Below are 114,347 nucleotides of genomic sequence, written 5' to 3' on the forward strand. Positions count from 1 at the left end.
CAGCTTCCGGTGTGTCCGCGAGAACCCCAGCGGCCCGAACAAATGCGGGTTGTAGATGCGGTGCTCGACGTTCGCTTCCGGCCATTCATCGAAAAGCGGCAGCTTCGCCGTGCCTATGCCATCGGTGATCACGCGCACATGCACGCCGCGCCGCCCGGCGTTCATCAAGGCGGCGGAGACGGCGCGGCCGGCGGCATCGTCGCAGAAAATATAGGTTTCGAGCGAAACCTCGTGCTTCGCGGCATTGATGCGCCCGATCAGGTCCGGGAAAAATGCGTCGCCCGACTTCAGCAATTTGACCGTGTTATTGATGGTGAAGCACAACCTTCCCGGGCGGCGGCCGCGAAACAGCGCCTGCTTGAGCCGGGCAAAGCGGCGCGACGGCCCGCCGAAACCCATCACCGGCTGTGCTCCGCCAACCGCTCGGGCAATTGCAGGATTGCCTCACGATTCGATGACGAGAAACATTTCGCGGCGGCCTCGCGAAACGGCAGCCAGAGAAACGCGGTGTGTTCGCGCGGCGCGAGCGTCACTTCCACGCCGTGCGGCACGAGCAGGCTGAACTGGTGCTCGACGTTGCGCACAACGCCTTCTGCATAGCGATGCCGCCATTCCGGATAAATGTCGTATTCAATCTGATGGTGCCAGTCGATCAGCGATCGCTCCGGCACGCCGAGGCTTCCAATCACGATCCCTGTTTCCTCGGCCACTTCGCGGGCTGCGGTCAGGGCGAAGGGTTCGTCGATGTGATCTTTGGAGCCCGTCACGGACTGCCAGAACCCCGGCCGATCGGCGCGCTCGATGATGAGTACGTCCATTTCGGGCGTGTGGATGACAACGAGAACGGATTCGGGAATTTTCGGCGGCTTGGGCATTTTGGAAACGGTGCGGCCATTCGTGGAAGCTGGCCGAAGAATGTAACCCAAAAAACGAAAAAGGCGCATCGAGCGCCTTTTCCGTTTCGGATGGTGCAGCAGAACGACTGCTTACTGCACCTTCGGCTCCGGCTGACGCAGGCGAATGTGCAGTTCCTTCAACTGCCGTTCGTCCACTTCGCTCGGCGCTTGCGTCAGCAAGTCGGTGGCGCGCTGCGTCTTCGGGAACGCGATCACGTCACGGATCGAATCCGCACCCGCCATCATGGTGACGATACGATCCAGACCGAACGCAATACCACCATGCGGCGGCGCACCGTACTGCAGCGCGTCGAGCAGGAAGCCGAACTTGATGCGCGCTTCCTCGGCATTGATCTTCAGCGCGCGGAACACCTTGCTCTGCACTTCTTCCTGATAAATCCGCACCGATCCACCGCCGATTTCCCAACCGTTCAGAACCATGTCGTACGCTTTCGCGAGACAGCGGCCCGGATCGGTTTCCAGATATTCCAGATGCTCGTCCTTCGGGCTCGTGAACGGATGATGCGCGGCCACGTAGCGGTTGTCTTCTTCGTCGAATTCGAACATCGGGAAGTCGATCACCCACAACGGCTTCCAGCCCGACTCGAACAGTCCGTTCGCGCGGCCGAATTCCGAATGGCCGATCTTCAGGCGCAGCGCGCCCAGGCTGTCGTTCACGACCTTCGCGCGGTCTGCCGCGAAGAAAATGATGTCGCCGTCTTGCGCGCCGGTGCGCTCCATCACAGCGGCAATCGCTGCGTCGTGCAGATTCTTCACGATTGGGCTTTGCAGGCCGTCGCGGCCCTTCGTCACGTCGTTGACCTTGATCCACGCCAGACCCTTCGCGCCGTAAATACGCACGAATTCTGTGTACCCGTCAATATCCCCACGCGACAGATCCGCGCCCTTCGGCACGCGCAATGCCGCCACGCGACCATCCTTGGAATTGGCCGGCGTGCTGAACACCTTGAAGTCGACATCGCGAACAGCGTCGGTCAGGTCGGAGAATTCCAGCTTCACGCGCAGGTCCGGCTTGTCCGAACCAAAGCGGCGCATGGCTTCCGAATACAGCATGACCGGGAATTTCTCATCGAGCGAAACGTCGATGGTCTTCTTGAACACATGGCGAATCATCGCTTCGAACAGATCGCGAATTTCCTGCTCGCTCAGGAACGATGTTTCACAATCGATCTGCGTGAATTCCGGCTGGCGATCGGCGCGCAGGTCTTCGTCGCGGAAACACTTCACGATCTGGTAATACCGATCGAAGTTCGCGACCATCAGCAACTGCTTGAACAGTTGCGGCGACTGCGGCAACGCGAAAAACTGACCCGGATTCGTACGCGACGGCACCAGATAATCGCGCGCGCCTTCAGGCGTGCTCTTGGTCAGCATCGGCGTTTCGATGTCGATAAAACCCTGCTCATCCAGGTACTTGCGCACTTCAATAGCTACGCGATACCGCAAGCGCAGGTTCTGCTGCATTTGCGGACGGCGCAGGTCGAGCACACGGTGCGTCAAGCGCGTGGTTTCGGAAAGGTTGTCGTCGTCGAGCTGGAACGGCGGCGTGACCGACGCGTTCAGCACGGTCAGCTCGTGGCACAGCACTTCGATCTTGCCGCTCGTCAGGCCGGCGTTCGCCGTGCCTTCGGGACGGCTGCGCACGACGCCCTTCACCTGCACGCAAAACTCGTTGCGCACGCCCTCGGCGACCTTGAACATGTCCGCACGATCCGGATCGCACACGACTTGAACGAGGCCCTCGCGATCGCGCAGATCGATAAAAATGACGCCGCCGTGATCGCGCCGGCGATGTACCCAGCCGCACAGCGAAACGCTTTGGCCCAGGAGGGCTTCGGTCACCAGACCGCAGTATTCAGATCTCATCGACATGATGTTGTGTCTTTCGTTATTCATTGATCAACGGCGCGCGCGAACACGTGGGAAACAGTGTTTGCAGCACGCCGGCATTACAGCGGCGGGTCGACGGGACGGCGCGGCGCGGCCTGCGCTTGCGGCATGGACGGCGCGACTACTCCCATTGACACGATGTACTTCAACGCAGCGTCGACAGACATGTCGAGCTCGATGACTTCGCTTCTCGGCACCATCAGGAAAAAACCCGAGGTGGGATTCGGCGTGGTCGGCACGTAGACGCTCACATGATCTTCGGTCAGGTGATTGACTACGTCGCCACCGGGAACGCCCGTCAGGAATCCGATGGTGTACGACCCCGAATGAGGATAACGGATCAGCAGTGCCTTGCGGAACGCGTTGCCGCTGCTTGAGAGCAACGTGTCCGACACTTGTTTCACGCTGGTATACAGCGGTCCGACCACGGGAATGTGACGCACGATCACATTCCACCACTCGACCAGTTTCTGGCCGACGAAGTTCTGCGTGAGCAAGCCCACGACGAAAATGAATGCGAGCGTCAGCACCGCGCCCAGGCCTGGCAAATGGAAGCCGAACACGCGCTCAGGCTGCCAGGATTCCGGCAGGAGCAGCAGCGTCTGGTCCATCGTGCCGATCACGAGCCCGATCACCCACATGGTGATAGCGAGCGGCACCAGCACCAGCAAGCCGGTTGCGAACACGGATTTCAACGTTGTCTTTTTGGTCGTCATTTACACAGCCGGAAGGCCGCACCGCTTGTATCCACGGTTTGGCTGGTTCGTCGCCCGACGTACAGCTTGATTCCGGGCGGACATCTGCGTGCGTGCGATCGGACAGATCGAGCGGTTGAGCGCGGTAAAAGCTAGCGCAGGTCAGGCTTCGTTTCCGTTTCAGACTTGGCTCTCTGTTTCGGGGCCTTGGAGAGCGTCACTCAGCGAGCGTCAATTAGATGCAGGAGCGACCGGTTTGGCCGATGCCGGTGCGGACGCCGCGCTGCTCTTCGAGCTATCCGTTACGGGCGCACTTGCCGTGGACGAATCGCCTTTTGACGATTCCTTGCTCGAAGCGCCTGGATCCGATGCACTCTCGCTCTTTGTTTCTGCTTTCGCGCCGTCGTCTTTCTTCGCGGCAGCAGCCCCATTATTGCCGCCGCGAAAATCCGTCACGTACCAGCCCGAACCCTTCAGTTGAAAGCCCGCGGCGGTAACCTGCTTAACGAAAGTTTCCTTCCCGCACTGTGGGCAGGTGGTGAGCGGCGCATCGCTCATTTTCTGGAGCGCGTCTTTTTGAAAGCCGCATGACTCGCAGCGGTACGCGTAGATCGGCATGGCACTCTCTTCCTACGATTAACGTTTCGGCGCTTGCAAAGCCTTGAATTATAGCCGCAAACGATCGGCGGCCCCTTAAATTCGGCCCCGCGCGAGCGGCCTTGCAACCCTGTGCAACAGGTCGGCGCAGGTTTTCGATTGTTGAAACGGGACATGCGTGAATAATTCGCACATGCCGCATCGAGGACTTATTTTGTGGCGGCATCGACTGTTTTAAAGACCGGCCGCCTCAAACCTCTGATCGGCGGCGCCACGTCAGCCAGCGTTCGCGTCCGGCAAAGACGCTGATCGAGCCGGTGACATCGTGCTCTTCAACCAGTTCGAAATGCGGCACGAGCAACGCATCGAGCGCGTTTCTTTCGATACCGAACGGCGGCCCCTTGGCTGTCGCGCCAAGGAAATAGAAGCCGGCGAGCAACGCGCCGGGGCGCAGCAGCGCAGCCATGCGCGTGGCGTAATCCGGCCATCGCTCACGCGGCAAGGCGCAAAGAAACGCGCGCTCGTAGATCCAGTCAGGCGCAAAAGGCGGTTGATACGCGAAGAAGTCAGCCTGTTCGACGACGTCCGCATGTTGCTCACCCAGTTGCAGGCGAGCCGCGCTCACAGCGCTCGGAGAAAAATCGATGGCCTTGACCTGCCATTTCTCCTGCGCAAGCCAAAGTGCTTCGTACGCGCTGCCGCAACCAGGAATCAGAACGCTCCGTAAAGTAACCGGCTGTTCGAGCGCAAATGTCTGAAACGCCTCGGGCACGCCAGCCTGATCCCAGGGCATGAACGACCGGTCGAAACGTTCGTCCCAGAACTCGGGCGAGTTGGCGTCGCGCGTAGCGAACTCGGCCGCAATCGTGGGTGAGGCTGGTTTGGGGTCATCGACCACGCTCTATCCTCCTCCGTAAGCAAACACCTGCCAAAACTCGGCAATCACAGCGCCAGCGCCCACCGCCAGGCCGAAAATCAGCAGCGCCTGCAATAACCGGTTGGTCCGCTTCTGCTCAAGCAGGATCATGCGCATGAGTTCGTCGTTGCCGCCGCGCGGTGAATCATGCTGACTTGCCAGCACCTGATGGATGAGCCGCGGCAATTGGGGCATCGTCTTGCTCCATTGCGGAGCTTCCAGCTTCAGCCGTTCATACCAGCCGCGCCAGCCGACCTGCTCGTTCATCCAGCGTTCAAGGTACGGCTTGGCGGTCTTCCACAAATCGAGTTCGGGATCGAGCGAACGGCCAAGACCCTCCACGTTCAGCATGGTTTTCTGCAACAAGACAAGCTGCGGCTGGATCTCGACGTTGAAGCGGCGCGACGTGGAAAAAAGCCGCATCAGCACCTGTCCGAGCGAAATATCCTTCAGCGCGCGGTCGAAGTACGGCTCGCACACGGCGCGAATGGCGCTCTCGAGTTCCTCGACGCGCGTGGTCGGCGGCACCCAGCCCGATTCCAGATGAAGCGTGGCGACGCGATGATAGTCGCGCTTGAAAAACGCCAGAAAGTTCTGCGCGAGATAGTTTTTATCGAAGTCGGAAAGCGCGCCCACAATGCCGAAATCCAGCGCGATATACCGCCCGAACGTTTCTTCCGCCAGACTCACCTGGATGTTTCCCGGATGCATGTCGGCGTGAAAAAAACCGTCGCGGAATACCTGCGTAAAGAAAATCTCGACGCCTTCCTGCGCCAGCTTGGGGATATCGACGCCGGCCGCCCGGAGCACTTCCACCTGACTGATCGGCACGCCGACCATTCGCTCCATGACGAGCACGGTGGGAGCCGAATAGTCCCAGTACATCTCGGGCACCATCAGCAGGTCGAGACCCGCGAAATTGCGCCGCAACTGGCTGCCGTTCGCGGCTTCGCGCATCAGGTCGAGTTCGTCATGGAGATATTTGTCGAACTCGGCCACGACTTCCCGCGGCTTCAGGCGCTTGCCGTCTGCCCACAAACGCTCGGTCCAGTAAGCAATGTCGCGCAACAGGGCGAGATCCGAGTCGATCACCGGCAGCATGTTCGGACGCAACACCTTTACCGCGACCGGTTTGCCCGCATGCGCGCCCGTCTTGATCTTCGCGAAGTGCACTTGCGCAATGGACGCGCTCGCCACCGGCACGCGCTCGAAGTCGTCGAAGAGCACGCCGATAGGCGCGCCCAGCGACTTCTCCACAATCGCTATGGCAACGTCCGAATCGAACGGCGGCACTTGATCCTGCAGTTTCGCAAGCTCGTTCGCTATATCGACGGGCAGAAGATCGCGGCGCGTCGACAAAACCTGACCGAACTTCACGAAAATCGGCCCAAGGCTTTCCAGTGCAAGACGCAACCGCACACCGCGCGCAACATCGAACTTGCGTCCGAACGTGGTGAGACGCATCAGCAAACGAACGCGCCGATCCTGGATACCGCTCAGCACCAGTTCATCGAGCCCGAATCGCACTACCGTGAAAAAAATCTTGAGAAAACGCAGAAAGCGCATGGTTCAGCCCATTACTTGCTCGTGCCGCGCGCCGAGGCGGCGGCGCCGGGCGCAGATGCGCCTCGGGCTTCGGCTTTTTGTTCGAGTCGCTCGATGCGTTTTTCGACGCGCGCAAGCGCGTCCCGGGCTGTCGACAGTTCGGCGTTGAATGTGTCGAGGGCGCTGCGGCGCACGAGTTGAGGTTGTTCGTCGAGCAGGTATTCCGCTACCGATTCAAGCAGATTGCGTCCCGAGCGGCGCGCTTGTTCGCCGGCCAGACGCACGGTGGAACCGATGCGGTGCGCGGGTCCGTCGCCAATCACGCGCGCCAGGTCTTCTTCCGGGTCCCATCGCAAATGCTCGGCGAGCTTCGCAATTGTTGTAGCGAACTCAGCATCGCCTTCAATGCGCACGTGTTTCATCACCGCCGCCTGGCCGCCCTGCATGAACGCAGGAATAGCGTCGGGCGGAACGGCGAGCGTGACGTCGAACGAAGTCTGGTTTTCGTCGATGGCGCCGATCAGCCCGTCTGGCTGGACCATTAGATACAGCGAGAATGGCGAAAGAACGAAACACGCGGTCTTGCCCGCGTAGGGAGAAAGACGCTCGCGAGCCCACGATTCGCGCGCGAGCACATGATTTGCAGCGGCCGCGAACGCCTTCGATGCGGTTCTGGCTGCGGCCTGGGGGGCAGAGGGGACTGCGGGTTGGGCGAATTCGTCTGCGTGCGTCATCGGCTCTGAGATGAAAAAACCCGCACAAGCGGTCACTCGTGCGGGTTTCTATTCTACCTTTGCAACTGGCGTTATCGTTTGGCCGCAGTCACGCGAAACGCAACGTTGGCCATCCGGTCTAGCGGGCAAGCCTCGACGCCCGGCTTCCCGTGCCTGGCCGACGTGTCAGCTAACTTGCTGAATCCCGGCCAGCAGCCAGCCTTCGTTGCCATACTTCTGCTTCGACAGATTCCAGATCTCGACGAACGGCTCGGCCGCAGCACCTTCCGTTTCGCGAATCAGACCATGGAAACGCACGCTTGCGAGGCTTTCCGTACCGCGATCTTCCACGCCAAGAAGATCGGCGTTGAGTTGCACGACGTCGGTGCGGTTTGGCTGCGTACCGCGTGCATCGATATCGAGCTTCACTTCAGCGAACATTTCCGGCGTGGTGAATTCGCGGATGTCAGTCGAATTGCCGCGATCCCATGCGTCCTGCAACCGCACGAAATACACCTTCGCGTTGCGCAGGAATGCGTCGGTATCGAAACCGGATGGCACGGCGACTTGCGGCGCTGCTGAGTCTACAGGGCTCGCGTAGCTCTGGGCACTCGACGGACCGTAACCGCCGGGCGCCGACGGCGGAACATAGCTCGGCTCCGGTTGGTTCAGACTCGTGCGAGCTGTGCCGCCAAACGGCGACCCCGCACCGGCGCTGGCGAAAGCCGGCGTTGCACCCTTCCTGCGGTTCATGATGAAGCGGAAGATCATCACGGCAGCCAGGACGATCAGCGCAATCATGATCATGTTCGCCATGGCGCCGGCGAACGCGCCGCCCAGGCCGAAATGCGACAGCAGCGCCGCGATACCCAGACCTGCTGCAAGGCCAGCGATCGGTCCCATCCAGCGATTACGCGCAGGTTGCGCTGCGCCAGCGGCTGGCGCCGCGGCCGGCGGCGCGGCGCGCTGGGCATTCGCGGCCTGCCCTTGCTGCATGGACTGCGACGGCGGCGTGGCTTGATGTTGTTGCGTCGCCGTGCTGGATTGACGGCCAAAGCTGCGGCCGCCGCCCATGCGGCGCGCCTCAGCGTCTTCTGTTACCAAGGCGCCGGCCATGATTACGCCAGCCAGCGCAACGACCCCGGCTTTCCTGAATAACGACTTCAGGAAACCCCGAGTTTGGGGTAAGCGCGAATCGGACATTTCGAATCCTTTTAAAAAGTGGAACACTAAAATTTGGTCCCGACGTGTAACGCTACCACGCCACCTGACAAATTGTAATATTCGACTTGATCCAGGCCCGCGCGTTCCATCATTGTTTTTAAAGTTTCCTGGTCCGGATGCATTCGGATCGACTCCGCGAGGTAACGATAGCTATCCGCATCTTTGGCTATCTTGTCGCCAAGCCACGGCAAGATCTTGAAACTATACAGATCATAGGCTCTTTTTAGTGGGTCCCACACCTTGGAAAACTCCAGAACCATCACTTTGCCCCCTGGTTTCACAACCCGGTACATTTCCGCTAACGCACCATCTTTGTGCGTCATATTACGAAGTCCAAAGGCAACTGTAATAACATCGAAATAATTGTCCGGGAACGGGATCTTCTCTGCATCGCAGATCAAGGTGGGCGTGATTACGCCCTTGTCGAGCAGGCGATCACGGCCAACGCGAAGCATCGACTCGTTGATATCCGTATGCCAGACCTCGCCTTTTTCGCCCGCCTGCTTGGCGAAGGCTTTCGCCAGGTCGCCCGTCCCGCCTGCCAGATCGAGGACCTTGTAACCCGGGCGCACCTTCGCCTGACCAATCGTGAACAGTTTCCACGCGCGATGCAAACCGCCCGACATCAGGTCGTTCATCAGGTCGTAGTTGCTTGCGACGGAATGGAAAACGCCCGCTACCTTTTTCGCTTTTTCTTGTTCGTCGACCGTTTCAAAACCGAAGTGGGTCTTGCTCATCGCGTTTGTCCTCGCCTTAATTCGTAGTGGCTGCGCTCTTCAAAGCTTGCAGCCATGCGCTGCGGCAAATCGCCGCTGCAGTATAAAAATCGGTCAGTGGCAGTGTCCGCCGGACGCTTTTTGCGGCATTGGCGTGTCGCGGTCGACGCCCGCCGCTTCCAGTTTGCCCAGATACTCCGCCCACAACGCGTCCTGACGCACCGCGAGGTCGTACAGGATGTCCCACGAGTAGATGCCGGTGTTGTGGCCATCGGAGAAAGTGAGTTGCAACGCGTAGTGGCCCACGGGATCGACCGAAATAATCGATACATCGCGCTTGCCGGTCTGCAGGGTTTCCTGTCCGGGACCGTGCCCCTGGACTTCGGCCGACGGCGAATATACGCGCAATAGCTCAAACGGCACACGATACGTCTGATCGTTCGCGTATTGCAACTCAAGCGCGCGCGTCCTGGAATGCACGACGATGCCGGTTGGAATCGGCGTTTGTTTGGTAAGTCCGCTCATGCTGAGCCTTTATTTGAAAGTCTTGGGCTATGGCCCGAAAGCCGCCGCCATTTCGCTGCGCACAGCGTCTCGCAGCAACGTGGCCTGAGCACGGCGATTCGATAACAGCGCGTACGAGACCGTGCGCTGGCGCGGCGCCCAGATGGGCAACGGGAACCGGGAATCGTTGGAATGGCGGGGAATGACGTGCCAGTGGACGTGAGGAACCTGGTTGCCCAGGCTCGCCAGATTCACCTTTGCGGGTGAAATCACGCGCCGGATCGCCCGCTCGACGCCGTTGACCGCCGACATCAGCTTCGCCCGCTCGGTGTGATCGAGGTCGGACATCTCGGCTACGTGCGCCGTCCAGATCACGCGGCAAAAGCCCGGCCAGTCGGGCTCGTCGGCGAGGACCACGCGCAATGCGTCGTCCGACCACAAGACTTCGCCGCCGTCTTCACGACAAAAGACACAGTCCATCGTATTCCTCTAGCGAAACAAACCCTGGTTCGCTATTACACCAGCACGCGCTCGATCCCGCCATCGTTGGCACGCGCGACGTAATCTTCCATCCAGCTCGCGCCGAGCACCTTGCGGGCGATTTCCACGACGATGTAATCCGCCTCGATATTCGCGTCCTCGTTGTACCGCGACAACCCCTGCAGGCACGACGGACAGCTCGTGAGAATCTTGACGTCGGTTCCGGTGGATAACGCGCCGTCTCCTGCTTTTAGCACCGAACCCGGCGCGGCGCCCGCCGATCCTGCCGACGCGTTGGCCAGATTGATGCCATTTGCGCCCGCTTCGGCCACGAGCGGAATGTCGCGCAGCTTCGCCGCGCCCTTGCGGATTTCCTCTTCCTTGCGAAAGCGCACCTGCGTGGAAACGTCCGGACGCGTCACCGCGAGCGTGCCCGATTCGCCGCAGCACCGGTCGTTCTTTTCGATCTTGTAGCCATCGTGCGCCGAACCCATGATGTCGTTCACCAGCTTGACTGGATCCATGGTCTTGATCGGCGAATGGCACGGGTCGTGATACATGTAGCGCGTGCCGCTCACGCCTTCCAGCTTGATGTTCTTCTCAAGCAAAAATTCGTGGATATCGATGATCCGGCATCCCGGGAAGATCTTCTCGAATTCGTAACCTGCAAGCTGGTCGTAGCACGTTCCGCACGACACCACCACGGTCTTGATATCGAGATAATTCAGCGTATTGGCCACGCGATGAAACAGCACGCGGTTGTCGGTGACGATCTTCTCGGCCTTGTCGAATTGTCCCGAGCCGCGTTGCGGATAACCGCAGCACAGGTATCCGGGCGGCAACACCGTTTGCACGCCTGCTTCCCACAACATGGCCTGCGTCGCGAGGCCGACTTGCGAGAACAAACGCTCCGATCCGCAACCCGGGAAATAGAACACGGCTTCCGTATCGGACGTGGTCGTTTTTGGATTGCGGATGATCGGGACGATCTTGTTGTCCTCGATATCAAGCAGCGCGCGCGCCGTCTTCTTCGGCAAATTGCCCGGCATCTTCTTGTTCATGAAGTGGATGACCTGCTGCGTCACCGCCGGCTTGCCGACCGTTGCGGGCGGTTTGGCCGTCTGCTTCTTCGTGAACTTCTTGAGCACGTCGTTGCCCAGGCGCTGTGCCTTGTAGCCCACGCCCATCATTGCCGTGCGCGCGAGGTTGATGGTCTGCGGGTTCGTGGCGTTGAGGAAGAACATCCCCGCCGCGTTGCCCGGATTGAACTTCTTCTTGCCCATCTTGCGCAGGAGGTTGCGCATGTTCATGGTGACATCGCCGAAATCGATCTTCACCGGGCACGGCGTCACGCATTTGTGGCAGACCGTGCAGTGATCGGCGACGTCGTTGAATTCGTCCCAATGCTTGATGGATACACCCCGGCGCGTCTGCTCTTCATACAGGAACGCCTCGACCAGCAGGGAGGTAGCCAGAATCTTGTTGCGCGGGCTGTAAAGCAGATTGGCGCGCGGCACGTGCGTGGCGCAGACCGGCTTGCATTTGCCGCAGCGCAGGCAATCCTTGATGGAATCGGCGATTGCGCCAATATCCGATTGCTGCATGATCAGCGATTCATAGCCCATCAGCCCGAAACTCGGCGTGTAGGCGTTGCGCAGATCCGCGCCCGCGAGCAGCTTGCCCGCGTTGAAACGGCCATTCGGATCGACGCGCTGTTTATACGCGCGGAATTCGCCGATTTCGTCTTCGGTCAGGAATTCCAGCTTCGTGATGCCGATGCCGTGTTCGCCCGAAATCACGCCATCCAGGTCGCGCGCGAGCTTCATGATGCGTGCGACCGCGACGTGCGCGTCCTGCAGCATTTCGTAGTTATCGGAGTTGACGGGGATGTTCGTGTGCACGTTGCCATCGCCCGCGTGCATGTGGAGCGCAACAAACACGCGGCCGCGCAGCACCGTCTTGTGGATGTTCTGCGCTTCTTCGAGGATCGGCTTGAACTCCCCGCCATTGAAGATATGGCGCAATTCCGCGCGAAGTTCCTGCTTCCAGGAAATGCGGATGGTGCGGTCCTGCGCGACATCGAATACGCGAACGCCTTGCTGCGAATCCACGCGATCCGCGAATTTCTCGGCAAGACTTTCATAGCCGAATTGAACCAGATAATGCTGCGCTTCGCGCAACGGCATATCCAGCTTTTCGCCGACGAACGTCCAGCGTTCGCGCACGCGCTTGAGCAGATCGAGCGCTTGCTGCACGCGGTCTTCGAGCAACTCGGCGCTCGGAATTTCGTTGGCGTCGTCGCTCTTGCCGAGCGGCAGCTTGCCTGCCTTGAAAAACGTTTCGAGCGCATCGACGAGTTGCAGCTTGTTCTTGATCGACAGCTCGATGTTGATGCGCTCGATCCCGTCCGTGTATTCGCCCATGCGGTTGAGCGGGATCACGACGTCTTCGTTGATCTTGAACGCGTTCGTATGCTTGGCGATGGCCGCCGTGCGCGAGCGATCCAGCCAGAAACGCTTGCGCGCCTCGGCGTTCACTGCCACAAACCCTTCGCCGCTCTTGCCGTTTGCCATGCGCACGACTTCGGACGTGGCCTGGGCGACCGCATCGGGATCGTTCCCGACAATGTCGCCAATCAGCACCATCTTTGGAAACGCGTTGCGCTTGCTCTTGGTCGCGTAACCGACTGCGCGCAAATAGCGTTCGTCTAGATGCTCGAGGCCGGCGAGGATCGCGCCGCCCTGCTTCGACGTCTCGAACAAATAATCCTTGATCTCCACGATGCTCGGAATTGCATCGCGCGCCTGGCCGAAAAACTCGAGGCAGACGGTGCGCGTATGGGCGGGCATCTTGTGCAGGATCCATCGCGCCGATGTGATCAGGCCGTCGCAGCCTTCCTTCTGCACGCCCGGCAAACCCGACAGGAACTTGTCCGTCACGTCCTTGCCGAGGCCTTCCTTACGGAACTTCGCGCCGGAAATATCCAGCGATTCCGTGCGCAGCAGTTTTTCGCCCGGCGCGCGGGTTCCGTCGAACCAGTCGAGCCGGAAACGCGCCACGGGAATGTCGTGAATCTTGCCGAGGTTGTGATCCAGCCGGGTGATTTCGAGCCAGTTGCCTTCCGGATCGACCATCCGCCACCAGGCGAGGTTATCCAGCGCCGTGCCCCACAGCACGGCTTTTTTGCCGCCGGCGTTCATCGCGACATTGCCGCCCACGCACGATGCATCCAGCGAAGTCGGGTCGACGGCAAACACGAAACCAGCCTGTTCGGCCGCCTCCGTTACACGCCGTGTCACGACGCCCGCGCCCGAGAAAATGGTCGCGACCTTGCCGTCGACGCCTGGCAGGTCCGTCATTTCGACGGGACCGAGTTGCTCCAGCTTTTCAGTATTGATGACGGCGGCAAACGGCGTGAGGGGAATGGCGCCGCCGGTGTAGCCCGTGCCGCCTCCGCGCGGAATCACGGTCAGTCCGAGCTCGAAGCACGCCTTGATCAGGCCGGCGATTTCGGCTTCCGTGTCGGGCGTGAGCACGACGAACGGATATTCGACGCGCCAGTCGGTGGCATCGGTTACGTGCGAAACGCGCGACAGGCCGTCGAACTTGATGTTGTCTTTCTCGGTGACCTTGCCGAATACCTTCGATGCCTTCTTGCGCAGATCGTAGGTCTGCTCGAATTCCGTCTTGAAGTCTTCCACTGCCCGGCACGCGGCGCTGATCAGCAATTCCACGCGCGTGGCGCGGTCGCGGCCGGCGTCGTCCTGATGCTCTGAAAGATCGGCTTTGCGGCGTTTTTCGATATCGCCCAGCCGGTGATTCAGGGCTTCAATCAGTAATGCACGGCGTTTCGGGTTGTCGAGCAGATCGTCCTGCAGATAGGGATTGCGGCGCACGACCCAGATGTCGCCGAGCACTTCGTAGAGCATGCGTGCTGAGCGGCCCGTGCGGCGCTCGCTGCGCAGATGGGCGAGCGCGGCCCAGGCTTCTTCGCCGAGCAGGCGGATCACGATTTCGCGATCGGAGAACGATGTGTAGTTATAGGGAATTTCGCGCAGGCGCGGCTCGGTATCCAGGGCCACGGCATGCGCAGCGCCGTTCGGATCGAAGGCTTGGGGTGCGTTCATATTCGACAGTTCGGTGGGCCGGCGCCCGTGCTGTTGGAAGCAGAAGCAGCGAAATAGCCGGCATTGCGCGGGGAAGCGCAGTTTTTCGAGTGAAACTTTTTTAGTGAAGGTGTTCGCCGGTAGCGGGTCACGAGCGATGCACAGCCTTCGAAGGTACTGGAATCAGCGCCACGATCGCGCGTTTAATTGCGCAGCCGCGCGGGTGGTGCGGCACAGCGCGCTGCGCTCGGGTTGAGCGTTGCGGGGAACATGCGGTGAGAGGCCGATCCGGCAGCGCCGTTGCATCTTCCGATCCTGTATCGAAAACACGGATTCTAACCCATCGGGAGGGTTGTCGTTTGCACTCGGTTTTGGGGTGAAAAGGTTTTGGGGCGGGCGTTTTTGGTTGGGGATTGGGGGGCGGGCGGGGTCCTGCTGCCTAGGCCTTCGCGCGTTCCCTGTTCGTTGGTCCTTTTTAGCACTGTTAGCCACTGTCCGTGGCGGGACTTCATTTCTTTTTCCAACGGCGAAAAAGAAACGAAGCAAAGAAAACGCCTTCCAACCGCGAATTCTTAAGGAGACCGAGCGTGCAGTGATATCTGCTTGGGACTTCAAAAGAACCCTCGACGCCATAACCACCACCACCTGAAACCCTCCCCCTCCGTATCCCTACATCCACACGCTTCGCCACCAGCGCCCTCGGGCAAGCACATAACCCACGGAACCAGTTCGGCCAAACACCCCGTCGCGCGAAGCGCGGCGCGCTTTCCTGTTGACGGCTACTCACACTGGTGGCGAAGCGTGTGGGTATCCGTGAACGAAGAGGGGGGTTTCAACTGTGCGGGGTTATTCGCTGAGCGTTCTTTTGAAGTCCCAAGCAGATGTCCGTGCACGCTTGGTCTCCTTAAGAGTTAGCGGTTGGAAGGCGTTTTCTTTGCTTCGTTTCTTTTTCGCCGTTGGAAAAAGAAATGAAGTCCCGCCACGGACAGTGGCTAACAGTGCTAAAAATATCAACGAACAGGGAACGCGCGAAGGCCTAGGCAGAAGGACCCCACGCCGTTCCCCCAAAAGCGCCAGCAAAAACCCCATCGGCTATGATTACCCTTTCCGCAAAACCTCGGCGCGCAAAGCCGCGCGCAAAACGGCTCAAGAATGTCTCCCCCTGACTACCTGAAAAAAGTCCTGACCGCCCGCGTCTACGACGTCGCCCGCGAGAGCGAACTCGAACCCGCCCGCAATCTGTCCGCGCGCCTGCGCAATTCGGTCTACCTGAAACGCGAAGACAACCAGCCCGTGTTCTCGTTCAAGATCCGCGGCGCGTACAACAAGATGGTGCACCTCCCCGCCGATATCCTCGCGCGCGGCGTAATCACCGCCTCGGCCGGAAACCACGCCCAAGGCGTAGCGTACTCAGCCACGCGCCTGGGCTGCAAGGCGGTAATCGTCGTACCGGTCACCACGCCGCAAGTGAAAATCGACGCCATGCGCGCCTTCGGCGGCCCAACCGTCGAAATTGTCCAGCACGGCGAATCGTATAGCGACGCCTACGGCCACGCCGTCAAGCTCCAGGAAGAACGCGGCCTGACTTTCGTCCATCCGTTCGATGACCCCGACGTCATCGCCGGCCAAGGCACCGTCGCCATGGAAATCCTGCGCCAGCATCAAGGCCCGATCCACGCAATCTTCGTCCCCATCGGCGGCGGCGGACTCGCAGCGGGTGTCGCGGCGTACGTGAAAGCGGTGCGCCCGGAAATCCGCGTGATCGGCGTCCAGTCGGTCGACTCATGCGCGATGAAACAATCCATCGCCGCTGGAGTTCGCCTCACGCTGGCCGAAGTCGGCCTGTTCGCCGACGGCACCGCAGTAAAACTCGTCGGCGAAGAGACGTTCCGGATCTGCCGGGAACTGCTCGACGAAGTCGTCACCGTCGACACCGACGCGCTCTGCGCCGCCATCAAGGACGTTTTCCAGGACACGCGCAGCGTGCTGGAACCATCGGGTGCGCTGGCGGTTGCGGGCGCAAAGCTCTACGCCGAGCGCGAAGCGCTGGAAGCGAAGACGCTGATTGCCATCACGTCGGGCGCGAACATGAATTTCGACCGCATGCGGTTTGTCGCGGAACGGGCGGAAGTCGGCGAAGCGCGCGAAGCGGTGTTCGCCGTGACCATTCCTGAGGAGCGCGGCAGTTTCCGGCGTTTCTGCGAACTGGTCGGCACGCGCAGCGTGACCGAGTTCAACTACCGGATCGCAGATTCGAACGCGGCCCATATCTTCGTCGGCGTGCAGATCAAGGCGCGAAGCGAAGCCGTGCAGATGGCCAATGCGTTTATCGAACACGGGTTCGATACAGTCGATCTCAGCCACGACGAACTCTCGAAGCAGCATATCCGCTATATGGTCGGCGGCCACTCGCCGCTCGCCCACGACGAACGTCTGCTGCGCTTCGAATTTCCCGAGCGTCCGGGCGCGCTGATGAAATTCCTTTCATCGATGGCGCCCAACTGGAATATCAGCCTCTTCCATTACCGGAATCAGGGCGCGGACACGAGTTCTATCCTGGTCGGCATCCAGGTGCCGCAGTCGGATAACGCTGCGTTCGGGCAATTCCTCGCCTCCCTGGGCTATCAGTGGTGGGACGAAGGCGCAAACCCCGTCTACAAACTGTTCCTCGCCTGACGCGCGCATGGCGTTCACGCTCGACGACAAGCTCGTGGTCGCGATTTCGTCGCGGGCGTTGTTCGATTTCGAAGAGGAAAACAAGGTCTACGAAGCAGGCGACCTGCGGGAATACGAAGCGCTGCAGCGCTCGCGGCTGAACGTTCCGGCCAAACCGGGCGTCGCGTTTTCGCTGATCGAGAAATTGCTCGCGCTCAACGTGGACGGCGAACGGCGCGTGGAAGTCGTGATCCTGTCACGCAGCGATCCCATCAGCGGCTTGCGCGCGTTCAGTTCATGCAAGGAACACGGCCTTGCAATCGAACGCGGCGTGTTCACGCGCGGCGAGTCGCCCTTCCGATACCTGGAACCGTTTCGCGCGTCGCTGTTTTTATCGGCGAATCCGGTCGATGTCCGCGACGCCATTGCCGCTGGATTTCCCGCCGCGACCGTGGTTCCGCGAGCGCCGCTGGCCGCGAGCCGGTATCCTGACGAAATCCGTATCGCGTTCGACGGCGACGCAGTCCTGTTTTCGGACGAAGCCGAGCAGGTCTTCCAGGCGCAAGGATTGCCGGCTTTCGTGGAACACGAAGTCGGCAAGAAAGATCTGGCTTTGGCTAATGGGCCGTTGAAGCCGTTGCTCGAAGCGCTTCACAAGCTGCAAAACCTCAGCCACGAAGCAACGCGGATGCGCATCCGCACAGCGCTCGTCACCGCGCGATCCGCGCCCGCGCACGAGCGCGCGATCCGTACACTGATGGCCTGGAACATCGAAATCGACGAAGCGATGTTTCTCGGTGGATTGAACAAAGGCCCGTTCCTGGCCGAGTTCGAACCCGACTTTTTCTTCGACGACCAAATTGGCCATATCGAATCGGCCCGCGTCGTGACGGCGACCGGGCATGTACCGAATGGCATATCGAACGCATCATGACACCAGAACAATCTTCCCTTGGTAAGCCGGTCCAGTACCGCGCACACTACGATCCGACGCTGCTTTTTCCCATCGACCGGGCGTCGGGCCGCGCGGCAATCGGGCTCGCGGCGCAGTCGCCGTTTTTCGGCACGGACATCTGGAACGGCTACGAGCTTTCGTGGCTCAATCGCAAGGGCAAGCCGCAGATCGCGGTGGCGACGTTTATCGTGCCAGCGGATTCACCGAATATTGTTGAGTCGAAGTCGTTCAAGCTGTATCTGGGATCTTTCTCGCAGACGGCTTTTGATTCCATCGATGAAGTTCGTGCCTTGATTCGCAAGGACGTTTCAGCGCTTTGCGGCGCGAATGTTTCGGTTCAGCTTGTCGCGCCTTATGAGTTTGGCGTGAAGCTGAAAATGGAAGAGTTCGAAGGTTTGTCGCTGGATCGGCTCGATCTGGACGCGGACATTTATACGCCCGATCCTTCATTATTGAGCGCGGCAGTTGGTGAATCGCCGGTCGATGAAACGGTCTTTTCCAATCTGCTGAAATCGAATTGTCCTGTAACCGGTCAACCGGACTGGGGCAGCGTGCAGATTCGTTATGTCGGCGCGCCGATCGATCACGCTGGTTTGCTCCGGTACATTATTTCGTACCGTGAACACACTGGTTTTCATGAACTTTGCGTCGAGCAAATCTTCATGGACATCATGCGCGAATGCAAGCCGGAACGCCTCGCCGTCTATGCGCGATACACACGGCGCGGGGGACTGGATATCAACCCGTTCCGCACCAATTTCAATCTGCCGCTGCCGGATAACGCGCGGCTGGCGCGGCAGTAAGCTTTTCGCGCTGGGGAACCACACAACCGTTCACCAGCGCGGATAAAACCCTCAGGCTTTCTTGTAAGCCACGCAATCCACTTCGACCTTGCAATCGATCACCATCGACGAAACCACGCAAGCGCGCGCCGGCGGATGTTCGCCAAAATACTCCCTGAATACCTTGTTGAACGATGCAAAGTCGCGTGGGTCGTCGAGCCAGACACCGCATCGCACCACATGCTCCGCGCCATATCCGGCTTCCTTCAGAATCGCAAACACGTTCTGAATCGCCTTGTGCGACTGGGCGACGATTCCGCCTTCGATCACTTCGCCGTTTTCCATCGGCGTCTGGCCTGAAACAAACAACCAGCCATCCGCTTCAACAGCACGCGCGAACGGCATGACCGCGCCGCCTTGTCCTTTACCGCCTTCCACGCCATATCGTTTCATTGTCAAAATCCTCGAAGTTAAAAATGCCCGGACGCGTCGAGTTTGGAATCCTCGCCACGCGCCACGAAATGTCCCGCCCGTTGTCCCGTCACCGCGCCATCCAGATACGACAGCACGCCATTCACCCAAACTGCATCGATACCGTCCGCCGTCTGGCGCGGCTCCGCGAACGTCGCGGTATCGCGAACCTTGTCGGCATCGAAAAGAACGAGGTCCGCGTGATATCCCACCTTCACGAGACCACGCCCATTCAGTCCAAACCGCCGCGCCGATAACCCCGTCATCTTGCGCACCGCCTCCTCCAGCGGCACGAGCGACGTGTCGCGCGCGTAATGCCCAAGCACGCGCGGAAACGCGCCCCACAAACGCGGATGTGGCAACGGATCGTTTGGCAAGCCATCCGAGCCGACCATGGTCGCCGGATGCGACAGGATCCGCCGCACGTCGTCCTCCGACATGTTGTGATACACCGCGCCGGCCGGCTGCAGGCGCTTGCCCGCCTCCTGCTGCGTGACTTGCCACTCCGCGGCGGCTTCGGAAACCAGCTTGCCCGCCATCTCGGGATGCGGCGTGGACCACGTAATGGTGATGTCGATATCGCCGGTAATTTGCTTCACATCCAGCGTCGATGAACTCCTGTTGTACGGGTAACAATCGCATCCCACCGGCTGTCCGTCGCGCACCTTGTCGAGCGATTTCAGGACCTCCGTGCTGCGCCCCCAGTTTGACGGCCCCGCGCACTTCAAATGCGAGATCACGACTGGAACGCGCGCATGTTTTCCCACGCGATACGCCTCGTCCATCGCGTCGAGAATCGCGTCGAATTCCGTGCGCATATGCGTGGTGTACAGCGCACCGGCGTTCGCCAGCGGCTCGGCGAGCGCCATCACTTCTTCAGGCGGCGCATTGAACGCCGATCCGTACGCAAGGCCGCTGCTCAGCCCGAGCGCGCCATGCGCCAACGCCTCTTCGAGTTGCGCGCGCATGCCACTGATTTCTTCCGCCGACGCCCCGCGATCCAGCCGGTCCATATGGTTGTTGCGCAGCGCCGTGTGCCCGATCAACGCGCCCACGTTCACGGCCGGACGCGCTTCATTTACAGCATCGATGTACGCGGCGAATGTCGGATACTGAAAGTCGCCTTGCGCGCCGAGCAGATTCATCGGATCGGGTGGATCGCCCTTCAGCGTCACGGGCGACGCGCTGATGCCGCAATTGCCGACAATCACCGTGGTCACGCCTTGCGAGATCTTCGGCAGCATCTGCGGCGAGCGGATCACGTGAGTATCGTCGTGCGTGTGGACATCGATAAAACCCGGCGCCAGCACGCGCCCGTCCGCCTCGACCACGTTCTCTGCGGTCCACTCATCGAGCGCGCCGATGGCCGCGATCTTCCCGTCCTTCACCGCCACGTCGAGCTGAACAGCGGGCGCTCCCGTTCCATCGATAACCCGTGCGCCCTTGATCAGGGTATCGGCGTGTTGTTGATCCAATGCCATTTCAGTCTCCCAAAGGCTGGCGTTCGTCGCTGCCGCCGCGATACGCGTCGAGCGCGTGTTTCATGCGCCGCAAAAGCTCGCGGCTGGTGTCGCCCTGCTTCACGGCAAGTTCGGTGACGAGCAGGTCGAGCGCCATCAGCATTGCGTATCGCGACGTTGATGGCTTGTAGATGAAGTCCGTTTCGTTCGCGATGATCGGGATAAGCCAGTCGGCCAGTTGCGCAAGCGGCGAAACCGGCGCGGTCAGCGCGATCACGCGCGCGCCGTATTCGCGCGCGATGCGGCAACTGTCGACCATCTCGGGCGTGTTTCCCGTCACCGACAACGCCACGACCACATGCTCCTTCGACAGCGTCGCGGCAACCATCCGCTGCAGCAGACCATCCTGATACGACGCCACGGGCCGGCCCAGCCGCACCAGCCGGAACCGCATTTCATCGGCGAGCGCGGTCGATCCGCCGCCCATGCCGAAGACGTAGATCATTTGCGCGTCGGCCAACGCGTCGGCGGCCGCGCCAATGGGCGCCGCCTGCAACGCGCCGCGATTGTGCGCGAGCGTGGTGTGGATATCGTCGAAAATGCGGGAAGCGAGGGAATCGGGCAGTGCGTCCGTGTCGCTATCTTCATGCGCGCCGCGCAGAAAACGCTGGCCGACCGCCGCCGCTTGCGCCAGACGCAGCTTCAGTTCCCGCACGTCCTCGCAGCCAACCGCCTTTGCAAAGCGCGTCACGGTCGCGATGCTGACCGCCGCTTTCTTTGCGAGCGCTCCAATGCTCGCGCGCGAGGCGCCGGTCAGATCGTCGAGAATGAGCGCGGCGACCTTGCGCTCCGCCACGCGCAACTCGGGCGCGCGCTCGGCAATCCGGGCGACGATATCGAATGCTGGCGGTTCGGACGACACGTTCATGAAACTCCTTTTGCGTAGGCTTGCGGAGCGTGGTACTAAATAACAATTTATCAGGCATCGTACTTTCTGTACCATGAGCGAGTCAATCTCGAATATGCATGTATCGGCTTAAAAGAACCACGTGGCGACATACAAACGAACGATGGAGTAGCAGCACATGAAAGTTACAAACTATCAGACAGCGACAATCGATCCTTTCGGCAAGGGTCTCGGCATGGTTCCGGGAGTCAGCGTCCACCTGGCCGACGCCGCGCGCCTCGACTGGAATCTGCTCGATGAAGACGTGAGCCTGCCCGCCGCCGTGCTGTACGCGGACAACATGGAGCACAACCTGAAGTGGATGCAGGCATTTGTGGCCGAATACGGCATCAAACTCGCGCCGCACGGCAAGACGACCATGGCGCCGCAATTGTTTCGCCGCCAGCTCGAAGCCGGCGCGTGGGGCATCACGCTCGCGACCGCGCATCAGGTTCGCGGGGCGTATCGCGGCGGCGTGCAGCGCGTGTTGATGGCCAATCAGCTCGTCGGCAAACGCAACATGGGCATGATCGCGGAACTGCTCACCGACCCGAATTTCGAGTTTCATTGCCTCGTGGATTCGGCGGACAACGTGGATCAGCTCGGCGCGTTTTTCAGCGATGTGAACAAGCAGATCAACGTGTTGCTGGAACTTGGCGTGGAAGGCGGCAGAACCGGCATTCGCGACGACGCGCAGCGCGACGAGGTGCTTGCCGCCATCGCGCGCTGGCCGGATACCGTGAAGCTCACCGGCGTGGAACTGTATGAAGGCGTGCTGCAGGACGAATCGAAGGTGCGCGCTTTTCTGCAGCACGCCGTGGACGTGACGCGCTCGCTCGTCGCGCAGGGCAGGATTGAGCGTAAGCCAGCGATCTTGTCAGGCGCGGGGTCCGCCTGGTACGACGTGGTAGCCGACGAATTCGCGAAAGCGAACAGCGACGCCATAGAAGTGATCCTGCGTCCGGGCTGTTATCTGACGCACGATGTCGGCATCTACAAAAAAGCGCAGAACGAGATTTTCGCGCGCAATCCGATCGCGAAAAGGATGGGCGAAGGGCTGAAACCGGCGCTGCAATTGTGGGCTTACGTGCAGTCGATTCCGGAGCCGGATCGCGTGATCATCGGTTTGGGAAAACGCGATGCGGCCTTCGACGCCGGCATGCCCGAACCCGCCCGCCATTTCCGTCCCGGCACGCAACTGCCGCGCGACGTGACGCCCGGCGAAGGCTGGGAAATCTTCGGCATGATGGACCAGCACGCGTACTTGCGGATCAAGCCGGGCGATGACATCAAGGTCGGCGACATGATCGCGTTCGATATCTCGCACCCGTGTCTCACCTTCGACAAATGGCGTCAGATCCTGATCGTCGATGCGAAATATCGCGTGAAGGAAGTGGTCGAAACAGCGTTTTAAGCGTTGTCGTCGAGGGTGGCGGTTTCAGAACTTGCACTCGACGCAACCTCGATGATGCGCTGCTCGAGCACACGCAGCGCGCCCGAAAGCGCGGTGATGGCTTCGTCGGGCAGCGTTGAAAGCGTTTCATGCAGAAACGCATTGCGGCGCGGCAGACCGGCGTTCACGACCGCGCGGCCTTCATCGGTCAGGATCACGTTGGAAATGCGGTTGTCGCGCTGATCCACGCTGCGTGCAATCCATCCGAGTGCCTCAAGCGTCTTCAGTTGCCGCGTGAGCGCGCCCGGATCGACGCGCAGCCGCTCGACCAGTTTTTTCTGCGACAACTCGCCCGAGTGTTCATGCAGCGCGAGCAGGATGCGCCAGCGTGGCATCGGCTGGCCGACTTGCGACTCGAACGCCTGCATGAACACACGATAAGTGCGTCCAAATTGCTGAATGACCGCGATGCGTTCCGTTTCGTCCATGCTGATTGATTCCCTGCTTCGCGTGAATGCCGTGCGTCCGGCAATGACTTCATTCGGCCATGACGGCCGGTTCCACCTTCGCGCCCTTCAGCCGCAACGGCGGCACACGCCGCGATTGCCACACGGCCACGACCGCAACCACCGCCGCCACCGCAATACCAATGTGGATCGCCGCAACCAAAGATTCACGCGCCGACTCCAGCAGCGCAACGCCGTTGTGACCAGCCGCCACGAGTTGGGATAACAACGTGGTTTGCGCCTCGTGGTTGATGAGAATTTGCGGATCGCTGAGATCGCCGAACCAGTGGCTGGCGTTGTCTTTATCGAGTGCAAGCTGCACGCCGCTCGCGTAAAGATGCGTGATCAGCGTGCCGGTCAGCGCCGTGCCGACCATCCCGCCAATCATGCGCAGCGACTGCAGCAACGCCGTCGCAATGCCCAGGTGTTCGCGCCCCGCCGTCAATTGCGCGAACACGGTCAGGTTCGGCATCACGAAACCAAGACCCATGCCACCGAGCACCATGAATGCCATCAGGAGCGGACGTGGCATGGCGTGCGTTGCAATCACCACGCCAAGACACGAGATCGCGAGCAACGCGAAGCCCACGTAAAGCATGGCGTTGGGATTCTTCACACGCGTCACGATCCGCCCGTTCAAAATACTGCCGATGGTAATAAACACCACCAGCGGCGTGATGATCAGCCCGGCGTCTTTCGGCGACATGCCGAACCCGCCCTGAAACAGCAGCGGCGCGTAGAACAACAACGAAAACATGGTGAAACCGCCAAGAATCGCCAGCGTGAACAGCGCGGAAAGGCTCTTGTTGCGGAACATATCGATGGGAAGAATGGCGTACTCGCAGCGCCGTTCCCACTTCCAGAGCGCGTAGCCACCCGCAACACTCACCACCAGCAGCGCCAGCGTTCCTGCTGAAACGCCGTGCTTCGGCAACATTTCGACAAACAATTGCAGCGATCCAAGCACAATCGCGATCAGGCCCGCGCCTTGCCAGTCAAGTCGCATCTTGCCTTCATGCTTGATGTGCCGAAGGTGCGGCAGGAAGCGCCAGACGAAAAACACGGATATCAGGCCAACGGGCAAGTTGACGTAGAAAACGGAGCGCCAGCCGTAGTATTGGGTCAACACTCCGCCCAGTGACGGCCCGACAGCGTTCGCAATGCCGAATGCCGAGCTCATCATGACTTGCCATCGAAGGCGCACGACGGAATCGGGAAACAGATCGGCAATGCAGGCGAACGCGGTTCCGACCAGCATGCCGCCGCCAATGCCTTGCAGGCCGCGCGCGAGCACGAGAAACAGCATGTTGTTGGCCATGCCGCAGAGCGCGGAAGCCGCGGTGAAAACAACAATGGATGCAATCACGAACGGCTTGCGTCCGTAATAATCGCCGAGCCGCCCGAAGATAGGCACGGTGATAACCGATGTCAGCAAGTAGGAGGTCGCGACCCACGCGTACAGATCGAAGCCCTTGAGTTCGGCCACGATAGTCGGCAACGCCGTGCCGACCACGGTTTGATCGAGCGCGACCAGCATGGTCACGAAGCAGATTCCGAGCATCGCCATGAGCGATTCTCGGAAAGGGAGCACTTGTCCCGCGGAGTGATGCGCGGCAGTATGAACGGCCATTTTTGATACCGCAATGATTGACTTGTCAACAGACTGGGAATCATAGCACGCGATATTGTTCTAAATCAAAGCCTGAATCCTTCCTGGACCTTTTGAAAACATCATGGAACCGACGCCAATCTCCGCCTCGCCCCTTTCTCCGGAAGACCTGGCGACCTTGCGCCGCGCCAAGGAAGCGCTGGAAAGCCCGTCTCTGACTATGAAACTCGCGAGCGTGGTCGGCTCGCCTATTGAAAAGCTGATGGCACGCATGCCGAACGTCGCACAGGAAAAAATCGATGACGCCACGCAGGCCGCGCTCAAGAAATGCCTGCAACTGGCGCTGCGGACCTTGAGCAAGAGCACCGTGGAAGGGGTTTTATTGCCGCCCGAGAAGCCGCATAACCTGATGCACAAGCTTGCCGTGGCGACAACTGGCGCGGCGGGCGGCGCATTCGGGTTGTTTGCATTGCCGGTGGAATTGCCGGTCACGACCACGTTGATGTTCCGTTCGATTTGCGACATTGCGCGCAGCGAAGGCGAAGACATTCATCTCATCGATACCCAGTTGCAGTGCCTGATGGTCCTCGGCATGGGCGGCCCCAGTTCCAGCGACGACAACGCCGATATCGGCTATTTCATCGTGCGCGGGACGCTGGCGCAGTCGGTATCGAAGGCGACGAGCGAGATTGCGACGAAGGGATTGAGCGGGCACGGCTCGACCGCATTGCTCAAGTTCCTGCAGACGGTGGCGTCGCGCTTCTCGGTGCAGGTCAGCGAGCAGGTCGCAGCCAAGTCGATTCCCGCAATCGGCGCCGTGCTTGGAGCCATGGTCAACACGGTGTTTATCGATCACTTCCAGCAGATGGCGCACGGGCACTTCACGGTACGGCGGCTCGAGCGCCAGTATGGGCAACTGGCGGTGGAGCGCGCGTTTCAGATCATCGATATTTCGGGCGGGCGGTGAGGCATCAGGCCGTTTCGAGCTGACGGACAGCGATCCTGCGGACGAACCTTGCGGCGCGCTCCAGCGCCCGATTCGCTTCCGGCACAAAAGGCGCGAACATCTGCAACGCGTGCGGCATGTTCGGCAAGACTTCCAATTCCACGCTTACGCCCGCCGCTCGCGCTTTCTCGGCCACGCGCGTGGAATCATCGAGCAGCACTTCCGTGTCGCCTGCCTGAATGAAAAGCGGCGGCAAGCCCTCGAAGCGTCCATATAACGGCGATACATACGGGTTGCGCACATCGGCGCTTCCTGTGTAAAGCTTGCCCGCCGGCGCGATTGCGCGACCGTGGAACATGTCGTCGCGGTCATCGTTGGTCGTGATCGATGCACCCGTTGCCGCCAGATCCGTCCACGGCGAGAACACCACGGCGCCCGCCGGCAGCGGATCACCGGCATCACGCAACGCGAGCAGCACGGCGAGCGCGAGACCGCCGCCCGCCGAGTCGCCGGCAATGACCAGCGACTGCGGCGACACGCCATCGGCAACGAGTTTTCTGCATGCCGCCAACGCGTCATCGAGCGCAGCCGGAAACGGATGCTCCGGGGCGAGCCGATAATCGAGCGAAAAGATGCGTGCGCCGGAGCGCCGGGCAAACGCAAACACGAGATTGCGATGCGTCGCGGGCGAGCAAAAATAATATCCGCCGCCGTGCAGATAGAGAATCGTGATGTCCGGTGTAATGCCCGGCCGCATTTCGGGCGAAAGCCATTCGCCACGAAGCGGCGCGTCGTTATCGGCGTACCGTTCTTCAAGATGCCAGCCGCGCGGGACCTTTGGCGACCACGCACGTTTCGATGTCATTGCGCGTGCCCGGGCAACATCGATACCCGGCGTTGCAGTTGCAGGGCGCATCTTGTGCCGCAAGACCCAACACATCAGCGCGCTTTGCCAACTCATGGACGATCCTCGTTTTTATATAAACCGGTGGTTTTTCGGGCGCGCGCCTTGTCAATCAGCGGGCCTGACCTGGCCGCGGATCTCGCCTGTCGGGTTCTTCTCGGTGTGGATGTTGAAGTAGTACTTGCCGGCCATCAGCTCGATCGCTTGTTCGTCGGAGAGCGTCGCCTCTCCGTTGATTGGACTTGGCAACGCATTTTTATCGATGGCGATCTGCACCTTCGCGTTCTGCCCGACCGGCGCGGGCCCGTGGAAATGCGCCATGGTCGCCGGGCCCGACAAGTCCGCGTAGGTCACGTTCCATTGCAGCGTTCTGGTGGTGGTGTCGAAAGTAGCTTTCAGGACTCCGTGCCCTTTGCTCACGCGCGGCGGCACTTCGCTCGACGGTTGCAGATTGGCCTGCAGTGCGACGCTATCGGCGAACGCCGATGTTGACACTAGCGACACAAACGCAAAGGCCAGACTTGCAAGGCGTTTGATTGGCAACGATCCGGATCTCGTGAACATTTTTGCTCTCTCGTAAATGACCCAATCAGCCGATGAGTGGTCTGTCTCATCGATTGGTCATAGTAGAACATTTTTGCTGCGGGCTTATCTACGCGCGCCGTCGAAAGAGCCTGAAGTGCCAAAACGAGAAAAGGCGCCCGAAGGCGCCTTTGCTTAAAGCACAAAACTTACAGCGTTACAGCATTAGAAGCGGTGACGAAGACCGGTCGAAACCACAACCTGGTTGCCGTGCGCTGCGGGCGCGTTCGAACCAAACACTTGGGCTGCTGCGCCATTCTTTGCGAGTTGCACCACGCCTTCAGCATAGATGTCGGTACGCTTGGACAACGCGTAGTCCGTCTGCAGACCGACTTGATGGAAACGTGCGTGGTCGTTGTTATCCGCCGTCGGGAGGTAGCCCTTGACGTCCGTGTACGTGTAGGCGGCACCGACTGCCAATGCCGGCGTCAGTGCATAGCGCGCATTCAACTCATAGTTGTTGAAGCGAACCGTGGAGTCTCCGCCCACGAACTGGAAGCGGCTTTGCGTCCATGCACCACCCAACGTCACCGGGCCGATAGCATAGTTGGCGCCGACGCCGTATGTACGTTGAGTCTGGCTGGGAAGGAAGCTTTCGGTTACAGCGCCCGCGGTGTTGCTGGTGGTATTGGCTGTGGCGAGCTTGCCGGAGCTGTTCTGCATTTGCAAGTAAGCAGCAGCAATCTTGAACGGACCGTTCGCGTATTGCATACCGGCGCTGTAGGCGCGGTTGTCAGCAAATCCGCCTGCTTCGTTGGAGAAACCATAGAGGCCGCCAAACGTCAGGCCCGAATAGTTCGCGCTCTGGTACTTGACCGCATTGTTCACGCGGAACGAGTTGTTCGTGTTGTCATTGTCGAACGGATGCGAGAAGTACGTACCGCCCCAGCTACCGTTAGCCGTCATCGGTCCAAGGTAGTCAACCACGGAGTCGTACTGACGACCAAGGGTTACCGTGCCGAACTGAGCCGTCGAGATACCGGCGTATGCCTGACGGCCGAACTCCCGACCACCTTGCAGCGACGAACCGTCGCCCATGCTGAATCCGCTTTCCAACGTGAAGATCGCCTTCATGCCGCCACCGAGGTCTTCGGCGCCGCGCAAGCCCCAGCGGCTTCCGTTGATGTTGCCGCTCGACAGGCGGAATGCTGGGGCACTACCCTTGTCCGCGCGCGTCGTGACCTCGTTGTTCACATAGGTGAAGCCAGCATCGATAAGGCCGTACAGCGTGACGCTGCTTTGCGCGTTAGCGGCGGTCGCAAAAGAAGCGGCTACGGCCGCAACGATCAGGGTCTTTTTCATGGTTGATCCTTTTAATGAGTCTGACGACTCGACTGGTTGCATAACGCGACGCCTTCCTGCATGACATCAAGGCGACTCGTCTCCGGTCTTTCCCGGACACCGCGATTCGGCTGAACAAAGTTTAGGGCGCTGGCTTTTAAGCAGGCCATCGATGCAGACACAAAAGGCTTTTTAAATAAGTCGAAAAATGAGATTTCCGATCGTGCAAACGCTTGTCACGTCAGGCTTTTCCGCTATCTCGATTTAACATCTGGATACCTAATTAGTTATGCACGTTGCACCGTTGCGACAGTAGCAACCGCACGACACAACCATGCTTTCCACCGCTTTCGGCTTATTCCTATTTCTTGGATAACTTCATGCGAATAACATCGCTCACGCGAGTGGTGGACCATGAAAACCGCTCGGCGCAAGTCTTTCCCGCCCTGGAGCGCAGCACAATCGGGGTGACTTTGTGAGCTTCGGTAGTCAATGAATCATCTGCAAGCCATGCGCGTTTTCGTGAAGGTCGCTGAAACCGGGTCGTTCGGCCGGGCTGCGGCTGCGCTCAATCTCTCGAATGCGGTTATCACGCGGTATGTGGCGTTGCTCGAGGTGCATCTCAACACGCGGCTGCTCAACCGCACCACGCGCAGCGTGTCGCTTACCGAAGCAGGCGCGTCTTATGCGGAAGGCTGCCGCGCGGTCATCGAACAGGTAGAGGCAATTGAATCAACGGTGTCGCAAACATCGTTCGATCCGTCCGGAACGTTGAAGCTCGTGGCATCGGCGTCGTTTTCGTTATTCGGGCTCACGCCGCTGCTCTGCGAGTATCGCGAGGCATTTCCCAACGTGAAAGTGCGGCTCACGGTGTTGCACCGGCCTGTCGACCTGGTGGACGAAGGTTTCGATGTCGGCATTGTCGTGCCGCGCATGGTCAACAGCGGCACACTGATCAATCGTCCGTTGTTCAAGGTAACGCCCGTTATTGTCGCCGCGCCAGACTATCTCGCGAAACACGGCATGCCACTACGCCCCGCCGATCTCACCGCGCACGTGTTCCTGTCGCCATCCGCGGACATACACGGCGCCACCTGGTCGTTCACGAGCGCGGCGGGCGAAGGCGAAGATATCGTCATCGACCCGGATTACACGGTCAACAATTCGCAAATGCTGCGGCAGGCCGCGCTTTCCGGAATGGGTATCACCGCGCTCCCGGAAAGCCACGTCGCAGATGATCTCCAGAGCGGTACGCTGCTTCGCCTGCTGACCGATTACGCAGTCAATAACGCCGACAAGGAAGTGTCGCTGGTATATCCGGGACGCCGGCATGTGTCGGCGAAAACGCGATCGTTCGTGGACTTCACGATCGCTCATTTCAGGAAAGATACGGCCGTGGGCGCGCTGTTCTAAGCGCGTCACATAAACAGAAAACGCAAACGCGATCACGCGATCGCTGCGCACTGTCCTTCTATGATTTCCAGCAGCATTTCGCAGCGCGCGATTAGCAACGCGCCGTCTTCGTTTCGACGCGCGGCGGGTTTGTCTAGAAGATCGCGCCGGAATACATCGAGCGCCAACTGCAACGGACGATACTGCAACACGCTCGCCGCCCCGATCACCCGATGATGCCATTCGCGCAATTGCGCCACGGAACCGCCGCTGTCAAGCAGCGACCGCAACGTGCGGAGATCGTCTCGAAACGACGATACAAACGCATCGAGCAACGCCTTCACGGTAGCCTCGCTGCCCCACAGTTGGGTCATGTAGCCAAGATCGAGTTCATCGGTTTCAGCGGGCGCCGCGTGTAAGGCCGTGTCCGGATCCGGCTTTACGATTTCATCGGCGTCAGCCGCAGACGATGCGTTTTCCATCACGCGCCACCGGTTCAAATGGTCGCGCAACGTAGCCAAACGGGTTGGTTTGACGAAGCAATCGTCCATGCCGGCATCGCGGCACATGGAGAGTTCTTCGGGCGCCGTGCTCGCGGTGATTCCCAATATAGGCAATCTCTTCGACAGTCCCAGTTCGCTCGCTCGCACGCGCCGCGCCAGCTCGTAGCCGGTCATGTTCGGCATATGGCAGTCGGTAATGAGGAAACCATAATGTCCATGTTTCAGCGCCGCGAGCGCTTCAACGCCATCCGGCACAATGTCGCAAGCAAATCCAAGCAGCGATAGTTGATGACGGATCAACTCCTGGTTCACCGGATGATCCTCGGCTACCAGCACGAGCCGCCCTGTGCGAATGGCGCGCTCGCGATCGGGCGCTTCTATGTGGGTATCCATACCGCGCGTTGCGCGCGAAACGATCTGCGGCAGCCCGGTCAACGCAGCCACGCACGCCGCGCCCAGGCCTCGCCATGAAATCGGATTGACGCTCACGCGAATGTCGTCATCGAGAATTCGATAACCCGTTGGCTTGGGCTTCTCGGTGACGTGGATCACGCGCGTTTTCAACGGCAGCGCTTCCTCGTGCGCGTCGCTGAGAAACACCAGGTCGATGCCACTGAAGGTTAACGGATCACGTAGTGCAGGGTCGTCGCGGGAATAGATGGTGAGATCGAGGCCCAGCGCCTGCCCGTAATCAACGAGTGCACGCGCCACGCGCGGATCGTCGATGGCAATGATGCCGCGCTTGCCGCGCAATCCGTCGATCTGATAGCTCTGCGTTTCGACGGGCATGGCGAGCCGCACGGTCATTCGCGTGCCGACACCCAATTCGCTTTTCAGCTCGAGTGTCCCGCCCATCAGTTCGACAAGCTTGTTGCAGATCGTAAGACCGAGCCCCGTGCCGCCAAAGCGGCGTGTGGTTGAAGTTTCAGCCTGCACGAACGGCTCGAAAAGGCTCGCCTGCGCGTCGGCCGCAATGCCGATGCCTGTATCTTCAACGCTCAACTCCACCGTCTGCACGCCGAACGTGCTTTCGACCAGATTCACCGATAGCGTAACCTCGCCTTTCATCGTGAACTTGATGGCGTTGCTCAGCAGGTTGAACAACACCTGACGCAAGCGCACGCTGTCGCCGCGCAAACTCGCAGCCACATCCGGCGCCACCGCCACGCGCACGCGCAAGCCTTTTTCGTGCGCGCGCCCGGCGAGCAGGCCGACAGCGTTGTCGACGAGTTCGCGCAAGTCGATCGGCATTGATTCGATAGCGAGACGCCCTGCCTCGATCTTCGAATAGTCAAGCAGATCGTCAAGGATCTGCAGCAACGCGCTCGCCGAATCCTGGATCATGCCAAGCATCTGCGACTGGTCCGGATTGAGCGGTGTGTTCTCGAACACTTCCACGAGTCCGAGCACGCCGTTCATTGGCGTGCGGATTTCGTGGCTCATCATGGCGAGGAAATCGTCTTTCGCGCGCGACGCCGCTTCGGCCGCATCGCGCGCCGCAGCGAGTTCGTCGGCGCGCGCGCGCTCAATGCTTGCGTCGACCCAATAGCCGTTCCACACCACGGCGCCATCGGCCTCCCGATGGGCGACGAGATCGGCGCGAATCCAGCGGCGACCTTCGTCCACGATCGAGCGGAATTCCGTGTGGACCGGCTCCAGCGTCAGCGCGGAACGCTCGATTGCGTCCCGCACGCCGGGCTTGTCTTCAGCGTGAATCACGCTTAGCCCGGCGACCTGGTCGTTGCTCAACGTCGAAAGATCGAGACCAAACAAATGACGTGTATCGCCGCCGACGTACGGAAAGCTATACGTGCCGTCCACCGCGCGCCGTAGCTGAAACACGACGGCCGGAAGCGAACGCGTGACATCGTGCAACCGGAGCTCGTTCTCACGCGCGCGCATTTCGGCGTCGCGGATATCGGTGATGTCGATCATCGTGCCGACCGCTCCGGCCATTGCGCCGTTCGCCGCCTTGAATGCACCGGTCCAGAAAAGCCCGTGACGCAATGCCCCGCGACGATCGTGAAAGGTGATTTCAACCTGTTCGCGCTGCCCGTTCGTGAGGCTCTGATCAATGAGATCGTGCAGGCGCTTGCTGTCTTCGACGCCCCAGACCTGAGCCTCGAGCGTCGTGCGTCCAATAATGTTCTCCCGCCGCACGCCCAGCGTTTCTTCGAACGCGCGATTCACCGCGATATAACGGTTCTCCAGATCCTTCGCGACGAGCGGATACGGCACCACCTCCATCATGGTTTGCTGGAAGCTCAGTTGCGTCGCGAGGCGCTGCTCCGTATCCACGCGCCGCGCCATTTCGCGCTGAAGGAGGACGAACGCGCGCAACGTGACGCCGAGGATCACGGCGATGGCAATCAGCGCCGGCAGCAAACGCATGGCGCTGACACTCCATCCGCTAGACGAAGGATCGAAGGCGGCCTGGCGTGCCGACAGGATCTTTTGCTTGTCGACTGCGGGCATGGCTATCAGCGCGCGCTCAATAAGCGGCGCGAGCCGGCGGAATTCGGGACGCAGTGCGAAGCCGATATGTTCGAACTCGCCCGCCGGCCCGATGATCCTTAGTTGATCTTCGTAACGCGCGGCGAGCGCGATATCCACAGCGGCAAGATCGCCAACGAACACATCCGCTTCGCCGCGCACGACGCGGTCGAGCCCCGCCGTCAGGTTCGGCGCGACGCTGAACACCGTATTCGACGGAAGATTGCCAAGCCGGCCGCTTGCGGCGAGCCGCGCTGTCACAACAACACGCCGCGACGACGCCTCGCCAATGCTAGCGGGCGCCACTTCCCCCTGGCGCGCGACCATTACGAGCGGATAGCTTTCGACCGGCCCGGTCACTATGCCGCCAGCCAGCCGCGGTGTATCGCGGCTGGTCGTGGCGATCACGTCGACCCGTCCGCTCACAAACGCGTTCGACACAGCGGCCCAATCCGGATACACGCGGTGATCGAAATCGATATCGAGCGCCTTCGACAAATATGCCGTGTACGCCAGCGCAATTCCGCCCGTCTGGCCATTGGAATCGGCGTAAGTAAACGGCGCCCACGTGCTGTCGACGCCCAGCACAAGAGGCGGCAGCGAGCGCAGATAGGCGCGTTCGTCGGCGCTCAGGTTCAGAACCGGAGCCTGGTCAGATATCTCGCCAAGTCGCGATGCATCTTGCGGCCATCGCGCCCGGAGTTCTTCAATACGCGCCGGACCCAACTTTGCCAGCCGCCAGTTCAGGTCGTCGCGTAACGCGGTGCGGCCGAGCGGCACGGCAAAACGCGCCTCGCTATTGGCCAGGTAAGGAGCGGTAAACGTCAGGCACCAGTTTCTGTCGTCCACCCGCGTCACGTCGACAACGATGTCGACTTCGCCGTTGCATGCGGCGTCGATCAGGCTCGCCATATCCGGATAGATCCGCGAATCGAGGCTCGTGTGCGGACCCGCCAACTCGCGCAGGACATCCACGCTGACGCCAACCGGTTTTCCGTTGGCGATCGTCGCCGTTTTCGCGGTCCCCTTTGCGAGGACACCCACGGTAAGCGTCGAATAGTGCTCCAGCGATTGTTTGGCGTGCTCCGCGCGCAAGGGATCGGCCCATGCGACGGTTCCCGTCATGACCAGGACGAGGAGCGCCATCAGGCGAACCACGCGGACTATCCACGAAGCACGCATGGCGCACGGCAATGGTCGATGCGCGCTTGTCATAGCGGCTGGTTGTCGAGCGCGCCGCCAATACGGCTGGTGCCTTGCATCTTGCTGTTGCTGGCGGATGCATTGCGTTGGAGCATGGGGAAAACGAAGCCCGCGAGCACGCCCCCGCCCAGGGGCGCAGCCCAGAAAAGCCACAATTGGTCCAGCGCCCAACCGCCCATGACAAGCGCTGGCCCGGTTGAACGCGCTGGATTGATGGATGCGTTGGTGACAGGAATGGCGAGCAGCGAACACAACGTCAGCGACAACCCGATCAGCGCCGCGCCGCCAATTCGCATCCGTTTGCCAGATGTCACGGCGAGGTTCACGAGCACGAACACGAAGGTCATCAGCACTTCCACAATCAACGCTGCATGCAGTTGATAGCGCGCGGGCGAATGGGCGCCGTAACCGTTCACGCCAAGCGCGACGAGACCGGGAGACGCGCCGGGCCGCGCACTGGCTACAACATAGAGAAGCCACGCGCCCGCGATCGCGCCGCCGACTTGCGCCGCGATAGTCGGCATGAGGTCACGCACGGGAAAGCGATTGGCAATGGCGAATCCAACCGTGACGGCTGGATTGAAGTGAGCGCTCGAAATGGGACGCAGCACATACACGAGCGTGGTTGCAGCAAGGCCAAAGGCCACCGCCTGGCAAATGAGGCCAACGTCCGTCCGGAAATATCCGCCGGCAAGCGCCGTGCAGCCACAACCGAAAAAGACGAGCGAAAAAGTTCCTAGGCACTCGCCCAGCAGTTTCTTGAACATATCGTCTTCGCTTCCCTGGGTTGAACTCCATTGCCGATACGAGCCGCGTGGCGATAGTCGCGGGGACGGCAAGCATCGGGGGAGCAAGCGTTCAAGTTTGGGCGCAAAGACGCATCCCATTAATCAGAGCGTTCCTAAACGTTTCTGACTAACAGAAGGTCCGATTTATTGATGCTGTTTATTGGAAAGGGCGTTGCAGTATGACTATGTCAAGCCAGTCCAATCTGTCGCAGATAGTTCAACAATTGCACCTCGGTCTCGAGACCGAGCTTGCGCATGGCGTTGCGCCTTTGGGTACCGATTGTCTTGATACTTCTTTCAAGGCGATCAGCGATACTAATTAATGACATTCCACCCGCATATAGCTGCAACACTTCCCATTCGCGAGCGCTCAGCACGCCGGCCTGACTGGGTTTATTTTCGATATGAGACTTCAGCAGTGCATCAGCATGCATCGATACAAAACGATCTCCGCCGATTACCGCAACCATCGCCTGATTCAGGGATTCCATGCAGTCACGCTTGTCCACGAGCGCGTCCGCCCCCAGGTCAAGCAGACCGGCTAGCATTTGAGGTTGCGCAATCATGGTGACGACGATCAGGCGCGGCCGCTCAGGTTGCCTCAGAAAGCGCCGCAAGAACGCGATGGCATTGCTCTCGCCATCGATGCCTCGCATGCCGATATCCGAGATCACGATATCGCACGGGAACCTGTCGATCCGGTCGGCAAGGGATTCGGTGTCGCTGGCAGTCGCCACGACCTCGGCACGCGGATCGCGTTGAAGCCAGATGTCGATGCCCTTTCTTACGGCCGCGTGATCATCGGCCAGGATAATCCGGATTTTTGAATGCACTTTTTATTGTTTCCGCGCTCTACGTGACGGCCCGTGTATCCCCTGGGCTCATGAATCTTGTAGTCCAGTACAGTTTCCGGCTATGGCCCCGGCCGTTGCACCTGAACCAGACCGCTGTCGAACGCGAACCGGTATAGCTCGGCATCCGTATTCAATTCGAGCTTGCGCATGGCCGCGCATTTTTGCGCGCTGATCGTCTTGACGCTGCGGCCGAGCTCGCGCGCAATTTCCGTGACATTTCCGCCGCGTGCGTAGCGTCCGATTACGTCGAGTTCACGGCGCGTGAGCTTTTGCCGGATCATGTCCACGCGATGCGCCGAAGTCGCGTCCGCCAAAAGCGCGCGCACCGACGGCCCGAGATAATCCTCGTTCGCGAGCACCGTGACGATCGCCACGTAGATCAGTTCCAGACGATCCTGCTTGCTGACCACGGCGTTCGCGCCCGCATCGAGCGCCCGGGCAATAAGATCGGCGTCCGTTGTCATGGACAAAATGACGATCGCAGTCTTCGGATGATTTTCGACAATGAACTTGATCAGGTCTATGCCGTCGCCGTGCGTACCGCCCGGCATGTAGAAATCCATGATCACGACATCGCATTCCTGCTTTTCCAGCGCGGCAATCAGACCCGTGGAATCCTGCGCGCGGCACACAATCTCGATGTTCTGCACATTCGCGATCAATCGCTCGATGGCCAGGACGACCAGTGGATGATCGTCGGCAACTGCCAACCTGATTCGTTGAGTGAACGCAATCATTTACTAACCTCGTTAAACCCGATGTCCGCCCGGGTGATGCGTCCGCTCTCGGCGGGTTGCAATTTGCCTGCATTTGCATGGCCCGCTGCAGGATCGTTGATCTGCACCGGCATCGACATAAGATGCTTCTGAAAGCCTTTCAAGTTCAGAACTCTCATCATGTGAGGCCGTAAGCGCGCGCGAACGCGAACAGTCCTGGATCGTTCTGGACTCCGAGCTTGCTCATGGCGTCGCGTTTTTGACGGCTGATGGTGCGCACGTCGCGTTCCATGAAACGCGCGATCTCGGTGATCGAGAGGCCGCTTGCGAACATGCGCACGACTTCGATTTCCCGAGGCGACAGGCGTGGACCTTCGCCGAGCAGGTCGTTTTCCGCGCCGGCCACGGCCAGTGCGTCGACAACCGATGAACTCAAGTACCGGCGCCCGACGCCCGCAAACTTGACCGCGGCCGCGAGCTCATCCATTGACTCGACCTTATTGAGCAGACCCATTGCACCGGCGCTCAGGATTGAACGGAGAATCGCGACATTGCTCATGCTGGTCAGCACGACGATGCGGATCTCCGGCCAGTCGCGCCGCACCCGCTTGATCAGACGAAGTCCGTCTTCGGCCTGCAAACCCAGCTCGGGCATGGCGAAATCCGTCACCAGCACGTCGCAAGGCGTGGTAACCAGCAAGCGCAGCAGGGCAGCCGCGCTTGCGGCCTCGCCTACGACTTCCAGGTTTTCATCCGTGCTGAATGTCGCTCGGATGCCGAGCAACACGAACGGGTGATCGTCTGCCAGAACGATTCGCAGTTTCAATGCGCCCTCTCATTTTATTGTTTGCACGTCGGTTAATCAGGGCCGATCCGGCAACGATTGATTCGGCAACACGCCGTTACGCATAAGAACACGGGCGCCAAGCCGCTCAACATAGGAACACTCTCAATGTTGGCTTCACGAGATCGGGCGCTTTATAAGATTTGACTTATTTCCCCTCAGTGCGGCGCTCGCCTGCGCCGTCGTGGAGTTGTCCAATGCACGGCCATGCCGTACTTGAACGATGCCCAGAGTAGTTTTCAACCGACCGGGCGCTCAATACGAATCGTCCTATTCGCGCTCGTTTAGAAACTTTCCACTACTCTGATTCCATTGAGGAAAGAGCTGTTAATACCGAGAAGACGTGGAAGGTCATTCCAAGAAGACCGCATCCATACATTGGTTCTAAAGATCGCGAATGTTTTGCAGCACGCGGCTAAAGCGCCGTCTACAGGAGCGCGCGGGATTCAATCTGGTGATGAGCTTTCGGACCTTCGTCGATAAAAACGAACAACTCTTTCGAAAATCACGCACGCAAACGATTGCGTAAGCCAAATCAGTTCGTGGTGAAATGACAACGCTCGATTTTGTGTTTTGGTCTCTACAACGAAAAAAGACCCGAAGTTTCGCGCTCACGACTGAATGAGCAAGAAACTTCGGGTCCAGCTTTCACCGTCCCGCGCCGATTTTTAGGTCAGAAAGGAATGTCGTCGTCCATTTCGTCGAAACCGCCGCCCGCCGGAGCGCTCGGACGGCTTGCGCCGCCTCCTGCCGCAGGACGTCCGCCCGATGCACCACCACGGCTCGCACCGCCGCCGCTGCGTTCGGCCGGAGCGCGGCTGCTGTAGCCGCCTTCATCGCCGCCACCGCCGCCGCCCGCGCCGCCGCGTCCACCCAGCATTTGCATCTGTTCCGCCACAATCTCGGTTGCGTACTTTTCCACGCCCGCCTGATCCGTATATTTGCGCGTACGAATACGGCCTTCCACGTAAATGGACGAGCCCTTTTTCAGGTATTCATTGACGATTTCCGCCAGCCGGCCGAAAAAGGTCACGCGATGCCATTCCGTCATTTCCTTCATTTCGCCGGACGTCTTGTCCTTGAAACGATCGGTAGTGGCGAGACGGACGTTGGCCACGGCGTCGCCGCTCGGCAGATAGCGGGTTTCCGGATCAGCGCCCAGATTTCCGACCAGAATGACCTTGTTGACGGATGCCATGATTTCTCCTGTTAATTCAATTCAGTTCAATTCAATACGATTCAATTCAATGCAGCGCGCTAACCCGATTCATCATGCCGTGCGCCGGATCTTCTGCGGCGGCGGCTTCATGTTCGTTGCCACGATCAGCCATGCCAGCACCAGCGCGGAACACGCGAAAAACACGGCGCTCTGGCCATCTACTTTCAACAGCCAGCCGCCAATCACGCCACCGATTGCGAGACCGATCGACTGCGTCGTGTTGTAAACCCCCGCTGCCGCGCCTTTCCTCGTACCTGGCGCCAGTTTGGAGACAAGCGACGGTTGCGACGCCTCCAGCACGTTAAAGCCCAGAAAGTAGACAAACAAGATTGCGGCCACTGACCACAGAGTATGAGGAGCCGCGCCCAATAACAACTGGCCAATCAGGATAAGGAAAATCGCGCCAAGCATGACAGCCTTCGTCCTGCCGCGTTTTTCAGCAGCAATAATTGCCGGCACCATCAGCACGAACGCAAGTCCCATGACCGGCAAATAGACTTTCCAGTGCGCCGCAACAGGCAAACCGCCCGCTTCCAGAATGCGCGGGACAACCAGGAACAAGGCCGTCTGCGTGGCATGCAGGACAAGTACGCCAAAGTTCAGCCGCAGCAATTCGACGTTGTGAAGCACCTCCGCAAACGGCGCTTTCACGTGAACGGGCGGCCGGGGCGCGTCGGGGACGACCCAGATCACCACGCCCACGGCGAGTATCGATAAAAATCCAATCAGCGTGAACAGTCCGCTCATGCCGACCCACTGGAACACGATCGGCGCACCCACAATGGCCACCGCGAACGAAACGCCGATGCTCGCGCCGACCATTGCCATGGCTTTCGTGCGGTTTTCTTCAGTCGTCAGATCCGCGATAAACGCAATCACCGCCGACGAAACCGCGCCCATTCCCTGGATCACACGCCCGGCGATAATCCACGTCATGGAATGCCCGACCGCCGCCACGAAGCTGCCGATGGCAAAAATCACCAGTCCGAACGCGATAACCGGTTTGCGCCCGAGCTTGTCCGAGACCCAGCCGTAAAAAATATAAAGCAGCGATTGCGTGACGCCGTAAGCGCCCAGCGCAATGCCCACGAGCAGCACGTTGTCGCCGCCGGGAATCGTCTTCGCGTAGATGGAAAACACCGGCATGATCATGAAGAGACCGAGCATGCGCAGCGCGAAGATTGCGGCAAGCGACACGGTCGCACGCAACTCTGGCGCGCTCAGACGTGTGGACGTAGCAGACGGATTGGACATCGGGGCGAGGTAATGTGGATACGCGTCAGGCCATGCGCGCGAACACGGAGCACGAGTGCGGCCATCTTGTGGTTGCCGGGAACGGCACTATATGAGACAGACGGCCGAGGCGGAATTTGTGCTTCCCAAAGAGCTTCCAACGTGCTTCGAGACCGCGCCCCGACCCCATGCGAAGGTCGAAAAACATCCTTCGCAGACCCGCTGCACGCTTGATTGACGCCGATGAGCGCGGGCAACGCGCTCTCGAAAAGTCGTTATAGTAGCAGGTTTAGCCCCCTTACTTTCCGCCCGGATTCATGGAAGAAATTCGTATTCGTGGGGCTCGCACCCACAATCTCAAAAACATCAATCTCGACTTGCCGCGTCACAAGCTGATCGTGATTACGGGCTTGTCAGGTTCGGGGAAATCGTCGCTCGCCTTTGACACGCTCTACGCGGAAGGCCAGCGCCGTTACGTGGAAAGTCTCTCCGCCTACGCTCGCCAGTTCCTGCAGTTGATGGAAAAGCCGGACGTGGACCTGATCGAGGGTTTGTCGCCGGCAATTTCGATCGAACAGAAGGCGACTTCGCATAATCCGCGCTCCACGGTGGGCACCGTCACCGAGATTCACGACTACCTGCGGTTGCTGTTTGCCCGCGTCGGTACGCCGCACTGTCCGGATCATCACATTCCGCTGGAAGCCCAAAGCGTGTCGCAAATGGTCGACGCCGCGCTCGCCATGCCCGAGGAAACCAAGCTGATGATCCTCGCGCCCGTGGTCGCGGATCGCAAGGGCGAGCACACCGAGTTGTTCGAAGCCATGCAGGCGCAGGGTTTTATCCGCTTTCGCGTGCGCTCGGGCGGCGGCACGGCGAATGAAGGCGTCGCGAAGATCTACGAGATCGAGTCGCTGCCGAAGCTGAAAAAGAACGATAAACATACTATCGATGTCGTCATCGACCGCTTGAAGGTTCGGCCGGACATGAAGCAGCGGCTGGCGGAATCGTTCGAAACCGCGTTGCGCCTGGCCGATGGCCGAGCAATCGCGCTCGAAATGGATTCGGAGCGCGAGCATTTATATAGCTCGAAATTCGCCTGCCCGATCTGCTCGTACTCGCTGCAGGAACTCGAGCCGCGCCTGTTCTCGTTCAACAACCCCATGGGCGCGTGCCCGGAATGCGACGGCCTTGGACAGATCACGTTCTTCGACCCGAAGCGTGTGGTCGCGCATCCGTCATTGTCCCTGGCGGCGGGCGCGGTAAAAGGCTGGGACCGGCGCAACCAGTTCTATTTCCAGATGCTGCAAAGCCTGGCGTCGTTCTTCGAATTCGATCTCGATGCCGCGTTCGAGGACCTGCCCGAAAAGGTCCGAAAGATCCTGCTGTTCGGTTCCGGCAAGCAGGTGATTCCGTTTTCGTACATCAACGAGCGTGGCCGCACGACTGTTCGCGAGCATGCGTTCGAAGGGATTATCCCGAGTCTGGAGCGCCGCTACAAGGAAACGGATTCCGCGGCGGTGCGCGAGGAATTATCGAAATATCAGAACAACCAAGCGTGTCCGGCGTGCGAAGGCACGCGGCTGCGCACGGAAGCGCGCAACGTGAAGCTCGGCACGGGCGAGCATGCGCGGGCCATTTACGAAGTGAGCGGCTGGCCGCTGCGCGATACGCTCGGCTATTTCCAGACGCTGCGGCTGGAAGGCTCGAAGGCCGAGATCGCGGATCGGGTCATCAAGGAAATCGTCGCGCGGCTGACGTTCCTGAATAACGTCGGGCTGGATTATTTGTCGCTGGAACGCAGCGCGGAGACGCTTTCGGGCGGCGAAGCGCAGCGCATCCGGCTCGCGTCGCAGATCGGCTCGGGCCTGACCGGCGTGATGTACGTGCTGGATGAACCGTCCATCGGCTTGCATCAGCGGGATAACGACCGGCTGATCGATACCCTCAAGCATCTGCGCGACATCGGCAATTCGGTGATCGTGGTCGAGCACGACGAAGACATGATCCGCATGGCCGATTATGTGGTCGACATGGGTCCGGGCGCGGGCGTGCATGGCGGCGAGATTGTCTCGCAAGGCACGGCAAAGCATGTCCAGAACGACCCGAACTCAATGACCGGTCAGTATTTGTCGGGCAAACGCAGCATCAGCTATTCGACCGACCGCACGCCGCCCGACGAACGGCGGCTGCGGATCATCGAAGCATATGGCAACAACCTGAAAAACGTTTCGCTCGACTTGCCAGTTGGCTTGCTGACGTGCGTGACCGGCGTATCGGGCTCGGGCAAGTCCACGCTTATCAACGACACGCTGTATCACGCCGTCTCGCAGCATCTGTACGGATCGGCGACCGAGCCCGCGCCTTACGAAGCCATTGAAGGGCTTGAGCATTTCGACAAGGTCATCAACGTCGATCAATCGCCGATTGGCCGCACGCCGCGCTCGAATCCGGCGACCTATACCGGTCTTTTCACGCCGATCCGTGAGTTGTTCGCGGGCGTGCCGGCATCGAAGGAACGGGGTTACGATCCCGGCCGGTTCTCGTTCAACGTGAAGGGCGGCCGCTGCGAGGCCTGTCAGGGCGACGGCGTGCTGAAAGTGGAGATGCACTTTCTACCCGATGTGTACGTGCCTTGCGACGTCTGCCACGGCAAGCGCTACAACCGCGAGACGCTCGAAGTCCAGTACAAGGGCAAGAATATCCACGAAGTGCTCGACCTGACTGTTGAAGCGGCGTACGAGTTCTTCAAGCCGGTCCCGATCGTCGCGCGGAAGCTCAAAACCTTGCTCGACGTCGGTCTGGGTTATATCCGCCTCGGCCAGTCGGCGACCACGCTTTCAGGCGGCGAGGCCCAGCGCGTGAAGCTTTCGCTGGAACTGAGCAAGCGTGACACGGGTCGGACTCTCTATATTCTCGACGAACCGACGACCGGATTGCATTTCCACGATATCGCGCTGCTGCTCGAAGTAATTCACCGCCTGCGCGATCAGGGTAATACTGTCGTAATCATCGAGCATAATCTGGATGTAATCAAAACCGCCGACTGGGTGATCGACCTGGGTCCCGAAGGCGGCGCGGGCGGCGGCCAGATCATCGCGCAGGGGACGCCCGAGCAGGTTGCCAAATCGAAGTCCAGTTTTACCGGCCGGTATCTCGCGCCCTTGCTGCAACGGCCGAGATCGGCTGCATGACGAACAAGCACAACCCGCAACCTTGAGCCGGCCCGTTATCGGGCCGTAGCACTCTGTAACCCGTTCGCGGCAGGAGACCGAAGGATTCATGGCAAAGCGCAACGAAGCGGCCGAGAACAGGCCCGCAGTCCGGCCGGTCCGGCTGACGAGCGACATGAGCATGCCGAAACTGTCCGCGGTGGAAATCGGCAGTTATCTTGTCGCGTTCGCCGGCATGTTCGCGGTGCTGCATCTGCAACTGCTCGGCGCGCTGCTGGCCGGCATGCTCGTGTTCCAGCTCGTGCACACCATTGCGCCGGTCATCGAAAAAACGATGACGAGCGGACGCGCCCGCTGGGTCGCGGTCGTGATTCTGGCCGTGGTCATAGTGGGCGGGCTGGCGGGTGCGACGGTCGCAACCATCGATCATTTTCAGCGCGATGTCCCGAGCGTCCAGAAACTGCTCGATCAACTCATGATGATCACGTCGCACGCCCGTCTGCAGGTGCCAAACTGGATTGCGAACTACCTTCCTGTCGATTCCGAGCAGATGAAGGACAAGGCGACCGACCTCATGCAGAAACACGCCGCCATGCTGCAGCAGGGCGGCAAGGACGCGGCGCGCGGGTTCGGACACGTGCTGATCGGGATGATCATTGGCGCGATCATCGCCGTGGGCACGCCGCGCACAACGCATCGGCTGCCGCTTTCCACAGCGCTCGTCACGCGTGTGACGCGGTTCTCGGAGGCGTTTCGCCGTATTGTTTTCGCGCAGGTGAAAATATCCGCCATTAACGCCGCATTCACCGCTTTATATTTGCTGGTCGCATTGCCGCTGTTTCACGAGCGGCTGCCGTTATCGAAAACGCTGGTGATGGTGACGTTTATTGTCGGATTGTTGCCGGTCATCGGGAATCTGATTTCCAACGCGCTGATCGTCGCTATCTCGCTTTCCGTGTCGTTCGGAACGGCAGTGGCTTCGCTTGGGTTTCTGATCGTCATTCACAAACTCGAATACTTCCTGAATGCGCGAATCATTGGCGGGCAGATTGAAGCGCGCGCGTGGGAACTGCTGTTGGCAATGCTTGCCATGGAAGCCGCGTTCGGCCTTCCGGGCGTAATCGCTGCGCCGATTTTCTATGCTTACATCAAGCGCGAACTGGTTTATCTGAGACTGGTTTAGCTCAATGGTTTAACTCGAGAAACTGACGGCGCTTGAATGCAAGTTCCGCCAGCTTTTCGATTTATTTGAACACCACCGTCTTGCTGCCGTTCAGGACGATCCTGTGCTCGACGTGCCAGCGCACCGCGCGCGCGAGCGTCACGCATTCCACGTCACGGCCGATCGCCGTCAACTGATCCGGCGCCATGCTGTGGTCCACACGCTCCACTTCCTGTTCGATAATCGGGCCTTCATCCAGATCCGTTGTCACGTAATGCGCAGTCGCGCCGATCAACTTCACGCCGCGATCGAACGCCTGGTAATAAGGCTTCGCGCCCTTGAAACTCGGCAGGAACGAATGATGGATATTGATCGCCCGGCCATTGAGCGCGGTGCACAATTCAGGCGACAGTATCTGCATATAGCGGGCGAGCACGACCAGATCGATCTTGTTCTGTTCCACGATTTCCAGCACGCGCGCTTCCTGCGAAGCCTTGGCTTCGGGCGTCGACGCCATCAGCGGCAAATGATGAAACGGGACGTCATAGCTTGCGGCGAGTTGATAGAACTCCCGATGATTCGAAACAATCGCCGGAATTTCGATCGCGAGTTGTCCCGTGCGATACCGGAACAGCAAATCGTTCAGGCAATGCCCGATCTTCGACACCATGATCATGACGCGCGGTTTGACCGATGCATCGTGCAGTTCCCATTTCATGCCGAACTGATCGGCAAGCGGACTGAACGACGTACGCAATGCTTCAAGCCCCGGGTCGCCGCCGACTTGCTGGAAATGCACGCGCATGAAGAACTCGCCGGTGTGGCTGTCGCCGAATTGCGCCGAGTCCAGGATGTTGCTGCCAAGGTCGAACAGGAATCCGGACACCGCATGCACGATCCCCGGACGATCCGGACACGACAACTTCAAGATAAAACTATGTTCGGTCGACATGAACCGATACTCCTTTGAAATATTTCATAGCACGGGCGGCGAAAAAACCGCCTGCATGCCTTCGCACGCTTCTTCGTCTATCCATTGGCGGCGCAGCAGGCAATCGAGCGTGGCGAGACTGGCGTCGACAGTAAGCGCGCCCTCTTCTATCCATCGCGCAACTTCGTCTATCCGCGCAAGGCTGTGTTCGCCAACCTCGCCGTCCTGGTTGTGTGGCGCGAAGTCCGCCGGCAGGGTCAGGTCGAAAACGTAGATTTGTTCGGCCTGAGTACCTTCGGGTAGCGATTGCAGCACGTGGAATACACGTCCGGATATTGCTTTTGCAGCCAGGTCCGCCGACATGCCGGCTTCTTCCCAGCACTCTTTTGCTAGCGTTTCCTCAATCCCCATTCCCCAGCCAATACCACCCGCCACCACGTTGTCGAGCATGCCAGGGTCGGTCGCTTTGGTCTCGCTGCGGCGCGCTATCCAGAGGTTTGGCGCGTGGCCCCGTTCTTCCACGATACCGTTTAGATGCACCGCGTATGTCATTGTGCCGAAGAAACGCGAGGCCGCACGTTCTATGAATGCCAAGGGTTCTGCGTCGAAAGTATTGCGGATCGCGTATGTTTCGTTGCGCCAGCCCGGGATGCGGCCGTCAGCGGCGAGCATGCCAATTACCGCGCCTAACGCGGCGCTTCGGGCTTCTAACGTTTCGAAGTTTTCGGATAGGTGGATCGAGGTTTCTTTGATCTCGAATACATCTGGCCATGGGTTTAATGCAGACACGTCCGTGCGGCGGATCCAGCCGATTCGCTCCCCAGCGATGTAAAACGGCAAATGCGCCGATGCATCGAAGTTGCGCGCTGCTTTGATCGCTGGAAGAAGCATTTTTTTGTTAGGCTCCGGCTGATTAAAAGGCGGGGATTGTACAGCGTGGTCTTGCGTAGGTTCTTCTGCTGCTCAGGCTTTCGCGTGTTTCGTTTTGGCTCATTTCTTTAGCACTTTTAGCCACTGTCCGTGGCGGGACTTCATTTCTTTTTCCAACGGCGAAAAAGAAACGAAGCAAAGAAAACGCCTTTCAACCGCTAACTCTTAAGTGTCCCGAGCGTGCAGTTTTATCTGCTTGGGACCTCAAAAGAACCGTTGCCGCCATAACCACCAACACCTGAAACCCTCCCCCTCCGAATTCCTACATCCATACGCTTCGCCATCAGCGCTCTCGGGCAAGCTCTTTTGCTTCTGCGCGTTTTCTTTAATCTTTTATCGCTACGCGGATTCCTAATCCTATGAAGGTCGCGCCCGCTAACCTGTCCAACCATATGCCTACCTTCGGGCGGCGCTTCAAATATGCTCCAATCATTCCCGCCGCCACGCCAAACACCGAGAACACCACGACCGTCTGGAGCATGAATACTCCGCCCAATTCGAACATCTGCAACATCACACTTTGCACTCCGTGCGGATTTACGAACTGCGGCAGGAATACGATGAAAAATAACGTCACCTTCGGATTCAACAGATTGCCAATCACGCTCTGACGAAATACCACCGTCAACGGCTGGCTCGGCCGCTCATGCGCACTCGATAACCCCTTGCTCCGAATCGCCTTGATTCCAATCCAGATCAAATAGGCCGCACCCGCCAATTTCACAACCTCAAAAGCAATCGGCGATGACTTCAATAACGCCGCCACACCCAGTGCGGCCAGCGTCGTGTGAAACGAAATGCCCGCCGCAAAACCTAATGCCGCGACCAGTCCAGCCGCACGCCCCTGCGATATTCCCCGCGCCAACACTTGCAGGTTATCGGGCCCCGGCGCAGCCGTTATTGCTATGGACGCCGCAAGAAACAAAAGGAAATTTGGCATGGTTTCAAGACGCTCCCATCAATGGCCGTCGAATTCGCAAACCGTGAATAATGGCAACCCGGATTCGCGCAGCAATTTCGATCCGCCCAGCGCCGGCAAATCAACTATCGCCGCACCCTCCACCACCACCGCGCCCAACCGCTCCAGCAGGATCTTGCCGGCCATCATCGTGCCGCCGGTCGCAATCAAGTCATCCACAATCACCACGCGCTCGCCAGGCTTGCACGCGTCTTCATGGATCTCGACAGTCGCGCTGCCGTACTCAAGCTCGTACAACTGCGACAAGGTCTTGTACGGCAACTTCCCCTTCTTACGGATCGGCACGAAACCCAGACTCAATTCATAAGCGAGAATCGGCCCGATAATAAAACCACGCGCATCAAGTCCCGCAATCGTGTCAATGCGCGCATCTATATAGCGCTGCACCAGCAGATCAATCAACGTGCGCAACGCACGCCGGTCCTGCAACACAGGCGTGATATCGCGGAATTGCACGCCGGGTTGCGGCCAGTCGGGAACGGTGCGGATTCGCTCGCGGATGAAACTCGCGGGATTGGACAAGGCGGGCGCCACCGGCGCTGCGATTGAGGACATGTTCTCTCCGGAAAAACGTCAGGCTGCCGCGCCCGCACGGCGATTGCGCGACAACCGCTCTTCAGCCCGCTGCAGCGCTTCAGGCAAACCGCGCAGCACGACAATATCGCTCGCGCGCAACTTGGTGTCAGGATCAGGCTCCACGCCACGAATCCCATGCCGCCGAATCGCCGTCACCTCGACGCCATCATCGACCAGCCCAAGTTCGTCAAGCGTACGGCCGACGGCGTCGGCGTTTTCGTCGACGGGAACCGATTGTAGCCGCACCTGCTCCCGGCGTTCCTCGTCATCGGTATCATCCGCGCCGTGAAAATAGCCGCGCAGCAAGCTGTAACGCTCGTCCCGCATCTCTTCCACACGACGCACCACGCGACGCATCGGCACACCCATCAGCACGAGCGTATGCGAAGCCAGCATCAAGCTGCCTTCCACGATCTCCGGAATCACTTCCGTCGCGCCCGATGCAATCAGCTTCTCAAGGTCGGCGTCGTCGACGGTACGCACAATGGTCGGCAACGTGGGCTCCAGTTCGTGAATGCTGTGCAACACACGCAACGCGGACGGCGTATTCGCAAACGTGATGGCGACCGTCGCCGCCCGATGCAAACCGGCCGCGACCAGCGCCTCGCGCCGCCCGGCGTCGCCGTACACCACGCTTTCACCCGCCGCGGCGGCCGCCGTCACGCGATCGGGATCCAGGTCGAGCGCAACGTAAGACAAGCCTTCGTGCTCAAGCATGCGCGCCAGGTTCTGCCCCGCGCGGCCGTAGCCGCAAATGATCACGTGGCCACTCTGCTTCAGGCTTTGCGTGGCAATGCGCGTCATTTGCAACGATTGCCGCAACCATTCCGTCGATGAAAGCCGCAGCACGATCCTGTCGGCGTTCTGGATGATGAACGGCGCGGCGAGCATGGAAAGCAGCATCGACGAAAGAATGGCCTGCAGCAGAACAGGCTCGACAAGATGTTTGTCGAGAATCAGGTTCAGCAGCACGAAACCGAACTCGCCGGCTTGCGCGAGGTTCAGGCCGGTGCGCATGGCGACACCCGGCGGCGAACCGAAAAGCCGCGCCAGTCCGGTGATCATCACGGCCTTGAGCAGAATAGGCACGACGAAAAACGTGGCCACGAGAAACGGATGTTCCCAGATCACGCGCGGATTGAGCAGCATGCCGGTCGTCACGAAGAAGAGGCCGAGCAGCACGTCGCGAAACGGCTTGATGTCCTCTTCCACCTGATGCCGGTAAGGCGTCTCCGCAATCAGCATCCCCGCAATGAAAGCGCCGAGCGCGAGCGACAGGCCGAATTTATCGGTGATGAACGCGGCGCCCAGCGTCACCAGCAACAGGTTCAGCATGAAGAGTTCTTGCGAACGCCGGCGCGCCACAATGTTGAACCATCGCGTCATGAACTTCTGGCCGATGAACAACAACACCGTCAGCGCAACCACGATCTTCACGGCGGCAATGGCGAGCCAGAACGCCAGTTCCTTCGAATTCCCGTTGCCAAATGCCGCAATGATGATCAGGAGCGGCACCACGGCCAGATCTTGGAACAGCAGCACACCGAAGATATTGCGGCCATGCTCGGATTCGAGTTCGAGCCGTTCGGCGAGCATTTTCGAAACAATCGCGGTGGACGACATGGACAATGCGCCGCCAAGCGCGATGCTCGCTTCCCACGACATGCCGGTCCAGAAATTCGCGATCCATCCAAACAGCAGCGCGAGCAGGATCGTCCCGCCGACCTGGCTCGCGCCAAGTCCAAACACAATCCTTCGCATCGACCTCAATTTCGAAAGCGAGAACTCAAGCCCGATGGAAAACATCAGGAACACAACGCCGAATTCGGCGAGATGCTGCGCGCGCTCGCTGTCCGGCGCAATGCCCGCGGCATGCGGCCCGACAATGATCCCGACCGCCAGATACCCCAGCATGGGCGGCAGGTTGAAAAACCGGAACACGACGACGCCGCCCACTGAACACAGCAGTAACAGCAACGTCATTTCAAGCGGAGAAGTCATCCGTCTAGCATCCTCGTTGGTCGTTGGATTGCAGATCGGCCTCCCCGCGCGCTCGAATCAGCGCGGCTGAGGCACGACCTGCGTGGGCGGATGAGCGCGGAAGCGCCGCTGGGCAAAAGCCCGGCAGCGCCCGTCCGGCGCGGCATAAAGGTGCCTTTGATATACTCCGCGCATGATAGCGAAAATCAATGGCGACCGGGCACTCGCACTGGCTCGCACCGTGCTCGAAATTGAAGCCGACGCTGTGCGAGGCCTGTCTGCTCAACTCGATGACAACTTCACCGGCGCCGTGGAATTCCTTCTCGGATGCAAGGGCCGCGTTGTGGTATCGGGCATCGGAAAGTCCGGGCATATCGCCCGCAAATTCGCGGCTACGCTCGCGAGCACCGGCACGCCCGGTTTCTTCGTTCATCCAGCGGAAGCCAGCCACGGCGATCTTGGCATGGTAACCGCTGACGACGTGTTTATCGCGTTATCGAATTCTGGCGAAACCTCTGAACTCGTCGCCATCCTGCCCATCATCAAGCGCCTCGGCGCCAAGCTGATCGCCATCACGGGAAGCCCCGAATCCAGCCTCGCGAAACTCGCCGACGTGCATTTGAACGCGCACGTCGACAAGGAAGCCTGTCCGATGAACCTGTCGCCCACGGCCAGCACGACCGCGGTTCTGGCGCTGAGCGACGCGCTCGCGGTCGCCGTGCTCGACGCCCGCGGCTTCGGTCCGGACGACTTCGCGCGCTCGCATCCGGGCGGTGCACTCGGCCGCCGCCTGCTGACCTACGTTCGCGACGTGATGCGCGTGGGACCCGAAGTGCCGGTCGTATCCCTCGACGCCACCGTGTCCGACGCCCTCTTCCAGATCACCGCGAAGCGCATGGGCATGACGGCCGTGGTCAACGAGAACAATCACGTGGAAGGCATTTTCACCGACGGCGACCTGCGCCGCATCCTCCAGCGCGACGGCGATTTCCGCGCGCTGCCGCTGGCGGACGTCATGACGCGCCATCCGCAAACCATCGGTCCTGACCATCTCGCGGTGGAAGCGGTGGAACTGATGGAGCGCTATCGCATCAATCAGATGCTCGTCGTGGATGAAAACGCAATCCTGATTGGCGCTTTGAACATGCACGACCTCTTTTCCAAGAAGGTAATCTGATGTCGACTCTTTCCTTCACGCCCGATATTGCCGCAACGGAAGACGTGCGCAGTCGCGCAAGCCGCGTGAAGCTGATGATTTTCGACATCGACGGCGTTTTCACCGACGGCAGCCTGTTCTTCACGGCCGCCGGCGACGCCATGAAGTCCTTCAATTCACTCGACGGCCATGGCGTGAAGATGCTGCAATCGGTGGGCGTGCAAACGGCCATCATCACGGGCCGCAACTCGGGCATTGTCGCGGCGCGCGCGGGCGAACTGGGCATCACGCACCTCCACCAGGGCGTCGCCGATAAAACCGTCGCGCTGGCCGAACTGCTGCAAGGCACCGGCATTGCAGCGAGCGAATGCGGCTACATGGGCGACGACTGGCCCGATCTCGCGGTCATGCGCCTGTGCGGTTTTTCGGCGGCGCCGGCAAGCGCGCACGAAGAAGTGCTGCAACGCGTGCATTTCGCGGCATCGAAACGCGGCGGTGAAGGCGCGGTGCGCGAAGTCTGCGACGCGATCCTGCGTGCGCAGGACCGCTATGACGGCCTGCTTGCAGCGGCCATTGGAGCCTGAATCCCATGGCGCGCCCGACCAAACTGACCTCGCTGTTACCGCTCGTCGCCATGGCGGCCCTTGCCGGCATCACGTACTGGTTGCTGCAGGCCACGCTGCCGCCGCCGCAAACGCCGGAACGCCCGAAAGAACACGCGCCCGACTACTTCGCCAACAACTTTTCGGTCTCCGAACTCGACACCACCGGTACGACGCAATACCGGCTGACGGCGATCTCGATGGTGCATTACGAGGACGACGAAAACAGCGACCTGGTCAAGCCGGCCATGCGCATGTTCCAGCCGCTGAGGCCCACTGTCACCGCGACTTCGGAGCGCGGGACGGTGAACGGCGATGTATCGATTGTCGATTTATACGAAAACGCCCATTTGCTGCGCGTGGCGGGTTTCGGCGATCCGCAGATGACGGCGGATTCCGAGCACTTCCGGATCCTCGTGAATGACGATGTCATCGAAACAGAAAAGCCGGTTAAACTTCAGCGCGGTCCGTCCGTGATGACGGGCGACGGCATGAACTACAACAACGCGACCCGGGTAATGAAGCTCTTTGGGACGGTACGCGGCCAGATTGCCGCTTCCGACACGCTCGGCACCTCGTCCAGATAAACCCGGCAGTTCCGACGAATTGCGCTTAATCCATTCAAGTGTGACTGCATGAACAAACCGTTTCCCCGACCCGAATCAGGCCGTTTGCGTGCAGCCCGCGCTGCATTTATGCACCGCGCCGCACGCTTCGTGCAATTCGGGATTACGGCAGCTTGCGTGGCGTTGCCGCTGGCGGGTTTCGCCCCGGCAGCGCACGCCGAACGCGCCGACAACGACAAGCCGCTGAACATTGAAGCGGACAACATGACCTATGACGACCTGAAGCAGGTCAACATTTTCACGGGTCACGTGGTCGCGACCAAAGGCACGATCATCATCAAGGCCGACCGCGTGGACGTCACGCAGGACCCGCAGGGTTATCAGTACGCAACCGGCACGTCGACGGGCAGCAATCTCTCGTATTTCCGCCAGAAACGCGACGGCCTGGATGAATATATCGAAGGCAATGCCGTGCGGATCGACTACGACGGCAAACAGGACCTCACCACGCTCACCACGCGCGCAGTGGTGCGCCGTCTCGTGGGGTTGACCAAGATTCAGGACGAAGTGCACGGCAGCGTGATCACCTACGACGGCCAGAAAGACTTCTATACGGCGAAAGCCGGCAAGGACGTCGCGGGTCCCGGCAACCCCACGGGCCGCGTGCGCGCCATGCTCGCGCCGCGCAACGGCGGTGCAGCGCCGCTGACCGGCGCGCCGGCCACGCTCACCCCGTCCAACACGATGCAAGGATCGCCGCAGCCGTGAATTCGCCCGCCATGCCTCATCGAAAGCCGGAGGGAACGAGCAGTTCGCTCACCGTCCGCAATCTGAAAAAACGCTACGGCTCGCGCACGGTCGTGAAAGACGTGTCGCTCGACGTCAAAAGCGGTGAAGTGGTCGGGCTGCTCGGACCGAATGGCGCGGGCAAGACGACTTCGTTCTACATGATCGTCGGCCTGGTTCCGCTTGACGCAGGCGAAATCGAACTCGACGGCACGTCAATCAGCTTGTTGCCGATCCACCAGCGCGCGCGCCTCGGGCTGTCTTATCTGCCGCAGGAAGCATCGGTGTTCCGCAAGCTCACCGTCGAGCAGAACATCCGCGCGGTGCTGGAATTGCAGACCGGCGAGAACGATAAACCGCTCTCCAAGCAGGCGATCACGGACCGGGCGGAAGCATTGCTCGACGAACTCCAGATCGCGCATCTGCGTGAAAACCCGGCGCTGTCGCTCTCGGGCGGTGAACGCCGCCGAGTCGAAATTGCCCGCGCGCTCGCGACCAATCCCGCTTTCATCCTGCTCGACGAGCCGTTCGCGGGCGTCGATCCTATCGCGGTGCTGGAAATCCAGAAGATCGTGAAGTTCCTGAAGCAGCGGAACATCGGCGTGCTGATCACGGACCACAACGTGCGCGAGACGCTCGGCATTTGCGACCACGCGTACATCATCAGCGACGGCAGCGTGCTCGCGGCCGGCGCGCCGAGTGAGATCATCGAAAACGAGAGTGTGCGGCGCGTGTATCTCGGCGAACATTTCCGCATGTGACGGCGTGAACGGACGCCTCGCGGTGCCACAAAGCCCCTGTGGGCGGCAATGCGTGGCCTTGAAGCGTCCTCAAGCAATTCTTACGTGCCGCCCGCGGGCGGCACGCTTGTTTTTGGCCGATCCCCGCGAGGTTTCGCGCCCGTGGCAAACTCTCTACAATGATTAAAACCTTGCCATGAAAGCCAGCCTCCAACTTCGCCTATCGCAGCATCTTGCGCTGACCCCACAACTGCAGCAGTCCATCCGGCTGCTGCAGTTGTCGACGCTCGAATTGCAGCAGGAAGTCGCGATGGCTGTCGCGCAGAACCCCTTGCTCGAAAACGAGGACGATTGGACCACCAGTCCGCTGCGCGTGGCGGCGGACGGATCGCTGATCACGTCGGGGGCATCGGTGACTGCGCCCGAGCCCATGATGAGCAATGGTACGTCTTCGAGCAGCAGCACCACTGAGCGCTCGGAAAATGGCGACCCTCAAGGCGTCGATGAATACAATGGCATGAGTTCGTCGGACAACGGCCCGGATTCCAGTTCGTGGAACCTGGAAGACTATGGCCGCTCGAACAGCGGCTCAGATGACGACGACCTGCCCCCGCTGCAAATCCACGAATCCACCACCACGCTGCGAGATCACCTGATGTCGCAGTTGCGCATGACGAAAGCGAATCAGCGCGATCGTGCGCTGATTACCTTTCTGATCGAATCCCTTGACGAAGACGGGTATCTCACTTCGTCGCTTGACGAAGTCAAAGCCGATCTGCCAGAGGAACTCGAGGTCGATCTTGATGAGCTGAGCGCCGCGCTCGCGCTATTGCAGAGCTTCGATCCATCAGGCGTCGGCGGGCGCTCGGCATCGGAATGTCTGAAGCTGCAATTGTTGCGGCTCGCGCCGTCGCCCATCAGGACGCTCGCGCTGGATATTGTCATGCATCATCTGGAGTTGCTCGCCGCTCGCGACTTCACGCGCCTGCGCAAGCAACTCAAAGCCTCCGATGACGCACTGCGGGATGCGCACTTGCTGATCCGTTCGCTCGAACCGTTTCCGGGCGCGGCATTTGGCAAGAGCGAGGCGGACTATGTCGTGCCGGACATTCTGGTGCGCAAGATGTCGAGCGGATGGACTGCAGAATTGAATCCGGAAATCGTGCCCCGGCTTCGAATCAATCACCTGTACGCGAATATTCTACGCAACAATCGCGGCGATCCGGGCAGTGGCTCGTTGCGTCAGCAACTGCAGGAAGCGCGCTGGCTGATCAAAAATATTCAACAAAGATTCGAGACGATTCTTCGCGTTGCACAAGCAATTGTGGAACGTCAGAAGAACTTTTTCGCACATGGTGAAATTGCAATGCGGCCCTTGGTTTTGAGGGAGATTGCTGATACGCTGGGTTTACACGAATCCACCGTCTCACGTGTGACAACCGGTAAGTACATGCTCACCCCATTCGGGACGCTTGAATTCAAGTACTTCTTCGGATCGCACGTTTCCACCGACACGGGTGGCGCGGCATCGTCCACGGCGATCCGGGCCCTCATCAAGCAACTGATAGGAGCTGAAGACTCAAAATCTCCTCTTTCAGACAGCCGCATCGCCGAATTGCTGGCGGAACAAGGATTCGTGGTGGCGCGCCGCACGGTGGCCAAATATCGCGAAGCCCTGAAGATTCCGGCAGTGAACCTGCGAAAGTCTCTGTAGCCCGCTGCATGTTGCGGCGGGCCTTTACCGGCCGCGTCGCGAATACGTGAACGAGCCGGCCAATGCGTTTCCCGATCTGTTCCGCCGTTCCATGGAGTGGCCAACCGCGGGCGCAGCGACCGGTTTTCAGCAGCGAAAAAGCGACCAGGCGGCCATTAGCTTGGAGAGCAACTATGAATCTGCAGATCAGTGGACACCATCTCGAATTGACGCCTGCGTTGCGAGAATATGTGATCACCAAACTGGATAGAGTGCTACGGCACTTCGATCAGGTGATCGACGGCAGTGTGGTCCTCTCGGTCGACAATCATAGGGAAAAGGACAAGCGGCAAAAGGTTGAAATCAACCTGCACCTGAAAGGCAAGGACATCTTCATCGAAAGTTGTGACGTTGATATGTATGCGGCGATCGATCTGATGGTCGACAAGCTGGATCGGCAAGTCATCCGCCATAAGGACAAGATCCAGGGCCATGCGCATGCAACAATGAAGTATGCACCGCAAGAAAGCGAAGCGCCCGCGCCGTAATTTGACGGGCGTGTTTAGAGGTTTGCATCAAAAGTTGGCCGGCGTAGCGGGAAAACGGATTTTTCCGATGCGCCGGAGTCCGGACCAAGCATTGCCGGACTGCAACCGGCAGGAGCCGCCTGACAGCAGGCGGCTTTTTTGTCTCCGGCAATCCGGGTTGTCTTTTGCCGGGCGTTTGCAGATGAAGCTTCGATTGCTGACTGTTGCGTTCCTGGCACCAAACGCGCGGACCGTATTGCGCGCCGCACCATCGCTCAGGACGCTGTTCTATAATGATCCGGATAATGCCGGGGTTGTTTACATCGGAATGAAACGAGCGGAACGAAACGAGCGAGTGAAGCCAGATCTCGGTCTTCCGCGCATTCCTAACCAAAATCACCGTGAGCGCTCAGTGCACTTGAGCTTCTGAAGTCGCCACCGTGAGGAGAATTCAGGCCACGCATCTGCCTGCCAACATGAATCGTTTAGCCAAATTTCTTCCCCTCGAAAATGTCGTCCTCGGACTGTCCGTCACCAGCAAGAAACGCGTATTCGAGCAAGCGGGCCTGATCTTCGAGAACCAGAACGGCATTGGCCGCAGCACCGTCACCGACAATCTCTTCGCGCGCGAGCGCCTCGGCTCGACCGGTCTGGGCGAAGGTGTCGCCATTCCCCACGGGCGTATCAAGGGCCTGAAGCACCCGCTTGCGGCGTTCGTGCGTCTCGCCGAGCCCATCGCTTTCGAATCGCCGGATGGCCAGCCCGTGTCGCTGCTGATCTTTCTGCTCGTCCCGGAGCAGGCCACGCAACAGCACCTTGAAATCCTGTCCGAGATCGCGCAGTTATTGTCCGATCGGGACACGCGCGAACGCCTGAACACCGAAGAAAACCGTGAGGCGCTGCATCAGCTTCTCACGCAATGGCAACCGTAAGTCCGTCAAACCTGCTTGAAACCACGCACATGGCGCGAGCAGCCCTCTCGCGCCGGCGGCCCTTCTAGCGCACAATCAGTCCTATTGAGCGGAGCATTGATCGGGCCAACCCAGCCCCTTCGATTGCCCAGCGCTCGCGGCCCCTCACGGAGTTCCGGCCTCATGGATACGTCCAGCATCAACGCCCAGAGTATTTTCGACGACAACGCCGCCGCGCTGAGACTCAGTTGGCTGACGGGTCACGAAGGCTGGGAACGCGGCTTCTCGACAGAGACAGTCGCCAATGCCACATCGAGCGCCGATCTGGTCGGCCACTTGAACCTGATTCACCCCAATCGCATCCAGGTACTCGGCGACGCCGAAATCACCTACTACCAGCGTCAGTCCGACGAAGACCGCTCGCGCAACATGGCGGAACTGATCGCGCTCGAGCCGCCTTTCCTGGTGGTCGCGGGTGAAGTCGGCGCACCGCCCGAACTGGTCTTGCGATGCACGCGTTCGTCCACTCCGCTTTTCACCACGCGCATGTCCGCGGCGGCCGTGATCGACAGCCTGCGGCTTTACATGTCCCGGATACTCGCGCCGCGCGCAACGCTTCACGGCGTATTTCTCGATATCCTCGGCATGGGCGTGCTGCTCACCGGTGACTCGGGCCTCGGCAAAAGCGAGCTTGGGCTGGAGCTGATCAGCCGTGGTCATGGTCTTGTCGCGGACGACGCCGTAGACTTCGTGCGCCTCGGCCCCGACTTTGTCGAAGGACGCTGCCCGCCGCTGCTGCAGAATTTGCTCGAAGTGCGCGGTCTCGGCCTGCTGGACATCAAAACCATCTTTGGTGAAACGGCGGTTCGGCGGAAAATGAAGCTCAAGCTGATCGTTCAGCTCGTGCGGCGTCCGGACGGCGAATTCCAGCGCTTGCCCCTGGAAAGCCAGGCTGTCGATGTGCTCGGGTTGCCGATCAGCAAGGTAACCATTCAGGTCGCGGCGGGCCGGAACCTCGCCGTGCTGGTCGAGGCGGCAGTGCGCAACACGATTCTGCAACTGCGGGGTATCGATACGCTGCGGGATTTCATGGATCGTCAGCGCCTTGCCATGCAGGATCCGGAGAGCCAGTTCCCCGGCAAGCTGATCTGACCGGGTCGCACTGACCGGTCGCGCCGGCGCCGTCGGGACCCGAACCTTTTGCTCAAGCGAACGAGTCCAACTGACCGAGTCCTCCATTCATGCGCATCATCCTGATTACCGGCACTTCCGGCTCTGGCAAATCCGTCGCGCTGAACGCGCTCGAAGACGCCGGCTATTATTGTGTCGACAACTTGCCGCCGCGCTTTTTGCCCGAACTCGCGGCGTATCTCGACTCACAAGGACAAGCACGCCTGGCGGTCGCTATCGACGCGCGTTCGAGCCGTTCGCTCGATGAAGTCCCGGCCATCATCAACGGCCTCACGCAATCGTTCGATGTTCGCGTGCTGTTCCTCAACGCCAGCACGCAATCGCTCATCCAGCGGTTTTCCGAAACGCGCCGCCGTCATCCGTTATCGGGTTCGCCCACGCACGACGCCGATGTCGGGCTGCACACTTCGCTTGGCGAAGCGATCGAGCGCGAGCGCGAACTGGTCTCGGGACTCGCGGAATTCGGCCATCAGATCGACACCAGCAATCTGCGCGCGAACGTCTTGCGCGCCTGGGTCAAGAGCTTCGTGGAGCAGGAAACGGCTGGCCTCACGCTGATGTTCGAGTCGTTTGGATTCAAGCGCGGCGTGCCGCTCGACGCCGATTTTGTCTTCGATGTCCGAACGCTCCCGAATCCCTATTACGATCGCGAACTGCGGCCGCTCACGGGCCTGGACCAGCCGGTCATCGATTTCCTGCTGGCGCAGCCAATGGTTCACCAGATGATCGATGACATCGGCACATTCATTGCAAAATGGTTGCCGCAGTTCCGGGAAGACAACCGCAGTTACCTCACGGTGGCGATCGGCTGCACGGGCGGACAACATCGCTCGGTATTCATTGCCCAGACGCTGGCCGCGCGTTTTGGCGAGAAAGCCAATGTGATTGTGCGGCATCGCGACGCACCCATCGCCCTCGATGGCCACGTCGCGCCCTTGCAAACCTGATCGCCCTCGGGCGGCCTTTTTAAAGAAGCGCGCGATGTCCACCAATCCCCTTCTCGCCGACCTGCCGCTGTTTCCTTTGCACACCGTGCTGTTTCCCGGTGGCCGCCTCCCCTTGAAAATCTTCGAAGCGCGCTATCTCGACATGGCGCGCGCGTGCTTGCGCGAAGGCACGCCGTTTGGCGTCTGCTTGCTGAAAAGCGGCAACGAGATCGCGTCGCCGGGGGATCCGTCGGTGCCGGAGAGCATTGGATGTCTCGCCGAAATCACGCAATGCGATGTGGACACGTTCGGCATGCTGCTGATCCAGGCGCGCGGCACGACGCGTTTCCGGCTGCTTTCGCACCGTGTGGAACCGAGCAATCTGCTGGTCGGCGTGGCGGAGACGATTGGCGACGACGCACAGTTGGAAGACGCCGAGGCGCTGGTGAAGTTCGGTGCGTGCGCGGAGGTTCTGGAGCGGATTATCGATGCGATCAAGGCGCGCGATCCGAAAGATCTGCCGTTCAACGAGCCATTCCTGCTCGATGACCCAACGTGGGTATCGAACCGTTTGTCGGAGATTCTGCCCATTCCCATGCGCGCCCGGCAAAAGCTGATGGAACTGGAAGACGCGGCGGCGCGTATAGATGTCGTGCATCACTACATGCAGCAGCATCAGTTGCTTTGAAGCTGTTTTAAGACCGCCTTAAATCAGCGATCCCTGCAGCGCGTCGAGGAGTTTGCGCACCGGCGCGGGAACGCCATAAGCATCGATATTCGATAGCGGCGCCCAGACCGTGTGGTTATCGGCGAGTTCGGTTGCAGCGTCCGCGCGCCCGAGACGCGGCTCGATATCCAGCTTGAAATGCGTGAACGTGTGCGTGAACGGGCTCAGGCGCTGAAGCTCGTTCGTGCCGCCAAGGCTATGCGCGACCGCCGCCAGCGCGTCTTCGTCGGCGGCTTCGGGAAGGCTCCATAAACCGCCCCAAATTCCGCTCGGCGGGCGTTTTTCCAGAAGAACCGTATCGCCGTCCTGCAAAACCAGCATCCAGGTCTTGCGCGTCGGCACCGTCTTTTTCGGCCGCGCCGCCGGCAACTCTTTTTGCCGTCCCGTCACGTTCGCCACGCAATCCGGCGCGAACGGGCAACGCACGCAATCCGGCTTGCCGCGCACGCAAAGCGTCGCGCCCAGATCCATCAAACCCTGCGTGTAGGCCGTGACTTCGTCCTTGTGGGCCGCATCGGGCAGCAGCGATTCGGCGAGCGTCCACATCGCGTTCTCGACTTTCTTTTCGCCCGGGAATCCTTCCACGCCGAACACGCGGGCAAGCACGCGCTTCACGTTGCCATCGAGGATCGTGGCGCGAGCGCCATAGGCAAACGACGCAATCGCCGCCGCCGTCGAGCGGCCAATCCCGGGCAATTCAGCGAGTTCATCGACGCTGCGGGGAAACTCGCCGCCATGTTCGGTCGCGACGGCGTCGGCGCATCGATGCAGATTTCGAGCCCGCGAGTAGTAGCCAAGCCCCGCCCAGAGCGCCATGACGTCGTCGACAGGCGCGGCGGCGAGTGCGTTGACGTCGGGGAAACGTTCGAGAAAACGCGCGTAATACGGAATCACCGTCGAAACCTGCGTTTGCTGCAGCATGATTTCGGACAGCCAGATCCGGTATGCGTCGCGCGTGTTTTGCCACGGCAGGTCGTGGCGGCCGTGAACGCGTTGCCACGCGATCAGGCGCGCGGAGAAGTCGGTGAGCTGGAGCATGTCGGCTAGCGCTGGCAGCGCGGGCAAAAGTACGTGGATCGCTGGCCCTGCACGATGTGTTTGATGGCCGTTCCGCAAACGTGGCACGGCAAGCCGACGCGATCATAGACGAAATAATCGAGCTGGAAATAACCCGACTCACCGTTGCTGCCAACGAAATCGCGCAAGGTGCTGCCGCCTTTTTCGATGGCATCCGCAAGCGTCGCGCGCACGGCGCCGGCGAGGAGATCGTAGCGCACGAGCGAGACGCGGCCGGCCGCGACCGTCGGGCGGATTCCCGCGCGAAACAGGCTTTCGGAAGCATAGATATTGCCGACGCCCACGACCATCGTGCCCGCGAGCAGCGCCTGTTTCACGGACACCTTGCGCCCGCGCGTCATGCGGTACATCAAGGCGCCGGAAAATCCGGCGGAGAACGGCTCGACGCCAAGCCCCGCAAGCAACGGATGAACGAGAACGTCGCCGTCTTCGCGCGCATGCCAGAGCACCGCGCCAAAGCGTCGCGGGTCCCGGAAGCGCAAAATGAAGTCGTCGAAGATCAAATCGATATGATCATGCTTCGCGGCTTCAGGCGGACGCGGGACATTGCGCAAAACCCGCAGCGTTCCCGTCATGCCAAGATGCACGATCAGCCAACCGTCAGAGGTTTCGAACAGCAGGTACTTGCCGCGCCGCTCGACCTTGTCGATTTTCAGCGCCTTCATCGTCCTTGAAAGGTGGGCGGGAATGGGCCATCGAAGCGCGGGCGTGCGGATATCGACCCGCTCGACCCGGCGTCCGGCCACGAACGGTTCAATACCGCGTCGGGTTACTTCGACTTCCGGCAACTCTGGCATGTTTTACTGGTCTGCAACTTGCTGTGGGATGTGCGCGTATTGTAGCGAGCGCGTTACAATCGACTGAAACATTGATCGGATTTCCATGAACTTGTCCTTCGTTAAGTTGTTTTCGAAGCAGCGTGCAGCAGCGGCTGAAACGATTGCGGCACGCGGTAAGCCGGTCTCCCCGAACAGGCTGGCGGCAGCCGTTGCGCTCGCCGTCACCGTGTTCGCGCTTGCCCCTGCCCATGCGCAAAGTCCCGCGCAACTTCCCACTCCGGATGACGACCAGTCGTCGATCAGCGCGGCCGACCTGATCACCGCGCCGCCCACGGGCAAGGAAACACAGGACCTGCCTAATATTGCAACGTCCAGCCAGATCGTGTTCCAGGTGCTCGCGGCCGAAGTCGCGTTGCAGCGTAACCAGGCCGCGCCGGCGTATCAGACCTATCTGGCGCTCGCCCGCGACACTCATGATCCGCGTTTCGCGCAGCGCGCGACCGAGATTGCAATCGCCGCACAAAGTCCCAACGACGCGCTGACATCCGTTCAGCTTTGGCAGCAGTTCTCGCCGAATTCGGAGCGCGCGGCGCAGTTGAGCGCGTCGCTGCTGATCCTGTCCGGCAAGCCCGACGACGCCGAGCCAATCCTTACCAGCGAACTCGCGAAGATTCCCGCCGAGCAACGCGGCGACGCGATCATCTCGCTGCAGATCCTGCTCTCGCGCGGGCCGAATCGCGTAGGCGGGCTGAACGTGTTGAAGGATTTGGTCAAGAACGACATGGACCGGCCGGAGACGCAACTGGCGCTTGCCCGTCAGCAAATCGCCGCCGACGACCAGCCGGGCGCGAAGGCATCGCTTGAAAAGGCGCTGCAACTCAAGCCCGACTACTTGCCCGCCGCGTTGACGCTCGCGCGCATGGGTCCGAATGAGCGAAACGAAGGCATCGCTTCGTTCGAAAATTATCTCGACAAGAATCCGAAATCGCATGACGCGCGGCTCGCGCTCGCGCAACTGTATTTATCGGCGGATCGGCTCGATGACGCCCAGAAGCAGTTCGAAATCATGCGCAAGAACGACGCGAAGGATCTGACGCCGTTGATGGCGCTCGCGTTGATCAACATCCAGAAGAAGCAGCCGGACAAGGCGAAGGATTACCTGACCCAATACGCCAAGGCGGCCGAAGGCACGCCGGGCGCCGATCCGGGTCAGGCGTACATCTATCTCGCGCAATTGGCGCTCGATCAAAAAGACGACGCCGCCGCGAACCAGTGGCTCGACAAGATCACCCGTTCAAGCCAGCAGTATTTGCCGGCGCAAGTCACGCGCGCGCAGATCCTTGCAAACCACGGCAAGGTCGACGAAGCGCGTCAGTTGCTTGGCAGCCTGCAGACGTCCGACCCGCGCGACCTCGCTTTGCTCGCGCGCACCGACGCCTCGCTGCTGTTTCAGGCGCAACGTTATCCGGAGGCGGAAGCGGCTTTGTCGAAGGCCACGGCGGCTTTCCCCGACGACCCCGATCTCACCTATGACTACGCAATGGCTGCGGAAAAAAACGGCCATTACGACGTCATGGAAACGCAGCTTCGCAAGTTGATGAGGACGCAGCCCGACAATCCGCAGGCGTACAACGCGCTCGGCTATTCGCTTGTCGATCGCAACCAGCGGCTCGACGAAGCAGTGAAGCTGATTGAAAAAGCCGTGTCGCTGGCGCCGAACGATGCGTTCATCATGGACAGCCTGGGCTGGGCGAAGTACCGGCAGGGCAATGACGCCGAAGCAGCGAGCATCCTGAAGAAAGCCTACGATCTGCAGCCAAATGCCGAAATCGGCGCCCATCTTGGTGAAGTGCAGTGGAAATCTGGGCAGCAGGATCAGGCGCGCAGCACGTGGCGTCAGGCGCAAAAGCTTGAACCGGGCAACGACACGCTCGTCAAAACGCTCAAACGATTCCAGGTGAACGACCTTTGAAATTGAATGCAATGAATGTCCTGAATGGCCAGCGCGCCCGGCGCGGCGCCCTGGCGTTGATGGCGGCGGGTGCCGTGGTTCTCTCCGGTTGCGCGGTCAAGCCGCGGGTTCCGACTACATCGAATGCGGCAACGGCGATCACCGCGCAGACCAGCCGCGCATATCACGGTCGTTTTGCGGTCCAGTACGACGACCAGAACGGTCAACAACGTAATGCGTACGGAAACTTCGACTGGCAGGAAACAGGTGACACCGTCACGCTGCAATTGCGCAATCCGCTTGGGCAGACCATGGCTATCGTGACGTCTTCGCCCTCTTCGGCCACGCTGGAATTGCCGAATCGCGAACCGCAAACGGCGGACAACGTTTCTGACCTGATGCGCAATACCCTGGGCTTCGCGTTACCGGTGGAAGGTTTGCGCTACTGGCTGCAACCGTCGCCGGCGCCTACGTTCCGGGCGCGCACGACCATGGATTCATCGTCGCAAAATGATCGCCTGAAGCAAATCAAGCAGGACGGCTGGACAGTCGACTACCTGGCCTACGCCGACGCACCCGCAACCGGCGTGAAACGCGTGAACCTGTCGCGCGAAGAGCCGCCGCTCGATATCAAGCTCGTTCTCGACCAGTAACGTTTTTGCACCTACAAGCATGTCTTCCACACAACCGGGCTCATTGCGTCCGCTGGCCGACGCGTCGCTGCGCAATTGCCTCGCGCCGGCGAAGCTCAATCTTTTCCTGCACATAACGGGGCGTCGGCCGGATGGCTATCACGCGCTCCAGACAGTATTCCAGTTGCTTGACTGGGGCGACCTGCTGCACTTCACCCGCCGTGACGATGGCGTGATTGCCCGCAAGACCGACGTCCCGGGCGTGCGGGAAACCGACGATCTTGTCGTTCGCGCCGCGCGCCTGCTGCAGTCGGCAACCGGCACCCCCCTTGGCGTAAACATAGAAATTGATAAAATACTGCCTATGGGCGCGGGTCTCGGCGGTGGCAGTTCTGACGCCGCGACTACGCTGCTGGCATTGAATCGCTTATGGGGCGTGAACTTGCCGCGGCAAGCGTTGCAGGACCTGGCGTTGAAACTCGGTGCGGACGTGCCGTTTTTCATCTTCGGACGCAATGCTTTTGCGGAAGGCGTGGGCGAAGCGCTGCAAGTAGTCGATCTGCCAAAGCGTTTCTTTCTGGTGGTGAGTCCTGCGGTGCATGTCCCAACTGCCGCGATTTTTTCAGAGAAAGCGTTGACAAGGGACTCAAAAGTCCTCACAATAACGGACTTCCTTGCACAACATAGTTCTGACACAGATTGGCCTGACGCTTTCGGCCGAAATGACATGCAGGCGGTTGTGGTTGAGAAGTACGCGGAAGTAGCTCAGGTGCTGGAGTGGTTTTCGAACCTTGCACCTGCGCGAATGACCGGATCTGGAGCGAGCGTGTTTGCCGCTTTTCGTAGTAAAGCCGAAGCTGAGATGGCGCAAGCCAAACTCCCGGCAAGCTGGAAAAGCACTGTGACCGAAAGCCTGGATTCGCATCCTCTCTTTGCTTTCGCGTCGTAAAGTTTTGTTTTGACGGGTTTGTCCTACACTACCCGGCAGAACTCAAAGTTAGTGTAGGGGAGTCGCCAAGTTGGTTAAGGCACTGGATTTTGATTCCAGCATGCGAAGGTTCGAATCCTTCTTCCCCTGCCATTAATTTCTCGCGTTTTTCCTCTCGCCCCAGCCAAGAAACAGGTGCACGATGAGCAGTGACGGCCTGATGGTATTCACTGGCAACGCGAATCCCGCGCTTGCACAGGAAGTCGTCAAGATCCTTGGAATCCCGCTTGGCAAGGCAATGGTCAGCCGCTTCTCCGACGGCGAAATCATGGTCGAGATCCAGGAAAACGTGCGTGGCAAGGACGTGTTCGTGCTGCAGTCCACTTGCGCGCCGACCAACGACACGCTGATGGAACTCATGATCATGGTCGATGCGCTCAAGCGCGCATCCGCTGGCCGGATCACCGCCGCCATCCCGTACTTTGGTTATGCCCGCCAGGATCGCCGTCCACGTTCAGCTCGCGTCGCCATCTCGGCGAAAGTCGTAGCGAACATGCTGGAAATTGCAGGTGTGGATCGTGTCATTACCATGGACCTCCACGCCGACCAGATCCAGGGTTTTTTCGACATTCCGGTCGACAATATTTACGCAACGCCTGTTCTGCTCGGCGATCTGCGCAAGCAAAATCACGAAAACCTGCTGGTTGTGTCGCCTGACGTGGGCGGCGTGATTCGCGCACGGGCGCTGGCCAAGCAACTCAACACCGATCTCGCGATCATCGACAAGCGTCGCCCGAAGGCGAACGTCGCTGAAGTGATGAACATCATCGGTGAAGTGGAAGGCCGCACGTGCGTGATCATGGACGACATGGTCGACACAGCCGGCACGCTCTGCAAGGCAGCACAGGTTTTGAAGCAACGCGGCGCGACGAAAGTGTTCGCGTATGCCACGCACCCGGTATTGTCGGGCGGCGCGGGTGAGCGGATCTCGGCGTCGGAGCTTGATGAACTCGTGGTGACCGACACCATTCCCCTCTCGGACGAAGCGCGCGGGTGCTCGAAGGTGCGTGTCCTGTCGAGCGCGGGATTGCTGGCCGAAACGTTCTCGCGGATCAGGCGCGGCGACTCGGTCATGTCGCTGTTCGCTGAAGGTTGAAAGTATTTGCGGTTGAGCGGGGCGAATAGCTTCGCAATATCGCGTAATCGGTTCCGGCGAACGAAGGCCTGAATCGCTGCTCTGGGGCTGGACGCTTTCGCGGACAGCCCCGTTTTCACTGCCTGGTCGCGGGCAGATTATGGAGTTGAATCATGAAAGTAGTCGCTTTTGAGCGCAATCTGCAAGGTACGGGTGCGAGCCGCCGCCTGCGTAACTCGGGCAAGACGCCGGGTATCGTATATGGCGCAAACGCTGAAGCTCTGGCTGTTGAACTCGATCACAACGCCCTTTGGCACGCGCTGAAGAAAGAAGTTTTCCATTCGTCGATTCTCGAACTGGAAGTGGCCGGCAAGACGCAACAAGTCCTGCTGCGCGACGTGCAATACCATCCGTTCAAGCAAATGGTCCTGCACGTTGACTTCCAACGTGTCGATTCATCGAAGAAGCTGCACACCAAGGTTCCGGTTCACTTCCTGAATCAGGAAACGAACCCGGCCGTGAAGACGGCTGGTGCGGTCATCACGCACGTGCTAAACGAAATCGAAATCGAATGTCTGCCGGCTGACCTGCCGGAATTCGTCGAACTCGATCTGGCCAAGATTGAAGCGGGTCAGGCGTTGCACGTGAAGGACATCGTCTTGCCGAAGGGCGTGGCGCTGGTCGCTCACCTCGACGCAGAAAACCCGGTTATCGCTTCGGCGACCATTCCGGCTGCCGTTGTGTCCGACGAAGCTGCTTCGGGCGATGCTGCTGCAAGCGAAGGCGACAAGCCGGCTGCATAAGTACGCCTAAGCCTGTACGCTTGAGTCCACTCTCAGGAGTGGACAAAGCGACCCGCCGTTGCTCTGCTCCGGCGGGTTTTTTTTAGCCTTTTTCTAGCGTGGTTGCTGGCTTGCTGTGCAATTGCGAGCACATGCACCACCGCGACTGAACATGATCAAACTGATCGTCGGGCTCGGCAATCCGGGCGCCGAATACACCGCGACGCGTCACAACGCCGGCTTCTGGTTTGTCGATCAACTGGCGCGCGACGCAGGCGCCTCGTTGCGCGACGAACGCCGGTTTCACGGCCATTACGGGCGCGGCCGGCTCAACGGCAACGAAATTCATCTGCTCGAGCCGCAGACGTTCATGAATCGATCGGGGCAATCGGTCGTGGCCGTCGCACAATTCTTCAAGATCCTGCCGGACGAGATTCTCGTCGCGCACGATGAACTCGATTTGTCGCCGGGTACCGTCAAGCTGAAGCTTGGCGGCGGCAGCGGCGGCCATAACGGCTTGAAGGATATTTCCGCGCATCTTTCGTCGCAGCAATATTGGCGGTTGCGCATTGGCATCGGGCATCCGCGCGATCTGATTCCCGAAGCTTCGCGCGCCGGTGCGAAACCCGACGTCGCCAACTTCGTGCTGAAACCGCCGCGCCGCGAAGAACAGGACGTGATCGATGCATCGATTGAACGGGCGCTCGCGGTCATGCCGTTTGCGATCAACAACGAGATGGAGCGCGCGATGATGAATCTGCATCGCGCTGGCTGAACACCATTGCACAGCAAGGAGCGAAACGTGAGCCGTTTCTGGAGCGACATTGTTGGCAAGCTGACGCCGTATGTGCCGGGTGAACAACCCGCGCTTGCGCGTCCCGTGAAGCTCAACACGAACGAAAATCCGTATCCGCCGTCGCCGCGCGTTATGGATGCCATTCATCGCGAACTCGGGAACGACGGTGATTCGCTGCGCAAATATCCCGATCCAACCGCGCGCGCCTTGCGCGAGACCATTGCCCGGCATCACGGGTTGCGCGCGGAACAGGTGTTCGTTGGCAACGGCTCCGATGAAGTCCTAGCGCATACGTTCCAGGCGCTGCTCAAGCATGACGCGCCGATCCGCTTCCCCGACATCACCTACAGCTTTTACCCGGTGTACGCGCAGTTGTATGGCGTCGCGTTCGACGCTGTGCCGCTGAACGCGGATTTCGGCATCGATGTCGATGATTATCGTGCGCCCAATGGCGGCGTGTTGTTGCCGAATCCAAACGCACCTACGGGCCGCGCTGTGCCGCTCGATGAGATTAGGGTCCTGCTCGCGGCCAATCCGGATTCGGTTGTCGTGATCGATGAAGCGTATGTGGATTTCGGCGCGCAATCCGCAGCAGCTCTAGTCGACGAATATCCGAATCTGCTGGTCGTTCAGACGTTGTCGAAGGCGCGTTCGCTGGCCGGCATGCGCGTGGGATATGCACTTGGTCATGAAGCGCTGATCGAGGCGCTCACGCGGGTGAAGGACAGTTTCAACTCGTATCCGCTGGACCGGCTCGCGCAAGTCGCGGCCATCGCGGCCTTCGAGGACGACGCGCATTTTCGCAGTACCTGCGCGAAGGTGATCGCAAGCCGCGAGCGGTTATCGGGGGAATTAAAGGCTTTGGGATTCGATGTCGTGCCATCGGCGGCGAATTTCGTGTTCACGCGCCACCCGGCACGAGACGCCTCAGCGCTCGCCGCAAGCTTGAAGGAAAAGGAAATTTTTGTGCGGCATTTCAAGCTGCCGCGCATCGATCAGCATCTGCGAATCACCGTTGGCACCGACGCCGAATCCGACGCGCTCCTGGCCGCGTTGCGCGCGGTGCTGTAACCACGCCGGGCGCTAGTTCACGCGCCCTTCGCCTTCATCAACGCGTGATATTTCGCCATCAACTGGATGGGATTTTCGTCATGCGCCGGGTCGCGCGGGATGCACTCGACGGGACACACTTGCTGGCATTGCGGTTCGTCGAAGTGTCCGACGCATTCGGTGCACTTGTTCGGGTCGATCACGTAGATGTCGACACCCATCGATATGGCGTCGTTCGGGCACTCAGGCTCGCACACGTCGCAATTGATGCACTCGTCGGTAATAAACAGGGCCATGCTGCCGCAACTTTGCTAGAAAAAACAATACATTATAGCTTTTTCGGGCTTTTATCCGCAGCGCTGCTTCGTCGGCCAGCTAATACGCTTGATCCGTAGTGAGTCTTCGCCTGCTGCGAATGGAATTACCGTGCGCCAAGCACTAGTATCTTGTTGTGCCAGCTCGCAGATTCTTGTTTATGCGCGCCCGTCTTGCAGGGTGCGCAATGACCTGTCAGGAGCAAGATATGGACGACGTGGACGTACTTGTCATTGGTGCGGGGCCGGTCGGCTTGCTGCTGAGTACCGAATTGCAGCGCGACGGAGTCGCGGTGAGCGTGATCGACAAGATGCCGGACAGAGGCTTTTTCTGTAAGGCGCTCGGCGTTACAGCACGCACGCTTGAGATTTTCGATGACATCGGGATCGTTGATCGTGCAATCGAGGCAGGCATATGGCTTACCGGCGTCGAAACGTGGGTCGACGGCGCAATGGTGCCCGCGCGCTCCATGCGCGTACCGGGCGAAGGTCTGCCCTATGGCTCGCTTTCGCTTGCGCAGTACGAGACGGAGCGGCTGCTCGAAGCTGCGCTCGCCGAGCATGGCGGTCAAGTTAATTACGGCTACACGCTGAATAGCTTTACCGACAATGGCGATGCGGTCGAAGCACTTCTGACGGGTCCGCAGGGCGCGGCGCTCACCGTGCGTTGCAAATGGCTGGTTGGCTGCGATGGAGCGCACAGCAGGGTCCGCTCGGGAATCGGCTCCAGTTTTGAGGGGGAGCAATATCCGCAGACCTTTGCACTCGCCGATGTTGACGTGGACTGGCCATACAAGCGTGGCCCCATGTACCGGTTCGAATGGACTGATCCGGCTCGGGCGAAAGGGAGCGTCGCGGCTGTGCCCATTCGCGGCTCCGTGAAGCGCTACCGGCTTTCCATGATCGTGCCCGATGAACCTGCGTCATCGCTCGCGGGCGCTGACAATCCAGACTTCGAGACAATGTGCAACCTGCTGTTGCCGTCTTTGCCGGAAGGCACTCGGCTATCGTCAATGCGATGGTCGTCGGTTTATCGGGTGAGTCATAGAATCGCGTCCGCATACGGGCACGGCCGCGTGTTCATTGCCGGCGACGCCGCGCATATTCATCCGCCCGTAGGCGGCCAGGGTATGAACACGGGCCTGCAGGACGCACACAACCTCGCCTGGAAACTGGCCCACGTAGCGAAGGGCCTCGCGCGTCCTGCATTGCTCGACAGTTACCACGCAGAACGACATCCCGTTGGCGTCGATGTAGTCAAGTCAACGAGCGCCGCGCTCAATTCAGTGCTCGCGCGGCAGGCAGCAAATCCGGCGATGCGCGAGACCCAGTTGCTGATTTCCTATCGGGGCAGCCCAGTTGTCACCGATCTCTGTACTGACGCCGATCCTGCATTCCCCGCGCCGGGCGACCGGTTGCCCGACGTGTGCGCCCTGACACAACGGTTCGTCGGTCACCCAAGGCGGCTGCACGAATTCCTCGGCCGGGGCAAGCACACGCTCATAGGCTATATCGACAAGGCTGAACAATATGAAGCTTTCGCCGACGGTTATCGCGCGCTGTCGACGGCATTGCCCAATGCTGTATCAGCGTTGCTTGTCATAGCGCCGGGCTGCGAGGTGTCCGATTTCGAGTCCGTGACCACGGTGACGGACTCGTCGGGAGAGTTTGCCGCGACATATGGCGCAAACGGCGGCACAGTATGGATTGCCAGACCGGACGGCTATATTGGATGGAGAAGCAACGGCTGTTCGGACGGCGAGATCGAAAGCTGGCTGGAACGGTTAATTGGGTAATAACGTTTCCGATGGAAAGCCGTTCGTCGCGATGGCGTCCAGCACGTCCGCTCCCGCGATGGGTCTGCCAAAGAAATACCCTTGCATGAGCGTACAGCCCAGTCCTCTGAGCACGTTGGCCTGCGATGCCGTTTCAACGCCTTCTATGATGCATGCAAGGCCGAGATTCTTGCAGAGGTCGACAATGCTTTTCACAACTGCGCGTGCTACCGGATCGCCAGCAATATCCGCCACGAAGCTGCGATCGACCTTGAGTTTATCGATCGGAAGTCGATGGACATAACTCAGACTTGAATAGCCGGTACCAAAGTCATCAAGGGAAACTTGCACCCCGAGTTTTTTCAGCGCACCGAGTGTTTCCTGCGCGCAGGAAACGTTCTGGATAAGCGCAGTTTCAGTGACTTCGAAGTTGATCCGGTTTGGAGCCACTCCGCTTGCGAGAGCCGTGCGAATCACGCGGTCGACTGCCTCTGCAGAACTTACGTCGCGAGCGGAAAGATTAAACGAAATTCCCACCTGAGATGGCCATGTCGCCGCGGCCTCGAGCGCCTTGCGCAGCAAGACGTCAGTCAGCGGGTAAATGAGATCGGTCCGCTCGGCGACCACAAAAAAGTCTGCGGGCGATATGGCGCCAAGCGTCGGACTGTCCCAGCGCGCCAGCGCTTCAAACGCCACAATGCGCCTGGAAGAAACGTCGAAAATCGGCTGAAAGAACACGGAAACCTCGTGCCCAAAATCCGGCCGCTTCAGGGCTTGCTCTATTTCGGCGTGTCGCTTGATCTGCGTTTCGTGCTCGCTGGAAAAAATCGCCACGCCGCCACGACGGCGATCTTTCACGAAGAGCAACGCATAATCGGCCCTTTCGGAAAGCTCCACCGCGGTGGTGCCTGCGTCAGGGAACACCGCAATTCCCAATGACGCAGACAAACGCGCCGTGCCCTCCGCCAGTTCATAGGGACGTTCAAGCAGCGCGCATATGGCATCGCTCAGTTCGAGCAGCCTGGCCTCGCTGACGTCGCCCCGGAACAGCAACCCGAATTCATCGCCGCCGACCCTTGCGGCGCTCATGCACGGTGACGAAAGAATTGCCAGGCGGCGCCCTACTTCTTCAAGCAATCGGTCGCCGAAATGATGCCCGTAAAGGTCATTTATTGCTTTGAACCCGTTCAAGTCGACAACGCCGAGAGCAGCACCCTGTTTAGCTTCCCGAGCAGTCAAAAGCAGTTCGTCGAGGTCGGAAAAGAAGCGGCGCCGATTGGGTAATCTCGTCAGGGTATCGAGATTGGCGAGTTGAAAATTTTCTGCACTGAGGCGCTCGGTTTCCGCATGTTTGATTAAGAGGCTCCGCTGCGATTCGATTAAATCGGCAAAATCCCGGTAGTAGATTAAAAGAACCACAACCATGACAGCCGCAACGAGCATCATGTTGATCGCAATCGCGATAAGCACGGCATTCTGGCTTGCGAGAAAGAACACCACGAAGGGTGTAAGAACAATAAACGTCATTGACAGCGCTGCAGTGCGCATATGCATCAAGCAAAAGATGCATCCAATGACAGTGATCGATATATAGAATGCGACATGGCATTTAGCATATGCGTCGCCGAAAGGGTAAAGCAAAAGACCCCAGGCGGTGAAGACCGCTCCGAGCAGGACCACAAGCTGGAGCGTGCTCCGCAATCTTTTGGTGATCGCCACGTCGGATAGTTCGATCTTGCGTGCTCGTAGCCAGAGTATGACCCGCGCCCCGCACACGGAACACAGCGCGAAGGGCGCGTAGATGGACAACCAATTTGGCGCAACTCTGAAATGCGTGTAAGCAACCGCCACGGTATTGATAATCAGTAGACCATATAACAGCGGAATCTGGCGCGAGAATGCTTCGAATTGGGATCGGCTTAGCTCTGCACTGGAAGGGACAGCGAGTATTGAACTGATAGCCTTAAAGTACCGTAATTTTTTTCTGATCATCTAAATGTCACCCGGCGAATTATTCGCCTTCAATTCGAAGGGCCGACGGCTGTGTCAATGCCGTTTTAGAGTGCTGCATGATCTATCAAAATACGATGTACCAGCCTGATTGCGCTTCACTATGAGGATACATCCTGACCGAACATAAGGGGCGGCATTGTGCAAAGTGGATCCGGTCGTCAAGACAAGGATTGCATCCCACGCGTGTCAGCAAAAGCCTACGCAATTCTGTTTGCCGAGGGTTCTACCGCGGACATGATCCATTCGCGCCATCGCAGAAGCGCAACGATAAACAGAAGGACATTGCGAGGGAAGACGTCCGCCGGATCGGGTCTCTACGCCATATAAAAGAAAGAATCGCTGACATTGCATAAGCGATAGAAGGAAACATCCGGACAGACGTCCTGAGTCAATCAAAACGTCCTGAAAACCGGAAATCCGTTTGCGCGTAGTGTTCCGCTGGGAACGGTCCGTGCCTTACTTCGTCAGTCCGGCGCTTCAGCCTGTTTCAATCGCGCGCGTTCTAAACGAACGGACGTAGCGAGTTCTTGAGCTCAAAAAGCGCTCACGGCACTGCGGGATCGGGCGCGATCGGACCGACCTTGTCCTGCAGGCGTTTTTCCACCGAAGGAAATACAAACTTGCTGACATCGCCGCCAAGCTGCGCGATCTCGCGCACGATCGTGCCCGAAATGAACTGGTACTGGTCCGAGGGCGTCATGAACATGGTCTCGACGTCGGGCAACAGATACCGGTTCATGCCGGCCATCTGGAATTCATATTCGAAGTCGGAGACAGCGCGCAGACCCCGCACGATCACGCGCGCGTTGTTCTTGCGCACGAAATCCTTCAGCAGGCCCTTGAAACTCATCACTTTCACGTTTGGATAGTGCCCCAATACTTCGTCGGCAATGTCCAGCCGTTCCTGCAGGCTGAAAAACGGCTTCTTGTTGCGGCTATCGGCGACGCCAACCACCAGCGTATCGAAAATACTCGATGCGCGTCGCACAAGGTCTTCGTGACCGCGCGTGAGCGGATCGAACGTTCCCGGATAAACGGCTGTAACCATGGGCATCTCCTCTTCTGATACTTTTCTGGCGCTTTAGAGACTATTTGACAGGGCTTCTAACGGTAGCCTGTCGTTAGCGTTCAGGGTCATGCTGATTCGGCAACTCCGCCGATATCCCATGTTCCCCTACCCTCGGCCGGCGTTTTGGAAGGCGCATTATTCCTCATTTTCGCGCTGCAGCAAATGATAGCGGACCGCGCCGGCTTTGCCTTCGCGGGTAATTGCCCATCCCGTCAATGCGGGGATTTGCGCAGGATCGACGGGTTCGCCCGATTCCACGTAAAGCACGCCATTCACCGATACCAGCGGCACGGCGAGCTCGAGCGCGCGCTGGAGCATGGCGGTGTCGCCGAAAGGAGGATCGAGGAAAACGACATCGAAGGACTTCGGCGGCAGGTTTGCCGCGAGCCGCAGCGCGTCGGCTTCCATGACTTCGATGTTTTTGGCGGCCAGGCGCGTCTGGTTGGCCTTCAACTGCGCAACCGCGCGGCCGCTGCGCTCCACCATCAATACGCGCACGGCGCCACGTGACGCGGCCTCGAATCCGAGCGCGCCGCTGCCGGCGAAGAGGTCGAGGCATCGGCGGCCATCGAGCGACTGGCCGAGCCAGTTGAAAAGGGTCTCGCGTACGCGATCCGGGGTCGGGCGCAAACCATCGAGGCTCAGCACGGGCAGCGGAGTGCGCTTCCAGTCGCCGCCAATAATACGGATGGAATGCGCCTTGCCACCACGCGACAGCGGCGCTTCACGCACTTTGGACGCTCGGTCTGCCAGCGCGGGATCGCGCGTTTTTTCACGGCTGCGTTCGGGATCTCGCGTGAGCGATCGGGTAATGGAAGAGCGGGACATGGACGTACGTAAGTGGGCAGGCGGTTCAGCCGAGCATGGGCCGGTAATAAGAGCGAGCGCGAGCATGAATCGCGTTCTCTGATGGGCGCACGTTACCACAGCGCCATCGCCGCGCACGCCAGCGTCCGCCGCCACGCAGCCACTACAATGGATGCCGGCTGATAAAATACGCGTCTTTCCCGTTTTCGCGCTTTCGCCCGGTTCTTCCCGCTGCTCTCGGCGGTTTTCGCGGCGCGGCGGCCACATCGTCTCGCGTTTTTTCGGGCGTTCGAGTCAAAAACGCGGTTGCAACGCCACAGATGAAACGCCACTTCCACCATTGCAGACCATGTTCAGCTTTTTCAAACGATTAGTAGGCAAATCGACCGACGCGCCCGAGGAAAATCAGGCCGAAGACACCGTCGACGTTGATTCCGAAGCCGAAGAAGAACTCCGGCATGCGACCACGCCGGTTACGCCGGCACAGCCGGTGGAGACGGAGCGTCCGGCCGCGCCCGCCGCGGACGTCAAGGCCCCGCTGGAACACGCAACAACACCCGTTACGCCGGCTCAGCCGGTCATTGACTCGCCTGGCGACTCGGCGAACGGCTCTGCGAGCGCAGAACCCAAACCCTACTGGCAAGGGCGTACCGCGTCTCAATGGACCGCGCCGCAGGAAACTGCCGTCATCGTGCCGCCGCCTGAGCCGGAGGAAACCGCGAAACGTTCGTGGCTGACCCGGCTGAAAACGGGGTTGTCGAAGACGAGTTCGGGACTGACGGGCATTTTCGTCGGCGCGAAGATCGATGACGATCTCTACGAAGAGCTCGAAACAGCATTGCTTATGTCCGACGCGGGCATGGACGCGACCGAATATCTGCTTGAAGCGCTGCGCGAAAAAGTCCGCACCGAGCGTCTTGTCGACTCCATGCAGGTCAAGGCCGCGCTTCGTTCGCTCCTCGCGGATTTGCTGCGGCCGCTCGAGAAATCGCTGATGCTCGGCCGCGCTCAACCGCTCGTGATGATGATCGCCGGCGTGAACGGCGCTGGGAAAACCACGAGCATCGGCAAATTGGCCAAGCATTTGCAGAGCTTCGACCAGTCCGTGCTGCTGGCCGCCGGCGACACGTTCCGGGCCGCCGCGCGCGAGCAGCTGCGCGTGTGGGGCGAGCGGAACAACGTCACGGTTCTGTCGCAGGAAAGTGGCGATGCCGCCGCGGTGATCTTCGATGCCGTCGGCGCAGCGCGGGCGCGAAAAATCGACGTCATGATGGCCGATACCGCCGGCCGTCTGCCCACGCAGCTTCACCTGATGGAAGAGCTGCGCAAGGTGAAGCGCGTGATTGCCAAGGCGCAGCCGGACGCGCCGCATGAGGTCTTGCTGGTAATCGATGCAAACACAGGTCAGAACGCGCTCGCGCAAGTGAAGGCCTTCGACGACGCACTCGGGCTGACCGGTTTGATCGTGACGAAACTCGATGGCACGGCGAAGGGCGGCATTCTTGCAGCGATTGCGCGCCAGCGTCCGATTCCGGTTTATTTCATTGGCGTGGGCGAGAAGGTGGAAGACCTTCAGCCGTTCAGCGCCGACGAATTCGCGGATGCACTGCTGGGAAATTAAGGCCGGACGCCGCAGGCGTTTCACGACGCCTGCCGCAAAGCCCACTCACCGGGACAGGATCAACGCCCCTGCAATCCACCACATCACCACGCCCACGATCACGTCGAGCACGCGCCACGAGACATCCTGCTCGAACAGCGGCCGCAGCAATCGCGCACCGAATCCAAGCGCGGTAAACCAGATAATCGACGAACACATGGCTCCTGCCGCGAACCAGGCGTTCCCCGGCCAGCCGTATCGCGCGCCAATGCCGCCTAGCAAGACCACGGTATCCAGATAAACGTGCGGATTGAGCAGCGACAAAGCCAGCACGGTCGATGCCGCTTTCAAAGCCGTCTGGGACTCGCCGTTCTCGGCCTGCAAATGCCCCGGCCCCTTCCACGCCGCATGAAACGCCCGCACGCCGTACAGAAACAAAAACACCGCGCCGGCCCAGCGAATCACGTCTAGCAATACGGGCGCACGTGCAATCAGCGCGCCCATTCCGCCAATGCCCAACCCGATCAGCAACACATCGATCAGCGCGCAAATCGTGACGACCAGGCCCAGGTGCCTGCGCTTCAAACCCTGCCGCAATACAAATGCGTTCTGGGCGCCAATCGCGATAATCAAACTTGCGCCAAGCCCGGCGCCGGATAAAAAAACTGCTGTCGTCATTCGGCGTCCGGTTGCTGCCCGGGCGCGGCGCGCGCGAACGCATCGATTTGCCCGGCGTGATCGGCAATACGCTCGATTGTCGAATACCGGCTCATATCGATATTGAAACGCCGCGCGTTGAATACTTGCGGCACGAGGCAAAGATCGGCGAGTGTGGGCGTATTGCCAAAACACAGCGCGCCCACGCGCGGATCGTTCGCCAGGCGCTTCTCAAGCGAACTGAACCCCGTTTCCAGCCAATGCCGATACCACGCGTCCTTGGCCTGCTCGCCAACCTTCAGCGTGTGCTTCAGATACTTGAGCACACGCAGGTTGTCGATGGGATGAATCTCGCACGCCACCTGCAGCGCGACCGAACGAATGAACGCTCGATCCAGTGCGGTCCCCGGCAACAGCGCCGGCTCCGGATGCGCTTCCTCCAGATATTCGATGATCGCAATCGACTGCGTGAGCACGTCCGCGCCGTCCACGAGCGTCGGCACGATGCCGTCCGGATTCAGTTCACGATACTCGGGCTTCAGTTGCTCGCCGCCGTCGCGCAGCAGATGAACCGGCGCATAGTCGTAATCGAGCCCTTTGAGATTCAGCGCAATGCGCACGCGAAACGCGGCCGAGCTTCGAAAATAGCTATACAGCTTCATCTGTCTCCTCCATTTTTATGCTCAGACCACGCGCACGGAGAATTCGCCGATTCCGTCAACGCCGCCCTTCATCAAATCACCCTTCTGGATCGCGCCGACGCCCTCCGGCGTGCCCGTGAAAATCAGGTCGCCGGGGAACAGTTCGAACAACGTCGACAAATATGCAATCGTCTCGCCCACCGACCAGATCAGTTGCGAGATATCCGAACGCTGCTTTTCCTCGCCATTGACGGTGAGCCAGATCGCGCTTTTCTCCAGATGCCCGACTTCCTTCACCGGATGAATTGGACCGAGCGGAGCGGAATGGTCAAAGCCTTTCGCTGTATCCCATGGACGGCCGAGTTTCTTGGCTTCGGCTTGCAGGTCGCGGCGGGTCATGTCGAGACCAAGCGCGTAACCGTAGACGTGGTCGAGCGCTTGATCGGCGGGAATGTCCTTGCCCTGTTTGCCTATGGCCGCGACGAGTTCCATCTCGAAGTGAACGTTCTTTGATTGCGATGGATACGGAAACTCGCCCGTTGCACCGGGAGCGACATACAACACGGCGTCCGCGGGCTTGGCAAAAAAGAATGGCGGCTCACGATCCGGATCGTGGCCCATCTCGCGCGCGTGCGCCTCGTAATTCCGGCCGACACAATAAATCCGGCGAACGGGGAATGTGTCGCTGGAACCGGCTACAGGCACCGCAACCACGGGCGCCGCGGCAAAAACATGACTCATTGCGCTTTCTCCTGTTTGATCTGGCTATCTACCCAGGACTCAAGTTTAACGTGCACGGTGTGCAGCCGCGATTCGGCCGAATGGCCTGGGCGGCGAGGCGATCGCGCCGCCTTCGCTTGCAAGGCCGCCTCAAATGCGGTACTGAATGTGCTTCCCGCATTTCACAATTGAAGCGGCCGACATGCACAACCCGAGTGGAGATGAAGACACTTGTGCGAGACGGCTGCCCGGACTATTCGATGACCGACTCCGCTGCCTTCCCCTGCGCCCGTTTTATCAAGGAAATCGGCCGTGGGCCCAACGGCGCGCGCGCGCTGACCCGCGAGGACACGTACGCCCTCTACGAAGCGATGCTCGACAACCGCGTCTCCGATCTCGAACTCGGCGCGGTATTGCTTGCGTATCGCGTGAAGGGAGAGACGGCGGCCGAACTTGCCGCGATGCTCGCTGCCGCCCACCGCTCGTTCGAGCCGCTGCACATCCAGAATGGCCGCGACAACGCGCGCCCGGTTTCCATCCCAAGTTATAACGGCGCGCGCAAGCAACCCAACTTGACGCCGCTGCTGGCGCTGCTGCTCGCGCGAGAAGGCGTGCCGGTGCTCGTGCATGGCGTGACCGACGATCCAGGCCGCGTGACCAGTGCTGCGATTTTCGCGGAACTAGGCGTGGAAGCGTCGACTTCACATGATGAAATCGAAGACAACCTCGCTTCGCGCCGCCTCGCGTTCGCCCCGATAACCGTGCTCGCGCCGAAGTTGGGCCGCCTCCTGGCGATCCGCCGGATCATGGGCGTGCGCAATTCAACGCATACGCTTGTCAAGATTCTGCAGCCGTTCGCGCAGCCGGGTTTGCGGCTCGTGAACTACACGCACCCGGAATATCGGGAAAGCCTGACAGGACTTTTTACGGAACATCCCGATGCGGCTGCCGGCGGCGCCCTGCTCGCCCGTGGCACGGAGGGCGAAGCCGTCGCCGATACACGCCGCCAGGTGCAGGTCGACTGGTTCCACGATGGTCATGCGCAAACGCTGATGTCGCCGGAACGCTCTTCGCCGGAAGCGCCTGCGGTGCCGCTGCCCGAATCGCTCGATGCCGCCACAACCGCGCGCTGGATCGAAACCGTGCTGCGCGGCGAGGCGCCAATTCCCGCCGCGCTAGCGCGTCAGGCAGAACTGATCGCGGATATCGTCAGGCGATAAATTTGTCAGCCGAAACCCACCCAAGGTTGACAAATGCGCGCGCCGTCAGCTAATGTGCGGACATGAGCTTTGCCCAGTTCCCCTCCCTTCGAATTACTCAGGGTCGCCTAGCGCGGCCCCTATCGCTACGTCTAGCGTAAGTCGCTAAACGTGGCGCCGCGCATTCCCAATGCGCGGTCCCTCCTGCAGTTCCGTAGCTCCCCTTTTTTTATCACCCGTAGTCGTCTGGTTTCGTCCGTTCATCCACGGCCACGAAATCGCGAGGAACACATGCACGCTGCATTTGCATCGTTCACGTTTGTCACCGGCGTCATCCACGCCCAGGAAAAATGCGAACTCGCGCAGCGCACATCGGACTGTTGCTGGCAAGCCGCCGGCAGCGCGCCCGCCTCGCAACGATTGCGCTTTCACGCTTACAACGCGTTTAGCCGAGGCCCACGATGATGATGCGCAACCCTTACGAGAAATACCGCCCTTTTCCCCAAGTCACGCTCAAAGGACGCCAGTGGCCGAACCGCACGATTGAACGCGCGCCCATCTGGATGAGCACCGATCTTCGCGACGGCAATCAGGCGCTGATCGACCCGATGAGCATCGACGCCAAGCTCGAATTCTTCGAGATGCTCGTGGCGGTGGGTTTCAAGGAAATCGAAGTGGGCTTTCCGTCGGCATCGCAGACGGATTTCGACTTCGTGCGCAAGCTCATCACGGAAAACCGCATTCCCGCCGATGTCACCATTGAAGTGCTCGTGCAATCGCGCCGGGATCTCATCGAGAGGACGTTCGAAGCTGTGGAAGGCGCGGCGCGAGTGATCGTGCATCTTTACAACGCAATTTCGCCGTCGTTCAGGAAGATCGTGTTCGGGATGACGAAGGAACAAACCAAGGCGCTGGCGGTGGAAGGCACGCGAATCATCAAGGAATGCGCCGCCGCGCGCCCCGCGACGCACTGGACGTACCAGTATTCGCCGGAAACGTTCAGCATGACGGAGCTTTCGTTTTCCCGCGAAGTCTGTGACTCGGTTGCGCAAATGTGGCGTCCGACGCCCGCTCACAAGATGATCGTGAATTTGCCCGCCACGGTCGAAGCCGCCATGCCCAACGTGTTCGCCGATCAGGTCGAATGGATGGACCGCAACATGGGGTTTCGCGACAGCATCGTGCTTTCGGTGCATCCGCATAACGATCGCGGCACGGCGGTCGCCGCGGCGGAACTCGCGATCCTCGCGGGCGCGGATCGCGTGGAAGGCTGCCTTTTCGGCAACGGCGAGCGTACCGGCAACGTGGATCTCGTGACGCTCGCCATGAATTTGTACACGCAAGGTATTGATCCGGGCCTGGATTTCTCGGATATCGATGGCGTGCGGCGCGTCGTGGAACGCTGTAATCAGATCGCCGTGCATCCGCGTCATCCGTATGCCGGGGATCTCGTGTTTACCGCGTTCTCGGGTTCACATCAGGATGCGATCCGCAAGGGTTTTGCGCAGCGTGAAGCGGGTACGGTGTGGGATGTGCCGTATCTCCCCATCGATCCCGCCGATCTCGGCCGCAGCTATGACGCCGTGATCCGCGTGAATAGCCAGTCGGGCAAAGGCGGAGCGACGTATCTCATTGAACGCGGCCTGGGCTTCACGCCGCCGCGGCGGGTGCAGATCGAGTTCAGTCACGCTGTCCAGAAAGTCGCCGATTCATCCGGCGAAGAAGTGTCCGGCGACGCCATTTGCACGCTCTTCAAGCGGGAATACCTGGACACGAAAGGGCCGGCGTCACGCGCCGATGCGTCCGCAGTCCACTTCAACGGCCGTCATGTGGCGCTTCCCGTTTCGAAAACGGCGGACGAGGCCCATGCGCAGGCCGTCGGCGCGGCATTTGCCGAGATAGCGGGCTGCCCGATCGATGTAACCTCGTTCGAAACGGCGCTCACCGCGAAGGGAGAAACGGCTGTGTTTGTCGGTTGCAGGATCGGCGATCACGTCGCGCGTTTTGGCGTGGCCGTGCATGCAAACGCGGTGCAGGCGGTAAGCGATGCAATCATCAGCGCGGTAAATCGCGCGCGCTGGGCCGGACGCAAGGCAGTGGAAAACGAAGCCGTTGCGGCTTGATCGACTTGAAGAAAGGCACAGCAGGCGACACTCAGGACCGGCACGGCGAACAACGTCCACAAGACGCTGCATTTTTTGCCACCGGCCCGCGATACTCAACCCGGCGAGTATCAAACCGGCGCTAATCCAGCGCCACGCGCGTCGCCTGCATCGCGAGCAACCTGTAGTTGCCATCGACATGAAGATGAACGGCCGTGTACGCAATCGGAAACAACAGCGCGCCGTTTTTCGACTCCATCTCGATCAACGCGCGCCCATGCACAATCCACGTGTCACGGCCGCCCGGCATCAAGTCTTGCGACTGAATCTCGATTTGCCTGTAACGCCGGCGTCCCGCCGTGATGGCATCGATAAACTGCCGCTTCGACTCGCGCTTGCCGTTGGTGTGGACATAGCTCGCGTTGTCCGCCAGCAGCGCGTCGAGCACCTCGCCGTCGCCGTCGACCATCGCGCGAAAACGGCCGCGCTCGAGTTCGCGTATTGCGTCGATGGGCTTATCCGTGGATTGTGCCGGCATGGGTCGGTTCCTCTTGCGCTTTGAGGAACCGGCTGATGCGGTCCTCGTCAGAAGTTGTACTGCAAATATATCTGGCTGAAATTTATACCAGGATTCGGGTGTTCGATACCGGCGTTGGATAAATGCTGAAACCGGAAGCCTGCCTGATAGTTCTGATGCGCGCCGAACTGCGCCCCGACGCCCACCATATCGGCAAACTGAAAGGACGACGAGAACGTGCGGTCCTCCGTTTCACGCACATGCGATAACAACCGCACGCCAACGCCCGCCTCCACGTATGGCCGGAACCAGCCCGAACTCTTGATGAAACGGAATACCGGCGTCAACCCGAACTCCCAGATATTCGGATGCGACGCGTTGCTCTCGCGAATGTCCCAGTAGGCCACGTGCGCCTCGCCAACCACGGTGAAATGGAACCCGCCAATTTCCCACCATGTCCAGTTCGGGTCCCAGACAACGCCGACGTCCGCCTTGCGGACATCGTGGTCAGCGACACCGCCGGCAACTTGCACGCCGAACTGGTCAGCCTTGGCGCTCGCCGATACAAGAGCGAGGGCTCCCAGGATTGCGCCGTAAAAAGAGCGTTTTTGCCAAACACTTTTGTTCTTTTGCATGAACTACTCCGGAGCTGGTTTCTCGAACACACTCGCCGCAGGGAACGGCACGCCGCCATTTTAGAGACGGTCTTAAAAAAAAGCTCAGAACAGTTCTGCGGATTGTTGGAAAGACGGAATTAAGTTTCATCGAAAAGGGATTTGAGAAGTAAATCGTGCGCAGACTTGCAGGTTTCTTTCGGTAAAATTGACAAGGAACTCGTTTCTCTTCGCGAAATCCAAGGAATTGGTTCGGGAAAGCACTTACTACCTATTGGAGTACAAGTTCTAATAGCTTTTAGGGAACTCCCGCACATATCGGCCCTCTAATCTTTAGCACTCGAAATAGCAGAGTGCTAATATCATGGCTGGACCCGGTTTTCATCGGGTTTTTTGTTGATAAGGAGCAGACAAGCGTGACCAATGCGATAACCCTTCCGAATACTGGACACTCGGCGTCGGCCAAGGCCGCTTCGGCAGGTGCGCTGACGTTTGCGCAGTCGTCCATGTTGACTGGTCAGATCGGCAACATCGACGCCTACATTTCGGCTGTCAACCGGATTCCGATGCTTACGCCGTCGGAAGAACGTCAGTACGCCACTGAATTTCGCGAGAACGACAACCTCGACGCCGCTCGCCAGCTCGTGCTGTCGCACTTGCGCCTGGTCGTTTCAATTGCCCGTAACTATCTGGGCTACGGCCTGCCGCACGCCGACCTGATTCAGGAAGGCAATATTGGCCTGATGAAGGCTGTGAAGCGTTTCGACCCGCAGCAAAACGTGCGGCTGGTTTCGTACGCCATGCACTGGATCAAGGCCGAGATTCACGAATACATCCTGCGCAACTGGCGCACGGTGAAGGTTGCGACCACGAAGGCGCAGCGCAAGCTGTTCTTCAACCTGCGCAGCCATAAGACTGGACACAATGCGTTCACGCCGGGTGAAGTCGATAGCCTTGCGAAAGAACTGAATGTGAAGCGCGAGGAAGTCTCGGAGATGGAAACGCGTCTTTCCGGCGGCGATATTGCGCTGGAAGGCCAGATTGACGACGGCGAAGAGTCGTACGCGCCGATTGCTTATCTGGCGGATTCGCATAACGAGCCGACCAACGTGCTGGCATCGCGTCAGTTCGACAGGCTGCAAAGCGAAGGATTGTCCACCGCGCTCGAATCGCTCGATGAACGCAGCCGCCGAATTGTTCAGGCGCGCTGGCTCGAAGTGGACGACGACGGCTCGGGCGGCAAGACGCTGCATGAACTCGCCGACGAATTTGGTGTATCGGCTGAGCGGATTCGGCAGATCGAAGCCAGCGCAATGAAGAAGATGCGCTCGGCGCTGCACGAATACGCGTAAGCGCTCGCCAGAGAAAATGGCAATGCCCGCCGTCGCAAGACGGCGGGCTTTTTTTTGCCTGCACTGGACGCCTTGCTCCTTGCTTTTGTATCAAAAGGAACGGCGCCCGGAGTTTCCTCCGGGCGCCGCCCTGATACAGTTAAAAGCGCTTGAGGCTTAGCGCGACATCATGTGGTGGCCGACGTTATGCATCACCCACAACGTCCCGCCAATCACAATCACCGCCACCAGCATGGTGAATCCGAATGCGACGACGTTCCAGCGCTGCGATGACGACGTGTTCATGTGCAGGAAGAACACGAGGTGCACGAGGACCTGGATGAATGCGAGCACCGCAATCGCGATGATCGTGTCGGTTTGCCCAAGCGACTGTTGCATGACCAGCCCGAACGCTGCGGCCGTCAGCACGACGGAGAGGACAAAGCCAATGACATACGAGCGCACGCTGCCGTGGCCCGCGCCGGTATCGATTGAATGTGCGTGTGCCATTTATACGACGCTCGTCAGATAAACAAAGGTAAAGACGCAGATCCAGACGATGTCCAGGAAGTGCCAGAAGAGGCTGAGGCACGCGAGGCGCGTCAGATCGCGTTGAGTGACTTTCTTATTGCCAATAACCTGCACGGCAAGCACTGCCATCCAGATCAGGCCAGCCGTGACGTGCAGGCCGTGCGTTCCCACCAGGGTGAAGAACGCCGACAAGAACGCGCTGGTTCCCGGACCGTATCCTTGCTGGATCAGCAGTTGAAACTCATGGATCTCCAGCCCGATAAAAGCCGCGCCCAGCAGGAACGTGACGCCGAGCCACGCGAGCAGCGCGGTCGACTTGCCTTTATACGCGGCCAGCATCCCGAAGCCGAACGTAATGCTGCTGAACAGCAGGATAGCGGTTTCCAGCATGACGCCGGGTAGTTCGAACACCTCCTTGCCTGAAGGACCCGCCGCGAACTGGTTCCCCATGACGGCGAACACGGCGAACAATGACGCGAAGATGATGCAATCGGTCATCAGGTACACCCAGAACCCAAGCACCGTATTCGATGAACCGTGGTCGTCGTGGGATTCCGGCATACCGTGCGGAATGATTTTAGTCAGCATTACAGTGCCTCCTGCAGGTCGCGGGTGCGTGTTTGCACCGGCGAGCCGTCCATTCCGGCAACGGTCGCAGCCGGAATGAAGTAGTCGATGTCGTTGTCATAGCTGCGCATGATCAGCGTGACGATCACGCCCAGCAATCCGGCCATGGCGAGCCACCAGATATGCCAGACCAGCGCGAAACCAACCGCCAGGCTGAACAAGGCGATGACCAGGCCAGCGCTGGTGTTGCGCGGCATGTGGATATCTCGATAATCCTCGCGCGCATGGCGCGTGCGGCCTCGTTCCTTCATGTGAGCGAAGGCGTCGAGATCGTGCACCACCGGCAAGACCGCAAAGTTATAAACCGGCGGCGGCGAGCTGGTTGCCCATTCAAGCGTGCGGCCGTTCCACGGATCGCCCGTAACGTCCTTGTACGCAGGCGAATTGCGCTTCACCACACTGACAACGACCTGAGCAACCTGGAACAACACGCCTACGAGGATAATCAGGGCGCCGATCAGCGCAACGACCATATACGGCTGCCAGCCCGGCGTGTCGTAATGATTCATGCGGCGCGTCGCACCCATGAAGCCGAGCACGTACAGGGGCATGAAAGCAGTCCAGAAACCCACGAACCAGCACCAGAAAGCGCACTTGCCGAGCGTTTCGTTCAGCTTGAAACCGAACGCCTTCGGGAACCAGTAAGTGAAACCGGCAAGATACCCGAACACCACGCCGCCGATAATCGCGTTATGGAAGTGAGCGATCAGGAACAAGCTGTTATGCAGCACGAAGTCCGCGCCCGGCACAGCAAGCAGAACACCCGTCATGCCGCCAACTGTGAACGTGACCATGAATCCGATTGTCCACAGCACAGGCGATGAAAATTCCAGCCGTCCCTTATATATAGTAAACAGCCAGTTGAAGATCTTCACGCCGGTCGGTATGGCAATGACCATGGTCATGATCCCGAAGAACGCATTCACGTTCGCGCCGGAACCCATGGTGAAGAAGTGATGCAGCCAGACGAGCAACGACAGCACCATGATCGAGCAGGTCGCGTAGACCATCGTCTTGTAGCCGAACAGTGGCTTCTTGGCAAAGGTGGCGACAACTTCTGAATAGATGCCGAACGCCGGCAGCACGAGGATATACACCTCCGGATGCCCCCACGCCCAGATCAAATTCAGATATAGCATGGCGTTGCCGCCCGCGTCGTTCGTGAAGAAATGCATGCCCAGATAACGGTCGAGCGCGAGCAATGCAAGCGTTGCAGTGAGGATCGGGAACGTGGCGAGAATCAGCACGTTCGAGCACAGCGACGTCCACGTGAACACCGGCATCTTCATGTACGTCATGCCGGGCGCGCGCATCTTCACAATCGTGACGAAGAAGTTGACGGCGGTGAGCAACGTCCCTATGCCGGAAAGCTGCAAGCTCCACAAATAGTAATCAACACCCACTCCTGGACTGAACTGCAATTCCGACAACGGCGGATAAGCAAGCCAGCCGGTTTGTGCAAAATCCCCGATCACTAGCGAGATGTTGATCAGAATCGCTGCGACCGCGGTCATCCAGAAACTAAGCGAGTTGATGAACGGAAATGCGACGTCGCGCGCGCCGATTTGCAGCGGCACGACAATGTTCATCAGGCCGATCATGAAGGCCATCGCCATGAAGAAAATCATGATGACGCCGTGCGCGGTGAAGATCTGGTTGTAGTGCTCGGGCGGCAGGAATCCTGGCCCGTTATACGCGAGCGCGAGTTGAGTGCGCATCATCAGGGCATCGACAAAGCCACGCAGCAGCATGAGCACCGCTACGACGATGTACATGACGCCGATCTTCTTGTGATCGACCGATGTCAGCCATTCACTCCACAAATAGCCCCACTTCCTGAACCACGTCAGCCCGAAGACCACGGCCACCACAATGAGCGCCATGAACGCTGCCGCGCCCATGATGATGGGCTGGTCGAACGGTATGTCCGCCAGCGTTAGTTTTCCCAACAAATTTCCAAACATGGCTTATCCCTTCGTACGGCAGATGGGGTCGGGTATGTTGCGAGCATGCCCGTTGTTGTATTTCGCGACGATGGTCTGGAACAGATTCGCGTCGACCTTCGAGAAGTACTGGACCGGATGCTTTTCGGTCGGCGAGGCAACGGCCGCGTAATTCATGCCGTCAAGCTGGCTCGGCGACGCTTTCACCTTCTTCACCCAGGCCGCGAACTCTTCGGGCGTGGTCGCAATAGCGCGGAATTTCATGTCCGAAAAACCTTGACCGCTAAAGTTCGCGGACAACCCGGCATAGTCCCCGGCGTGGTCGGCAATCAGGTGCAGCTTGGTTTGCATGCCCGCCATTGCGTAGATCTGGCCACCCAATTGCGGGATGAAAAACGAATTCATCACCGAATCCGACGTGATCTTGAAACTCACTGGCGTGCCGACGGGAAACTGGATCTGGTTGACCGTGGCAATACCAAGATCCGGGTAGATAAAGAGCCATTTCCAGTCGAGCGCGACAACTTCGACATTGATCGGCTTGACGTCCGACTGAATGGGCTTATACGGATCGAGCGCGTGCGTGCTTTTATAGGTCAGAATACCGAGATAAAGAATAATCATGGCAGGCACAAGCCACACCACGATCTCGATTTTTGTGGAGTGCGCCCACTTCGGCAAATACTCAGCCGATGTATTCGACTGCCTATATTTCCACGCGAATAAAAGCGTGAGGAAAATAACCGGCACGACCACGATCAACATGGCGTACGTGGACGTCAGAATAAGATTTTTCTCAGCCAGTCCGATACTGCCCTTTGGATCGAGAAGATCCATCTGGCCGCCGCAACCTGAGAGAAGGAGAGCAGGGAAAATTGCTAACCGCTTGCAAAACCCCGACCCGGATTTGTGTTTCATACCTTGCCCAATTTAAACGTTTTTGAGATATTACGTTTAGACCTTTTATCGGTCTCGGGAGAAGGTTATCGCGATTTCAAGAGCTTGCTTAATCGAAATTTCTCGAAAAATTTTTTGTTTTTATTTGATGCGTCTTGTTGCCGCAGATAGTTGTTAACTACATGACACCTTTCATCGTTACTGAGAATAAAAAGCAGGTTTTATAGAATAAAAGGCCTGCACTTCGCAGGCCTTTTATTAATCAAAAGATAATTACTTCAAATATAACCCCGGTGCCCAGATACCCTGACGCGACGAGAATTGAAAGGTCTTTGACGTCGAATTGCGGATGCAGACGGCAATCTGCTTTGCGCCCGCCTGTTTTTGCGACGCTATGTAGGCGCTGATATCGTTGTTGCGCACTTGCTGGACGTTATCGGCGTAGATCTTCCCGATGTAATCGCTCGTACTGCATGCAGAGGCGTTTGGCGGGTTTGATGCATCGTCCCAATTCGGGGTTGCGCTATAGATCCAGAGGGAAACCGCGGTCGAATCGGTTACGTTTCCACCCAGGGTCTGGAGATAAGAGCCGACGTACGGATAGTCATCCAAGTTTTCCGGCATGGGAAATTTCATGAAGATAAGGTCGCCAGGTGCCGAAACCAAAGTCGTACTGGCCGGGCTAATGGCGCCATTAACATCCATTTGCACGTTCGCAGCAGTCGCTGAATAATAGACTGGAATACTTTTGTCACAGGTTGCGCCTGGAAGACCGCCGGACGTTCCTCCTTTGTTCATGCATGTGTCCACTAGGTATTGCATGGTCTCCACGTGCCATGCGTTCACAAAATCTCCATGTGCGGTGTACATGCTTCCCCATTGCGGAACCCATTGACCGTTTTGCAATATCGGATCAAGCGAAAGCTGCGCGGTGGACAGGTCCGGATCACTGCCGAGGTCATACGCAATGTTCATCTGCAGTTCTGGAATCTTCACCGGATACCCGGCTGGGCAGGTGCCGTCGCTGTTCCTATACGCTACATTAAGCGCGCCGTTTGCCGCGCGCATAAGGCTTTGCATCTTCTGAGCCTGATTTGCTCCCAGAGCGGGTACCAAGGTTTTCCCGTCCCAGCAGTCCGGAAAATGCACGGAGATATTGAATTGCGAAGTGGTGGCGCCGCTGGCGGGTGGACAGCGCTGCGGCATGGTTGTCGTGTAGTTGCCGCTGCCGGCGCACAGAAAGTTGATATGTGGATTCGGCACCGTACCCATGTGATCGCCTGCCAGCATTTCCAGTCCTGCTGGAATGGGTTGGACAGGGAAAGCGGCGACCGGCTGGTCATTCTTGTAGTACGTCTTTTGGTACATGGGCGCGATAATACCCGACGCACGTTTCAACTGCGGCGCCCAATATGCCGAGCGATCTGCGGCTGTGTCGCATGTAATGACCTTGTTGCTGTTTAATGAATCGTAAGTGCTGTAGGCGTCAGTATTTGAATTTCCGAAAAAATCATGCATCATGGCTTGCCCCGGCTTGCCGGGATGCACAATGGAATCGTCTGGCAGAGTATGTGAGTAAGCACACTGTGCGTTGAACTGATTAGCGTGAGCAACTCCGGCTATAAACATCAGCATTATCCAAATAGCGGTCTTTAATCTCATGAACGACTCCTGACAGGAATTGGAACGCAAATCGAATCGTGTTTTATTGATTTATCGATCAGGTAAACTGATTTTTTCTCAATCTGAATCACCAGCAGGGTTTCTATTTTTTTTGATTTATGAAAAGCAGCGTGCCAACTTTTTTAAATAATCCGCTGCAAAACTGGCTTTGTGGCTGAAATATAATAGACCCGGATCATGGCTTTCGCCATGCCGGGTCTGAAAGTAATCCGAGGGAAAATGAAACGTGCGCACTGACTGTGCGCACGGATTTGCATATTCGGCGATTAATACACGATTAATACGCCTAGGTATCAATCGCCGGACATTCCAATGACATCACGCCGGCAGCGGCGAAGCTCCATTGCCAGGAGAAAGACGCTTTGCCAGCGTGGCGGCGTAACGCGGAGCCGCGTTACCTACAACAATGTGAAACGTATCGGCGGAAACCCATGCCACGTCGAGCGCCGACAAGCGTTGACGATCAACCGACGACGGATCGCGCACGACCACACGCAAACGCGTGGTAGCCACAGCGTCGAGCGAAGCGACGTTCGTCGCGCCGCCGAACACCGCGAGCCAGCGCACGGGGTCCGGATCGAGCGGGCCTTGTTCGCCGACAGGAACTGCCGCCACCGGAACAGCCGCAGCGGGTGTGGACGAGGCCGGCGTCGCGCCGCGTGTCGATGAACGCTCGAGTTCGGTACGAATTTCATCGGAGATGAGATCGGCTTCCGGTCCAATGATCACCTGCACGTTCGTCGCGCCGCGCTTCAACACGCCGCGTGCGCCAATCGCCTTCAATTGCGGCTCCGAGACCTTCTCCGCATCCACCACGGAAAGACGCAGACGGGTCGTGCAGGCATCGACGAGCGTCAGGTTCGACGCGCCGCCCAAGGCTGCGATGTAACGCACGGCGCGCGGCACGCTTGCGCCAGCAGTCGGCGAAACGAAGCCCGTGTTATCGAACGATTCCACTTCGGCGTCGGTCGTTGCGGGCTCGCGACCCGGCGTCGCCATGTTGAACTTGCGGATGAAGAAGCGGAAGAGGCCGTAATAGACCAGGCCGTAGACCAGGCCGATTGGAATGGCCAACCAGCCGCGCTGCGAAAGACCGTAGTTCAGCACATAGTCGATTGCGCCAGCCGAGAACGTGAAGCCAAGGTGAATGCCCAAGGCCGAGCAGATTGCGAGCGACAAACCCGTGAGCACGGCGTGGATGGCATACAGCACCGGCGCGAGGAACATGAAGCTGTACTCGATCGGCTCGGTCACGCCCGTCAGGAATGCGGTGAGCGCCATGGAGAACAGCAAGCCGCCCACAACGGCGCGACGTTCCTTCGGCGCCTCATGGAACATGGCGAGACACGCTGCCGGCAGGCCGAACATCATGATCGGGAAGAAGCCCGTCATGAAGCCGCCAGCGGTTTTATCGCCGGCGAAGAAGCGATGCAGATCGCCCGTCACCGCTGCGCCGCCGCCCGTTGGCGTGTACGAGCCGAACACGAACCACGCAAGCGAGTTGATGATGTGGTGCAGGCCCGTTACCAGCAGGATCCGGTTCAGCACGCCGAACACGAACACGCCAATAGCGCCCGCACCCGTCAGCCAGCCGCCGGCTGCATCGATAGCCGCCTGAATGGGCGTCCAGATATAGCCAAAGACAATGCCGAGCACGAGACACGCCACCCCCGTGACAATCGGCACGAAGCGTTTCCCTCCGAAGAACGCGAGGTACTCAGGCAGCTTGATGTCCTTGTACCGGTTGTAGAGATACCCGGCCACGCAACCCGCAACGATCCCCGACAGCACGCCCATATTGAGCTTGTCGTTGATGTCCTTCATCACCGCGATTTCGATCAGGTAACCGATCGCGCCAGCCAGGCCGGCCGTACCGTTGTTGTCCTTCGCGAAACCCACTGCCACGCCAATGGCGAACAAGAGCGGCAGGTTGGTGAAGATGGTGTCGCCTGCATCGGCGATCATCTTGATGTTGAAGACATCCGGCTGACCAAGGCGCAATAGCAGCCCGGCCACCGGAAGCACCGCAATCGGCAGCATCAGCGCGCGGCCGAGTCGCTGCATTTTTGCAAACGGGTTGGCGTCCATCGAATTCTCCAAAGAAAAGTGTCTTGTCGTTGATCGTGAGGTGAAACGTGGTGTCGATCGATTCTTTTTACTAATGAACGCGAAGGCTGGCCGCCGGAAGGACGTGTTAGTCCAGCGGCCAGATTTCGCGGCTTGCTGCTCTTACTGCCTGTGCCGATTCGAGCGCCAATGCATCGAGCGCGCGTTGACGGCACAGTGGGTAATCGAGTTTGCGCACGAGCGCCTTGATGCCGGGGACCGAAACCGGATCCACCGATAATTCCGTCACGCCGAGGCCCACGAGCAACGGCACCGCGACCGGGTCGCCGCCGAGCGCGCCGCACACGCCGACCCACTTGCCGTGCTTCGCCGCGCCGTCCGTCGCCGCCTTGATGAGGCGCAGGACCGCAGGATGCAGGCCGTCGGCCTGAGCCGCGAGATCTGCCTGGCAGCGGTCCATGGCGAGCGTGTATTGCGTCAGGTCGTTCGTGCCGATGGACAGGAAATCCGCGTGCTGCGCAAGCTGATCGGCCAAGAGCGCCGCCGATGGCACTTCGATCATCACGCCGACCTGAATGGGATCGGTACGGCCGATCTCGGCGGCGAGTTCATCGATACGCTTTCTCAAGCGCACGAGCTCGCCCGAGTCGGTCACCATGGGCAACAGGATGCGCACCGTGCCGAACGGTTTCACGGCGAGCAGACCACGCAACTGGTCGTCGAGCAGATCGGGGCGCACCTGCGCGAGGCGGATGCCGCGCAAGCCCAGCGCCGGGTTGGTTTCCGGCGGCAACGTCAGGTAATCGACTTCCTTGTCGGCGCCCACGTCGAGCGTGCGGATGATGGCCGTGCGTCCGCTTAGCGCGCCGACAATCGATTGATAGCTTTCCTCATGTTCGGCCGCGCTCGGCGCCGACTGACGATGAATGAACAAGAGTTCTGTACGCAGCAGGCCGACGGCATCGGCGCCATTTTCAACGGCGATCTTCGCGTCGTCGATGGTCGCAATGTTCGCCGCGACTTCAATGGTCCGGCCGTCGCTCGTGGCGGCCGCTTCCTGCGACGTCTGCCGGTTCACCTCGCGCACGCCCGCCAGGCGCTGGCGCTCGAGGCGCGCGCGTTCCACATCGAGTGCGGTTGGCGCGTATTCCAGACGGCCCGCCGATGCGTCGACCACGACTTGCGTGCCATCGGGGATTGCGTGCAATGCATCGCCCACGGCAACCAGCGCCGGAATGCCGATCTGCCGCGCGATGATCGCCGCGTGCGAGGTCGCGCCGCCTCGCGCCATGACGAGCGCCGTCACGCGCGTTCGATCCAGCGACGAAAGGTCCGACGGCGTGAACTCGTCGGCGGCGAGAACGGCTTCGTCGGGCAACTGGCGCGCGGCCGTGTTCGTGAGTCCAAGTGCGCGCAACACGCGTTTTTCGATATCGCGCAGATCCGCGGCGCGCTCCGCCAGCAACGCATCTTCAACGTTCGACAACAGCACGATCTGCGCGCGGATTGCTTCGCGCCATGCAAACCCGGCGCTCTTGCCGAGGCTGATCAGGTCGCGGGCTGCGTCGAGCAGCGTTGGGTCTTCAAGCAGCACGCGATGCACCGCGAAAATACCCGCCTCGCCCACCGCGCCGCGCTGCGAAGCGGTGCGCACGGTCTCGCCAAGTTCTGCGTCGATGGCGGCAATTGCCTTGTCCAGCAGCCGGCTTTCCGCCGCCGATGTGCCCGTTGCCTGTTCGGGCGGCGTGATGTCGTTGTCGTCCCAGCGGACCAGCTTGCCAACCGCAATCCCCGCCGATGCACATACGCCCGCAAGCGTATTCGGATCGAGCGGCGTTCCTGTGTCGCGCGCAACGGCAACCGGCGCTGGCGAACGCGTGCGCGCCGGCTTCTCTTCCACTTCGCCGTGCGCTTCGCGCAGCAACTCCGCCGCGACCGCTTCCACCGCAGCGGCAGCTTGAGCGCCCACGCCAAGCAACTCGACAGTCGCGCCTTCTCCCGCGCCGAGCCCGAGCAAGCCGACCACGCTTTCTATGGGCGCCTTGCGGCCATTGAAACGCACTTCGACCTTGGCGTCGAAACCGCGCGCCGCTTCGCGGGCGCGCGCGGCCGGCCGCGCATGCAAGCCGCCCGACTGGCCGAGCGTGACGCTGCGGCGCGCTTCTTCTGTGACGTTCGACGTGCTGCGCGCTGCGTCGGCTTTTACGCCATCCTTGCCGCGCAACACCAGCAACTGGCTTTCGCCCGCCCGCAACATGCCGCGCCCGGCGCGGCTGACCACCTCGAACGCATCGCTATTTGCCACGGCAATCACCGAGACGAGACTTGGCGCATGCTGCGCAACGTAGTCGGCATCGAACTCGATCAGTACGTCGCCTGCGCGCACGCTCGCGCCTTGCTCGACCTTCGGCGTAAAACCTTTACCCGCCAGTTCCACCGTATCGATACCGATGTGCACCAGGATTTCCGCGCCCTGCGTGGTGCGCAACGTCACTGCGTGGTGCGTGCGCGCGAGGTGCGTGATGACGCCGTCGCACGGCGCGACCATCACGCCCGCGAGCGGATCGATGCCAATGCCGTCGCCGAACATGCCGTCGGCGAATACGGGATCCGGCACCTCAACGAGTGGCACCATTGGCCCGGTAAGCGGCGCGAGCAATACAAAATCGCTCTGGTTTTCAGGGGAATGATTCAACAGGGACTCCTCGGCACGACGCATCGGATTTCTCTCGATTAACGGGTTTCGGTGACTTTGGCCAGATGGCGCGGCGCGTCGGGATTGCGCCCGCGCGCGGCAGCCAGGCCTTCGGCCATCACATAAAAAGACAGGATCGCCGCGATGGGATCGAGCGCGAAATGTGCGGTCTCGACGAGCGGCAAGGTGGCTTCGGGAATATCGGCGGGCGCGGCGAGCAGCACGCGTGCGCCGCGGGCGCGCATGTCGCGGGCAAGCTGGATCAAGCCAGCCTGCTCCGGTCCGCGCGGCGCGAATACGAGCAGCGGATAGTTTTCGCCGATGAGCTCCATCGGGCCATGCCGTACTTCTGCGCTGGAGAACGCTTCGGCTTGAATGCCCGATGTTTCCTTCAGCTTGAGCGCGGCTTCCTGAGCGATCGCAAGACCCAGCCCACGACCGATCACGAACATGCTCTCGACGTCCCTGAGCTCGCTGACGGCATGAGACCAGTCGAGCTTGCCGGCGGCGCGCAAGGCGTCGGGCAACGACTTGAGCGCGTTGAGCAACTCGGCATCTTTCTGCACATGCGCAATGACAATGGCCGACAGCGACAACATCGCGATATAGCTCTTGGTCGCCGCCACCGACAACTCCGGCCCGGCCAGCAGCGGCAGATTCCACTCGCATGCTTCGGCGAGCGGCGAGCCGGGCGCATTCACGGCGGCCACGGTCAGTGCGCCGGCGTCGCGCAAAGCCTGCATGGTGCCAATCAGATCCGGGCTCTTGCCCGACTGCGAGAACGCCACGGCCAGTTGGCCCTTCACACGCAAAGGCGCTTGCTGCAGGGTTGCGACCGACATGGGCAACGAGGCGACCGGCACGCCAATGCGGCTCATGGTCAGGCCTGCGAAGTAACTGGCCGCGTGGTCCGAGGAACCGCGCGCCACCGTCAGCGCAACGTGCCGCGGCTCTTCGGCGAGCCGCGCGGCGAGCGCTTCTATGTGGGATGTATCGGCAAGCTGGGCAACCACCACGTCGGCGGATGCCAGCGCTTCATCAAGCATATTCGACAATTGATTCACCTTCTACATAAGTTGCTGTCAACGCCAGTTCACGGTCGAACACGACGAGGTCCGCCCACGCGCCACGCGCAATCCGGCCCCGGTCCTCGAGCCCGAGATAGTCGGCGGCGTAGCGTGACAGGCGATTGGAAACGTCTTCCATTGGCAAGCCGATGGAAACAAGATTGCGCAGCGCCTGATCCATCGTCAGCGTGCTGCCCGCGAGCGTGCCGTCGGCGAGACGCACGCCGCCCATGCACTTGGTCACGTGCTGGCTGCCCAGGCGATATTCGCCATCGGGCATGCCGGATGCCGACGTGCTGTCCGTGACGACGTACAAGCGCGGAATGGCGCGCAGCGCGGCGCGAATTGCGCCGGGATGCACATGGAGAAGATCGGGAATGAGTTCGGCGTACTCGGCATGTGCGAGCGCGGCGCCCACCATGCCGGGATCGCGATGATGCAACGGCGACATGGCGTTGAACAAATGCGTGAAACCACGCGCGCCGTGTTTGAGAGCATTGACCGCGTCGTCGTATGTGCCGAGCGAATGGCCCAGTTGCACCCGTACGCCGCGCGCCGCCATTTCCTGGATCACTTCAATGTGGCCGGAGATTTCCGGGGCAATGGTCACCACGCGGATAGGCGCGAGCGAAAGATACTTCAACACTTCGTCGCGCACGGCGACTGCGGCTGCATCGGGCTGCGCGCCGAGCTTTCCGGGATTGATGTACGGGCCCTCAAGGTGCACGCCCAGAACGCGCGCGCCACCGGGCGCCCGGCGAATGGCCTGTTCACCCAGGCCGGCAACCACCGCCATCAATTCGTCGCGGGGTGCGGTCATGGTGGTGGCGAGCATGCTGGTCGTGCCGTGTTTCGCGTGTTCGCGCGCAACGGTAGCCGCGGCGTCGCCGCCTTCCATGATGTCGGCGCCCCCACCGCCATGCACGTGACAGTCGATAAAACCCGGCAGGATGTACGGAGCGTCATTCGTCCTCGGGTCCACGCGCGCTCCTTCAAGCGCCGTCACCCGGCCGTTCTCGAACGCGATCGAGCCGTGTATCCAGCCGTCGGTCGTCAGGATGTTTCCTTTCAGCATGAATCTCTCTCGTGAAACGTACAGCATGACGCGCCTTGGCCGCGCTCGCGGGCGCTCGCACAGAAGTGCCAGCTGGCGGCGCTCAACGCGCGATAAGGCTCGAACCGCCGCCGCGCCCGCTGCGAGCAGGCTGGCATTGCCAGCGACACAACACGTCAAATCTGGCGTTTCCAGCAACGGCGTTTCTTGCCCCGGATTGTTTTTATGGACATCTTTCGCGTCATCTCAGCCGACGAAGATCAGGCTTCCATCCACCGGATCAACGACACTTTAATTGACGCTTTTTGATCAATTTCTACGATGACTTGTATGCAGATTCTGCATAGGATTTGTCGAAGTAACCGTTAAATCAGCGAGCCCATTATATAACCAAAATAATACCAGTCAATTTACGAAATCATTTTTTCAGAGTTCGTTAAACTTGTTAATTATCAATAGGTTAAATAAAAAATTTTGTTGTTTCATGTTTGGATTTGCACTAGTACTAACCCTTGGATACAGCCCACTTTAATGCAGTTGGTCTACACACTATAGTCGTCCGAACGTCTATGCAAGTTGCCGTATCACGCAAGGATCGCACGGCCATCCTATTTTTCGGCACAATGATTCCGATCGAATCGCCGGGGAAATCGGCGCGACGCGTGAATACATGGAACGAGGCAAAAAATGCGGAGAGACTCAAGCGAGGGTCTGAGGGATGCGGTGCGCCGCTTTCAATGGTTTTATACACAACACGTCTGGGCGCCACACGAACTCGTGGAGCAAAGTGCGTTGTCGCCGACTGAGTGGCGCGTGCTTTTCGCGGTCATGCACGCGGGTACGACGATCGCGGCCGAGCTATCGCGCACGCTTCAGATCAACACGGGCTATCTCAGCCGGATGCTCAACGAGTTCGAACGCAGCGGGTTGATCCGGAGAACGCCATTTGCCGGCGATGCACGCAGCCACCGCGTTTCGCTAACCCTTGCGGGCGAAAGCGCGCTCGCGGCAACCAGCACCCGCATGCGCAACAATGTGTCGATGGCTCTCGAATCCATGACGCCGGACGAGAGTTCGAAACTGGTGGCATCGATGGAAGTCGTCGAAAAATTGCTCACCCTGCCGCTCGAGACGCCGTGCGTTCGGCTACGCGGTCCCCGCCCGGGTGATTTTGGCTGGATCGTCGAACGCGAAGCCGAGTTCGCGACCGGCGGCCCGGCTGCGAAGCAGGCTCGTGAGATGCGCGCCGCGAAGGTCGTCGCGGATTTCCTGACGGCGCCCGATCCCACGCGCAATGCGTGCTGGATTGCGGAAAAAGAGGGTGTAAGCGTGGGCGCGGCTTTGCTGATCTGCGCGCCTGCGTCAGCCGATGCACGGATTGCGATCGTGTTCGTCGACGCCGATGCAGAACGCAAAGGCATCGGCCACCGGTTACTCGAAGCGTGCGAGGAGTTCGCTATCGAAGCAGGCTATGAGCGGCTCGGCTGCGTGCCCGATCTTCAGCACGAACTGGTTGAGCCGCTGCTTCGCGGTTGCGGATTTCAAGAGCGGAATGAAACGGACGCGGTGTTGCAGAAATACCTGAAATAGCCGGCGTTAAATGCAAAAAGCCCGTTTCAACTTTCGTTGTAACGGGCTCTCCATTTTTCGCGCAAACGCGGCACGCCAGGTCTTAATCCAGCAACAGCTTCAAGTCATGAACCCAGATATCGACGCCCTGCCCGTCGCGAGCGAATAACCTCAAGCGTCCTTGCGGGTCGAATACGTAGCTTGCGGCCGTATGGTCCATTGTGTATTCGCCGGCCGTCTTGCCCGGAACCTGCGCGTAATACACGCGGAAGTCCTTCGTGATTTTCACGAGTTGAGCGTTATCCGCAGGCCGCAGGCCAATGAACGATGGGTTGAACGCCGATACATATTCGCTCAGCAGCGGCGCGGTATCGCGGGTTGGATCGACGGTGACCATCAGCACTTGAACGCGCTTGGCGTCGTCGCCGAGTTTCTGGAGCGCCTGCGACAACTCCGCCATGGTGGTCGGACATACGTCGGGGCAATGCGTATAACCGAAGAACAAGACCACAGCTTTGCCCTTGAAGTCGGCCATCGTACGGGTCTTGCCACCGGTATCGGGCAATGAGAAGTCGCTGCCGAACTGCGTGTTGCCGGTAATGTCGAGATTCGTGAACGCCGGCTTGCTGTCGCACGCGGCGAGCAATGCCGCAACCAGCGCGAATCCCATCCATGCAACGATCCCGCGAACTGAAAACTTCATACGCCAATCACCGTGCGCACGTAATGATCCACGAGCAATGCGCCAAACAGCAGCGACAAATACACGATGGAGAACCGGAAGGTCTTGCGCGCAAGGGCATCGGAATAATCACGATAAATCTTCCACGCGTACCCGAGGAACATGCCGCCGAGCACAACGGCGGACGCAAGGTACAGCACGCCGTTCATGCCCGAGATGAACGGCATCATGGTCACGGCGAACAAGATGATGGAGTACAGGAAGATATGCAGCCGCGTGTACTTCTCGCCATGCGTATTGGGCAGCATGGGCAAGCCCGCGTTCTCGTAGTCCTTCCTTCTGTAAAGCGCTAGCGCCCAGAAATGCGGCGGCGTCCACACGAAGATGATCAGCACGAGAATCCACGCGTCGCCGGGGACATGTCCTGTCACCGCCGCCCAGCCAAGCGCCGGCGGCATGGCGCCGGACGCGCCGCCGATCACGATGTTCTGCGGTGTCGCCGGCTTGAGCAGGCACGTATAGATCACGGCGTAGCCAACAAACGTGGCGATGGTCAGCCACATGGTGAGCGCGTTCGTGAATGTGTAAAGCGTCCACATGCCCGCGCCGCCAAGCACCGCCGAGAACAGCAGGATCTGCGCGGGCGTGATCTCGCCGCGCGCGGACGGACGCCATGCGGTGCGGCGCATCATGGCATCGATTTTTTGTTCCATCAGGCAGTTGATCGCGAACGCGGCGCCCGCCAGCAACCAGATACCGACCGTTCCGCCAACCAGCACGGTCCAGGGCACCATGCCGGGAGTCGACAGGAACATGCCGATCACCGCGCAGAAAACCGCGAGTTGCGTCACGCGCGGCTTGGTCAGCGCCATGTATTGCGAGAGGCGGTTACCGGAGGGGGAAATCAGTGTCGTGCTGTCCATAGGAACTCACGGAGCTTGGCGCGGGAGTGGTGCGGCGTCCCGTGGGGTGACGGCAGACGATCCCACGGCGAGACTAAGAGCGTGGCCGTGACGGCTGGAAGAGATTCGAAAGTTTATCATAACGAGCAGTAGCAACAGGATGGCGGCGCCGCCGTTGTGCGCCACGGCGACAGGCAGCGGCCATTGCAGCACGATGTTCGACAACCCCGTCAGAAACTGCACGACGATCACGATCATTACGCCGTTCGCGGGTCTTCTCAATGACTCAAATCGACGCAGTTTCGCCGCGAGCCACAGCAGATAAAGCACGACCACCACCGCAAACGTTCGATGCGTCCAGTGAATCGCGACCAGCGCATCCTGCGAAATGACATCGCCGTCACCGGTCATGCCGAGCGCGCGCCACAGGTGAAAGCCGTGCTCGAAGTTCATCGGCGGGATCCAGGCGCCGTTGCACAGCGGGAAGTCGGTGCAGGCGAGCACCGCGTAGTTGGTGCTGACCCAGCCGCCCAGCGCGATCTGCACAATGAGCAACAACAGACCCACGAGCGCCGCTGGCAGCCAGTGCGCGGCTCTTGGGTCGATAGCGGGAATCGGCGTCTGGCGCGCCGCCAGCCAGCCAAGCGCACCCAGCAACGCGAGACCGAGCAGCAAATGGATCGTCACGATCACCGGCTGCAGTTTCATGGTGACCGTCCACGCGCCGAACGCGCCCTGAACCACGATCAGCAGCAAGATGGACGTGGGCCACCACGGCGAGACATGCGACGCACGCCGCTTCAGACGCGCCGTCCACGCAATGATCACCTGCGCGATGATCAACACGCCGATCGCCATTGCGAAGTAGCGGTGGATCATTTCAATCCACGCCTTGCCGATACTGACCGGCCCCGTGGGCATGGCCTGATGCGCGGCCGTGATTGCTGCATGCGCAATAAACGGCGACGACGTCCCATAGCATCCGGGCCAGTCGGGACAGCCGAGACCCGAATCCGTGAGCCGCGTGAATCCGCCGAACATCACGAGGTCGAGCGTCAGGAAAGTCGTCAGCCAGACCAGCTTGCGGAATTTGTTGTCGTCCGCTTTCACCCACACGTACGACAGCGGCAGCAATGCAATGCAGATGCCGATCAAGCCAAGTTGTAAAACGTAAGTCATGCCTGCAGGGTCCTCAACACGTCATCGCCTTCATTGCCGTTTCCGTTCAGCCAATCCGCGACCACTTCAGCAGCTTCGCCAAGTCCGCCTTGATCTTTTCGGGCTGCGGATCCTTCGGGAAACGCATCATGAGATTACCGTTTGGATCGACGAGGAAAATGTGATCGGTGAGTTTCGAATCCGCGCCAGCCGGCAACCACGCAGCGACGGCTTTCGGATCGGCGATAAGCATGCGCATGTCCGGCTGCGGGTACGCAGTCTGGATGACGGATGAAACCGGTTTGTTATCGGTGCGCAGCCAGACGTTGACCACCCGCTCGCGCTCGGCCGATTGCAGCACGCGAACCTGCCGCATGAAGAACAGGCGCGTCACGCACTTCTCGTCGCAATCGCCGCTGTTGACCGTGACCATCAGCCACTTGCCGCGCAAGGCGGAGAGCGGCATCGGCTTGCCTTGTTCATCGGTGACGACGAGTTGTTCCGGAATCGGCCGCTGAGGTTCGATCAGCGCGCCGTAGCTCGTCGTGCCGCCCGTTGGCTTGATCACGTAATACATGAAATACGATGCAAGCACGGGCGCCGCGCACACGAACGCGAGCAGCACAAGCATCCAGCGGCCCTTGTTCCACGAACCGGGCGCGCGTTCCTGCTGCTGAGCCCGCGCCTTGTTGACGGCGGACGGCGAAGGACGGGGAGTTTGCATGGACAAAATGTTGCCTCTATTCGTTTAGGAGCGCCGGTCGGTTCGCTCAGTACTTTATGCGTTGCTGTCGAGCGTGCGCGCCGCGCCGTCTTTCGACTCGTCTTTTTTCGCCGCACGACGCGCGGCGTATAGCCCAAAGCCGAGCGCAGCCGCCGCCATGCCCCACCACTGGAGCATGTAGCCGTAGTTCGTATCGACACCGGTTGTGGGCGCCGGCCAGCCCCGCACCAGTTTGTCGCCGGTGTCATTCATTTGCTGGATCACGAACGGCTGCAGCGGCAAACCAGTTTCGGCAGCGTAGGCGGCTACATTCAGATTTTGTCGAATCTTCAATTTCGCCGCCGAGCCGCCCTGCCCAAGCTCAAAAGCCTGCGATGCATTCGCGCGCGCAATCCCTTCGATTTCCACTTCACCGCCCGGCGTGGCGTACGGTTCAATGCCCGTACGATCCGAGATGTTTCGCGGCAGCCAGCCCCGATTAACCAGCACCACGCCGCCGTCATCGAGCTTGAGCGGCATCACGACATAGAAACCCGGCTGATCGTTATACGGCCGGTTATCCAGATAGACAACCTGATCGGGCATGAACGTGCCACGCGCCGTCACCCGATGGAATTCGATATCTTTCAGCGCCATCGGCACAGCGCCCAGCCGTCGCGCGGGCGCATTCTCGAACGCGACAATCCGCGCGTTGAGCTGCTCTTTCTGATGCGCGCGGTCGCGTTGCCAAAAGCCAAGGCGTATTGTCACCGCCATGACGATCAGGATGATCAACGCTGGCCAGAAACGGATCTTCATAGAGCGCCTGCTGTTTTTCCGGATAGAGCGGCTTTCGCGACCGCAGCGAAACTTTCAGCATGCACGCGGCACATTACCTGCAGTGCGATAATTACAGGATTGAACTTCTTAGGCCAACTGGCTGTTTTCATGCACATATTCGTTGCCATTGCATTCATTCTCATCATCGCGAGCCTGGGTTCGGCGCTGTACTTCATGATGACCGACAAGGGCAAGAGCAAGCGCATGGTGTGGTCACTTGCCATGCGTGTCGGGCTGTCGATCTCGCTGTTTCTGTTCATCCTGTTCGCGCACTGGATGGGATGGATCCAGTCCACCGGTATCCCGCTCGGCCGCTGATCCTGCTCGAAACATGCGCGGTTCGTCCGGGCTCGCGCCAGCTTGAATCAGCATTCACGCTTGACGTTCGCGGATTGTCACCGAATACGCACTCGCCAGCGCGCCCAGTCCTGCGGCAAAACGGCGCATCGCAAGCTGCCTGCTCAACTTCGCCAATCAGCAATTAAATGCAAAACGCCGCCCGAATCATGTCGAGGCGGCGCTTTGCAAAGCATCTTTTCTGTCGACTTCAAAACTACCTGAAAGGACGGCGCCAACGGGCGCGGTCCTTCATTACGAGCGCTTACAGCCAGTACACAACTACGTACAGTCCAAGCCAAACCACGTCCACGAAGTGCCAATACCACGCGGCGCCCTCGAACGCGAAGTGATGCTCCGCCGTGAAGTGTCCGCGAATCACACGCACCAGGACGACGGTGAGCATGGTGCCGCCGAGGAACACGTGAAAGCCATGGAAGCCGGTCAGCAAAAAGAAGGTCGAGCCATACACGCCCGAAGCCAGCGTCAGATTCAGTTCGTTGTACGCGTGGAAGTATTCGTATCCCTGGCAGCACAGGAAAAGCAGGCCCAGGCCAACGGTCGCAGCAAGCCAGATGATGGTTTTCCTACGATGATTCTCGCGCAGCGCATGGTGAGCAACGGTGAGCGTTGCGCCCGAACTCAGCAGCAACGCGGTGTTGATCGTCGGCAACGGCCACGGCGTCATGGACCGGAAGTGGGAAATCAGCGCAGCCGGACCGTTGTTCGGCCACACGGCGGTAAAGTCCGGCCAGATCAGCTTGTAATCCAGGCTGCCGAGTTCATGCAGCGCGATCTGCCGCGCGTAGAACAGCGCGCCGAAAAATGCGCCGAAGAACATGACTTCGGAGAAGATGAACCAGCTCATGCTCCACCGGTACGACAGGTCGACGTTCTTGCCGTACATCCCGCCTTCGGATTCCCCGATGGAATCGCCGAACCAATGCCACAGCGTGTACAACAGCCAAAGCAGGCCGACAACAAACGTGATCGGCGCCCACGGTTCACCATTGACCCACGATGCCAGCGAAGCCATGGAGACCAGAAGACCGGTCGCGGCCATGATTGGATGCTTCGACGGATGCGGGACGAAATAGTACGGGCTTTCGTTTTGACCGCTCATTATTGATTCTCCACTTCGATCCAGTTGCTTGATTTTTTCTGCCGTGGGTATCGCGAGAACGCGATTCCATCGAATTTATCCCACTACTGCCCGCACCACCACCAGCAACACGACGATAAACAGCGCCGCTCCAATGACGCCCGCCGCAATCAGATGCAACGGATTCAAAGACGCATCGCTTTCCAGATCGCGACGGCGGCGTACGCCGAAGAACGACCAGAAAACCGCCTTCAGCAACCGGAGAAAACTGCTCTTCGGAACGGGCTTCTGTGTTTCCACCATCATGCTTCTCCGCCGCCGTATGCGGCTTTACGCGGCCGGGTGAACTGCGCCCGCGTATGTTGCCGCCATGCGGCCTTGTTAAATGCCGCTTCGTGACACCGACGCAGGCGTGTTCAATTCAAAAAACGTGTAAGACAACGTGATGGTCTTCACGTCCTTCGGCAACTTCGGGTCCACCACGAACACCACGGGCATGCGCCGCGTCTCGTTGGGCTTCAACGTTTGCTGCGTAAAACAAAAGCACTCGATCTTCTTGAAGTACTCGGTGGCCTGCATGGGCGCGTAGCTTGGAATGGCTTGCGCCTGAACCGTGCGCGCCTGCTGGTTGGTCACCTCGTACATCACCGTCATGACTTCGCCCGGATGCACGTCCAGCGTGTTCTGCTCCGGCTTGAACTGCAGCGGACCGCGCGCGTTGGCATCGAATTCGATGGCGATCTTGCGGCTCGTGTCCACCTGCGTGTTCTTCGCTTCCCGTGCGCCAACGTCGCGCTGCACAAGGTTGTTGATGCCGGTAATGGAACAGATCGCGCGATACATTGGCACGAGCGCGAAACCGAATCCGAACATGGCGGCGGCCACGACGATCAGCTTGAACATCATCGTGCGATTAAACGCGCGGTCTTCCTTTACCTCTTGAGGCGTCGACACGTTGCTTCCTAGCCCCTCGAACGCACGTACTGATCGACAACAACAGCCAGGAAAAATACCGCGGCGACCGCCAGCAGGATCAATCCGAGCCGCTTGTTGCCCGCGCGAACTTCCGCCGGCGTGCGTTGCTTCTGTGAATTACGGGTCATCCGATCAGGCTTTATTCCGCTAGTCATGCATTTCGCTGTCGTGGTGCCGCTGAATGCTGCATGGCGCGGCGTCCCGCTGTTTCACGGAACGCGCCGCCATAAACCTTACTCCACTTGCGGCGGACGCTCGAACGTGTGGAACGGAGCCGGGCTTGGCACGGTCCACTCCAGTCCTTCGGCGCCGTCCCACGGCTTGTCATCCGCCTTCACCAGATCGCCACCGCCCCGATACGCGGGCAACGCGACTGCGAACAGGAAGTACACCTGCGCCAGGCCAAAACCAAACGCACCGATCGTCGCAACCTGGTTGAAGTCCGTGAACTGCGCCGGGTAATCCGCATAACGACGCGGCATGCCGGCAAGACCCAGGAAATGCATCGGGAAGAACGTGATGTTGAAGAAGATCATCGACGCCCAGAAGTGGATCTTGCCGCGCGTCTCGTTGTACATCCAGCCCGTCCACTTCGGCGCCCAGTAGTACCAGCCCGAGAACAGCGCAAACAGCGAACCGGCCACCAGCACGTAGTGGAAGTGCGCCACCACGTAGTAAGTGCCGTGCATCTGGATATCGAGCGGCGCCATGGACAGGATCAGCCCCGTGAAGCCGCCCATGGTGAACACGAACAGGAAGCCGATGGCAAAGACCATCGGTGTTTCGAAGCTCAACGCACCGCGCCACATGGTGGCGACCCAGTTGAACACCTTCACGCCCGTTGGCACCGCGATCAGCATGGTCGCGTACATGAAGAACAACTGGCCCGTCACCGGCATGCCGGTCGCGAACATGTGGTGCGCCCAGACCATGAACGACAGGATCGCGATAGATGCCGTTGCATACACCATCGAGCTATAGCCGAACAGCGGCTTGCGCGAGAACGCCGGGATCACCTGCGACACGATCCCGAACGCCGGCAAGATCATGATGTACACCTCGGGATGCCCGAAGAACCAGAAGATATGCTGGTACATCACCGGATCGCCGCCGCCCGCCGCGTTGAAGAACGACGTGCCGAAGTGGCGGTCGAACAGCACCATGGTGATTGCGCCCGCGAGCACCGGCATCACGGCAATCAGCAGGTACGCGGTGATGAGCCAGGTCCAGCAGAACATGGGCATCTTCATGAGCGTCATGCCGGGCGCGCGCATGTTGAGGATGGTCACCACAATGTTGATCCCGCCCATGATCGACGACGCACCCATCAGGTGGATCGCGAAAATGGCGAAGTCCATGCCCGGGCCCATCTGCGTGGACAACGGCGCGTACAGCGTCCAGCCTGCAGCGGTCGCGCCGCCCGGAACGAAGAACGACGTGATCAGCAAAATGGCGGCAACCGGCAGCAGCCAGAAGCTGAAGTTGTTCATGCGCGCGAACGCCATGTCCGACGCGCCAATCTGCAGCGGAATCATCCAGTTCGCGAAGCCCACGAATGCCGGCATGATCGCGCCGAATACCATGATCAGGCCGTGCATGGTGGTCAACTGGTTGAAGAACTCCGGTCGCATGATCTGCAAGCCGGGCTCGAAGAGCTCGGCGCGGATCATCAACGCCATCACGCCCCCGGAGAGGAACATGATGAACGAGAACAGCAGGTACAATGTACCGATGTCCTTGTGGTTGGTCGCGAATAGCCAGCGACGCCAGCCGTACGGCAGTTCGTGCGCGTGCTCATCGTGATCATGAGCGTGACCGTGTTCGTGGCCCGCGGTTACATCGTGTCCGATGCTCGACATGACAATCTCCTAAAGCGAATACTGCGGCACTTGGGCGATACGCTACGCCTGCTTTCTTTCAGAAAGAAGCTTGACGTTCGGGTACGTACGTCAAGCAGCCGGACTGATCTCCACACGCCGTGCTTCTCTCGCGTCAGCACCGCCCGTGATCGTTTCCGGCTTCTTCAAAATGATGCGGTCTTCCGCAATGCCTGCGGCCTTCAACGCGTCGCGAACGGCCTGCGCGCGCGTCTTCGCCAGATCGGCGTTGGTCGCGGCAGAGCCGGTTGCGTCGGTGAAACCCGACAAATTGAACTTCGCGTCCGGATGCGCCTTCGCGTAATCAGCGGCGGCCTGGACTGCCGCAGCCGCGTCCGCGGGTAAGGCGCTCTTGCCCGTTTCGAAGTAGATGCTGGCGGGAAGGCCGGCCGATTGAGCCGCGCTGTCCGATGCCGGCGCGGACGCAGCCGGCGCCGCGCTGGCAGCCGCATCCGAGCCCGCCGCCGACGCTGCTGCACCCGCTGCCGCCAGATGGTCACCGCCCTCCGGCATCTTGCCATTGCGTGCGTCGGCTACTTGCTTCGGTTGAAGAATGTCGCCCGTGTGATTGCCCCACGTATTGCGTTCGTACGTGATGACCGAAGCAATTTCCACGTCGTTGAGCGTTGCGCCCCAGTTCGGCATTGCGCCCTTGCCTTTCAGCACAATGCTCACATGCTCGGCGATAGGACCGTTGGCGATCTTGCTGCCGTCGAGCGCCGGGAACTGACCCGCGCCCTTGCCGGTCGGCTGATGGCAGACCGCGCAATTCGACGTATAGACCTTTTCACCGCGCGCCTTCAGCTCGTCCATGGTGTAGGTCTTGTTCGGATCGTCGGCGCTCGCAGCCATTTTCTTCTTCTGGCCATCGACCCATTTCGTGTAGTCGTCGGCGGACAGCACTTCCACCACGACCGGCATGTAGGCGTGTTCCTTGCCGCACAATTCGGTACAGAAGCCGCGGAACGTGCCGATTTTTTCCGCCTTGAACCACGTGTCGCGCACGAAGCCCGGAATCGCGTCCTGCTTCACGCCGAACGCCGGGACGTACCACGAGTGGACCACGTCGTTAGCGGTGGTGATGATGCGGATTTTCTTGTCGACAGGAACCACGAGCGGGTTGTCGACTTCCTGCAGATACAGCTCGCCGATTGGCTCCTGGCCGTTCGTCTGGCTACGCGGCGTGGTGAGCGTGGAGAGGAAATTGATGCCTTCGCCCGGTCCCTTCACGTAGTCGTAGCCCCACTTCCACTGATAACCGGTCACTTTCACGGTCAAGTCGGCATTGGTGGTGTCTTTCATGGCGACCACGGCTTTGGTAGCCGGCAACGCCATCAGCACGACGATCACGAATGGGACGATGGTCCAGATGATTTCGACGGTGGTGCTTTCGTGGAAATTGGACGCCTTGTGGCCCTTCGACTTGCGGTGCATCAGGACCGAATAGAACATCACGCCGAACACGCCGATGAAAATCACCGTGCAGATGATCAGCATGAACGTATGGAGGCCGTAGAGCTCCTCGGCGATCTTCGTCACGGGCGTCTGGAAGTTGAGTTCGTTCACTCCAGGACCGCCGGGAACGTCACTGACCGCCAGGGCTGCGCCGGCGAACAGGAGTCCGCTTAACGCCAGCACGCCCGAGAGGGCTCGCTTGATTGTTTTCATAGCTTCCTTACCCAAAATTTCCATTCAGACCTCGACCCCCGTTTGCATCTGTCCGACTCATGCATCGCCTCCCCCCGGAAACGATTTACCCGGTGACGCGCGTTGATGCGCGTGCCGCGGTGCCGATCAATTGCAGCGCATCAGCCAGGCGCGCAACTCTACGGCAAACTGCCTGCGCCGATGCTGCGCCAGATGAATTCCGACCGGCACCGACTGGCCCCGCGACACGAGCTTGACCGGATCCCTCGGCCTGGCGCCCGGTTCAACCCGGACCCAGCGCGGATTGAACTCCACCTGCGTCAGGGTTTCCGCGTCCATGCGTTCAATCAGGAGCCGGTCGTGAAACAGCAGGATGCGCTCGTAATCGACAGCATGCCGCGCGTAGATGACGAACGCGATCCCGACCGCCAGCAACTCGATACCCGTAAAAGGCAGCACCAGCCAAGCGCCTGCCCAAACCAGCAAACTGGCGATCAACAACGAAAACAGCGCCAGCGAGATATAAAACGCGATGAATTGCCGTGGCGAAACCGAACAGTTCCGCTTGAACAACCAGTCCTTCATGACTGGCTCGGTGTCCATCAGCAGATCGGTTGCTTGCATCGCCGTCTCCCGCTTCAGAATTGCTTCACTCGCACTACATCAAGCAAGAAAGTCGTATTCGGTCGTGCTCGTCTACCGCTAGGAATCTGACCAAAATCATGCCAGCCCGGCGACAAACTGACGCATTATAGGCGCGTTGCCCAGCATCCACAAGCAAGGTGGTGCATGCCGCAAAGCCAAGCCGCACAAGCTTCTGCGCCCTTTTGCCGCATCCTTTTGGACACTCGCCGACGCGTGCATCCGAGGGGTGGCAAAGGTCGTTTCAGGTTCGTTATGGCTTTACATATGCCGCAAATCCGCTCGTTCACTTGCTCCGTTTTGGGCCGCGTCCTATATCTTCCAGCCTCACTATTCCGTGTCCTTCCGCCGTCATTCGGGGCACGGCCTTCCATGCATGGCCATAAATCACTTCGAAGGTCAGCGGGATCGTGCCGTCTTCGCGCCGGCGTGTTTCCAGCGATGCGTGAAGTGCGTCACGCAATGCGCGCGCATGATGTTGCACGCCCATGTCCAGCGGAAAAGCGCCCCAGCCGCGCACATCTCTCAGCAGCGATTCAGGCGACTTGTACGTGATCGTCAGCACTTCCTGATCCATTACCGGAATTTCAAAACCGCTCTCGACAAGCATGTCGCCGAGGTCATGCATATCGACAAATTCGATGGTGTGCCGCCGCGGCGTCAATTCCAGTGACTTTTCCGCCTGCGCATAGGCGCCGCTGAGTTCCTTCAACGTGTCGGGACCGAGCGTGCTGAACATCAGCAGGCCGTTCGCCTTGAGCACGCGCGCCCATTCGGGAAACACGAGGTCCGGCCGCGCGTGCCATTGCAGCGCAAGATTCGACCAGAGCATCTCGAAGGCACCGCCAGAGAATGGGAGCCCGGCGAAATCGCCTTGAGCCAGTTGCGGTCCGCGCGCGCCGAACGCCTTGCCTAGCGTGGCGGGCAAAAACCTGCGCCAACCTGCATTGGCTTCCGATTCGGCCATTTCGGCCTGATTCGCGCGCGCCAGCATTTCCGCCGATAAATCCAGCCCCAGCACCGAAGCTTCCGCAAAACGCTCGCGCAATGCAGGCAGATCAGCGCCCACGCCGCAGCCCGCGTCCAGCACGCGCATGGGGGCGACCTTGATGTACTCGAGCCGCTCACGCATACGCACCGCGATTTCGCGGGGCAGGAATGCGACGTCGTCAAAACGCGCGGCGCGGCGATCGAAAATCCGCCGGATACGGCGCGAATCGTAGGCCGGACGGCCAGCGTTAGCGGAAGTTGGGGACATGACAGCCTGCTTTCTAAGAGTGCGAAGTATACTCGGTCGATTGTTGAAACGTTCAGCAAAACCAGACGGCATAACGGTTCGGCGGCGTTATAGCCAGTATTTCGGGTTGTTTGCGCGTCTTTAGACCGGGCTTATGAATCGACAATTTTTCGTGACATTGCGCGGTTTGCGCCCAGGTTCAAATCCGGGTTTAAGCTTGTTACGCAAGGCTTCTGTTCGTGCTGGAGACTGGCTGGCCAGCGCGCGCGACATCGCGTTGCCGAGTCAGTGCGCATTGTGTGGCAATTTGTCGCATCGAGTGTTGTGCGTCGGCTGCGATGAACAGTATTGGAACCAGACGCGCACGCGCTGCCCTGTTTGTGCGTTGCCCATGCCAGTGTTTACTGGACCGGGCGAGAACCGCCCAGGCGCTCGACCGCGTTGCAGGCTGTGCATTGCCGAGCCGCCGCAGTTCGATGCAACCATTGCGCTGGCCGACTACCGCGCGCCGCTTGACACGCTCGCGCTCGAATTGAAGTTTCACGCGCGTCTCGCGGGCGCCGGCGAATTTGCGCGCCAGTTGCACGCCATGTTCGAAGATGCCAACGTTCCGGCGCCGGACATCGTCGCGCCGGTGCCTTTGTCGCGCAAGCGGCTCAGAACACGCGGCTACAACCAGGCGTGGTCGATTGGCAAGCCTCTCGCCCGCCGGCTTGGCGCGCTGGCAGACGCAACACTGATCGAGCGTATCCGGGACACGGCGCCGCAAGCGAAGCTCGATCTCGATACACGCCGGCACAATGTCGGCGACGCGTTTAAAGTGCTGCGCAATGTTCGCGGCAAACACATCGGTGTGGTCGATGACGTCATGACGTCCGGCGCCACACTCGACGCGTTGGCGCACACGCTGAAAACCGCCGGCGCGGTACGCGTCACCAATTTCGTCGCCCTGCGCACGCCGCAAGACTAATTTTCTGAGTTATCGCTTATGTTCAACGTTGTTCTGGTCGAACCTGAAATCCCGCCGAATACCGGCAACGTCATCCGGCTGTGCGCCAATACGGGCGCGCGCCTTCACTTGATCGAGCCACTCGGTTTTCCACTCGATGACGCCAAGATGCGCCGCGCCGGACTCGACTATCACGAGTACGCGCAAATGCACGTCCACGCAAACTGGGACGCTTTTATCGGAAAAGAAACGCCGGACGTAAGCCGCATGTTCGCGTTCACCACGCGCGGCTCAACGCCGTTCTTCGGACATTCGTTTCAGGAAGGCGACTGGTTTGTGTTCGGCGCGGAAACACGCGGTTTGTCGGATACCGTGCTCGGGCAGTTCACGAACGAGCGCCGCGTCAGATTGCCGATGCGCCCGGGAAACAGGAGTTTGAATTTATCGAATACGGTCGCGATCGTGACGTTCGAGGCATGGCGGCAGACTGGTTTCGACGGCGGCGAATGAGGCGCTGCGCGTTATCGATTTTTACTCGGCCTTCGCGTCACGACTCAGCAGGGCGTGAACGGCGTCGCGCGGCGCGATGTTATCGAACAAGACGCGACACACAGCCTGGGTGATCGGCATGTCAATGCCATGAGATTCAGCCAGCGCCAACACCGCCTTGGCGCAGCGCACGCCCTCGGCGACATGGCCCAGCGCGGCAAGAATGTCGGTAAGAGAGCGGCCCGTCGCGAGTTGCATGCCGACCGTGCGGTTACGCGATAAATCCCCGGTCGCCGTCAATATCAGGTCGCCGAGCCCGGTCAGGCCGTGGAACGTCTCCGCGCGTCCGCCAAGCGCCACGCCCAGCCGCGACATCTCGGCCAACCCGCGAGTAATCAGCGCGGCGCGTGCGTTCAGACCAAGACCAAGACCATCTGCGATACCCGTGGCGATAGCCAGTACGTTCTTCACCGCGCCGCCTACTTCGACGCCGATCACGTCGTCGCCGGTGTAGATTCGCATTGCGCCATGGTGAAAGGCGGCGACCGTTCGCTCGCCCAATATTGCCGACGCGCTCGCAACCGTCAGCGCCACCGGCAACCCTTGGCCGACTTCACGGGCAAAGCTCGGCCCGGAAAGTGTCCCATTGCTCGTGTGCTGAGACAATTCTGCCGCGACGACCTCGTTCGGCAAGCATTGGGTATCGGCTTCAAACCCTTTGCACAACCAGACGATATGCGCCGGGACAATGCCCGACTCGCGCATTGTCCTGCATAACGCGCGCAGTCCCGCAACGGGCGCGGCCACCACGCACAATGCAGCGTCCGCCGCGCCGTGACGTAATGCAGACGAAAGATCAGGCTCATACTTGAGCGATGCGGGCAACTTCACGCCGCGCAGATAACGCTCGTTTTCATGCGATACGGACAGGGATTCGACGAGCGCGCGATCGCGCGCCCAGAGGACCGTGTCGTGGCGAGTGGCCAGATGGCCAGCCAGCGCGGTGCCCCACGCACCGGCGCCGAGAACGGCTACTTGCATGCCCGGCTCCGGAATAGCGGTTTTAGTTCAGCGTCGCGCCGTTGGCCACGCCTTCCTGGGCAGCCGACAACTGCGAAATACGTTGTTCGTACAGCGCCTGGAAGTTGATTTCCGCGAGGTGGATCGGCGGGAAACCGGCGCGCGTGATGGCGTCGGCAATGTTCGAGCGCAAGTACGGAAACAGGATGGTCGGACACGCAATGCCGACCAGCGGGTCGATCTGGTCAGCCGGAATGTTGCGGATATCGAAAATGCCGGCTTGCTTGGCTTCGATCAGGAACGCAACCTTGTCCGAAACCTTGGCCGTCACCGTGCCCGTCACCAGCACTTCGAAGACGCTTTCCGCGAGACGTTCAGCCTTCACGTCCACTTCCACTTCCACCGATGGCATGTCCTGTTCAAGGAAAATCCCCGGCGAATTGGGCTGTTCGAGCGACATGTCCTTCAAGTAGATGCGCTGAATGTTGAAGAATGGCTGGTTGTTGTCGTCAGACATGGTGGTTCCCTTGATTATTTAAAATGCAGTCCGGGCTTTGCCGGTTTTTTCCGGTTCAACGCCGCGGACTGCTTGGCTGCGTGTACGCGTTCAGGCCGCCTCGAGCAGCGGCATCAGGCCGCCCTTGCGATCGAGTGCGGACAGATCATCGTAACCGCCGACGTGCGTCTCGCCGATAAACACTTGCGGCACCGTACGGCGGCCCGTACGCGTCATCATTTCTTCACGTTTTGCCGGATCACGGTCGATCAGCACCTTCTCAACGTTTTCGACGCCGCGCGACTTTAGTAGACGTTCGGCCATCTGGCAATACGGGCACACTTGCGTGCTGTACATGATTACCTTGTTCACTTTACGGCTCCTTGTTTCACGACCGGCATGCCGGCTTTTTGCCAGGCATCCAGCCCGCCCTGCAATACGTGGACCTCGGCGTAGCCTGCATCGCTCACAATCTGGCTCGCCTTCTGGGACTGTTGCCCGGTCTGGCACACGAGCAAGACCGGATTGCTCTTATTCTTCGCGATTTGGCCAACTTTTGCTTGAAGCTCGGCCAGACCAAAGTTTTTCGCGGCTGGAATGTGCCCTTGCGTGTATTCAGCCGCCGGCCGCAGGTCGACGACAGAGGCATTGCGCCGGTTGATCAGCAAAACCGCATCGGCCGGCGAAACCGCGCCGCGCCCGCGCCGCATGAGCGTTGGCCACAGCAGCAACCCACCAGAAATGAGGAGGACCGCGATAAGTACAAGGTTGGTGTAATCGGTGAAGAACTTCACGTCGGGACCGCCGGGTTGGGTGTGTGGAGAAAAGAAAAGCCAGAAAAAAATCGGGACAATCCAGCCATTATAAAATAACCGTTCTCCTCAATGGACTCAGCCGATCGGCCGAGTTGCGCCGGAACGCGTTGCCGCCCAGAATCGATGCCAGTTTTCCGCTTTCATACCGCTTCCCAACTAACCGACCTTTAAACGGACATCATGTACAAGCTAGTGCTCATCCGCCACGGCGAATCAACGTGGAACAAGGAAAACCGATTCACAGGCTGGGTCGACGTCGACCTG

109 protein-coding genes and 1 tRNA gene (2 of these 110 cut by a window edge) are annotated in these 114,347 nt (G+C 59.7%); 38 read left to right on the top strand and 72 right to left on the bottom strand.

Annotation, left to right across the window (positions count from 1 at the left end; translation table 11 throughout):
- The 13 genes from AWB64_RS03445 to AWB64_RS03505 all read right to left on the bottom strand — a co-directional run.
- Positions 1–399, bottom strand: partial view of a phospholipase D-like domain-containing protein gene (locus tag AWB64_RS03445; RefSeq protein WP_060817240.1) — the 5' portion only. It extends 879 nt beyond the left edge of the window; the window shows 399 of its 1,278 coding nt (coding positions 1–399); it begins with the start codon at positions 397–399; its stop codon lies off the left edge, out of view.
- Complete coding sequence (nudB, locus tag AWB64_RS03450) at positions 399–875, bottom strand: dihydroneopterin triphosphate diphosphatase (RefSeq protein ID WP_060817742.1); 477 nt, start codon at positions 873–875, stop codon at positions 399–401. The genes AWB64_RS03445 and nudB overlap by 1 nt, the downstream gene beginning before the upstream one ends.
- Positions 876–986: 111 nt before the next feature.
- Complete coding sequence (aspS, locus tag AWB64_RS03455) at positions 987–2,789, bottom strand: aspartate--tRNA ligase (protein ID WP_060817241.1); 1,803 nt, start codon at positions 2,787–2,789, stop codon at positions 987–989.
- Between the two features lie 77 nt (positions 2,790–2,866).
- A complete protein-coding gene (locus tag AWB64_RS03460) occupies positions 2,867–3,523 on the bottom strand; it encodes a DUF502 domain-containing protein (RefSeq protein ID WP_060817242.1) in 657 nt (218 codons plus the stop codon).
- 210 nt (positions 3,524–3,733) lie between these two features.
- Positions 3,734–4,120, bottom strand: coding sequence for an FmdB family zinc ribbon protein (locus AWB64_RS03465; RefSeq protein WP_060817243.1), 387 nt, complete (start codon positions 4,118–4,120; stop codon positions 3,734–3,736).
- A 229-nt stretch (positions 4,121–4,349) separates the two neighbouring features.
- Positions 4,350–4,997: a methyltransferase domain-containing protein gene (locus AWB64_RS03470; RefSeq protein WP_060817244.1), complete on the bottom strand. Its 648-nt coding sequence runs from the start codon at positions 4,995–4,997 to the stop codon at positions 4,350–4,352.
- Positions 4,998–5,000: 3 nt separating this feature from the next.
- Positions 5,001–6,581 carry a ubiquinone biosynthesis regulatory protein kinase UbiB gene (gene ubiB, locus AWB64_RS03475; RefSeq protein WP_060817245.1) on the bottom strand — a complete coding sequence of 527 codons (1,581 nt, stop codon included), beginning with the start codon at positions 6,579–6,581 and terminating at the stop codon, positions 5,001–5,003.
- 11 nt (positions 6,582–6,592) lie between these two features.
- Positions 6,593–7,294, bottom strand: coding sequence for a ubiquinone biosynthesis accessory factor UbiJ (locus tag AWB64_RS03480; RefSeq protein ID WP_082850357.1), 702 nt, complete (start codon positions 7,292–7,294; stop codon positions 6,593–6,595).
- Positions 7,295–7,459: 165 nt separating this feature from the next.
- Complete coding sequence (locus AWB64_RS03485) at positions 7,460–8,476, bottom strand: Tim44 domain-containing protein (RefSeq protein WP_060817247.1); 1,017 nt, start codon at positions 8,474–8,476, stop codon at positions 7,460–7,462.
- A gap of 26 nt (positions 8,477–8,502) precedes the next feature.
- On the bottom strand, positions 8,503–9,234 hold the full coding sequence (gene ubiE, locus AWB64_RS03490) for a bifunctional demethylmenaquinone methyltransferase/2-methoxy-6-polyprenyl-1,4-benzoquinol methylase UbiE (RefSeq protein WP_060817248.1): 732 nt from the start codon (positions 9,232–9,234) through the stop codon (positions 8,503–8,505).
- Positions 9,235–9,327: 93 nt separating this feature from the next.
- Positions 9,328–9,738 (bottom strand): gamma-butyrobetaine hydroxylase family protein, encoded by a 411-nt coding sequence (locus AWB64_RS03495; RefSeq protein ID WP_060817249.1) that lies wholly within the window; start codon positions 9,736–9,738, stop codon positions 9,328–9,330.
- A gap of 27 nt (positions 9,739–9,765) precedes the next feature.
- Positions 9,766–10,197, bottom strand: a complete 432-nt coding sequence (locus tag AWB64_RS03500) for an HIT family protein (RefSeq protein WP_060817250.1) — start codon at positions 10,195–10,197, stop codon at positions 9,766–9,768.
- A gap of 35 nt (positions 10,198–10,232) precedes the next feature.
- Positions 10,233–14,324 (bottom strand): DUF3683 domain-containing protein, encoded by a 4,092-nt coding sequence (locus tag AWB64_RS03505; protein WP_060817251.1) that lies wholly within the window; start codon positions 14,322–14,324, stop codon positions 10,233–10,235.
- A gap of 1,131 nt (positions 14,325–15,455) precedes the next feature.
- On the opposite strand from AWB64_RS03505, the gene ilvA reads away from it, so the two are divergent.
- Genes ilvA through queF form a run of 3 tightly spaced genes read left to right on the top strand, consistent with a single transcriptional unit; the run spans position 15,456 to position 18,716 of the window.
- A complete protein-coding gene (ilvA, locus tag AWB64_RS03510; protein WP_060817252.1) occupies positions 15,456–16,979 on the top strand; it encodes a threonine ammonia-lyase, biosynthetic in 1,524 nt (507 codons plus the stop codon).
- Positions 16,980–16,986: 7 nt separating this feature from the next.
- Positions 16,987–17,892, top strand: a complete 906-nt coding sequence (locus AWB64_RS03515) for a 5'-nucleotidase (RefSeq protein ID WP_060817253.1) — start codon at positions 16,987–16,989, stop codon at positions 17,890–17,892.
- Complete coding sequence (queF, locus tag AWB64_RS03520; protein ID WP_060817254.1) at positions 17,889–18,716, top strand: NADPH-dependent 7-cyano-7-deazaguanine reductase QueF; 828 nt, start codon at positions 17,889–17,891, stop codon at positions 18,714–18,716. The genes AWB64_RS03515 and queF overlap by 4 nt, the downstream gene beginning before the upstream one ends.
- A 51-nt stretch (positions 18,717–18,767) precedes the next feature.
- Here the strand turns inward: queF and AWB64_RS03525 are convergent, their stop codons facing one another.
- Genes AWB64_RS03525 through AWB64_RS03535 form a run of 3 tightly spaced genes read right to left on the bottom strand, consistent with a single transcriptional unit; the run spans position 18,768 to position 21,554 of the window.
- The gene (locus AWB64_RS03525; RefSeq protein ID WP_060817255.1) at positions 18,768–19,148 is read right to left on the bottom strand and encodes a RidA family protein; all 381 of its coding nucleotides are present in this window, start codon (positions 19,146–19,148) and stop codon (positions 18,768–18,770) included.
- Positions 19,149–19,165: 17 nt separating this feature from the next.
- Positions 19,166–20,647: an N-acyl-D-amino-acid deacylase family protein gene (locus AWB64_RS03530; RefSeq protein WP_060817256.1), complete on the bottom strand. Its 1,482-nt coding sequence runs from the start codon at positions 20,645–20,647 to the stop codon at positions 19,166–19,168.
- A 1-nt stretch (position 20,648) separates the two neighbouring features.
- Positions 20,649–21,554, bottom strand: a complete 906-nt coding sequence (locus tag AWB64_RS03535) for a MurR/RpiR family transcriptional regulator (protein ID WP_060817257.1) — start codon at positions 21,552–21,554, stop codon at positions 20,649–20,651.
- A gap of 157 nt (positions 21,555–21,711) precedes the next feature.
- Here AWB64_RS03535 and AWB64_RS03540 point away from each other — a divergent pair, with 157 nt between their 5' ends.
- Positions 21,712–22,986, top strand: a complete 1,275-nt coding sequence (locus AWB64_RS03540; protein ID WP_060817258.1) for an amino acid deaminase — start codon at positions 21,712–21,714, stop codon at positions 22,984–22,986.
- On the opposite strand, the gene AWB64_RS03545 is transcribed toward AWB64_RS03540, so the two are convergent.
- Positions 22,983–23,453, bottom strand: a complete 471-nt coding sequence (locus AWB64_RS03545; RefSeq protein ID WP_060817259.1) for a MarR family winged helix-turn-helix transcriptional regulator — start codon at positions 23,451–23,453, stop codon at positions 22,983–22,985. The two genes, AWB64_RS03540 and AWB64_RS03545, sit on opposite strands and share 4 nt — an antisense overlap.
- 49 nt (positions 23,454–23,502) lie before the next feature.
- Positions 23,503–25,101 (bottom strand): MDR family MFS transporter, encoded by a 1,599-nt coding sequence (locus AWB64_RS03550; protein WP_060817260.1) that lies wholly within the window; start codon positions 25,099–25,101, stop codon positions 23,503–23,505.
- 103 nt (positions 25,102–25,204) lie between these two features.
- On the opposite strand from AWB64_RS03550, the gene AWB64_RS03555 reads away from it, so the two are divergent.
- Positions 25,205–26,047, top strand: coding sequence for an EcsC family protein (locus AWB64_RS03555; protein ID WP_060817261.1), 843 nt, complete (start codon positions 25,205–25,207; stop codon positions 26,045–26,047).
- Between the two features lie 4 nt (positions 26,048–26,051).
- Here the strand turns inward: AWB64_RS03555 and AWB64_RS03560 are convergent, their stop codons facing one another.
- From AWB64_RS03560 to AWB64_RS03570, 3 genes are all read right to left on the bottom strand, one after another.
- A complete protein-coding gene (locus tag AWB64_RS03560; RefSeq protein WP_060817262.1) occupies positions 26,052–26,987 on the bottom strand; it encodes an alpha/beta hydrolase in 936 nt (311 codons plus the stop codon).
- 51 nt (positions 26,988–27,038) lie between these two features.
- On the bottom strand, positions 27,039–27,494 hold the full coding sequence (locus AWB64_RS03565) for a CHRD domain-containing protein (protein ID WP_060817263.1): 456 nt from the start codon (positions 27,492–27,494) through the stop codon (positions 27,039–27,041).
- Positions 27,495–27,677: 183 nt separating this feature from the next.
- Positions 27,678–28,814: a porin gene (locus AWB64_RS03570; protein WP_060817264.1), complete on the bottom strand. Its 1,137-nt coding sequence runs from the start codon at positions 28,812–28,814 to the stop codon at positions 27,678–27,680.
- Between the two features lie 471 nt (positions 28,815–29,285).
- Here AWB64_RS03570 and AWB64_RS03575 point away from each other — a divergent pair, with 471 nt between their 5' ends.
- Positions 29,286–30,206, top strand: coding sequence for a LysR family transcriptional regulator (locus AWB64_RS03575; protein WP_060817265.1), 921 nt, complete (start codon positions 29,286–29,288; stop codon positions 30,204–30,206).
- Between the two features lie 32 nt (positions 30,207–30,238).
- Here AWB64_RS03575 and AWB64_RS03580 read toward each other — a convergent pair whose 3' ends face one another.
- The 8 genes from AWB64_RS03580 to AWB64_RS03610 form a co-directional block, all read right to left on the bottom strand.
- On the bottom strand, positions 30,239–34,327 hold the full coding sequence (locus tag AWB64_RS03580) for an ATP-binding protein (RefSeq protein WP_244163922.1): 4,089 nt from the start codon (positions 34,325–34,327) through the stop codon (positions 30,239–30,241).
- Positions 34,328–34,392: 65 nt separating this feature from the next.
- On the bottom strand, positions 34,393–35,151 hold the full coding sequence (locus tag AWB64_RS03585) for an aquaporin (protein WP_063493156.1): 759 nt from the start codon (positions 35,149–35,151) through the stop codon (positions 34,393–34,395).
- Positions 35,152–35,360: 209 nt separating this feature from the next.
- Complete coding sequence (locus AWB64_RS03590; protein ID WP_060817267.1) at positions 35,361–36,005, bottom strand: response regulator; 645 nt, start codon at positions 36,003–36,005, stop codon at positions 35,361–35,363.
- Between the two features lie 80 nt (positions 36,006–36,085).
- On the bottom strand, positions 36,086–36,763 hold the full coding sequence (locus AWB64_RS03595; protein ID WP_060817268.1) for a response regulator: 678 nt from the start codon (positions 36,761–36,763) through the stop codon (positions 36,086–36,088).
- Entirely contained in the window at positions 36,760–36,924 is a 165-nt protein-coding gene (locus AWB64_RS31475) for a hypothetical protein (RefSeq protein WP_157766581.1), read from the bottom strand. The genes AWB64_RS03595 and AWB64_RS31475 overlap by 4 nt, the downstream gene beginning before the upstream one ends.
- Positions 36,921–37,568 carry a response regulator gene (locus AWB64_RS03600; RefSeq protein ID WP_060817269.1) on the bottom strand — a complete coding sequence of 216 codons (648 nt, stop codon included), beginning with the start codon at positions 37,566–37,568 and terminating at the stop codon, positions 36,921–36,923. The genes AWB64_RS31475 and AWB64_RS03600 overlap by 4 nt, the downstream gene beginning before the upstream one ends.
- Before the next feature lie 691 nt (positions 37,569–38,259).
- Positions 38,260–38,784 carry a single-stranded DNA-binding protein gene (locus tag AWB64_RS03605; protein ID WP_060817270.1) on the bottom strand — a complete coding sequence of 175 codons (525 nt, stop codon included), beginning with the start codon at positions 38,782–38,784 and terminating at the stop codon, positions 38,260–38,262.
- Positions 38,785–38,856: 72 nt separating this feature from the next.
- Positions 38,857–40,059 (bottom strand): MFS transporter, encoded by a 1,203-nt coding sequence (locus tag AWB64_RS03610; RefSeq protein ID WP_060817271.1) that lies wholly within the window; start codon positions 40,057–40,059, stop codon positions 38,857–38,859.
- Between the two features lie 296 nt (positions 40,060–40,355).
- On the opposite strand from AWB64_RS03610, the gene uvrA reads away from it, so the two are divergent.
- Positions 40,356–43,229: an excinuclease ABC subunit UvrA gene (uvrA, locus tag AWB64_RS03615; RefSeq protein ID WP_060817272.1), complete on the top strand. Its 2,874-nt coding sequence runs from the start codon at positions 40,356–40,358 to the stop codon at positions 43,227–43,229.
- 88 nt (positions 43,230–43,317) lie between these two features.
- Entirely contained in the window at positions 43,318–44,391 is a 1,074-nt protein-coding gene (locus AWB64_RS03620; protein WP_060817273.1) for an AI-2E family transporter, read from the top strand.
- A gap of 61 nt (positions 44,392–44,452) precedes the next feature.
- Here the strand turns inward: AWB64_RS03620 and purU are convergent, their stop codons facing one another.
- From purU to AWB64_RS03645, 5 genes are all read right to left on the bottom strand, one after another.
- Complete coding sequence (gene purU / locus AWB64_RS03625; RefSeq protein ID WP_060817274.1) at positions 44,453–45,322, bottom strand: formyltetrahydrofolate deformylase; 870 nt, start codon at positions 45,320–45,322, stop codon at positions 44,453–44,455.
- A 24-nt stretch (positions 45,323–45,346) separates the two neighbouring features.
- Positions 45,347–46,192 carry an NUDIX hydrolase gene (locus AWB64_RS03630; RefSeq protein ID WP_060817275.1) on the bottom strand — a complete coding sequence of 282 codons (846 nt, stop codon included), beginning with the start codon at positions 46,190–46,192 and terminating at the stop codon, positions 45,347–45,349.
- 364 nt (positions 46,193–46,556) lie between these two features.
- On the bottom strand, positions 46,557–47,171 hold the full coding sequence (locus AWB64_RS03635; protein ID WP_060817276.1) for a LysE family translocator: 615 nt from the start codon (positions 47,169–47,171) through the stop codon (positions 46,557–46,559).
- A gap of 18 nt (positions 47,172–47,189) precedes the next feature.
- On the bottom strand, positions 47,190–47,765 hold the full coding sequence (locus AWB64_RS03640; RefSeq protein WP_060817277.1) for an adenine phosphoribosyltransferase: 576 nt from the start codon (positions 47,763–47,765) through the stop codon (positions 47,190–47,192).
- An 18-nt stretch (positions 47,766–47,783) separates the two neighbouring features.
- A complete protein-coding gene (locus AWB64_RS03645; protein ID WP_060817278.1) occupies positions 47,784–49,787 on the bottom strand; it encodes a monovalent cation:proton antiporter family protein in 2,004 nt (667 codons plus the stop codon).
- Positions 49,788–49,959: 172 nt separating this feature from the next.
- Here AWB64_RS03645 and kdsD point away from each other — a divergent pair, with 172 nt between their 5' ends.
- The 12 genes from kdsD to AWB64_RS03700 all read left to right on the top strand — a co-directional run bounded on the left by kdsD (position 49,960) and on the right by AWB64_RS03700 (position 59,552).
- On the top strand, positions 49,960–50,943 hold the full coding sequence (kdsD, locus tag AWB64_RS03650) for an arabinose 5-phosphate isomerase KdsD (protein WP_060817279.1): 984 nt from the start codon (positions 49,960–49,962) through the stop codon (positions 50,941–50,943).
- Positions 50,943–51,506 (top strand): KdsC family phosphatase, encoded by a 564-nt coding sequence (locus tag AWB64_RS03655; RefSeq protein ID WP_060817280.1) that lies wholly within the window; start codon positions 50,943–50,945, stop codon positions 51,504–51,506. Before kdsD ends, AWB64_RS03655 begins: the two co-directional genes overlap by 1 nt.
- 5 nt (positions 51,507–51,511) lie before the next feature.
- On the top strand, positions 51,512–52,111 hold the full coding sequence (gene lptC, locus AWB64_RS03660) for an LPS export ABC transporter periplasmic protein LptC (RefSeq protein ID WP_060817281.1): 600 nt from the start codon (positions 51,512–51,514) through the stop codon (positions 52,109–52,111).
- Positions 52,112–52,159: 48 nt separating this feature from the next.
- Positions 52,160–52,858: a lipopolysaccharide transport periplasmic protein LptA gene (lptA, locus tag AWB64_RS03665; protein ID WP_060817282.1), complete on the top strand. Its 699-nt coding sequence runs from the start codon at positions 52,160–52,162 to the stop codon at positions 52,856–52,858.
- 11 nt (positions 52,859–52,869) lie between these two features.
- Positions 52,870–53,637, top strand: a complete 768-nt coding sequence (gene lptB, locus AWB64_RS03670; RefSeq protein WP_200945735.1) for an LPS export ABC transporter ATP-binding protein — start codon at positions 52,870–52,872, stop codon at positions 53,635–53,637.
- Between the two features lie 175 nt (positions 53,638–53,812).
- Entirely contained in the window at positions 53,813–55,330 is a 1,518-nt protein-coding gene (locus AWB64_RS03675; RefSeq protein WP_060817283.1) for an RNA polymerase factor sigma-54, read from the top strand.
- A 173-nt stretch (positions 55,331–55,503) separates the two neighbouring features.
- Positions 55,504–55,857 (top strand): ribosome hibernation-promoting factor, HPF/YfiA family, encoded by a 354-nt coding sequence (hpf, locus tag AWB64_RS03680; protein WP_060817284.1) that lies wholly within the window; start codon positions 55,504–55,506, stop codon positions 55,855–55,857.
- Complete coding sequence (locus AWB64_RS31480) at positions 55,823–56,266, top strand: hypothetical protein (protein ID WP_157766582.1); 444 nt, start codon at positions 55,823–55,825, stop codon at positions 56,264–56,266. The genes hpf and AWB64_RS31480 overlap by 35 nt, the downstream gene beginning before the upstream one ends.
- A 46-nt stretch (positions 56,267–56,312) precedes the next feature.
- Entirely contained in the window at positions 56,313–56,768 is a 456-nt protein-coding gene (gene ptsN, locus AWB64_RS03685) for a PTS IIA-like nitrogen regulatory protein PtsN (RefSeq protein WP_056357931.1), read from the top strand.
- A 162-nt stretch (positions 56,769–56,930) separates the two neighbouring features.
- Positions 56,931–57,899 carry an HPr(Ser) kinase/phosphatase gene (gene hprK, locus AWB64_RS03690; protein WP_060817285.1) on the top strand — a complete coding sequence of 323 codons (969 nt, stop codon included), beginning with the start codon at positions 56,931–56,933 and terminating at the stop codon, positions 57,897–57,899.
- Between the two features lie 89 nt (positions 57,900–57,988).
- Positions 57,989–58,885: an RNase adapter RapZ gene (rapZ, locus tag AWB64_RS03695; protein WP_060817286.1), complete on the top strand. Its 897-nt coding sequence runs from the start codon at positions 57,989–57,991 to the stop codon at positions 58,883–58,885.
- Positions 58,886–58,919: 34 nt separating this feature from the next.
- Positions 58,920–59,552, top strand: coding sequence for an LON peptidase substrate-binding domain-containing protein (locus AWB64_RS03700; RefSeq protein WP_060817287.1), 633 nt, complete (start codon positions 58,920–58,922; stop codon positions 59,550–59,552).
- An 18-nt stretch (positions 59,553–59,570) separates the two neighbouring features.
- On the opposite strand, the gene mutY is transcribed toward AWB64_RS03700, so the two are convergent.
- Together mutY and mutM are read right to left on the bottom strand one after the other, a co-directional pair.
- A complete protein-coding gene (gene mutY, locus AWB64_RS03705) occupies positions 59,571–60,629 on the bottom strand; it encodes an A/G-specific adenine glycosylase (protein WP_060817288.1) in 1,059 nt (352 codons plus the stop codon).
- A 5-nt stretch (positions 60,630–60,634) separates the two neighbouring features.
- Positions 60,635–61,465, bottom strand: coding sequence for a bifunctional DNA-formamidopyrimidine glycosylase/DNA-(apurinic or apyrimidinic site) lyase (gene mutM / locus AWB64_RS03710; RefSeq protein ID WP_060817289.1), 831 nt, complete (start codon positions 61,463–61,465; stop codon positions 60,635–60,637).
- A gap of 85 nt (positions 61,466–61,550) precedes the next feature.
- On the opposite strand from mutM, the gene AWB64_RS03715 reads away from it, so the two are divergent.
- The 8 genes from AWB64_RS03715 (at position 61,551) to hisC (ending at position 68,742) form a co-directional block, all read left to right on the top strand.
- On the top strand, positions 61,551–63,419 hold the full coding sequence (locus AWB64_RS03715) for a tetratricopeptide repeat protein (RefSeq protein ID WP_060817290.1): 1,869 nt from the start codon (positions 61,551–61,553) through the stop codon (positions 63,417–63,419).
- Between the two features lie 11 nt (positions 63,420–63,430).
- Positions 63,431–64,051 carry a lipoprotein insertase outer membrane protein LolB gene (lolB, locus tag AWB64_RS03720; protein WP_060817291.1) on the top strand — a complete coding sequence of 207 codons (621 nt, stop codon included), beginning with the start codon at positions 63,431–63,433 and terminating at the stop codon, positions 64,049–64,051.
- 19 nt (positions 64,052–64,070) lie between these two features.
- The gene (gene ispE / locus AWB64_RS03725; protein ID WP_060817292.1) at positions 64,071–64,979 is read left to right on the top strand and encodes a 4-(cytidine 5'-diphospho)-2-C-methyl-D-erythritol kinase; all 909 of its coding nucleotides are present in this window, start codon (positions 64,071–64,073) and stop codon (positions 64,977–64,979) included.
- 55 nt (positions 64,980–65,034) lie between these two features.
- Positions 65,035–65,111, top strand: a tRNA-Gln gene (locus AWB64_RS03730).
- 49 nt (positions 65,112–65,160) lie between these two features.
- Positions 65,161–66,114: a ribose-phosphate pyrophosphokinase gene (locus tag AWB64_RS03735; protein ID WP_060817293.1), complete on the top strand. Its 954-nt coding sequence runs from the start codon at positions 65,161–65,163 to the stop codon at positions 66,112–66,114.
- Between the two features lie 152 nt (positions 66,115–66,266).
- Positions 66,267–66,896: a 50S ribosomal protein L25/general stress protein Ctc gene (locus tag AWB64_RS03740; RefSeq protein WP_060817294.1), complete on the top strand. Its 630-nt coding sequence runs from the start codon at positions 66,267–66,269 to the stop codon at positions 66,894–66,896.
- A gap of 151 nt (positions 66,897–67,047) precedes the next feature.
- The gene (pth, locus tag AWB64_RS03745; RefSeq protein ID WP_060817295.1) at positions 67,048–67,650 is read left to right on the top strand and encodes an aminoacyl-tRNA hydrolase; all 603 of its coding nucleotides are present in this window, start codon (positions 67,048–67,050) and stop codon (positions 67,648–67,650) included.
- 27 nt (positions 67,651–67,677) lie between these two features.
- Positions 67,678–68,742 carry a histidinol-phosphate transaminase gene (gene hisC / locus AWB64_RS03750; RefSeq protein ID WP_060817296.1) on the top strand — a complete coding sequence of 355 codons (1,065 nt, stop codon included), beginning with the start codon at positions 67,678–67,680 and terminating at the stop codon, positions 68,740–68,742.
- 17 nt (positions 68,743–68,759) lie between these two features.
- On the opposite strand, the gene AWB64_RS03755 is transcribed toward hisC, so the two are convergent.
- Positions 68,760–69,017 (bottom strand): YfhL family 4Fe-4S dicluster ferredoxin, encoded by a 258-nt coding sequence (locus tag AWB64_RS03755; RefSeq protein WP_060817297.1) that lies wholly within the window; start codon positions 69,015–69,017, stop codon positions 68,760–68,762.
- 227 nt (positions 69,018–69,244) lie between these two features.
- Between AWB64_RS03755 and AWB64_RS03760 the strand changes: the two genes are divergently transcribed.
- Positions 69,245–70,831 (top strand): FAD-dependent monooxygenase, encoded by a 1,587-nt coding sequence (locus AWB64_RS03760; RefSeq protein ID WP_060817298.1) that lies wholly within the window; start codon positions 69,245–69,247, stop codon positions 70,829–70,831.
- Here the strand turns inward: AWB64_RS03760 and AWB64_RS03765 are convergent.
- From AWB64_RS03765 to rsmD, 3 genes are all read right to left on the bottom strand, one after another.
- Positions 70,820–72,802, bottom strand: a complete 1,983-nt coding sequence (locus AWB64_RS03765; protein ID WP_060817299.1) for a putative bifunctional diguanylate cyclase/phosphodiesterase — start codon at positions 72,800–72,802, stop codon at positions 70,820–70,822. The genes AWB64_RS03760 and AWB64_RS03765 overlap by 12 nt on opposite strands.
- A 565-nt stretch (positions 72,803–73,367) precedes the next feature.
- The gene (gene coaD / locus AWB64_RS03770) at positions 73,368–73,871 is read right to left on the bottom strand and encodes a pantetheine-phosphate adenylyltransferase (protein WP_060817300.1); all 504 of its coding nucleotides are present in this window, start codon (positions 73,869–73,871) and stop codon (positions 73,368–73,370) included.
- A 156-nt stretch (positions 73,872–74,027) separates the two neighbouring features.
- Positions 74,028–74,720 (bottom strand): 16S rRNA (guanine(966)-N(2))-methyltransferase RsmD, encoded by a 693-nt coding sequence (rsmD, locus tag AWB64_RS03775; RefSeq protein ID WP_082850376.1) that lies wholly within the window; start codon positions 74,718–74,720, stop codon positions 74,028–74,030.
- A gap of 328 nt (positions 74,721–75,048) precedes the next feature.
- Here rsmD and ftsY point away from each other — a divergent pair, with 328 nt between their 5' ends.
- Positions 75,049–76,320 carry a signal recognition particle-docking protein FtsY gene (gene ftsY, locus AWB64_RS03780; protein ID WP_060817301.1) on the top strand — a complete coding sequence of 424 codons (1,272 nt, stop codon included), beginning with the start codon at positions 75,049–75,051 and terminating at the stop codon, positions 76,318–76,320.
- Between the two features lie 45 nt (positions 76,321–76,365).
- Here ftsY and AWB64_RS03785 read toward each other — a convergent pair whose 3' ends face one another.
- From AWB64_RS03785 to AWB64_RS03795, 3 genes are read right to left on the bottom strand one after another with little or no spacing between them, the layout of a single operon-like run.
- Positions 76,366–76,977, bottom strand: coding sequence for a LysE/ArgO family amino acid transporter (locus AWB64_RS03785; protein WP_060817302.1), 612 nt, complete (start codon positions 76,975–76,977; stop codon positions 76,366–76,368).
- A complete protein-coding gene (gene maiA / locus AWB64_RS03790) occupies positions 76,974–77,618 on the bottom strand; it encodes a maleylacetoacetate isomerase (protein ID WP_060817303.1) in 645 nt (214 codons plus the stop codon). The genes AWB64_RS03785 and maiA overlap by 4 nt, the downstream gene beginning before the upstream one ends.
- Before the next feature lie 21 nt (positions 77,619–77,639).
- Complete coding sequence (locus AWB64_RS03795; protein WP_060817304.1) at positions 77,640–78,338, bottom strand: fumarylacetoacetate hydrolase family protein; 699 nt, start codon at positions 78,336–78,338, stop codon at positions 77,640–77,642.
- A gap of 239 nt (positions 78,339–78,577) precedes the next feature.
- On the opposite strand from AWB64_RS03795, the gene ybiB reads away from it, so the two are divergent.
- Together ybiB and leuA are read left to right on the top strand one after the other, a co-directional pair.
- Positions 78,578–79,537 (top strand): DNA-binding protein YbiB, encoded by a 960-nt coding sequence (gene ybiB / locus AWB64_RS03800; RefSeq protein ID WP_060817744.1) that lies wholly within the window; start codon positions 78,578–78,580, stop codon positions 79,535–79,537.
- Positions 79,538–79,980: 443 nt separating this feature from the next.
- Positions 79,981–81,639 (top strand): 2-isopropylmalate synthase, encoded by a 1,659-nt coding sequence (gene leuA / locus AWB64_RS03805; RefSeq protein WP_060817745.1) that lies wholly within the window; start codon positions 79,981–79,983, stop codon positions 81,637–81,639.
- 121 nt (positions 81,640–81,760) lie between these two features.
- On the opposite strand, the gene AWB64_RS03810 is transcribed toward leuA, so the two are convergent.
- Both AWB64_RS03810 and AWB64_RS03815 read right to left on the bottom strand, forming a co-directional pair.
- Positions 81,761–82,156, bottom strand: coding sequence for a nuclear transport factor 2 family protein (locus AWB64_RS03810; RefSeq protein WP_060817305.1), 396 nt, complete (start codon positions 82,154–82,156; stop codon positions 81,761–81,763).
- A gap of 47 nt (positions 82,157–82,203) precedes the next feature.
- A complete protein-coding gene (locus AWB64_RS03815) occupies positions 82,204–82,770 on the bottom strand; it encodes an acyloxyacyl hydrolase (protein ID WP_060817306.1) in 567 nt (188 codons plus the stop codon).
- A gap of 395 nt (positions 82,771–83,165) precedes the next feature.
- On the opposite strand from AWB64_RS03815, the gene rpoH reads away from it, so the two are divergent.
- Complete coding sequence (rpoH, locus tag AWB64_RS03820) at positions 83,166–84,101, top strand: RNA polymerase sigma factor RpoH (RefSeq protein ID WP_060817307.1); 936 nt, start codon at positions 83,166–83,168, stop codon at positions 84,099–84,101.
- 156 nt (positions 84,102–84,257) lie between these two features.
- Here rpoH and cyoD read toward each other — a convergent pair whose 3' ends face one another.
- From cyoD to nagA, 9 genes are all read right to left on the bottom strand, one after another.
- Positions 84,258–84,590 (bottom strand): cytochrome o ubiquinol oxidase subunit IV, encoded by a 333-nt coding sequence (gene cyoD / locus AWB64_RS03825; RefSeq protein WP_060817308.1) that lies wholly within the window; start codon positions 84,588–84,590, stop codon positions 84,258–84,260.
- Positions 84,591–85,199, bottom strand: coding sequence for a cytochrome o ubiquinol oxidase subunit III (gene cyoC, locus AWB64_RS03830; RefSeq protein WP_060817309.1), 609 nt, complete (start codon positions 85,197–85,199; stop codon positions 84,591–84,593). It lies immediately after the preceding gene.
- Positions 85,199–87,190, bottom strand: a complete 1,992-nt coding sequence (gene cyoB, locus AWB64_RS03835; RefSeq protein WP_060817746.1) for a cytochrome o ubiquinol oxidase subunit I — start codon at positions 87,188–87,190, stop codon at positions 85,199–85,201. Before cyoB ends, cyoC begins: the two co-directional genes overlap by 1 nt.
- 15 nt (positions 87,191–87,205) lie before the next feature.
- Positions 87,206–88,099 carry a ubiquinol oxidase subunit II gene (gene cyoA / locus AWB64_RS03840; RefSeq protein WP_060817310.1) on the bottom strand — a complete coding sequence of 298 codons (894 nt, stop codon included), beginning with the start codon at positions 88,097–88,099 and terminating at the stop codon, positions 87,206–87,208.
- A gap of 252 nt (positions 88,100–88,351) precedes the next feature.
- On the bottom strand, positions 88,352–89,740 hold the full coding sequence (locus AWB64_RS03845; RefSeq protein ID WP_060817311.1) for a DUF1996 domain-containing protein: 1,389 nt from the start codon (positions 89,738–89,740) through the stop codon (positions 88,352–88,354).
- A gap of 339 nt (positions 89,741–90,079) precedes the next feature.
- Positions 90,080–91,849 carry an N-acetylglucosamine-specific PTS transporter subunit IIBC gene (gene nagE, locus AWB64_RS03850; RefSeq protein WP_060817312.1) on the bottom strand — a complete coding sequence of 590 codons (1,770 nt, stop codon included), beginning with the start codon at positions 91,847–91,849 and terminating at the stop codon, positions 90,080–90,082.
- 106 nt (positions 91,850–91,955) lie between these two features.
- Positions 91,956–94,547 (bottom strand): phosphoenolpyruvate--protein phosphotransferase, encoded by a 2,592-nt coding sequence (ptsP, locus tag AWB64_RS03855; RefSeq protein WP_060817313.1) that lies wholly within the window; start codon positions 94,545–94,547, stop codon positions 91,956–91,958.
- Positions 94,548–94,561: 14 nt separating this feature from the next.
- On the bottom strand, positions 94,562–95,569 hold the full coding sequence (locus tag AWB64_RS03860) for an SIS domain-containing protein (RefSeq protein WP_060817314.1): 1,008 nt from the start codon (positions 95,567–95,569) through the stop codon (positions 94,562–94,564).
- Positions 95,562–96,665, bottom strand: a complete 1,104-nt coding sequence (gene nagA / locus AWB64_RS03865; protein ID WP_060817315.1) for an N-acetylglucosamine-6-phosphate deacetylase — start codon at positions 96,663–96,665, stop codon at positions 95,562–95,564. Before nagA ends, AWB64_RS03860 begins: the two co-directional genes overlap by 8 nt.
- A 666-nt stretch (positions 96,666–97,331) precedes the next feature.
- On the opposite strand from nagA, the gene AWB64_RS03870 reads away from it, so the two are divergent.
- Positions 97,332–98,234 carry a bifunctional helix-turn-helix transcriptional regulator/GNAT family N-acetyltransferase gene (locus AWB64_RS03870; protein WP_060817316.1) on the top strand — a complete coding sequence of 301 codons (903 nt, stop codon included), beginning with the start codon at positions 97,332–97,334 and terminating at the stop codon, positions 98,232–98,234.
- Between the two features lie 82 nt (positions 98,235–98,316).
- Here the strand turns inward: AWB64_RS03870 and AWB64_RS03875 are convergent, their stop codons facing one another.
- The 6 genes from AWB64_RS03875 to AWB64_RS32495 are packed head-to-tail and all read right to left on the bottom strand — an operon-like array spanning position 98,317 to position 102,608.
- Complete coding sequence (locus AWB64_RS03875; protein WP_060817317.1) at positions 98,317–98,916, bottom strand: SCO family protein; 600 nt, start codon at positions 98,914–98,916, stop codon at positions 98,317–98,319.
- Entirely contained in the window at positions 98,913–99,818 is a 906-nt protein-coding gene (gene cyoE / locus AWB64_RS03880; protein WP_060817318.1) for a heme o synthase, read from the bottom strand. Before cyoE ends, AWB64_RS03875 begins: the two co-directional genes overlap by 4 nt.
- Before the next feature lie 6 nt (positions 99,819–99,824).
- Entirely contained in the window at positions 99,825–100,976 is a 1,152-nt protein-coding gene (locus AWB64_RS03885) for a COX15/CtaA family protein (RefSeq protein WP_060817319.1), read from the bottom strand.
- Positions 100,977–101,022: 46 nt separating this feature from the next.
- A complete protein-coding gene (locus AWB64_RS03890) occupies positions 101,023–101,685 on the bottom strand; it encodes an SCO family protein (RefSeq protein ID WP_082850358.1) in 663 nt (220 codons plus the stop codon).
- Between the two features lie 48 nt (positions 101,686–101,733).
- Positions 101,734–102,477 (bottom strand): SURF1 family protein, encoded by a 744-nt coding sequence (locus AWB64_RS03895; protein WP_060817321.1) that lies wholly within the window; start codon positions 102,475–102,477, stop codon positions 101,734–101,736.
- Positions 102,474–102,608, bottom strand: coding sequence for a hypothetical protein (locus AWB64_RS32495; RefSeq protein ID WP_279616246.1), 135 nt, complete (start codon positions 102,606–102,608; stop codon positions 102,474–102,476). The genes AWB64_RS03895 and AWB64_RS32495 overlap by 4 nt, the downstream gene beginning before the upstream one ends.
- Here AWB64_RS32495 and AWB64_RS03900 point away from each other — a divergent pair.
- A complete protein-coding gene (locus AWB64_RS03900) occupies positions 102,607–102,816 on the top strand; it encodes a twin transmembrane helix small protein (protein WP_060817322.1) in 210 nt (69 codons plus the stop codon). The genes AWB64_RS32495 and AWB64_RS03900 overlap by 2 nt on opposite strands.
- 283 nt (positions 102,817–103,099) lie before the next feature.
- Here the strand turns inward: AWB64_RS03900 and AWB64_RS03905 are convergent, their stop codons facing one another.
- The 8 genes from AWB64_RS03905 to AWB64_RS03935 all read right to left on the bottom strand — a co-directional run bounded on the left by AWB64_RS03905 (position 103,100) and on the right by AWB64_RS03935 (position 110,335).
- Positions 103,100–103,957 (bottom strand): cytochrome c oxidase subunit 3, encoded by an 858-nt coding sequence (locus AWB64_RS03905; RefSeq protein WP_060817323.1) that lies wholly within the window; start codon positions 103,955–103,957, stop codon positions 103,100–103,102.
- Between the two features lie 75 nt (positions 103,958–104,032).
- Positions 104,033–104,239 carry a DUF2970 domain-containing protein gene (locus AWB64_RS03910; protein WP_099050486.1) on the bottom strand — a complete coding sequence of 69 codons (207 nt, stop codon included), beginning with the start codon at positions 104,237–104,239 and terminating at the stop codon, positions 104,033–104,035.
- 78 nt (positions 104,240–104,317) lie between these two features.
- Positions 104,318–104,890: a cytochrome c oxidase assembly protein gene (locus AWB64_RS03915; protein ID WP_075643234.1), complete on the bottom strand. Its 573-nt coding sequence runs from the start codon at positions 104,888–104,890 to the stop codon at positions 104,318–104,320.
- An 8-nt stretch (positions 104,891–104,898) separates the two neighbouring features.
- Entirely contained in the window at positions 104,899–105,039 is a 141-nt protein-coding gene (locus AWB64_RS31855) for a cytochrome oxidase small assembly protein (protein ID WP_047895570.1), read from the bottom strand.
- A gap of 105 nt (positions 105,040–105,144) precedes the next feature.
- Positions 105,145–106,770 carry a cytochrome c oxidase subunit I gene (ctaD, locus tag AWB64_RS03920; protein WP_060817326.1) on the bottom strand — a complete coding sequence of 542 codons (1,626 nt, stop codon included), beginning with the start codon at positions 106,768–106,770 and terminating at the stop codon, positions 105,145–105,147.
- Between the two features lie 90 nt (positions 106,771–106,860).
- The gene (gene coxB / locus AWB64_RS03925) at positions 106,861–108,480 is read right to left on the bottom strand and encodes a cytochrome c oxidase subunit II (protein ID WP_060817327.1); all 1,620 of its coding nucleotides are present in this window, start codon (positions 108,478–108,480) and stop codon (positions 106,861–106,863) included.
- A gap of 102 nt (positions 108,481–108,582) precedes the next feature.
- On the bottom strand, positions 108,583–109,059 hold the full coding sequence (locus AWB64_RS03930) for a DUF2244 domain-containing protein (protein ID WP_060817328.1): 477 nt from the start codon (positions 109,057–109,059) through the stop codon (positions 108,583–108,585).
- Positions 109,060–109,363: 304 nt separating this feature from the next.
- Positions 109,364–110,335 (bottom strand): methyltransferase domain-containing protein, encoded by a 972-nt coding sequence (locus AWB64_RS03935; RefSeq protein WP_060817329.1) that lies wholly within the window; start codon positions 110,333–110,335, stop codon positions 109,364–109,366.
- Between the two features lie 133 nt (positions 110,336–110,468).
- Here AWB64_RS03935 and AWB64_RS03940 point away from each other — a divergent pair, with 133 nt between their 5' ends.
- Positions 110,469–111,284, top strand: coding sequence for a ComF family protein (locus AWB64_RS03940; RefSeq protein WP_075643235.1), 816 nt, complete (start codon positions 110,469–110,471; stop codon positions 111,282–111,284).
- Between the two features lie 18 nt (positions 111,285–111,302).
- Positions 111,303–111,773, top strand: a complete 471-nt coding sequence (trmL, locus tag AWB64_RS03945) for a tRNA (uridine(34)/cytosine(34)/5-carboxymethylaminomethyluridine(34)-2'-O)-methyltransferase TrmL (protein ID WP_060817330.1) — start codon at positions 111,303–111,305, stop codon at positions 111,771–111,773.
- Between the two features lie 21 nt (positions 111,774–111,794).
- Here the strand turns inward: trmL and AWB64_RS03950 are convergent, their stop codons facing one another.
- From AWB64_RS03950 to AWB64_RS03965, 4 genes are all read right to left on the bottom strand, one after another.
- Positions 111,795–112,793: an NAD(P)H-dependent glycerol-3-phosphate dehydrogenase gene (locus tag AWB64_RS03950; protein WP_060817331.1), complete on the bottom strand. Its 999-nt coding sequence runs from the start codon at positions 112,791–112,793 to the stop codon at positions 111,795–111,797.
- Positions 112,794–112,815: 22 nt separating this feature from the next.
- A complete protein-coding gene (secB, locus tag AWB64_RS03955) occupies positions 112,816–113,289 on the bottom strand; it encodes a protein-export chaperone SecB (protein ID WP_056358077.1) in 474 nt (157 codons plus the stop codon).
- 90 nt (positions 113,290–113,379) lie between these two features.
- Complete coding sequence (gene grxC, locus AWB64_RS03960; RefSeq protein ID WP_056358080.1) at positions 113,380–113,640, bottom strand: glutaredoxin 3; 261 nt, start codon at positions 113,638–113,640, stop codon at positions 113,380–113,382.
- Positions 113,637–114,062: a rhodanese-like domain-containing protein gene (locus AWB64_RS03965; protein ID WP_060817332.1), complete on the bottom strand. Its 426-nt coding sequence runs from the start codon at positions 114,060–114,062 to the stop codon at positions 113,637–113,639. Before AWB64_RS03965 ends, grxC begins: the two co-directional genes overlap by 4 nt.
- 201 nt (positions 114,063–114,263) lie before the next feature.
- On the opposite strand from AWB64_RS03965, the gene gpmA reads away from it, so the two are divergent.
- Positions 114,264–114,347 carry the start of a 2,3-diphosphoglycerate-dependent phosphoglycerate mutase gene (gene gpmA / locus AWB64_RS03970; RefSeq protein ID WP_060817333.1) on the top strand. The gene runs 663 nt beyond the window's last position, so only the first 84 of its 747 coding nucleotides appear in the window; its start codon is at positions 114,264–114,266; its stop codon lies beyond the right edge, outside the window.

Origin of the sequence: Caballeronia sordidicola (assembly GCF_001544455.2) — a bacterium.
Lineage (GTDB): Bacteria > Pseudomonadota > Gammaproteobacteria > Burkholderiales > Burkholderiaceae > Caballeronia > Caballeronia sordidicola.

What these genes read in the sequence shown, in the direction of transcription:
- nudB (WP_060817742.1), bottom strand. Translation starts at nt 875, where the DNA reads ATGCCCAAGCCGCCGAAAATTCCCGAATCCGTTCTCGTTGTCATCCAC.
- aspS (WP_060817241.1), bottom strand. Translation starts at nt 2,789, where the DNA reads ATGTCGATGAGATCTGAATACTGCGGTCTGGTGACCGAAGCCCTCCTG.
- AWB64_RS03460 (WP_060817242.1), bottom strand. Translation starts at nt 3,523, where the DNA reads ATGACGACCAAAAAGACAACGTTGAAATCCGTGTTCGCAACCGGCTTG.
- AWB64_RS03465 (WP_060817243.1), bottom strand. Translation starts at nt 4,120, where the DNA reads ATGCCGATCTACGCGTACCGCTGCGAGTCATGCGGCTTTCAAAAAGAC.
- ubiB (WP_060817245.1), bottom strand. Translation starts at nt 6,581, where the DNA reads ATGCGCTTTCTGCGTTTTCTCAAGATTTTTTTCACGGTAGTGCGATTC.
- AWB64_RS03480 (WP_082850357.1), bottom strand. Translation starts at nt 7,294, where the DNA reads ATGACGCACGCAGACGAATTCGCCCAACCCGCAGTCCCCTCTGCCCCC.
- AWB64_RS03485 (WP_060817247.1), bottom strand. Translation starts at nt 8,476, where the DNA reads ATGTCCGATTCGCGCTTACCCCAAACTCGGGGTTTCCTGAAGTCGTTA.
- ubiE (WP_060817248.1), bottom strand. Translation starts at nt 9,234, where the DNA reads ATGAGCAAGACCCACTTCGGTTTTGAAACGGTCGACGAACAAGAAAAA.
- AWB64_RS03495 (WP_060817249.1), bottom strand. Translation starts at nt 9,738, where the DNA reads ATGAGCGGACTTACCAAACAAACGCCGATTCCAACCGGCATCGTCGTG.
- AWB64_RS03500 (WP_060817250.1), bottom strand. Translation starts at nt 10,197, where the DNA reads ATGGACTGTGTCTTTTGTCGTGAAGACGGCGGCGAAGTCTTGTGGTCG.
- AWB64_RS03505 (WP_060817251.1), bottom strand. Translation starts at nt 14,324, where the DNA reads ATGAACGCACCCCAAGCCTTCGATCCGAACGGCGCTGCGCATGCCGTG.
- ilvA (WP_060817252.1), top strand. Translation starts at nt 15,456, where the DNA reads ATGTCTCCCCCTGACTACCTGAAAAAAGTCCTGACCGCCCGCGTCTAC.
- AWB64_RS03515 (WP_060817253.1), top strand. Translation starts at nt 16,987, where the DNA reads ATGGCGTTCACGCTCGACGACAAGCTCGTGGTCGCGATTTCGTCGCGG.
- queF (WP_060817254.1), top strand. Translation starts at nt 17,889, where the DNA reads ATGACACCAGAACAATCTTCCCTTGGTAAGCCGGTCCAGTACCGCGCA.
- AWB64_RS03525 (WP_060817255.1), bottom strand. Translation starts at nt 19,148, where the DNA reads ATGAAACGATATGGCGTGGAAGGCGGTAAAGGACAAGGCGGCGCGGTC.
- AWB64_RS03530 (WP_060817256.1), bottom strand. Translation starts at nt 20,647, where the DNA reads ATGGCATTGGATCAACAACACGCCGATACCCTGATCAAGGGCGCACGG.
- AWB64_RS03535 (WP_060817257.1), bottom strand. Translation starts at nt 21,554, where the DNA reads ATGAACGTGTCGTCCGAACCGCCAGCATTCGATATCGTCGCCCGGATT.
- AWB64_RS03540 (WP_060817258.1), top strand. Translation starts at nt 21,712, where the DNA reads ATGAAAGTTACAAACTATCAGACAGCGACAATCGATCCTTTCGGCAAG.
- AWB64_RS03545 (WP_060817259.1), bottom strand. Translation starts at nt 23,453, where the DNA reads ATGGACGAAACGGAACGCATCGCGGTCATTCAGCAATTTGGACGCACT.
- AWB64_RS03550 (WP_060817260.1), bottom strand. Translation starts at nt 25,101, where the DNA reads ATGGCCGTTCATACTGCCGCGCATCACTCCGCGGGACAAGTGCTCCCT.
- AWB64_RS03555 (WP_060817261.1), top strand. Translation starts at nt 25,205, where the DNA reads ATGGAACCGACGCCAATCTCCGCCTCGCCCCTTTCTCCGGAAGACCTG.
- AWB64_RS03560 (WP_060817262.1), bottom strand. Translation starts at nt 26,987, where the DNA reads ATGAGTTGGCAAAGCGCGCTGATGTGTTGGGTCTTGCGGCACAAGATG.
- AWB64_RS03565 (WP_060817263.1), bottom strand. Translation starts at nt 27,494, where the DNA reads ATGTTCACGAGATCCGGATCGTTGCCAATCAAACGCCTTGCAAGTCTG.
- AWB64_RS03570 (WP_060817264.1), bottom strand. Translation starts at nt 28,814, where the DNA reads ATGAAAAAGACCCTGATCGTTGCGGCCGTAGCCGCTTCTTTTGCGACC.
- AWB64_RS03575 (WP_060817265.1), top strand. Translation starts at nt 29,286, where the DNA reads ATGAATCATCTGCAAGCCATGCGCGTTTTCGTGAAGGTCGCTGAAACC.
- AWB64_RS03580 (WP_244163922.1), bottom strand. Translation starts at nt 34,327, where the DNA reads ATGGCGCTCCTCGTCCTGGTCATGACGGGAACCGTCGCATGGGCCGAT.
- AWB64_RS03585 (WP_063493156.1), bottom strand. Translation starts at nt 35,151, where the DNA reads ATGTTCAAGAAACTGCTGGGCGAGTGCCTAGGAACTTTTTCGCTCGTC.
- AWB64_RS03595 (WP_060817268.1), bottom strand. Translation starts at nt 36,763, where the DNA reads ATGATTGCGTTCACTCAACGAATCAGGTTGGCAGTTGCCGACGATCAT.
- AWB64_RS31475 (WP_157766581.1), bottom strand. Translation starts at nt 36,924, where the DNA reads ATGATGAGAGTTCTGAACTTGAAAGGCTTTCAGAAGCATCTTATGTCG.
- AWB64_RS03605 (WP_060817270.1), bottom strand. Translation starts at nt 38,784, where the DNA reads ATGGCATCCGTCAACAAGGTCATTCTGGTCGGAAATCTGGGCGCTGAT.
- AWB64_RS03610 (WP_060817271.1), bottom strand. Translation starts at nt 40,059, where the DNA reads ATGTCCAATCCGTCTGCTACGTCCACACGTCTGAGCGCGCCAGAGTTG.
- uvrA (WP_060817272.1), top strand. Translation starts at nt 40,356, where the DNA reads ATGGAAGAAATTCGTATTCGTGGGGCTCGCACCCACAATCTCAAAAAC.
- AWB64_RS03620 (WP_060817273.1), top strand. Translation starts at nt 43,318, where the DNA reads ATGGCAAAGCGCAACGAAGCGGCCGAGAACAGGCCCGCAGTCCGGCCG.
- purU (WP_060817274.1), bottom strand. Translation starts at nt 45,322, where the DNA reads ATGTCGACCGAACATAGTTTTATCTTGAAGTTGTCGTGTCCGGATCGT.
- AWB64_RS03630 (WP_060817275.1), bottom strand. Translation starts at nt 46,192, where the DNA reads ATGCTTCTTCCAGCGATCAAAGCAGCGCGCAACTTCGATGCATCGGCG.
- AWB64_RS03635 (WP_060817276.1), bottom strand. Translation starts at nt 47,171, where the DNA reads ATGCCAAATTTCCTTTTGTTTCTTGCGGCGTCCATAGCAATAACGGCT.
- AWB64_RS03640 (WP_060817277.1), bottom strand. Translation starts at nt 47,765, where the DNA reads ATGTCCTCAATCGCAGCGCCGGTGGCGCCCGCCTTGTCCAATCCCGCG.
- AWB64_RS03645 (WP_060817278.1), bottom strand. Translation starts at nt 49,787, where the DNA reads ATGACTTCTCCGCTTGAAATGACGTTGCTGTTACTGCTGTGTTCAGTG.
- kdsD (WP_060817279.1), top strand. Translation starts at nt 49,960, where the DNA reads ATGATAGCGAAAATCAATGGCGACCGGGCACTCGCACTGGCTCGCACC.
- AWB64_RS03655 (WP_060817280.1), top strand. Translation starts at nt 50,943, where the DNA reads ATGTCGACTCTTTCCTTCACGCCCGATATTGCCGCAACGGAAGACGTG.
- lptC (WP_060817281.1), top strand. Translation starts at nt 51,512, where the DNA reads ATGGCGCGCCCGACCAAACTGACCTCGCTGTTACCGCTCGTCGCCATG.
- lptA (WP_060817282.1), top strand. Translation starts at nt 52,160, where the DNA reads ATGAACAAACCGTTTCCCCGACCCGAATCAGGCCGTTTGCGTGCAGCC.
- lptB (WP_200945735.1), top strand. Translation starts at nt 52,870, where the DNA reads ATGCCTCATCGAAAGCCGGAGGGAACGAGCAGTTCGCTCACCGTCCGC.
- AWB64_RS03675 (WP_060817283.1), top strand. Translation starts at nt 53,813, where the DNA reads ATGAAAGCCAGCCTCCAACTTCGCCTATCGCAGCATCTTGCGCTGACC.
- hpf (WP_060817284.1), top strand. Translation starts at nt 55,504, where the DNA reads ATGAATCTGCAGATCAGTGGACACCATCTCGAATTGACGCCTGCGTTG.
- AWB64_RS31480 (WP_157766582.1), top strand. Translation starts at nt 55,823, where the DNA reads ATGCACCGCAAGAAAGCGAAGCGCCCGCGCCGTAATTTGACGGGCGTG.
- ptsN (WP_056357931.1), top strand. Translation starts at nt 56,313, where the DNA reads ATGAATCGTTTAGCCAAATTTCTTCCCCTCGAAAATGTCGTCCTCGGA.
- hprK (WP_060817285.1), top strand. Translation starts at nt 56,931, where the DNA reads ATGGATACGTCCAGCATCAACGCCCAGAGTATTTTCGACGACAACGCC.
- rapZ (WP_060817286.1), top strand. Translation starts at nt 57,989, where the DNA reads ATGCGCATCATCCTGATTACCGGCACTTCCGGCTCTGGCAAATCCGTC.
- AWB64_RS03700 (WP_060817287.1), top strand. Translation starts at nt 58,920, where the DNA reads ATGTCCACCAATCCCCTTCTCGCCGACCTGCCGCTGTTTCCTTTGCAC.
- mutY (WP_060817288.1), bottom strand. Translation starts at nt 60,629, where the DNA reads ATGCTCCAGCTCACCGACTTCTCCGCGCGCCTGATCGCGTGGCAACGC.
- mutM (WP_060817289.1), bottom strand. Translation starts at nt 61,465, where the DNA reads ATGCCAGAGTTGCCGGAAGTCGAAGTAACCCGACGCGGTATTGAACCG.
- AWB64_RS03715 (WP_060817290.1), top strand. Translation starts at nt 61,551, where the DNA reads ATGAACTTGTCCTTCGTTAAGTTGTTTTCGAAGCAGCGTGCAGCAGCG.
- lolB (WP_060817291.1), top strand. Translation starts at nt 63,431, where the DNA reads ATGAATGTCCTGAATGGCCAGCGCGCCCGGCGCGGCGCCCTGGCGTTG.
- ispE (WP_060817292.1), top strand. Translation starts at nt 64,071, where the DNA reads ATGTCTTCCACACAACCGGGCTCATTGCGTCCGCTGGCCGACGCGTCG.
- AWB64_RS03735 (WP_060817293.1), top strand. Translation starts at nt 65,161, where the DNA reads ATGAGCAGTGACGGCCTGATGGTATTCACTGGCAACGCGAATCCCGCG.
- AWB64_RS03740 (WP_060817294.1), top strand. Translation starts at nt 66,267, where the DNA reads ATGAAAGTAGTCGCTTTTGAGCGCAATCTGCAAGGTACGGGTGCGAGC.
- pth (WP_060817295.1), top strand. Translation starts at nt 67,048, where the DNA reads ATGATCAAACTGATCGTCGGGCTCGGCAATCCGGGCGCCGAATACACC.
- AWB64_RS03755 (WP_060817297.1), bottom strand. Translation starts at nt 69,017, where the DNA reads ATGGCCCTGTTTATTACCGACGAGTGCATCAATTGCGACGTGTGCGAG.
- AWB64_RS03760 (WP_060817298.1), top strand. Translation starts at nt 69,245, where the DNA reads ATGGACGACGTGGACGTACTTGTCATTGGTGCGGGGCCGGTCGGCTTG.
- AWB64_RS03765 (WP_060817299.1), bottom strand. Translation starts at nt 72,802, where the DNA reads ATGATCAGAAAAAAATTACGGTACTTTAAGGCTATCAGTTCAATACTC.
- coaD (WP_060817300.1), bottom strand. Translation starts at nt 73,871, where the DNA reads ATGGTTACAGCCGTTTATCCGGGAACGTTCGATCCGCTCACGCGCGGT.
- rsmD (WP_082850376.1), bottom strand. Translation starts at nt 74,720, where the DNA reads ATGTCCCGCTCTTCCATTACCCGATCGCTCACGCGAGATCCCGAACGC.
- ftsY (WP_060817301.1), top strand. Translation starts at nt 75,049, where the DNA reads ATGTTCAGCTTTTTCAAACGATTAGTAGGCAAATCGACCGACGCGCCC.
- AWB64_RS03785 (WP_060817302.1), bottom strand. Translation starts at nt 76,977, where the DNA reads ATGACGACAGCAGTTTTTTTATCCGGCGCCGGGCTTGGCGCAAGTTTG.
- maiA (WP_060817303.1), bottom strand. Translation starts at nt 77,618, where the DNA reads ATGAAGCTGTATAGCTATTTTCGAAGCTCGGCCGCGTTTCGCGTGCGC.
- AWB64_RS03795 (WP_060817304.1), bottom strand. Translation starts at nt 78,338, where the DNA reads ATGAGTCATGTTTTTGCCGCGGCGCCCGTGGTTGCGGTGCCTGTAGCC.
- ybiB (WP_060817744.1), top strand. Translation starts at nt 78,578, where the DNA reads ATGACCGACTCCGCTGCCTTCCCCTGCGCCCGTTTTATCAAGGAAATC.
- leuA (WP_060817745.1), top strand. Translation starts at nt 79,981, where the DNA reads ATGATGCGCAACCCTTACGAGAAATACCGCCCTTTTCCCCAAGTCACG.
- AWB64_RS03810 (WP_060817305.1), bottom strand. Translation starts at nt 82,156, where the DNA reads ATGCCGGCACAATCCACGGATAAGCCCATCGACGCAATACGCGAACTC.
- AWB64_RS03815 (WP_060817306.1), bottom strand. Translation starts at nt 82,770, where the DNA reads ATGCAAAAGAACAAAAGTGTTTGGCAAAAACGCTCTTTTTACGGCGCA.
- cyoD (WP_060817308.1), bottom strand. Translation starts at nt 84,590, where the DNA reads ATGGCACACGCACATTCAATCGATACCGGCGCGGGCCACGGCAGCGTG.
- cyoC (WP_060817309.1), bottom strand. Translation starts at nt 85,199, where the DNA reads ATGCTGACTAAAATCATTCCGCACGGTATGCCGGAATCCCACGACGAC.
- cyoA (WP_060817310.1), bottom strand. Translation starts at nt 88,099, where the DNA reads ATGAAACACAAATCCGGGTCGGGGTTTTGCAAGCGGTTAGCAATTTTC.
- AWB64_RS03845 (WP_060817311.1), bottom strand. Translation starts at nt 89,740, where the DNA reads ATGAGATTAAAGACCGCTATTTGGATAATGCTGATGTTTATAGCCGGA.
- nagE (WP_060817312.1), bottom strand. Translation starts at nt 91,849, where the DNA reads ATGGACGCCAACCCGTTTGCAAAAATGCAGCGACTCGGCCGCGCGCTG.
- ptsP (WP_060817313.1), bottom strand. Translation starts at nt 94,547, where the DNA reads ATGCGTCGTGCCGAGGAGTCCCTGTTGAATCATTCCCCTGAAAACCAG.
- AWB64_RS03860 (WP_060817314.1), bottom strand. Translation starts at nt 95,569, where the DNA reads ATGCTTGATGAAGCGCTGGCATCCGCCGACGTGGTGGTTGCCCAGCTT.
- nagA (WP_060817315.1), bottom strand. Translation starts at nt 96,665, where the DNA reads ATGCTGAAAGGAAACATCCTGACGACCGACGGCTGGATACACGGCTCG.
- AWB64_RS03870 (WP_060817316.1), top strand. Translation starts at nt 97,332, where the DNA reads ATGCGGAGAGACTCAAGCGAGGGTCTGAGGGATGCGGTGCGCCGCTTT.
- AWB64_RS03875 (WP_060817317.1), bottom strand. Translation starts at nt 98,916, where the DNA reads ATGAAGTTTTCAGTTCGCGGGATCGTTGCATGGATGGGATTCGCGCTG.
- cyoE (WP_060817318.1), bottom strand. Translation starts at nt 99,818, where the DNA reads ATGGACAGCACGACACTGATTTCCCCCTCCGGTAACCGCCTCTCGCAA.
- AWB64_RS03885 (WP_060817319.1), bottom strand. Translation starts at nt 100,976, where the DNA reads ATGACTTACGTTTTACAACTTGGCTTGATCGGCATCTGCATTGCATTG.
- AWB64_RS03895 (WP_060817321.1), bottom strand. Translation starts at nt 102,477, where the DNA reads ATGAAGATCCGTTTCTGGCCAGCGTTGATCATCCTGATCGTCATGGCG.
- AWB64_RS03900 (WP_060817322.1), top strand. Translation starts at nt 102,607, where the DNA reads ATGCACATATTCGTTGCCATTGCATTCATTCTCATCATCGCGAGCCTG.
- AWB64_RS32495 (WP_279616246.1), bottom strand. Translation starts at nt 102,608, where the DNA reads ATGAAAACAGCCAGTTGGCCTAAGAAGTTCAATCCTGTAATTATCGCA.
- AWB64_RS03905 (WP_060817323.1), bottom strand. Translation starts at nt 103,957, where the DNA reads ATGAGCGGTCAAAACGAAAGCCCGTACTATTTCGTCCCGCATCCGTCG.
- AWB64_RS03910 (WP_099050486.1), bottom strand. Translation starts at nt 104,239, where the DNA reads ATGGTGGAAACACAGAAGCCCGTTCCGAAGAGCAGTTTTCTCCGGTTG.
- AWB64_RS31855 (WP_047895570.1), bottom strand. Translation starts at nt 105,039, where the DNA reads ATGACCCGTAATTCACAGAAGCAACGCACGCCGGCGGAAGTTCGCGCG.
- ctaD (WP_060817326.1), bottom strand. Translation starts at nt 106,770, where the DNA reads ATGTCGAGCATCGGACACGATGTAACCGCGGGCCACGAACACGGTCAC.
- coxB (WP_060817327.1), bottom strand. Translation starts at nt 108,480, where the DNA reads ATGGAAATTTTGGGTAAGGAAGCTATGAAAACAATCAAGCGAGCCCTC.
- AWB64_RS03930 (WP_060817328.1), bottom strand. Translation starts at nt 109,059, where the DNA reads ATGCAAGCAACCGATCTGCTGATGGACACCGAGCCAGTCATGAAGGAC.
- AWB64_RS03935 (WP_060817329.1), bottom strand. Translation starts at nt 110,335, where the DNA reads ATGTCCCCAACTTCCGCTAACGCTGGCCGTCCGGCCTACGATTCGCGC.
- AWB64_RS03940 (WP_075643235.1), top strand. Translation starts at nt 110,469, where the DNA reads ATGAATCGACAATTTTTCGTGACATTGCGCGGTTTGCGCCCAGGTTCA.
- trmL (WP_060817330.1), top strand. Translation starts at nt 111,303, where the DNA reads ATGTTCAACGTTGTTCTGGTCGAACCTGAAATCCCGCCGAATACCGGC.
- AWB64_RS03950 (WP_060817331.1), bottom strand. Translation starts at nt 112,793, where the DNA reads ATGCAAGTAGCCGTTCTCGGCGCCGGTGCGTGGGGCACCGCGCTGGCT.
- secB (WP_056358077.1), bottom strand. Translation starts at nt 113,289, where the DNA reads ATGTCTGACGACAACAACCAGCCATTCTTCAACATTCAGCGCATCTAC.